General features: G+C 70.5%; 106 protein-coding genes (2 of these 106 only partly in view). 45 read left to right on the forward strand and 61 right to left on the reverse strand.

Annotation, left to right across the window (positions count from 1 at the left end; all coding sequences use genetic code 11):
- Positions 1-727 carry the 5' portion of a LysR family transcriptional regulator gene (locus DES41_RS10115; protein ID WP_114467486.1) on the reverse strand. The gene continues 185 nt to the left of window position 1, outside the view, so the window shows 727 of its 912 coding nt (coding positions 1-727); the start codon lies at positions 725-727; its stop codon lies beyond the left edge, outside the window.
- 101 nt (positions 728-828) lie between these two features.
- Between DES41_RS10115 and DES41_RS10120 the strand changes: the two genes are divergently transcribed.
- Genes DES41_RS10120 through DES41_RS10130 form a run of 3 tightly spaced genes read left to right on the forward strand, consistent with a single transcriptional unit; the run spans position 829 to position 3,533 of the window.
- A complete protein-coding gene (locus tag DES41_RS10120) occupies positions 829-2,040 on the forward strand; it encodes a CaiB/BaiF CoA transferase family protein (protein ID WP_114467487.1) in 1,212 nt (403 codons plus the stop codon).
- Complete coding sequence (locus DES41_RS10125; protein ID WP_114467488.1) at positions 2,037-2,519, forward strand: MaoC family dehydratase; 483 nt, start codon at positions 2,037-2,039, stop codon at positions 2,517-2,519. The genes DES41_RS10120 and DES41_RS10125 overlap by 4 nt, the downstream gene beginning before the upstream one ends.
- 30 nt (positions 2,520-2,549) lie before the next feature.
- Positions 2,550-3,533, forward strand: a complete 984-nt coding sequence (locus DES41_RS10130) for a tripartite tricarboxylate transporter substrate binding protein (RefSeq protein WP_114467489.1) — start codon at positions 2,550-2,552, stop codon at positions 3,531-3,533.
- On the opposite strand, the gene DES41_RS10135 is transcribed toward DES41_RS10130, so the two are convergent.
- Complete coding sequence (locus DES41_RS10135) at positions 3,520-4,020, reverse strand: ureidoglycolate lyase (RefSeq protein ID WP_114467490.1); 501 nt, start codon at positions 4,018-4,020, stop codon at positions 3,520-3,522. The genes DES41_RS10130 and DES41_RS10135 overlap by 14 nt on opposite strands.
- 118 nt (positions 4,021-4,138) lie before the next feature.
- On the opposite strand from DES41_RS10135, the gene DES41_RS10140 reads away from it, so the two are divergent.
- The 3 genes from DES41_RS10140 to DES41_RS10150 are packed head-to-tail and all read left to right on the forward strand — an operon-like array spanning position 4,139 to position 7,015.
- On the forward strand, positions 4,139-4,660 hold the full coding sequence (locus DES41_RS10140) for a TRAP transporter small permease (protein ID WP_114467491.1): 522 nt from the start codon (positions 4,139-4,141) through the stop codon (positions 4,658-4,660).
- Positions 4,657-5,955: a TRAP transporter large permease gene (locus DES41_RS10145; protein ID WP_114467492.1), complete on the forward strand. Its 1,299-nt coding sequence runs from the start codon at positions 4,657-4,659 to the stop codon at positions 5,953-5,955. Before DES41_RS10140 ends, DES41_RS10145 begins: the two co-directional genes overlap by 4 nt.
- Positions 5,956-5,980: 25 nt before the next feature.
- On the forward strand, positions 5,981-7,015 hold the full coding sequence (locus tag DES41_RS10150; RefSeq protein WP_114467493.1) for a DctP family TRAP transporter solute-binding subunit: 1,035 nt from the start codon (positions 5,981-5,983) through the stop codon (positions 7,013-7,015).
- A gap of 54 nt (positions 7,016-7,069) precedes the next feature.
- On the opposite strand, the gene rnk is transcribed toward DES41_RS10150, so the two are convergent.
- From rnk to DES41_RS10190, 8 genes are all read right to left on the reverse strand, one after another.
- Positions 7,070-7,483, reverse strand: a complete 414-nt coding sequence (gene rnk, locus DES41_RS10155) for a nucleoside diphosphate kinase regulator (RefSeq protein WP_114467494.1) — start codon at positions 7,481-7,483, stop codon at positions 7,070-7,072.
- 218 nt (positions 7,484-7,701) lie between these two features.
- On the reverse strand, positions 7,702-8,439 hold the full coding sequence (locus DES41_RS10160) for an amino acid ABC transporter ATP-binding protein (RefSeq protein WP_114467495.1): 738 nt from the start codon (positions 8,437-8,439) through the stop codon (positions 7,702-7,704).
- A 39-nt stretch (positions 8,440-8,478) separates the two neighbouring features.
- Entirely contained in the window at positions 8,479-9,144 is a 666-nt protein-coding gene (locus DES41_RS10165) for an amino acid ABC transporter permease (protein WP_114467496.1), read from the reverse strand.
- A gap of 1 nt (position 9,145) precedes the next feature.
- Positions 9,146-9,871: an amino acid ABC transporter permease gene (locus DES41_RS10170; protein WP_114467497.1), complete on the reverse strand. Its 726-nt coding sequence runs from the start codon at positions 9,869-9,871 to the stop codon at positions 9,146-9,148.
- Between the two features lie 91 nt (positions 9,872-9,962).
- Positions 9,963-10,859: an amino acid ABC transporter substrate-binding protein gene (locus tag DES41_RS10175; protein ID WP_114467498.1), complete on the reverse strand. Its 897-nt coding sequence runs from the start codon at positions 10,857-10,859 to the stop codon at positions 9,963-9,965.
- Positions 10,860-11,167: 308 nt separating this feature from the next.
- Entirely contained in the window at positions 11,168-12,124 is a 957-nt protein-coding gene (locus DES41_RS10180; RefSeq protein ID WP_114467499.1) for a LysR substrate-binding domain-containing protein, read from the reverse strand.
- Positions 12,125-12,175: 51 nt separating this feature from the next.
- Positions 12,176-12,601: a hypothetical protein gene (locus DES41_RS10185; RefSeq protein ID WP_147282828.1), complete on the reverse strand. Its 426-nt coding sequence runs from the start codon at positions 12,599-12,601 to the stop codon at positions 12,176-12,178.
- A 33-nt stretch (positions 12,602-12,634) separates the two neighbouring features.
- Positions 12,635-13,411, reverse strand: coding sequence for an enoyl-CoA hydratase (locus DES41_RS10190; RefSeq protein WP_114467501.1), 777 nt, complete (start codon positions 13,409-13,411; stop codon positions 12,635-12,637).
- Positions 13,412-13,456: 45 nt separating this feature from the next.
- On the opposite strand from DES41_RS10190, the gene DES41_RS10195 reads away from it, so the two are divergent.
- Entirely contained in the window at positions 13,457-13,690 is a 234-nt protein-coding gene (locus DES41_RS10195; protein WP_114467502.1) for an ATP-binding protein, read from the forward strand.
- Here DES41_RS10195 and DES41_RS10200 read toward each other — a convergent pair.
- From DES41_RS10200 to DES41_RS10250, 11 genes are all read right to left on the reverse strand, one after another.
- Entirely contained in the window at positions 13,687-15,315 is a 1,629-nt protein-coding gene (locus tag DES41_RS10200) for an acyl-CoA synthetase (protein ID WP_114467503.1), read from the reverse strand. The genes DES41_RS10195 and DES41_RS10200 overlap by 4 nt on opposite strands.
- A gap of 67 nt (positions 15,316-15,382) precedes the next feature.
- Positions 15,383-16,693 (reverse strand): O-acetylhomoserine aminocarboxypropyltransferase/cysteine synthase family protein, encoded by a 1,311-nt coding sequence (locus DES41_RS10205; RefSeq protein ID WP_114467504.1) that lies wholly within the window; start codon positions 16,691-16,693, stop codon positions 15,383-15,385.
- A 1-nt stretch (position 16,694) separates the two neighbouring features.
- Positions 16,695-17,168 (reverse strand): CoA-binding protein, encoded by a 474-nt coding sequence (locus tag DES41_RS10210; protein WP_114467505.1) that lies wholly within the window; start codon positions 17,166-17,168, stop codon positions 16,695-16,697.
- A 46-nt stretch (positions 17,169-17,214) separates the two neighbouring features.
- On the reverse strand, positions 17,215-18,381 hold the full coding sequence (locus DES41_RS10215; protein WP_114467506.1) for an ABC transporter substrate-binding protein: 1,167 nt from the start codon (positions 18,379-18,381) through the stop codon (positions 17,215-17,217).
- Positions 18,382-18,500: 119 nt separating this feature from the next.
- The gene (locus DES41_RS10220) at positions 18,501-19,658 is read right to left on the reverse strand and encodes an ABC transporter substrate-binding protein (RefSeq protein ID WP_114467507.1); all 1,158 of its coding nucleotides are present in this window, start codon (positions 19,656-19,658) and stop codon (positions 18,501-18,503) included.
- A 51-nt stretch (positions 19,659-19,709) separates the two neighbouring features.
- The gene (locus tag DES41_RS10225) at positions 19,710-21,566 is read right to left on the reverse strand and encodes an AMP-dependent synthetase/ligase (protein ID WP_114467508.1); all 1,857 of its coding nucleotides are present in this window, start codon (positions 21,564-21,566) and stop codon (positions 19,710-19,712) included.
- A 2-nt stretch (positions 21,567-21,568) separates the two neighbouring features.
- Positions 21,569-22,366, reverse strand: coding sequence for an ABC transporter ATP-binding protein (locus DES41_RS10230; protein WP_114467509.1), 798 nt, complete (start codon positions 22,364-22,366; stop codon positions 21,569-21,571).
- Complete coding sequence (locus DES41_RS10235) at positions 22,363-23,160, reverse strand: ABC transporter ATP-binding protein (protein ID WP_114467510.1); 798 nt, start codon at positions 23,158-23,160, stop codon at positions 22,363-22,365. The genes DES41_RS10230 and DES41_RS10235 overlap by 4 nt, the downstream gene beginning before the upstream one ends.
- Before the next feature lie 77 nt (positions 23,161-23,237).
- Positions 23,238-24,314 carry a branched-chain amino acid ABC transporter permease gene (locus DES41_RS10240; RefSeq protein ID WP_114467511.1) on the reverse strand — a complete coding sequence of 359 codons (1,077 nt, stop codon included), beginning with the start codon at positions 24,312-24,314 and terminating at the stop codon, positions 23,238-23,240.
- Positions 24,315-24,485: 171 nt separating this feature from the next.
- Positions 24,486-25,361 carry a branched-chain amino acid ABC transporter permease gene (locus DES41_RS10245; protein WP_114467827.1) on the reverse strand — a complete coding sequence of 292 codons (876 nt, stop codon included), beginning with the start codon at positions 25,359-25,361 and terminating at the stop codon, positions 24,486-24,488.
- A gap of 111 nt (positions 25,362-25,472) precedes the next feature.
- Complete coding sequence (locus DES41_RS10250; protein ID WP_114467512.1) at positions 25,473-25,898, reverse strand: acyl-CoA thioesterase; 426 nt, start codon at positions 25,896-25,898, stop codon at positions 25,473-25,475.
- 57 nt (positions 25,899-25,955) lie between these two features.
- Here DES41_RS10250 and DES41_RS10255 point away from each other — a divergent pair, with 57 nt between their 5' ends.
- A complete protein-coding gene (locus DES41_RS10255) occupies positions 25,956-27,797 on the forward strand; it encodes an ABCB family ABC transporter ATP-binding protein/permease (RefSeq protein WP_114467513.1) in 1,842 nt (613 codons plus the stop codon).
- On the opposite strand, the gene DES41_RS10260 is transcribed toward DES41_RS10255, so the two are convergent.
- Positions 27,794-28,726 (reverse strand): LysR family transcriptional regulator, encoded by a 933-nt coding sequence (locus tag DES41_RS10260; protein ID WP_114467514.1) that lies wholly within the window; start codon positions 28,724-28,726, stop codon positions 27,794-27,796. The genes DES41_RS10255 and DES41_RS10260 overlap by 4 nt on opposite strands.
- 207 nt (positions 28,727-28,933) lie before the next feature.
- Between DES41_RS10260 and DES41_RS10265 the strand changes: the two genes are divergently transcribed.
- From DES41_RS10265 to DES41_RS10290, 6 genes are read left to right on the forward strand one after another with little or no spacing between them, the layout of a single operon-like run.
- Positions 28,934-30,358, forward strand: a complete 1,425-nt coding sequence (locus tag DES41_RS10265) for an SAF domain-containing protein (RefSeq protein ID WP_114467515.1) — start codon at positions 28,934-28,936, stop codon at positions 30,356-30,358.
- Complete coding sequence (locus DES41_RS10270; RefSeq protein ID WP_114467516.1) at positions 30,355-31,350, forward strand: Bug family tripartite tricarboxylate transporter substrate binding protein; 996 nt, start codon at positions 30,355-30,357, stop codon at positions 31,348-31,350. Before DES41_RS10265 ends, DES41_RS10270 begins: the two co-directional genes overlap by 4 nt.
- 16 nt (positions 31,351-31,366) lie before the next feature.
- Entirely contained in the window at positions 31,367-32,458 is a 1,092-nt protein-coding gene (locus tag DES41_RS10275) for a lactonase family protein (RefSeq protein WP_170168134.1), read from the forward strand.
- Between the two features lie 11 nt (positions 32,459-32,469).
- Positions 32,470-33,732 (forward strand): 3-oxo-tetronate kinase, encoded by a 1,263-nt coding sequence (otnK, locus tag DES41_RS10280; RefSeq protein WP_211332942.1) that lies wholly within the window; start codon positions 32,470-32,472, stop codon positions 33,730-33,732.
- Positions 33,729-34,388 (forward strand): class II aldolase/adducin family protein, encoded by a 660-nt coding sequence (locus DES41_RS10285; RefSeq protein WP_114467518.1) that lies wholly within the window; start codon positions 33,729-33,731, stop codon positions 34,386-34,388. Before otnK ends, DES41_RS10285 begins: the two co-directional genes overlap by 4 nt.
- Entirely contained in the window at positions 34,382-35,080 is a 699-nt protein-coding gene (locus DES41_RS10290; RefSeq protein WP_114467519.1) for an aspartate/glutamate racemase family protein, read from the forward strand. Before DES41_RS10285 ends, DES41_RS10290 begins: the two co-directional genes overlap by 7 nt.
- Here DES41_RS10290 and DES41_RS10295 read toward each other — a convergent pair.
- Positions 35,053-35,889, reverse strand: coding sequence for a M90 family metallopeptidase (locus tag DES41_RS10295; RefSeq protein ID WP_114467520.1), 837 nt, complete (start codon positions 35,887-35,889; stop codon positions 35,053-35,055). The genes DES41_RS10290 and DES41_RS10295 overlap by 28 nt on opposite strands.
- A 122-nt stretch (positions 35,890-36,011) precedes the next feature.
- Here DES41_RS10295 and DES41_RS10300 point away from each other — a divergent pair, with 122 nt between their 5' ends.
- The gene (locus DES41_RS10300; RefSeq protein ID WP_114467829.1) at positions 36,012-36,926 is read left to right on the forward strand and encodes an EamA family transporter; all 915 of its coding nucleotides are present in this window, start codon (positions 36,012-36,014) and stop codon (positions 36,924-36,926) included.
- A gap of 4 nt (positions 36,927-36,930) precedes the next feature.
- Here the strand turns inward: DES41_RS10300 and DES41_RS10305 are convergent, their stop codons facing one another.
- The 3 genes from DES41_RS10305 to leuC are packed head-to-tail and all read right to left on the reverse strand — an operon-like array spanning position 36,931 to position 39,916.
- Positions 36,931-37,827, reverse strand: coding sequence for an alpha/beta fold hydrolase (locus DES41_RS10305; protein ID WP_114467521.1), 897 nt, complete (start codon positions 37,825-37,827; stop codon positions 36,931-36,933).
- Positions 37,824-38,507, reverse strand: a complete 684-nt coding sequence (gene leuD, locus DES41_RS10310; RefSeq protein ID WP_114467522.1) for a 3-isopropylmalate dehydratase small subunit — start codon at positions 38,505-38,507, stop codon at positions 37,824-37,826. The genes DES41_RS10305 and leuD overlap by 4 nt, the downstream gene beginning before the upstream one ends.
- The gene (gene leuC, locus DES41_RS10315; protein WP_114467523.1) at positions 38,504-39,916 is read right to left on the reverse strand and encodes a 3-isopropylmalate dehydratase large subunit; all 1,413 of its coding nucleotides are present in this window, start codon (positions 39,914-39,916) and stop codon (positions 38,504-38,506) included. The genes leuD and leuC overlap by 4 nt, the downstream gene beginning before the upstream one ends.
- Positions 39,917-40,012: 96 nt before the next feature.
- On the opposite strand from leuC, the gene DES41_RS10320 reads away from it, so the two are divergent.
- Positions 40,013-40,927, forward strand: coding sequence for a LysR family transcriptional regulator (locus DES41_RS10320; RefSeq protein ID WP_114467524.1), 915 nt, complete (start codon positions 40,013-40,015; stop codon positions 40,925-40,927).
- Between the two features lie 235 nt (positions 40,928-41,162).
- On the opposite strand, the gene DES41_RS10325 is transcribed toward DES41_RS10320, so the two are convergent.
- The 6 genes from DES41_RS10325 to DES41_RS10345 all read right to left on the reverse strand — a co-directional run bounded on the left by DES41_RS10325 (position 41,163) and on the right by DES41_RS10345 (position 46,802).
- Positions 41,163-42,884: a cytochrome c biogenesis protein DipZ gene (locus DES41_RS10325; protein ID WP_114467525.1), complete on the reverse strand. Its 1,722-nt coding sequence runs from the start codon at positions 42,882-42,884 to the stop codon at positions 41,163-41,165.
- A gap of 25 nt (positions 42,885-42,909) precedes the next feature.
- Positions 42,910-43,935: an alpha/beta fold hydrolase gene (locus DES41_RS10330; RefSeq protein WP_114467526.1), complete on the reverse strand. Its 1,026-nt coding sequence runs from the start codon at positions 43,933-43,935 to the stop codon at positions 42,910-42,912.
- 230 nt (positions 43,936-44,165) lie between these two features.
- On the reverse strand, positions 44,166-44,297 hold the full coding sequence (locus DES41_RS39545) for a hypothetical protein (protein ID WP_281277183.1): 132 nt from the start codon (positions 44,295-44,297) through the stop codon (positions 44,166-44,168).
- Positions 44,298-44,301: 4 nt separating this feature from the next.
- Positions 44,302-45,051, reverse strand: coding sequence for a response regulator (locus DES41_RS10335; protein ID WP_114467527.1), 750 nt, complete (start codon positions 45,049-45,051; stop codon positions 44,302-44,304).
- Positions 45,048-46,373 (reverse strand): ATP-binding protein, encoded by a 1,326-nt coding sequence (locus DES41_RS10340; protein ID WP_114467528.1) that lies wholly within the window; start codon positions 46,371-46,373, stop codon positions 45,048-45,050. Before DES41_RS10340 ends, DES41_RS10335 begins: the two co-directional genes overlap by 4 nt.
- 9 nt (positions 46,374-46,382) lie before the next feature.
- Positions 46,383-46,802 carry an organic hydroperoxide resistance protein gene (locus DES41_RS10345; protein ID WP_114467529.1) on the reverse strand — a complete coding sequence of 140 codons (420 nt, stop codon included), beginning with the start codon at positions 46,800-46,802 and terminating at the stop codon, positions 46,383-46,385.
- Positions 46,803-47,079: 277 nt separating this feature from the next.
- Here DES41_RS10345 and DES41_RS10350 point away from each other — a divergent pair, with 277 nt between their 5' ends.
- Together DES41_RS10350 and DES41_RS10355 are read left to right on the forward strand one after the other, a co-directional pair.
- The gene (locus DES41_RS10350) at positions 47,080-47,310 is read left to right on the forward strand and encodes a hypothetical protein (protein ID WP_342769648.1); all 231 of its coding nucleotides are present in this window, start codon (positions 47,080-47,082) and stop codon (positions 47,308-47,310) included.
- Between the two features lie 150 nt (positions 47,311-47,460).
- Positions 47,461-48,384, forward strand: a complete 924-nt coding sequence (locus DES41_RS10355) for a DedA family protein/thiosulfate sulfurtransferase GlpE (RefSeq protein ID WP_245965646.1) — start codon at positions 47,461-47,463, stop codon at positions 48,382-48,384.
- Positions 48,385-48,390: 6 nt separating this feature from the next.
- Here the strand turns inward: DES41_RS10355 and DES41_RS10360 are convergent, their stop codons facing one another.
- From DES41_RS10360 to DES41_RS10380, 5 genes are read right to left on the reverse strand one after another with little or no spacing between them, the layout of a single operon-like run.
- Entirely contained in the window at positions 48,391-49,230 is an 840-nt protein-coding gene (locus tag DES41_RS10360; protein ID WP_211332943.1) for an ABC transporter ATP-binding protein, read from the reverse strand.
- On the reverse strand, positions 49,227-50,012 hold the full coding sequence (locus tag DES41_RS10365) for an ABC transporter permease (protein ID WP_170168145.1): 786 nt from the start codon (positions 50,010-50,012) through the stop codon (positions 49,227-49,229). The genes DES41_RS10360 and DES41_RS10365 overlap by 4 nt, the downstream gene beginning before the upstream one ends.
- A 23-nt stretch (positions 50,013-50,035) precedes the next feature.
- On the reverse strand, positions 50,036-50,878 hold the full coding sequence (locus DES41_RS10370; protein ID WP_245965667.1) for an ABC transporter permease: 843 nt from the start codon (positions 50,876-50,878) through the stop codon (positions 50,036-50,038).
- A 46-nt stretch (positions 50,879-50,924) separates the two neighbouring features.
- Positions 50,925-52,019 (reverse strand): ABC transporter substrate-binding protein, encoded by a 1,095-nt coding sequence (locus tag DES41_RS10375; RefSeq protein WP_114467533.1) that lies wholly within the window; start codon positions 52,017-52,019, stop codon positions 50,925-50,927.
- A 20-nt stretch (positions 52,020-52,039) separates the two neighbouring features.
- Positions 52,040-53,557 carry an amidohydrolase family protein gene (locus tag DES41_RS10380; RefSeq protein WP_114467534.1) on the reverse strand — a complete coding sequence of 506 codons (1,518 nt, stop codon included), beginning with the start codon at positions 53,555-53,557 and terminating at the stop codon, positions 52,040-52,042.
- Positions 53,558-53,676: 119 nt separating this feature from the next.
- On the opposite strand from DES41_RS10380, the gene DES41_RS10385 reads away from it, so the two are divergent.
- Entirely contained in the window at positions 53,677-54,177 is a 501-nt protein-coding gene (locus DES41_RS10385; protein WP_114467535.1) for a hypothetical protein, read from the forward strand.
- Positions 54,178-54,438: 261 nt separating this feature from the next.
- Here the strand turns inward: DES41_RS10385 and DES41_RS10390 are convergent, their stop codons facing one another.
- The 4 genes from DES41_RS10390 to DES41_RS10405 all read right to left on the reverse strand — a co-directional run bounded on the left by DES41_RS10390 (position 54,439) and on the right by DES41_RS10405 (position 61,454).
- A complete protein-coding gene (locus DES41_RS10390) occupies positions 54,439-55,851 on the reverse strand; it encodes an efflux transporter outer membrane subunit (RefSeq protein ID WP_114467536.1) in 1,413 nt (470 codons plus the stop codon).
- A 22-nt stretch (positions 55,852-55,873) separates the two neighbouring features.
- Positions 55,874-59,119 (reverse strand): efflux RND transporter permease subunit, encoded by a 3,246-nt coding sequence (locus DES41_RS10395; protein WP_114467537.1) that lies wholly within the window; start codon positions 59,117-59,119, stop codon positions 55,874-55,876.
- A gap of 84 nt (positions 59,120-59,203) precedes the next feature.
- Positions 59,204-60,466 (reverse strand): efflux RND transporter periplasmic adaptor subunit, encoded by a 1,263-nt coding sequence (locus DES41_RS10400; protein ID WP_114467538.1) that lies wholly within the window; start codon positions 60,464-60,466, stop codon positions 59,204-59,206.
- 115 nt (positions 60,467-60,581) lie between these two features.
- On the reverse strand, positions 60,582-61,454 hold the full coding sequence (locus DES41_RS10405) for an alpha/beta hydrolase (protein ID WP_114467539.1): 873 nt from the start codon (positions 61,452-61,454) through the stop codon (positions 60,582-60,584).
- Between the two features lie 225 nt (positions 61,455-61,679).
- On the opposite strand from DES41_RS10405, the gene DES41_RS10410 reads away from it, so the two are divergent.
- The 7 genes from DES41_RS10410 (at position 61,680) to DES41_RS10435 (ending at position 67,670) form a co-directional block, all read left to right on the forward strand.
- Positions 61,680-62,594: a LysR family transcriptional regulator gene (locus DES41_RS10410; RefSeq protein ID WP_114467540.1), complete on the forward strand. Its 915-nt coding sequence runs from the start codon at positions 61,680-61,682 to the stop codon at positions 62,592-62,594.
- Positions 62,595-62,665: 71 nt separating this feature from the next.
- Positions 62,666-62,800 (forward strand): hypothetical protein, encoded by a 135-nt coding sequence (locus DES41_RS39550; RefSeq protein ID WP_281277185.1) that lies wholly within the window; start codon positions 62,666-62,668, stop codon positions 62,798-62,800.
- Positions 62,801-62,958: 158 nt separating this feature from the next.
- A complete protein-coding gene (locus DES41_RS10415; protein ID WP_114467541.1) occupies positions 62,959-63,873 on the forward strand; it encodes a LysR family transcriptional regulator in 915 nt (304 codons plus the stop codon).
- A 41-nt stretch (positions 63,874-63,914) separates the two neighbouring features.
- Positions 63,915-64,556: a helix-turn-helix transcriptional regulator gene (locus DES41_RS10420; RefSeq protein ID WP_114467542.1), complete on the forward strand. Its 642-nt coding sequence runs from the start codon at positions 63,915-63,917 to the stop codon at positions 64,554-64,556.
- The gene (locus tag DES41_RS10425) at positions 64,546-65,511 is read left to right on the forward strand and encodes an ornithine cyclodeaminase family protein (protein ID WP_114467543.1); all 966 of its coding nucleotides are present in this window, start codon (positions 64,546-64,548) and stop codon (positions 65,509-65,511) included. The genes DES41_RS10420 and DES41_RS10425 overlap by 11 nt, the downstream gene beginning before the upstream one ends.
- Positions 65,512-65,553: 42 nt before the next feature.
- Complete coding sequence (locus tag DES41_RS10430; RefSeq protein ID WP_114467544.1) at positions 65,554-66,531, forward strand: threo-3-hydroxy-L-aspartate ammonia-lyase; 978 nt, start codon at positions 65,554-65,556, stop codon at positions 66,529-66,531.
- Positions 66,528-67,670, forward strand: coding sequence for an alanine racemase (locus DES41_RS10435; RefSeq protein WP_114467545.1), 1,143 nt, complete (start codon positions 66,528-66,530; stop codon positions 67,668-67,670). Before DES41_RS10430 ends, DES41_RS10435 begins: the two co-directional genes overlap by 4 nt.
- A gap of 3 nt (positions 67,671-67,673) precedes the next feature.
- On the opposite strand, the gene DES41_RS10440 is transcribed toward DES41_RS10435, so the two are convergent.
- The 3 genes from DES41_RS10440 to DES41_RS10450 form a co-directional block, all read right to left on the reverse strand.
- A complete protein-coding gene (locus DES41_RS10440) occupies positions 67,674-68,606 on the reverse strand; it encodes a glutaminase (protein ID WP_114467546.1) in 933 nt (310 codons plus the stop codon).
- Positions 68,603-68,899: a hypothetical protein gene (locus DES41_RS10445; RefSeq protein WP_114467547.1), complete on the reverse strand. Its 297-nt coding sequence runs from the start codon at positions 68,897-68,899 to the stop codon at positions 68,603-68,605. The genes DES41_RS10440 and DES41_RS10445 overlap by 4 nt, the downstream gene beginning before the upstream one ends.
- Positions 68,900-69,020: 121 nt before the next feature.
- The gene (locus DES41_RS10450) at positions 69,021-69,227 is read right to left on the reverse strand and encodes a DUF3820 family protein (RefSeq protein WP_114467548.1); all 207 of its coding nucleotides are present in this window, start codon (positions 69,225-69,227) and stop codon (positions 69,021-69,023) included.
- Between the two features lie 133 nt (positions 69,228-69,360).
- Between DES41_RS10450 and mprF the strand changes: the two genes are divergently transcribed.
- Together mprF and DES41_RS10460 are read left to right on the forward strand one after the other, a co-directional pair.
- Positions 69,361-72,003 (forward strand): bifunctional lysylphosphatidylglycerol flippase/synthetase MprF, encoded by a 2,643-nt coding sequence (gene mprF, locus DES41_RS10455; RefSeq protein ID WP_114467549.1) that lies wholly within the window; start codon positions 69,361-69,363, stop codon positions 72,001-72,003.
- Positions 72,000-73,346, forward strand: coding sequence for a virulence factor family protein (locus DES41_RS10460; protein ID WP_114467550.1), 1,347 nt, complete (start codon positions 72,000-72,002; stop codon positions 73,344-73,346). Before mprF ends, DES41_RS10460 begins: the two co-directional genes overlap by 4 nt.
- Before the next feature lie 4 nt (positions 73,347-73,350).
- Here the strand turns inward: DES41_RS10460 and DES41_RS10465 are convergent, their stop codons facing one another.
- From DES41_RS10465 to DES41_RS10475, 3 genes are read right to left on the reverse strand one after another with little or no spacing between them, the layout of a single operon-like run.
- The gene (locus DES41_RS10465; protein WP_114467551.1) at positions 73,351-74,208 is read right to left on the reverse strand and encodes an alpha/beta hydrolase; all 858 of its coding nucleotides are present in this window, start codon (positions 74,206-74,208) and stop codon (positions 73,351-73,353) included.
- 27 nt (positions 74,209-74,235) lie between these two features.
- A complete protein-coding gene (locus tag DES41_RS10470; protein ID WP_114467552.1) occupies positions 74,236-75,222 on the reverse strand; it encodes a Bug family tripartite tricarboxylate transporter substrate binding protein in 987 nt (328 codons plus the stop codon).
- Positions 75,223-75,224: 2 nt separating this feature from the next.
- On the reverse strand, positions 75,225-76,304 hold the full coding sequence (locus DES41_RS10475) for a S1C family serine protease (protein ID WP_114467553.1): 1,080 nt from the start codon (positions 76,302-76,304) through the stop codon (positions 75,225-75,227).
- Positions 76,305-76,420: 116 nt separating this feature from the next.
- Between DES41_RS10475 and DES41_RS10480 the strand changes: the two genes are divergently transcribed.
- From DES41_RS10480 to DES41_RS10520, 9 genes are all read left to right on the forward strand, one after another.
- Positions 76,421-76,888 carry a CopD family protein gene (locus DES41_RS10480; protein WP_114467554.1) on the forward strand — a complete coding sequence of 156 codons (468 nt, stop codon included), beginning with the start codon at positions 76,421-76,423 and terminating at the stop codon, positions 76,886-76,888.
- 102 nt (positions 76,889-76,990) lie between these two features.
- Entirely contained in the window at positions 76,991-77,962 is a 972-nt protein-coding gene (locus DES41_RS10485) for a Bug family tripartite tricarboxylate transporter substrate binding protein (RefSeq protein WP_114467555.1), read from the forward strand.
- Between the two features lie 2 nt (positions 77,963-77,964).
- The gene (locus tag DES41_RS10490) at positions 77,965-79,236 is read left to right on the forward strand and encodes a 3-isopropylmalate dehydratase large subunit (RefSeq protein WP_114467556.1); all 1,272 of its coding nucleotides are present in this window, start codon (positions 77,965-77,967) and stop codon (positions 79,234-79,236) included.
- Positions 79,233-79,757 (forward strand): LeuD/DmdB family oxidoreductase small subunit, encoded by a 525-nt coding sequence (locus DES41_RS10495; protein ID WP_114467557.1) that lies wholly within the window; start codon positions 79,233-79,235, stop codon positions 79,755-79,757. Before DES41_RS10490 ends, DES41_RS10495 begins: the two co-directional genes overlap by 4 nt.
- Positions 79,754-80,611, forward strand: a complete 858-nt coding sequence (locus DES41_RS10500; RefSeq protein WP_114467558.1) for an isocitrate lyase/PEP mutase family protein — start codon at positions 79,754-79,756, stop codon at positions 80,609-80,611. Before DES41_RS10495 ends, DES41_RS10500 begins: the two co-directional genes overlap by 4 nt.
- 25 nt (positions 80,612-80,636) lie before the next feature.
- Positions 80,637-81,419 (forward strand): GntR family transcriptional regulator, encoded by a 783-nt coding sequence (locus DES41_RS10505; protein ID WP_114467559.1) that lies wholly within the window; start codon positions 80,637-80,639, stop codon positions 81,417-81,419.
- Positions 81,420-81,498: 79 nt separating this feature from the next.
- The gene (locus DES41_RS10510; RefSeq protein WP_114467560.1) at positions 81,499-81,843 is read left to right on the forward strand and encodes a UPF0175 family protein; all 345 of its coding nucleotides are present in this window, start codon (positions 81,499-81,501) and stop codon (positions 81,841-81,843) included.
- A complete protein-coding gene (locus DES41_RS10515; RefSeq protein ID WP_114467561.1) occupies positions 81,825-82,325 on the forward strand; it encodes a PIN domain-containing protein in 501 nt (166 codons plus the stop codon). The genes DES41_RS10510 and DES41_RS10515 overlap by 19 nt, the downstream gene beginning before the upstream one ends.
- Positions 82,326-82,401: 76 nt before the next feature.
- Entirely contained in the window at positions 82,402-82,968 is a 567-nt protein-coding gene (locus DES41_RS10520; protein WP_114467562.1) for a 2'-5' RNA ligase family protein, read from the forward strand.
- Positions 82,969-83,031: 63 nt separating this feature from the next.
- Here DES41_RS10520 and DES41_RS10525 read toward each other — a convergent pair whose 3' ends face one another.
- Together DES41_RS10525 and DES41_RS10530 are read right to left on the reverse strand one after the other, a co-directional pair.
- On the reverse strand, positions 83,032-83,349 hold the full coding sequence (locus DES41_RS10525) for a chaperone modulator CbpM (protein WP_114467563.1): 318 nt from the start codon (positions 83,347-83,349) through the stop codon (positions 83,032-83,034).
- Between the two features lie 2 nt (positions 83,350-83,351).
- Positions 83,352-84,338, reverse strand: coding sequence for a DnaJ C-terminal domain-containing protein (locus DES41_RS10530; protein WP_114467564.1), 987 nt, complete (start codon positions 84,336-84,338; stop codon positions 83,352-83,354).
- Between the two features lie 203 nt (positions 84,339-84,541).
- Here DES41_RS10530 and paoA point away from each other — a divergent pair, with 203 nt between their 5' ends.
- From paoA to paoC, 3 genes are read left to right on the forward strand one after another with little or no spacing between them, the layout of a single operon-like run.
- On the forward strand, positions 84,542-85,222 hold the full coding sequence (gene paoA / locus DES41_RS10535; RefSeq protein WP_114467565.1) for an aldehyde dehydrogenase iron-sulfur subunit PaoA: 681 nt from the start codon (positions 84,542-84,544) through the stop codon (positions 85,220-85,222).
- The gene (locus DES41_RS10540) at positions 85,219-86,175 is read left to right on the forward strand and encodes an FAD binding domain-containing protein (protein WP_114467566.1); all 957 of its coding nucleotides are present in this window, start codon (positions 85,219-85,221) and stop codon (positions 86,173-86,175) included. The genes paoA and DES41_RS10540 overlap by 4 nt, the downstream gene beginning before the upstream one ends.
- On the forward strand, positions 86,172-88,388 hold the full coding sequence (paoC, locus tag DES41_RS10545) for an aldehyde oxidoreductase molybdenum-binding subunit PaoC (protein ID WP_114467567.1): 2,217 nt from the start codon (positions 86,172-86,174) through the stop codon (positions 88,386-88,388). Before DES41_RS10540 ends, paoC begins: the two co-directional genes overlap by 4 nt.
- A gap of 3 nt (positions 88,389-88,391) precedes the next feature.
- Here the strand turns inward: paoC and DES41_RS10550 are convergent, their stop codons facing one another.
- From DES41_RS10550 to DES41_RS10585, 8 genes are all read right to left on the reverse strand, one after another.
- Positions 88,392-89,348 (reverse strand): Bug family tripartite tricarboxylate transporter substrate binding protein, encoded by a 957-nt coding sequence (locus tag DES41_RS10550; protein ID WP_114467568.1) that lies wholly within the window; start codon positions 89,346-89,348, stop codon positions 88,392-88,394.
- 14 nt (positions 89,349-89,362) lie between these two features.
- Entirely contained in the window at positions 89,363-90,109 is a 747-nt protein-coding gene (locus tag DES41_RS10555; protein ID WP_114467832.1) for an enoyl-CoA hydratase/isomerase family protein, read from the reverse strand.
- Positions 90,110-90,111: 2 nt separating this feature from the next.
- Positions 90,112-90,909: an enoyl-CoA hydratase gene (locus DES41_RS10560; protein ID WP_114467569.1), complete on the reverse strand. Its 798-nt coding sequence runs from the start codon at positions 90,907-90,909 to the stop codon at positions 90,112-90,114.
- On the reverse strand, positions 90,906-92,105 hold the full coding sequence (locus DES41_RS10565) for a CaiB/BaiF CoA transferase family protein (RefSeq protein WP_114467833.1): 1,200 nt from the start codon (positions 92,103-92,105) through the stop codon (positions 90,906-90,908). Before DES41_RS10565 ends, DES41_RS10560 begins: the two co-directional genes overlap by 4 nt.
- A 17-nt stretch (positions 92,106-92,122) precedes the next feature.
- Complete coding sequence (locus tag DES41_RS10570) at positions 92,123-93,766, reverse strand: carboxylesterase/lipase family protein (RefSeq protein WP_114467570.1); 1,644 nt, start codon at positions 93,764-93,766, stop codon at positions 92,123-92,125.
- Between the two features lie 28 nt (positions 93,767-93,794).
- On the reverse strand, positions 93,795-94,856 hold the full coding sequence (locus tag DES41_RS10575; protein WP_114467571.1) for an ABC transporter ATP-binding protein: 1,062 nt from the start codon (positions 94,854-94,856) through the stop codon (positions 93,795-93,797).
- Positions 94,857-95,049: 193 nt separating this feature from the next.
- Positions 95,050-96,768, reverse strand: coding sequence for an ABC transporter permease (locus DES41_RS10580; RefSeq protein ID WP_245965647.1), 1,719 nt, complete (start codon positions 96,766-96,768; stop codon positions 95,050-95,052).
- Positions 96,761-97,816 carry an ABC transporter substrate-binding protein gene (locus tag DES41_RS10585; RefSeq protein ID WP_114467572.1) on the reverse strand — a complete coding sequence of 352 codons (1,056 nt, stop codon included), beginning with the start codon at positions 97,814-97,816 and terminating at the stop codon, positions 96,761-96,763. The genes DES41_RS10580 and DES41_RS10585 overlap by 8 nt, the downstream gene beginning before the upstream one ends.
- A 119-nt stretch (positions 97,817-97,935) precedes the next feature.
- Between DES41_RS10585 and DES41_RS10590 the strand changes: the two genes are divergently transcribed.
- The 3 genes from DES41_RS10590 to DES41_RS10600 are packed head-to-tail and all read left to right on the forward strand — an operon-like array spanning position 97,936 to position 100,439.
- Positions 97,936-98,916, forward strand: a complete 981-nt coding sequence (locus DES41_RS10590; protein WP_114467573.1) for a quinone oxidoreductase family protein — start codon at positions 97,936-97,938, stop codon at positions 98,914-98,916.
- Positions 98,913-99,662: a glutathione S-transferase family protein gene (locus DES41_RS10595; protein ID WP_245965648.1), complete on the forward strand. Its 750-nt coding sequence runs from the start codon at positions 98,913-98,915 to the stop codon at positions 99,660-99,662. The genes DES41_RS10590 and DES41_RS10595 overlap by 4 nt, the downstream gene beginning before the upstream one ends.
- Before the next feature lie 39 nt (positions 99,663-99,701).
- On the forward strand, positions 99,702-100,439 hold the full coding sequence (locus DES41_RS10600) for a GntR family transcriptional regulator (protein ID WP_114467574.1): 738 nt from the start codon (positions 99,702-99,704) through the stop codon (positions 100,437-100,439).
- Between the two features lie 147 nt (positions 100,440-100,586).
- Here the strand turns inward: DES41_RS10600 and DES41_RS10605 are convergent, their stop codons facing one another.
- The 3 genes from DES41_RS10605 to DES41_RS10615 form a co-directional block, all read right to left on the reverse strand.
- Positions 100,587-109,019: a glycoside hydrolase family 94 protein gene (locus DES41_RS10605; RefSeq protein WP_425466356.1), complete on the reverse strand. Its 8,433-nt coding sequence runs from the start codon at positions 109,017-109,019 to the stop codon at positions 100,587-100,589.
- A gap of 65 nt (positions 109,020-109,084) precedes the next feature.
- A complete protein-coding gene (locus DES41_RS10610) occupies positions 109,085-109,339 on the reverse strand; it encodes a hypothetical protein (protein ID WP_114467575.1) in 255 nt (84 codons plus the stop codon).
- 461 nt (positions 109,340-109,800) lie between these two features.
- Entirely contained in the window at positions 109,801-110,586 is a 786-nt protein-coding gene (locus tag DES41_RS10615) for a class II aldolase/adducin family protein (protein WP_170168135.1), read from the reverse strand.
- Between the two features lie 102 nt (positions 110,587-110,688).
- On the opposite strand from DES41_RS10615, the gene dtd reads away from it, so the two are divergent.
- Positions 110,689-111,147, forward strand: coding sequence for a D-aminoacyl-tRNA deacylase (gene dtd / locus DES41_RS10620; RefSeq protein WP_114467577.1), 459 nt, complete (start codon positions 110,689-110,691; stop codon positions 111,145-111,147).
- A complete protein-coding gene (gene ltnD / locus DES41_RS10625) occupies positions 111,144-112,037 on the forward strand; it encodes an L-threonate dehydrogenase (RefSeq protein ID WP_114467578.1) in 894 nt (297 codons plus the stop codon). The genes dtd and ltnD overlap by 4 nt, the downstream gene beginning before the upstream one ends.
- Before the next feature lie 68 nt (positions 112,038-112,105).
- Here the strand turns inward: ltnD and DES41_RS38340 are convergent, their stop codons facing one another.
- Positions 112,106-112,261, reverse strand: partial view of a hypothetical protein gene (locus DES41_RS38340; protein WP_170168136.1) — the 3' portion only. It continues 21 nt past the right edge of the window; the window shows 156 of its 177 coding nt (coding positions 22-177); the start codon falls outside the window, past its right edge; the stop codon is at positions 112,106-112,108.

The following is a 112,261-nucleotide window of genomic DNA, read 5'->3' on the forward strand; positions in this document are numbered from 1 at the left end:
CCAGCGCCACGCCCATGCCGCTCTCGACCAGGCTGACCACGGTCTGCACCTGTACAGCTTCCTGCTGCACCCGTGGCACGAAGCCGGCCTGCTGGCAGGCCAGCAGCGCCATGGCGTGCAGGCCCGGCACGGCCTCCGCGCCGAAGATCACGAAAGGTTCGTCGCGCAAGTCGGCCAACGCCACGCGCCGGCGCCGCGCCAGCCGGTGCGTGACCGGCAGTGCCGCGACGAAGCGGTCGCGCTCGACCGGCATGATCTGCGCCGCGTGCGCGTGCACCAGCGGAAAGCGCAGCAGCGCAGCGTCCAGCACGCCCTGCTGCACATCCTCCAGCAGGCGGCGCGTGGTGGATTCGGCCAGCACCAGCTGCACCTCGGGATAGCGCGCGCGGAACACCGGCATGACCTGCGGCATCAGCGCGTAGGTGGCCGAGCCGACGAAGCCGATGCGCAGGCTGCCGGCCTCGCCGCGGGCGGTGGCGGCCGCCACCCGGCCGAACTGCTCGGTGTGGAACAGCGCGCGCCGCGCGTCTTCGAGTGCCGCGGTTCCCGCTGCCGTCAGTGCGGTGCCGCGGCGCGTGCGCTCGAACAGCTGCACGCCGAGCTGCTCTTCCAGCTTGCGGATCGACGCCGACAGTGGCGGCTGCGACATGTGCAGCTGCTCGGCCGCGCGGTGAAAGTTCAGCGTTTCGGCCACGGCGACGACGTGGCGCAGTTGTCGGGAGTCCATTGATACGGGGGTGCTATCACAGGCGAAGAAAGAAATATTAGACGCGACGCAGCGCCCGCCGAACAATCCGCGCCCATTCCAATCTTGCGGAGACTAACCTGATGGCGCCACTCAAGGGCCTGCGCGTGCTGGACCTGTCCAGCGTGATCTTCGGCCCGCTGGCCAGCCAGCTGCTGGCCGACTATGGCGCCGAGGTCGTGAAGATCGAGCCGCCCGAGGGCGATTCCACGCGCCACACCGGGCCTGCGCGCGAAGACGGCATGGCGGCGATGTTCCTGGGCGCCAACCGCAGCAAGCAGAGCGTGGTGCTGGACCTGAAGCAGCCGGCCGCGCAGCAGGCATTGCAGGCCCTGCTGGCCACGGCCGACGTGTTCATGCACAGCATGCGGCCACAGAAGCTGGCCGCGCTGGGCATCGACCCGAAGACATTGCGCGCGCGCTTTCCGCGCCTGGTCTACGCCAGCCTGCTCGGCTTTCTGCCCGGCCCCTACGCAGGCCGCCCGGCCTACGACGACGTGATCCAGGGCATGTCGGGCCTGGCCGACCTCATGGCGCGCCAGAGCGGCGAGGTGCGCTACCTGCCGACCATCGCGGCCGACAAGACCTGCGCCCATGTGGCGGCCCATGCCATCCTGGCCGCGCTGTGGCAGCGCGAGCGCACGGGCGAAGGTGCGTTGGTCGAGGTGCCGATGTTCGAGTCCATGGTGGGCTTCAACCTGGTCGAGCACTTCTACGGCCAGCATTTCGAGCCGGCGCTGTCGGCCCCTGGCTACCCGCGCGTGCTGGCGCCCTGGCGCCGGCCCTACCGCACGGCCGACGGGCACGTGGCCATGATGCCCTACACCGATCTGCACTGGCAGCGCTTCTTCGGCGAGGTCGGCGCGCCGGAGCACGCGGCCGATGCGCGCTTTCGCGGCATCGCCAACCGCACGCGGCACATCGCCGAACTGCTGGAGCTGGCCTCAAGCTTTGTCGTGCGCGAGAGCACCGCGCACTGGCTCGCCACCTGCGCGCGGCTCGAGATCCCGGCAGCGCCCATCGCGCGCCTGGACGACTTGCAGGCAGACCCGCACCTGGCGGCCACGGGCTTCTTCGAGACCGTGCAGGACGGCGACCTCGGTGCGCTGCGCTTTCCGGGCACGCCCGTGCGCTTCGATGGCCAGCGCGTGCCGGTGGCCATGCCGCCGCGGCTGGGCCAGCACACGCGCGCGCAGCTGGCCGCAGCCGGCCTCACGCCGCCGCAGATCCAGGCCCTGCTCGACCAGGGCGCCGTCCGCAGTCCCTCACACCATCCGCCAGGAGACACCGCATGAACACCCCCGCACAAGCCATCGACCGCAGCCTGCCCCGTCTCGGCCAGGGCTACGTCTGGCAGGACCTCACTGTCGGCCAGTGCCTGCGCACCTTCGCGCGCACCGTGACCGAGACCGACCTCGTCAACTTCATCGGCGTGACCGGCATGCTGGAGGCCATCTTCATCGAGGACGGCTACGAGGGCGCGGCCATGGCCGGGCGGCCCGTGCCGGGCGCGCTGACCTATGCGCTGATCGAAGGCTTCATCCTGCAGACCATGATCCAGGGCACGGGCCTCGCGATGCTGGAGTTGCACCAGAAGATCCTCGCGCCCGTGCTGGTGGGCGACACCATCGAAGCCCAGATCGAAGTCACCGGCATCCGCCCCACGTCGAAGAGCGGCCGCGCCGTCGTCGATTCGCGCATCGACGTGTTCAACCAGCGCGGCGTGCTGGTCATGACCTACACCGCCACGCGGCTGCTGGCCGGCAGGGCCTGAACGATCCACACCACCATCGAAGGAGACACCATGAACATGCCATCCACCCGCCGCGCCGCGCTCGCCCTCGCGCTGGCCGCCGCCCTGGCCCCCTGGAGCGCTGCGCAGGCCCAGGCCGCCTATCCAGCCAAGCCCATCACCATGGTCGTGCCCTTCCCGCCCGGCGGGCCGACCGACCTGGTGGCACGCGTGCTCGCGCAGAAGCTGTCCGAGCAGATGGGCCAGCCCATCGTGGTGGACAACCGCGGCGGCGCCAACGGCAACATCGGCGCGGTGGCGGTGGCCAAGGCCGCTGCCGACGGCTACACGCTGCTCTACAACACCTCGTCGATCACGCTGAGCCCCTCGCTGTACAAGAGCCTGCCCTACGACGCGCAGCGCGACCTGGCGCCCGTGGCGCTGACGGCCGTGGTGCCGCTGGCACTGGTCGTGCACCCCAGCGTGCCGGCCAACACCGTGGCCGAGTTCGTGGCCTATGCCAAGGCGAACCCCGACAAGCTGTCCTACGGCTCCGCCGGCAACGGCAACGTGACGCACCTGGCGGCCTACCAGTTCGCGCGCACCCAGGGCATCGTGGCCACGCACGTGCCGTACAAGGGCAGCGCGCCGGCCGACGTGGACCTGGTGGCCGGGCAGATCCAGTTCATGACCGACACCATCAACTCGGTGATGCCCTTCGTGAAGGACAAGCGCATCAAGCTGCTCGCGGTGACCACGGCCAAGCGCATGTCGCTGTTCCCCCAGGTGCCCACCTTGGCCGAGACCGTGATGCCGGGCTTCGATGCTGGCGCCTGGCAGGGCTTGATGGTGCCGGCGGGCACGCCCGCAGCCGTGGTGCAGCGGCTCAACGCCGAGGTGGCCAAAGCGCTCAAGAGCGCCGACGTGCGCGACAGGCTGGCCTTGCAAGGCGCCGAGCCACTGGGCTCCAGCCCGGAGGAGTACGGCGCCTACCTGCGCAAAGAGACGGAGCGCTGGGCGGGCGTGGTGAAGGCCACCGGCGTCACGCTGGAATGACGACGCGGACGCCCGCCTCCCAACGCACCACATCGCAGTCCACCGCCTGAGCCGCACGCTCGACGACCACGAAGTCGCCCGCGTCCACGGCGAGCAGCGCGTGGTGCCAGGTGCCCGGCGCCAGCACCACGCCCTGCGCGCCATCGGTGATGAAGGCCGCCAGCGCGCTCAGGTCGGGTTCGGGCGCCGCGGGCGCGACGACCAGCACGAAGCGCCGCTGGCCCAGCGGCACGAAGGTCTGGCTGCCCAGCGCGTGGCGCTCCAGCTCGTTCACGGCATGCGGAAAGCGGCGCGCCTGGGCCCGGAACAGCGCCAGCACGGGGCGCCCGCCCTCGGCCGCGAGCGCCATGTCGGCCAGCAGGTCAAAGCGTTGCGAGGTACCGCCATTGATGGGGCGGCCCGTGGCGCCGGTCGGCACTTCGACGACGGTACCGAACGGTGCGAAGGCGGCCGCGCTGAGCGGCTGGACGGACAAGGTGTTGTGCATGCGCCAATCCTAAGGAAAATCCCCATGCGGCAGTGCAACACGCGCACCTATGATCCGCGCCCATGCCGCTGGGCCTCGTGGCCGGCGGCTTTTGTTTTTTCGACATTCCTTCGCCTCCATGCCTCCTGAGAACGACCCGGGCCTGCCCGCCGGTCCGCCCCCCGCCGACGAACCGACCCGCGTACCCCTGAAGATCGAGGACTGGCTGACCGTGCTGATCATGGCCGCGCTGGCCCTGATCACCTTCGCCAACGTGCTGGTGCGCTACTTCACCGACAGCTCCTTCGCCTGGACCGAGGAGTTCTCGGTGTTCCTGATGATCCTGCTGGCCATGGTGGCCGGCTCGGCCGCAGTGGCGCGCGACAGGCACATCCGCATCGAGTACTTCAGCGAGGCCGGCTCGATGGCCCGGCGCAAGCGCCTGGCGCAGTTCGGCGCGCTCATGGTGGCGCTGCTGTTCTTCCTGATCGCGGCGCTGTCGGTGCGCGTGGTCTGGGACGATTTCCGCTTCGAGGAGACCTCGCCGGGCATCGGCGTGCCGCAGTGGTGGTATTCGGTTTGGCTGCCCATCGTCTGCACGGCCATCGGACTGCGCGCGGTCGGCCTGTTCGTGCGCCGCGGCCGGGCCGGCACACCATGATCGCCGGGCTGCTGTTCACGGGCTTCGTCCTCATGATGCTCGCGGGCGTGCCCATCGGGGCCGCCCTGGGCCTGGCCGGCGCGGCCTGCATCGCGCTGGCCAATGCCGACGCCCAATGGTTCGGCCTCCTGGCCGTGCCGCAGAACTTCTACGCCGGCCTGGGCAAGTACCCGCTGCTGGCGATCCCGATGTTCGTGCTGGTCGGCTCGATCTTCGACCGCTCGGGCGTGGCGCTGCGCCTCGTCAACTTCGCGATCGCCATCGTTGGCCGCGGACCCGGCATGCTGCCGCTGGTGGCCATCGTGGTCGCCATGTTCCTGGGTGGCATCTCGGGCTCCGGGCCGGCCAATGCGGCGGCGGTGGGTGCGGTGATGATCGCGGCCATGTCGCGCGCAGGTTACCCCGCCGCCTACTCCGCGAGCGTGGTGGGCGCGGCTGCCGCCACCGACATCCTGATCCCGCCATCGGTGGCCTTCATCGTCTACTCGGTGCTGGTGCCGGGTGCCTCGGTGCCGGCGCTGTTCGCGGCCGGCATGATCCCGGGCTTGCTGGCCGGCGTCGCGCTGATCGTGCCCGCGGTGTGGATGGCACGCCGGCACAACATGGGCCAGCTGGAATCAAGCCTGCCACGGCCGCCGTTCTGGCAGAGCCTGCGCGAGGCCGTGTGGGGCCTGGCGGCGCCGGTGCTGATCCTGGGCGGCATGCGCATGGGCTGGTTCACGCCGACCGAGGCCGCCGTGGTGGCCGTGTTCTACGGCCTGTTCGTCGGCATGGTGGTGCACCGCACGATCAGCGTGCGCGACCTGTTCCCCATCCTGCGCGAGTCGGGCGAACTCTCGGCCGTGATCCTGCTGGTGGTTTCGCTGGCCGGCATCTTCGCCTACTCGCTGTCCACGCTGGGCGTGATCGACCCGGTGGCCACGGCCATCGTGAACTCGGGCCTGGGCGAATACGGCGTGCTGTCGCTGCTGATCCTGCTGCTGATCACCGTGGGCATGTTCCTGGACGGCGTGTCGATCTTCCTGATCTTCGTGCCGCTGCTGTGGCCCATCGTGCAGCACTACAACTGGGACCCGGTGTGGTTCGGCGTGATCCTCACGCTGAAGGTCGCGCTGGGCCAGTTCACGCCGCCGCTGGCGGTCAACCTGATGGTGTCCTGCCGCATCGCCAAGGTGCGCATGGAAGAGACCGTGCGCTGGGTCGGCTGGATGCTGCTTGCGATGTTCCTGGTCATGGTGGCGGTGATCGCCTGGCCGCAGCTCGCCTTGTGGTTACCGGCCAAGCTCGGCTATTGATGTTCCCAACGAAAGGAAAGTGCCCATGAAATTCCGCCACTCCCTGCTCGCGCTGGCTGCCGTCGCCACCGCCTTCGGCAGCTTCTCGGTGCCGGCCACCGCACAGAACTACAAGGCCGAGTACAAGCTGTCGCTGGTACTGGGCCCGCCCACGCCCTGGGGCATGGCCGGCAAGATCTGGGCCGACCTGGTCAAGGAACGCACCCAGGGCCGCATCAACATCAAGCTGTATCCGGGCGTCTCACTGATCCAGGGCGACCAGACGCGCGAGTTCAGCGCGCTGCGCCAGGGCGTGATCGACCTGGCCGTGGGCTCCACCATCAACTGGTCGCCGCAGGTCAAGGAACTCAACCTGTTCTCGCTGCCCTTCCTGATGCCCGATTACGCGGCCGTGGACGCGCTGACGCAGGGCGAAGTCGGAAAAGACCTGTTCGCACGGCTCGAGAAGGCCGGCGTGTTGCCGCTGGCCTGGGGCGAGAACGGCTACCGCGAAGTGACCAACTCCAAGCGCCCGATCAAGTCGCCCGAGGACTTGAAGGGCATGAAGCTGCGCGTGGTCGGCTCGCCGCTGTTCGCCGACACCTTCACGGCACTGGGCGCCAACCCTACGCAGATGAGCTGGGCCGACGCCCAGCCCGCGCTCGCCAGTGGCGCCGTGGACGGCCAGGAGAACCCGCTGTTCATGTTCCCCGTGCTCAAGCTGCACAACATGGGCCAGAAGTTCGTGACGACCTGGGGCTACATGGCCGATCCGCTGGTGTTCGTGGTCAACAAGGAGATCTGGGAGTCCTGGACGCCGGCCGACCGCGACATCGTGCGCAAGGCCGCGCTGGACGCGGGCAAGCAGGAGATCGCGCTGGCCCGCAAGGGGCTGGTCGAGGCCGACAAGCCGCTGCTCAAGGACATCGCCGGCATGGGCGTGACGGTGACCCAACTCAGCGCGGCCGAACGCGACGCCTTCGTCAAGGCCACGCGGCCGGTCTACACGAAGTGGAAGGCGCAGATCGGCAGCGGTCTCGTCGACAAGGCCGAGAAGGCCATCGCGGCGCGGCCGAAGTAAGGCACCGCGGCATCCGGCGGCGGCCCAGCGCAAGGCTGCCGCCCGGCGAGCGCTTCAGCGCAGGTACTCGCCGCTGGCCTCGGGCTGGAACAGCAGGGCCTGCACCTGCAGCGCGGCGGCCCGGCCATCGGGCAGCGCCCAGCACGCCATCTCGCCCACCTTCGCACCGAGCAGCGCCGTGCCGATCGGCGACAGCACCGAGACCTGCCCCTGCGCGGCATCGGCCTCGGAGGGGTACACCAGCGTCAGCTCGCGCGGCCCGGCGCCTGATGCATCGGCCACCCGCACCCGCGAGCGCATCGTCACAACGTCGGGCGCCATGTCGGTGGGCGCCACCAGATCCGCGTTGTCGAGCAGAGCCTGCACGTCCGCATGCGCGGGGTTGCCGGCATCGACCAGCTTGGCGACGCGCACATGGTCGAGTTCGCTCAAGGTGCGGATCACCGCCGCTGTGGACACAACATTCATTTCACACTCCTGCATCGGAAAAAGAAAACGCCGGGTGGAAGCCCGGCGATCCGATATGGCGAAGAAGAAGAGGAAGGTTCGCCGGGCTCAGGAGGGTGCGGCGGGCTTTCGGCCCGCCACCATGGGGCGGCCGGCCGTCACCTGGTCCGCGCGCACGTCTGCACGCACTGCGAAGCAGCGGTGCAGAGGGGACGGAACCAGGCGCATGGGAACGGCTTTCAGTGTTGCAGGATCTTGTTCAGGAAGTCCTTGGTCCGGGGCTGGCGAGCGTCCGGGTTGCCGAAGAAGTCTTCCTTGGAGCAGTCCTCAAGGATACGCCCACCCACGTCGATGAAGATCACGCGGTTGGCCACCTTGCGGGCAAAGCCCATCTCGTGGGTCACGACCATCATGGTCATGCCTTCCTTGGCCAGACCCACCATCACGTCCAGCACCTCGCCGACCATCTCGGGGTCGAGCGCCGAAGTGGGTTCGTCGAACAGCATCACGATCGGGTCCATCGACAGCGCGCGCGCGATCGCCACGCGCTGCTGCTGGCCGCCCGACAGCTGGCCCGGGAACTTGTCCTTGTGCGCCATCAGGCCCACGCGGTCCAGCATCTTGAGGCCACGCGTCTTGGCCTCGTCGGCGCTGCGGCCCAGCACCTTGATCTGCGCGATCGTCAGGTTCTCGGTCACCGACAGGTGCGGGAACAGTTCGAAATGCTGGAACACCATGCCGACCTTGGAGCGCAGCTTGGGCAGATCGGTCTTGGGATCCGTGACCCCGATGCCGTTGACCACGATGCTGCCCTTCTGGATGGGCTCCAGCGCGTTGACGGTCTTGATCAGCGTGGACTTGCCCGAGCCGGACGGCCCGCAGACCACCACCACGTCGCCCTTGTTGATGTTCACATTGCAGTTGTTGAGCACCTGCACCGGGCCGTACCACTTGGACACGTCCTTGATTTGGATCATTTGTTCAGCCATTTGATTTCTTTCCAGACGGGTACTTGTTCAGCGGATGATGGCGATTTTCTTGTGCAGGCGCTTGACCAGCCAGGACAGCGCATAGCACAGCACGAAGTAGACGACCGCAGCGAGCAGGTACGACTCGATCGGGCGGCCGAAGTTCTTGCCGGCCGTCTCGAAGCCCTTGAGCATGTCGTAGGCGCCGATGGCGTAGACCAGCGAGGTGTCCTGGAACAGGATGATGGTCTGCGTCAGCAGCACGGGCAGCATGTTGCGGAAGGCCTGCGGCAGGATCACCAGCGTCATGTTCTGCCGGTAGCTCATGCCCACGGCCATGCCCGCGAAGACCTGGCCGCGCGGAATGGACTGGATGCCGGCGCGCATGATCTCCGAGAAGTACGCCGCCTCGAACGCGATGAAGGTGATGATGGCCGACATCTCCGCGCCGATGGGCCGACCGATGAGGAAGGGCACGATCAGGAAGAACCACAGGATCACCATCACCAACGGGATGCTGCGCATGCCGTTGACGTAGATGGCGGCGGGGGTGTCCAGCCACTTCTTGCCCGACAGGCGCATCAGCGCCAGCAGCGTGCCGAAGAAGATGCCGCCCAGCGTGGCCACGACCGTCAGGAACACGCTGAAGTAAAAGCCCTTCAGCACGAAGTCGGTGATGACACTCCAGTTGTAGAAGCCGAAGTCGAGATTCATGTCAGTGGCCTCCCGTGCCGCCGGCAGCGACGAAGCCCGGCACACGCGCACGCTTCTCGATGAAGGCCATGATGCGGTTGATGACCATGGCCGAGATGATGTAGAGCACCGTCACGCCCAGGTACATCTCGATCGGGCGGGCGGTTTCCTCACCGGCCTGCATGGCGAACTGGGTCAGCTCGGCGATCGACACGGCGAACGCGACCGAGGAGTTCTTGAAGATGTTCATGGACTCGCTGGTGAGCGGCGGCAGGATCATGCGGTAGGCCATCGGCAGGATCACATAGCGGTAGTACTGCCAGGTCGTGAACCCCACGGCCATGCCGGCATAGCGCTGGCCGCGTGGCAAGGCCTGGATGCCGGCACGCAGCTGTTCGGCGATCCGTGCCGAAGTGAAGAAGCCCAGCGCCAGCACCACGAGGATGAAGGGCGGCACATCGCGCGCGGGTGTGAAGATGGCGGGCACCACGTGGTACCACAGGAAGATCTGCACCAGCAGCGGGATGTTGCGAAAGAGCTCCACCCAGGCGTTGCCAAAGCGAACCCAGCCAGGGCTATTGGGCAGCGTGCGCAGGATGCCGACCAGCGAACCCACGACAAGCGCCACCAGCAGCGCCGACAGGGCGACGGAAATGGTCCAGCCCCAGGCCGAGAGCATCCATTGCAAGTAGGTCGGGTCTTTGCCGCCCGGATCCTGCAGGTAGACCTGCCAATCCCAATTTCCCATCGGGAACTCCTCTTTGTCGTCTTTGAATTCGGTTCCGGCACAAAAACGCCCGCTCGAATCGGCGGGCGTTCAGTGCGTCACCCAGTGCAGATTACTTGGCTGCGTAATCTTCCATGGGCTTGTCGTTCGGGTTGGCCCAAGCTTGCTTGGTGGCCTCGGACATCGGCAGGCCGATCTTGGTGTTGGTCGGCGGGATGGGCTGCAGGAACCACTTGTCGTACAGCTTGGCCAGCGAACCGTCGGCGATCTGGCGCTTGATGCTGTCGTCCACGGCCTTCTTGAAGGCCGGGTCGTCCTTGCGCAGCATGCAGGCGATCGGCTCGACCGATAGCACTTCGCCAACCATCTTGTAGTCGGCCGCGTTGCGCGACTTGGAGGCATTGGCCGCCAGGATGGAGCCGTCCATCACGAAGGCATCGGCGCGGCCAGATTCCAGCAGCAGGAAGCTGTCGGCGTGGTCCTTGCCCATGACTTCCTTGAAGTCGAGGCCTTCGGCGCGCTTGTTCCTGCGCAGCGTCTGCACCGAGGTGGTGCCGGTGGTGGTGGCCACCGTCTTGCCCTTGAGGTCAGAGATGCCGTTGATGCCCGAACTGGCCTTGGTCAGGATGCGCACTTCTTCCACGTAGGTCGTCACGGCGAAGGACACGTCCTTGGCGCGCGTGGCGTTGTTGGTGGTGGAGCCGCACTCCAGGTCGACCGTGCCGTTCTGCACCAGCGGGATGCGGTTCTGCGAGGTGACGGGCGTGTACTGGATCTTGATCTCCTTGCCGGCGGCCTTGGAGAGGTCGGCAACGATGCGTTCGCCCATTTCGGTGTGGAACCCGACGTACTTGCCATTGCCCAGCGTATAGGACAGGGCCGAGGAGTCGCGCACGCCGAGGCTGATGCTGCCGCTTGCCTTGATCTTCGCCAGCGTGTCGTTGCTTTGCGCGAAAGCGCCGCCCGCGGCCAGTGCCGTGCACACGATAGCGAGGATGTGCTTCTTCATTCAAACTCTCCTAAGAAAACGGAAGGGAAATAAGACCTTAAACCAGGATATCGGCGTCAGCGGAGATACCCGCATGCCTCTCGCCAACACGAAAGAACCGTGAAAACTGTGGCAATTGTTTGTCTCTCAATGCGGTCGCGCTGCCGCTGCCATCGAAGGAAAAGGTCTTGGTCGCTGCATGGGCAGGAGCACAAGCAGCTTGCATGCCAGGCTCTGCTGTCCACACCGGGCGCCGCGGACTGTAAGGTCCCCGGCAGTATTCAAGCCAATGCCGATTGAACGCGGCCGGATGCAAGAAACGAATAATCTTACGCCGCACCCGATCCCTCGGTTCCGCGGTGTCCTGCGGTCTCGACCAGGTAGGTCCACAGCGCCTGGGCAGAGCGCTTGGGCACGGCGTGCGCTCCGGGCTTCTCACGGTAGGCCCGCACGTCCAATGTCATCTCCATGCCGGGCATCCCTGCCGGTGCCGCGCTGACCAGACGGCGAGCGCGAAGCTCTTTCTTGACCGCGCTGTAAGGCAGGAAGGCAATGCCATGGCCTTCCAGCGCCATGGCCTTGAGACCTTCGGACATGTCGGTCTCGTAGACGCGGTCCAGGTGGATGGGCGTGGGCGACTGCTTGAGCAGCATGTCCACCATCTGCCCCATGTAGGCGCCCGGCGCGTAGCCCAGGTAGGGCAGCAACTGGCCAGGACGGCCCGGCAGTTGATGGAGCGGGGCGCCATCCGCGTCGGCCTTGACATAGGGTGCCATGACCTCGCGGCCCAGGCTGACCATCTCGTAGCGGTTGGCCGCGAGCTGGAACGGCTGGGAGCTGTGGTGGTAGGCGATCAGCAGATCACAGCTGCCTTCGACGAGGCGCATCACGGCATCGTGAACGTTCAACGCGATGAGCCTGCTCTTGAGCGGGCCGAACTTCTCGCGCAGGCTGGTCACCCAGGCCGGAAAGAAGGTGAAGGCCAGCGTGTGCGGCACAGCGAACTCGACCACGTCCTGGCCTGCCGAGTTGTGGCCGCGCAGCATGGCGCGCGTGCTCTGCAGTGCCTGCAGCATCTCCAACGATTGGGTGTAGAGCGTCTCGCCCGCCGGCGTGAGCCGCGTCGGGTACGAACTGCGGTCAACGAGGTCGGTACCGGCCCAGGCCTCCAGGGCCTGGATGCGGCGCGAGAACGCCGGCTGCGTCACATGGCGCAGCTGGGCCGAGCGGCTGAAACTGCGCGTCTCGGCCAAGCTCACGAAATCTTCGAGCCACTTGGTCTCCATCACCGCATTATGGAACGGCGGCGGCACCTCGGCGGTGCGGCCGCTGGAGCTTCACCCGACGGCGGACAGCGCCAGCAACACAACGACCAGCACGGCATACGGAAACGCCACCGTGGGCCGCGCCGCAGCCGCGAGGTACTCCGCCAGCAGGCCCATGGGGCCCGGGCGCGTGGCCAGCCAGTCGGAGTAGAGCTGGCAGACGGCACGCGGTGAGGCCATCGGGTCGCGCAACAGGCCCTCCACGTGGAGCAGCCGGTCAACCAGGCGGGACTGGCCGGTGCGCACGATCGCCTCCTGCACCCACAGCACGCCGACCAGAACGATGGTCAGCACCGCATCGAAGCTCAGGGCCACGGCCATTGCCGTGAGCGCCACGGCGCCCAGCTTGATCCACAGGGCGCTGCGTTCGCTGGCTTCGCAATCGCGGTGCAGTGCCGTCCATTCGCGCCCCAACAGGGCGGCTTCACTCGTTTCCATGCGGGCGAGCATAGCCGCCCGCCCTCATAGGCCTCAGCGCCGGCGCTTGTCGATGAAGGCCTGCACGCCGTCCAGCGCCGCGGCGTCCATCATGTTGCAGGCCATGGTGGCGCCGGCATCCTGGTAGGCGGCAGCCATGCCGACCTCGAGTTGGCGATAGAACAAGGCCTTGCCCATGGCCAGTGCCACCTGGGGCTTGGCGACGATGCTGGCCGCCAGCGTGGCCACCGCCCCGGCCAGCGCCTCGGGCGCGGCCACGCGGTTGACGAGGCCTTTGGCGCGTGCCTCCTCGGCACCGATGAAGTCGCCCGTGACCAGCATCTCGAACGCGGCCTTGCGCGGCAGGTTGCGCGACAAGGCCACGCTGGGCGTAGAGCAGAACAGGCCCAGGTTCACACCGCTGACCGCGAAGCGCGCGTCGCTGGCGGCCACGGCCAGGTCGCACATCGCGACCAGCTGGCAGCCTGCCGCGGTGGCGATGCCCTGCACCTGGGCGATCACGGGCACGGGCAGCTTCTGGACCGCCAGCATCAGCTTCGTGCACTGGGCGAACAGGCGCTGGTAGTAGGCCAGCGAGGGCTCGGCGCGCATCTCCTTCAAGTCGTGGCCGGCGCAGAAGGCGCGGCCGGCAGCGGCGATGACCAGCACGCGCAGCGTGTCGTCGGCAGCGGCCGCGTCGAGTTCGGACTGCAGCGCAGCCAGCATGGCCTCGCTCAGTGCGTTGAAGGCGTCAGGTCGGTTCAGGGTCAGGGTGCGGACGCCGCTGGCGTCCTGGCTGCGCAGCACCAAAGCGTTGTTCGAATCGGTCATGTTCGTCTCCAGCGAAGCCCTGCAGTCTGCCACCACAATGCGGCCATGCCCGCCCAGCCCAAGGCCTTGCCCGCGATCGTGCCCGACCGCTGCACCGGCTGCGGGCGCTGCGTGGGCGCCTGCCCGCCGCATGTGCTCTCGCTCGCGGTGCCGGGCGGCCAGCGCTGGGGCCGCAAGAACGCGGTGCTGCACGACATCGCCGGCTGCACCGGCTGCGCGCTGTGCTTCGTGGTGTGCCCGTTCGATGCGATCCGCATGGAGCGGACCGCAGCCACTTAAGCCTTGGCCCGCTGGCGCAGCTCGAACTTCTGGATCTTGCCGGTCGAGGTCTTGGGAATCGGCTCGAAGCGCACGTCGCGCGGCACCTTGTAGCCGGCCAGGTGGGCCTTGCAGTGGGCCACCAGATCCTCGGCCGTGACCTGTGCGCCAGCCTTGGCCTCGACATAGGCGACCGGTGCCTCGCCCCACTTGGCATCGGGCTTGGCCACGACGGCGCAGGCCAGCACGGCCGGATGGCGGTACAGCACGTCCTCGACCTCGATCGAGCTGATGTTCTCGCCGCCGCTGATGATGATGTCCTTGCTGCGGTCCTTGATGCGCGCGTAGCGGTCGGCCTCGAGCACCGCGAGGTCACCGGTGTGGAACCAGCCGCCCTCGAAGGCCTTGGCCGTCGCCGCTGGATTCTTGAGATAGCCCTTCATGACGATGTTGCCGCGGAACATGATCTCGCCCATGGTCTGGCCGTCGGCCGGCACCTCGGCCAGCGTGGCCGGGTCCAGCACCGTCATGCCGTCCTGCAGCGCGTAGCGCACGCCCTGGCGTCCGTTCAGGCGCGCCTGCTCGGCAATGTCGGCATCGGCCCAGGTGGCGCGCTTGGCTGCCACGCCGGCCGGGCCATAGACCTCGGTCAGCCCGTACACGTGCGTGATGTCGAAGCCAATCTTCGCCATGCCCTCGATCATCGCGGCCGGCGGCGATGCACCCGCCACCATGCCGCGCACGCCGGTCACGCCCTCGCGCAGCGCCGCATCGGCGTTGACGATCAGGCTGTGCACGATGGGCGCCGCGCAGTAGTGCGTCACGCCGTGCTCGCGCATGGCCGCCAGGATGGCCGGCGCCTCCACGCGGCGCAGGCACACGTGCACGCCGGCCTGCAGGGCCACCGTCCATGGAAAGCACCAGCCGTTGCAGTGGAACATCGGCAGCGTCCACAGGTAGCGCGGGAACTGCGGCATGGTCCAGGTAACCACGTTGCCGACGGCGTTGAGGTAGGCGCCGCGGTGGTGGGTCACCACGCCCTTGGGGTCGCCCGTGGTGCCGCTGGTGTAGCTGATGGCGATGGCGTCCCACTCGTCCTGCGGGCCGTCCAGCCGCGCCAGCGGTGCATGGGCGGCCAGCCAGGCCTCGTACTCGTGCGCGCCCAGGCGGCGGTGCTCGCCCGCGTACTCGCTGTCGGCCACGTCGATGACCAGCGGCGTGCGGCCATGCTGGCCCTGCAGCAGCGCCAGCGCCTTGGCTATGACGGGCGCGAACTCCGTGTCGGTGATCAGCACCTGGGCCTCGCAGTGGTGCATCTGCCAGGCCAGCAGCTCGGCGTCGAGCCGCGTGTTGAGCGTGTTCAGCACCGCATTCAAGGCCGGCACGGCGTAGTGCGCCTCGGCCATCTCGGGCGTGTTGGGCAGCATCACGCTGACCGTGCTGCCGCGCCCCACGCCGGCCGCGCGCAGTGCCGCTGCAAGCCGGCGCGAGCGCTCGTGCACCTGCGCCCAGTTGTAGCGGCGCTGGCCGTGGATGACGGCCGGCAGGTCGCCGAAGACCTCGGCCGTGCGCTCCACGAAGCCCATGGGCGACAGCGCCACGTGGTTGGCGGGGTTGCGGTCCAGATCTTGTTCGTAGATGTTCATGCGCTGTCTCCTCGGGCGAAGGGCGCATTCTGGAGCCGGCGACCTTCACGGATTGCGACGAATGTTTTCAGGCCGTGGCCGCCAGCGCCTGGTCCAGGTCCCACAGGATGTCGTCGATGTGCTCCAGCCCCACGGACAGCCGCACCATGTCGGGCAGCACGCCGGCGGCAAGCTGCTGGTCGGGCGCGAGCTGGCGGTGCGTGGTGCTGGCCGGATGGATGATCAGCGTGCGCGTGTCGCCGATGTTGGCCAGGTGGCTCATGAACTGGGCCGACTCGATGAAGCGCACGCCCGCCTCCACGCCGCCCTGCACGCCGAAGGCCAGCAGGCCGGACGCCATGGGCACGCCGCCGATGCTGCGCATCTGCCGCTGCACCAACGCATGCTGCGGGTGCTCCGGCAGGCCCGGGTAGTTGACCCAGCCCACGCGCGGATGCGCCTTCAGGAACTGCGCCACCTTGAGCGCGTTGCTGCAATGGCGCTCCATGCGCAGCGGCAGCGTCTCCACGCCCTGCAGGATCTGCCAGGCCGACATGGGCGACAGGGCCGCGCCGTACACGCGCAGCGTCTCCATGCGTGCGCGCATCGCGAACGCGAAATCGCCGAAGGTCTCGTGGAACTTCACGCCGTGGTAGCCCGGCGAGGGCTCGGTCATGCCCGGGAACTTGCCGTTGTTCCAGGCGAAGTTGCCGTGCGGCTTGCAGCTCTCGACGATCACGCCGCCCAGCGTGGTGCCGTGCCCCGCCAGGTACTTGGTGGCCGAGTGCACGACGATGTCGGCGCCCAGCGCCAGCGGCTGGCACAGGTAGGGGCTGGGCACGGTGTTGTCCACCACCAGCGGCACGCCGTGGGCATGGGCGACTTCGGCCACGGCCGCGATGTCCAGCACCGTGAGGCTGGGGTTGCCCAGGGTCTCGGCGAACACCGCGCGCGTGTTGGGCCGCATCGCGGCCGCAAAGGCCTGCGGGTCGGTCGCGTCGACGAAGCTGGTCTCGATGCCGAACTTCTTCAGGCTCACCGCCAGCATGGTGACCGAGCCGCCGTACAGCGCGCCGGCCGCCACCACATGGTCGCCCGCCTGCAGGATGGTCATGAGCGCCATGGCCTCGGCAGCCATGCCCGAGGCACTGGCCACGGCCGCGCGGCCGCCTTCGAGCGCCGCCACGCGCTCTTCCAGCGCCGCCACCGTGGGGTTGGACAGGAGCGAGTAGACGTTGCCGAAGGTCTGCAGGTTGAACAGCGCGGCCGCGTGCTCGGCGCTGTCGAACACGAAGCTCGTGGTCTGGTAGATCGGCAGCGCGCGGGCACCCGTGGCCGCGTCGGGGATCTGGCCGGCGTGGATGGCCAGCGTCTCGGGCTGGAATTGGCGGTCTGCCATGTTAGGACACCATGGGCCGCTTGGCCGAGATCACGCGCGTGTTCACGCCCGCCCAATGCAGGCCGCCGAACAGCCGCGCGTGCTCGATCTTCACGCAGCGGTCCATCACGCTGTCCAACCCGGCCACGCGCACCAGCGCATCGGCCTCTTCATTGACCACGCCGATCTGCTGCCACAGGCATTTGGCGCCGATGGCGATGGCCTGCTGCGCGATCGGCAGCACGTCCTCGGTGCGGCGGAACACGTCGACCATGTCCACCGGCCCGGCCAGGTCCGCCAGGCTGGCCACGCAGGGCTGGCCCAGCACCTCGCTGCCGGCGTAGCGCGGGTTCACCGGGAAGATGGTGTAGCCATGCTGCTGCATGTACTTGGCCGCGAAGTAGCTCGGCCGGTGCCATTCGGCCGACAGGCCGACCACGGCGATGCGCCGGTGCTGGTGCAGTATGCGGCGCAGGGTGCTGATGTCGTCCGCCATGGGCGCGGGTCTCCTCGGGAATGTGACCGCCCCACTGTAGCCTGCGCTACTTCACATAGCCCGACACCGCCTTCCAGCGGCCGTCCTGGATCTGCGACAGGCGCGACTCGTCCGTGCCCAAACGCTTGGTCGCGGTGTAGCTGGACGGCGCCGCGCCAAACATGTCCGACGGGTAGCTCATGGTGTCCATGGTCTTCACGAAGCTGTCCGTCGTGAGGTTGGGGCCCACCTTCTGCGCCGCCTGGATCAACTGGTCGAGGATGCTGTAGCCGTAGACCGACAGCACCGTCGGGTCTTCGTTGAAGCGCGTCTTGTACTTGTTGGCCCAGAAGCGGATCGGCTGCGAGGCCTCGTCCAGGTAGGGGTGCTGCGCGCCCATCGCGGCGTACAGCCCGTCCATGTTCTTGCCGCCCAGCTTGTGGATCAAGTCGGTGTAGGCGCCGCTGGAGGCGAAGAAGGTGGGCGAGAAGCCGGTCTTGCGCGCCTCGGCAATGGTGCCGATGGTCTCGCGGATGATGGTGCCCAGCACCACGAAGTCGCAGTTGGCCGCCTTGAGCCGCGCCACCTGCGAGGAGAAATCGGTCGCGCCGCGCTTGAAGCTGGTCTTCTCGCCGAGCTCCATGTTCATGGTCTTGAGCCCGGCCTCGGCACCGCGCAGCACCTCCAGGCCGAAGTCGTCGTCCTGGTAGATGGTGCAGACCTTCTTGGCGCTCTTCTCTTTGGCCAGCCCCGGCAGCATCGAGCGGATCTGGTCGTAGTAGGTCGCCGCGAACGAGTACTTGAGCCGGTGCAGCGGCTCGTACATCTCGCGCGCCGCCGTGATGGGCTGGAAGTTGACGATGTTCTTGTCGAACAGTACCGGCATCGCCGCCATGTTCTGCGCCGTGCCCAGGTGGCCCGCGATGATGAACACCTTGTCCTGGTTCACGAGCTTCTGCGCCGCCAGCACGGCGCGCTTGGGGTCGTAGCCGCTGTCCTCGACCAGCAGCTTGAGCTTGCGCCCGTGCAGCCCGCCCTGTTCGTTGGCCTCGTCCACGCGCAGCAGCATGCCGTTGCGGGCCTGCTTGCCGTAGCCGGCCAGCGGGCCGGACAAATCCTGGATGGTGCCGACCAGGATCTCGGTCTTGCTCACGCCCTGCTGCTGGCCCCAGGCGATTGGCGCTGCCGCCAGGGCGATGGCGGCCAGGGCCGCGGAACAGAGACGAAGCGACATGGGGAGTCTCCTGCCACCGCTGGGAATGCGATGGATGTTGCGATCGATGTTACAAATGTCTCACACTTTTCGGCCGCATAGAGGACAAGTGCGGCGCCCGCCGCCCCGCACTTTCCCTATCACTTCACGTAGTCAGAGACCACCTTCCAGCGCCCGTCCTGCAGTTGCGACAGGCGCGACGCCGTGCTGCCCAGGTGCTTGGTCGGGCTGTAGTCGCTGCCGGCGCTGCCGAACATGTCAGGCTCGTAGCGCATGGTGTCCATGGTCTTCACGAAGCTGTCGGTCGTGAGGTTGGGGCCGGTCTTCTGCAAGGCCTGGACCAGCTGGTCGATGATGTTGTAGCCGTAGACCGAGAACACCGTCGGGTCTTCGTTGAAGCGCGTCTTGTACTTGTTGGCCCAGAAGCGCACCGGCTGCGAGGCCTCGTCCAGGTAGGGGTGCAGCACCGTCATCGTGGCGTACATGCCGTCCATGGGCTTGCCGCCCAGCTTGTGGATCAGGTCGGTGTAGGCCGCGCTGGAGGCGAAGAAGGTCGGCGAGAAGCCGGTCTTGCGCGCCTCGGCGATGGTGCCGATGGTCTCGCGGATGATGGTGCCCAGCACCACGAAGTCGCAGCCGGCGGCCTTCAAACGCGCCACCTGCGAGGAGAAATCGGTCGCGCCCCGCTTGAAGCTGGTCTTCTCGCCCAGCTCCATGTTCATGGCCTTGAGCGCCGCCTCGGTGCCCCGCTGCACCTCCAGGCCGAAGTCGTCGTCCTGGTAGATGGTGCAGACCTTCTTGGCGCCCTTCTCCTTGGCCAGGCCCGGCAGCGCCATGCGGATCTGGTCGTAGTACGTTGCCGCGAACGAGTACTTGAGCCGGTGCAGCGGCTCGTACATCTCGCGCGCGGCCGTGATCGGCAGGAAGTTGACGATGTTCTTGTCGAACTGCACCGGCATGGCCGCCAGGTTCTGCGCCGTGCCGAGGTGGCCCGCCACGATGAACACCTTGTCCTGGTTCACGAGTTTCTGCGCCGCCAGCACGGCGCGCTTGGGGTCGTAGCCGCTGTCCTCGGCCAGCAGCTTGAGCTTGCGGCCGTGCACGCTGCCCTGCTCATTGAGTTCCTCCACGCGTAGCAGCATGCCGTTGCGTGCCTGCTTGCCGTAGCCGGCCAGCGGGCCCGATATGTCCTGGATGGTGCCGACCAGGATCTCGGTCTTGCTCACGCCCTGCTGCTGGGCCCAGGCAGCGGGCAGCGCCAGTGCGGCGGCGAGAACCAATGGGATGCGTGCGTGCATGGCGGTGTCTCCTTGCTGTTGTCGTGAACGAAATCAGTGGTGTCAGCGGCGTCAGCGGTAAAGGGCCTCGATGCGCTCGGCGTATTTCTTCTCGATCAGCTTGCGCTTGAGCTTCATGGTCGGCGTCAGTTCCTCGTCCTCGGCGCTGAGCTGCGTCTCGAGCAGGAAGAATTTCTTGATCTGCTCCACCCGCGCGAACTTGGCGTTGACGCGGTCGAACTCCTGCTGGATCAGCGCCAGCACCTCGGGCGAGCGCGTCAGGCTGGCGTAGTTGCTGAACGGCACGTCGGCGTCCTGGGCGAACTTCTCCACGTTCTCCTGGTCGATCATGACGATGGCCGTGAGGTAGGCCCGGCGGTCGCCGATCACCACCGCGTCGGTGATGTAGGGCGAGAACTTGAGTTCGTTCTCCAGCTCGCTGGGCGTGATGTTCTTGCCGCCGGCCGTGATGATCACGTCCTTCATGCGGTCGGTGATGCGGTAGTAGCCCTCGGCATCCACCGTGCCCACGTCGCCCGTGTGCAGCCAGCCCTCGGCGTCGATGGCCTCGGCCGTCTTCTCGGGCTGGTTCAGGTAGCCCATGAACACGTTGGGGCCGCGCACCAGCAGTTCGCCCGTGGCCGGGTCGAGCCGCACCTCGTTGAAGTTCGCGGCCGGGCCGATGCTGCCGGGCTTCATGCGCGCGGCCGGCACGCCGGTGGCTGCGCCGCAGGTTTCGGTCATGCCCCAGACCTCCAGCATCGGCACGCCCAGCGCCAGGTACCAGCGCACCAGGTCGGGCGAGATCGGCGCCGCGCCGGTCACGAGATAGCGCGCGCGGTGGATGCCGATCAGCTTGCGCACGTTGTCCAGCGCCAGCCAGCGCGCGATGCGAAAGCGCGCCTTGTCGGCCGCCGCCACGGGGCGCCCGGCCAGCACGTCGTCGGCGATGCGCTGGCCCACAGCGATGCTCCAGCCATAGGCCGCCTGCTGCAGCCGGCTGGCGTCCTTGAGCGCGATCATCACGCCAGAATAGAACTTCTCCCAGACGCGCGGTACGGCCGTGAACACGGTGGGCGCGATCTCGCGCACGTTCTCGGGCACGGTCTCGGGGTTCTCGACGAAGTTGAGCTTGGCGCCCGTGTACAGCGCCGAATATTCGCCGCCCATGCGCTCGGCGATGTGGCACAGCGGCAGGAAGCACATGCGCTCGTCCGTCGCGTCCTGCGCCACCAGCGTGTTGTAGCCGCGCGCCGCGTAGACCAGCGCGCGGTGGCTGTGCATGGCGCCCTTGGGCTTGCCCGTGGTGCCCGAGGTGTAGACCAGGATGGCCAGGTCCTCGGGCCGGCAGGCGGCCGCGCGCTGCTCCAGCAGGCCGGGGTGCGCCGCGGCATGGGCGCGGCCGCGTTCGCGCAGTGCCGCCAGGCTCATCACGTCCGGGTCGTCCAGCCCGCGCAGGCCCTCCATGTCGAACACCACGATCTTGGTCAGCGCCGGCAGCTGCGCACGCACCTGCAAGGCCTTGTCGAGCTGCTCGTCGTCCTCCACGAACAGCAGCCGCGTGCGCGAGTCCTCGCACAGGTAGTGCACCTGGCTGGCCGCGTCGGTCGGGTAGATGCCGTTGGCCACGCCGCCGGCGCTCAGCACCGCCAGGTCGGCCAGCACCCAGTCGACCACGGTGTTGGACAGGATGGAGGCGGTGTCCCCGGGCGCGAAGCCCAGGTCCAGCAAGCCGTGCCCGATCTCGCGCACGCCCTGCGCCACGGCGGCCCAGCTGTGGCTGCGCCAGATGCCGAGCTGCTTCTGGCGCAGCCAGGTGGTGTTGCCACGCTTGGCGACGGCCTCCCAGAACATGGCAGAAATGGTCTCGCCCGGCACCACGATCTCGGTGCGTGGCTGGATGTGCGACAGGTCCCAGAGTTGGCCCATATTCACCGCCAGTTCTTCTTTTTCTTCCAACGCCGCTCGCCACGCACGCCGGCTTCCTTCATGCCGAGGTAGAACTCCTTGATGTCGTCCTTCTCGCGCAGCCGGGCGCAGGTGTCTTCCAGCACGATGCGGCCGTTCTCCAGCACATAGCCGTAATCGGCCACGTTCAGCGCCATGTTGGCGTTCTGCTCGACCAGGAGGAAGGTGGTGCCGCGCTCGCGGTTGATGCGCACCACGATCTCGAAGATCTCCTTGGTCAGCTTGGGCGACAGGCCCAGGCTGGGCTCGTCCAGCAGGATCAGGTCGGGCGCGGCCATCAGCGCGCGCGAGATCGCCAGCATCTGCTGCTGGCCGCCCGACAGCAGGCCGGCGTCCTGGCCCGCGCGCTCGCGCAGGATGGGGAAGTAGCCGAACACAGACTCCAGGTCGCGCGCCACGCCGTCGCGGTCGCTGCGCGTGTAGGCGCCCATGGCCAGGTTGTCGCGCACGCTCAGCAGCGGAAACACCTCGCGGCCCTCGGGCACATGCGACAGGCCCAGGCGCACGATCAACGCCGGGTCTTGCGCGGTGATGTCCTCGCCCTTGAACTCGATCGAGCCCTTGCGCGGATCGAGGATGCCCGAGATGGTTTTGAGGATGGTGGTCTTGCCCGCGCCGTTGCTGCCCAGCACGGTGGAGATCTCGCCGCGCCGCACCTGCAGGCTCACGCCGCGGATGGCCTTGATCGGGCCGTAGGCGCTCTCCACATTGAGCAGCTTCAGAACCGGCTGGTCGCTGACGGGCGGCGGTACGTCGCTCATGCTGTGCGCCTCAGCGTCGCCACGTCGTCGACCGAGCCCAGGTAGGCCTCGATCACCGCCGGGTCGGCCTGCACCTCGGCCGGCGTGCCCAGCGCCAGCAGCTCGCCCTGGTTCATGGCCAGCACGCGGTCGGACACCTTGGACACCAGCGACATGTCGTGTTCCACCATGAGCACGGTCACGCCCAGTTCGTCGCGGATGTCCTGGATCCAGAAGGCCATGTCGTCGGTCTCCTCCACATTGAGGCCAGAGGAAGGCTCATCGAGCAGCAGCAGCTTGGGCTCGGTGCACAGCGCGCGCGCCAGCTCCACCACCTTGCGCACGCCGTAGGGCAGGCCGGCCACCATGGCGTCGCGGTGGTGCTGCAGGTCCAGCAGCTCGATCACGCGTTCGGCGTGCTCGCGCGCGTCGAGTTCGGCGCGCCGCGCGCGCGGCGTGAACAGCAGGTCGCCCCACAGGCCGGTCTGGCGGTGCGTGTGGCGGCCGATCAGCAGGTTGTGCAGCACGGTGGCATGCTCGAACAGCTCGATGTTCTGGAAGGTGCGCGCGATGCCCAGCGCCGCGATGCGGTGCGGCGCCTGTGCCGTCAGCGACTCGCCGCGGTAGCGGATCTCGCCCGAGGTCGGCGTGTAGATGCGGCTGATCAGGTTGAACACCGTGGTCTTGCCCGCGCCGTTGGGGCCGATCAGCGTGAAGACCTCGCCCTCCTGCACGTCGAAGCCCACGCGGTTGACGGCCAGCACGCCGCCGAAGCGCATGCTGACGTCCTGCACCTGCAACAGCGGCGCGGTCATGGCCCCCACGCTTGTCACTGCGTGTACTGCGCTGCCCCCCGGGGGGGCCTTCGCACCTTGGGGCGGCCCGGCGGTGCTCACTTGAGACGCTCCGACTTCTGAAACGACTTCTGCCGCTTGAACATGCCCTTGCGGTAGAACGGGAACATCGCGAAGTAGGTCCGCACCTTGAGCCAGCGCCCATACAGGCCCAACGGCTCGAACAGCACGAACACGATCAGCACCAGCCCGTAGACGAAGCCCTGCAAACCCGGCGCCATGCCGATCACCTCGGGCAGGTAGCCCTTGCCCAGCGCGATCAGCTGCGGCATGGCGATCAGGAAGGCCGCACCCAGGAAGGCGCCGTGCACCGAGCCCAGGCCACCGATCACCACCATCAGCAGCAGGTCGATCGACTGCAGCACGCTGAACTGGTCGGGCGACAGGAAGCTGATCTTGTGCGCGTACAGCGCACCGGCCAGGCCGGCCAGCGCCGCCGACAGCGAGAACGACAGCGTCTTGTAGCGCGCCAGATGGATGCCCATGCTCTGCGCCGAGACCTCTGAATCGCGGATCGCGACGAAGGCGCGGCCGGTCGGCGCACGCAGCAGGTTCAGGATGGCCAGCGTGGCGACCACCGCCAGCGCCAGGCACAGGAAGTAGAAGCCCTCGCCGCTGTCGAGCTTGAAGCTGCCGATGGCCGGCGCCTTCATGTGCAGGCCGGCGTTCCCGCCCGTCACGCTCTCCCAGCGTGCCAGCACCTCCTCGACGATCACGCCGAAGGCCAGCGTGGCCATGCCCAGGTAGATGCCCTTCACGCGCAGCGCCGGCAGGCCCACCACCACGCCCACGGCCGCCGCCAGCACCATCGCCATCACCATGGCCAAGGGGAACGGCCAGCCCAGGTTGGTCAGCACGCCCTGGGTGTAGGCGCCCACGCCCAGGAAGGCCGCGTGCCCCAGCGAGAACTGGCCCGTGAAGCCCGACAGCAGCATCAGCCCCAGGCCCGCGATGCCGTAGATCAGCACGAAGGTCAGCTGCGCCAGCCAGTACTCGGGCAGGGCCAGCGGCGCCAGCAGCAGCGCCACGAGCAAGAGGCCATACCAGAAGCGGTGGCCCTCGTGCTTGGCCAGGGCGATGTCCTGCGCGTACCCGGTCTTGAACAGGAATCTCATATCAGTCCGCCCGCCGGGCCGCCCCAAGGGCGGACTGCGCCCCCATGGGGGGAAGCGATACGCGCAGCGATGAGCGTGGGGGCTTGCGTACTTCCGCTCGCTGGGCCGCCCCAAGGGCGGACTGCGCCCCCTTGGGGGGAAGCGATACGCGTAGCGATGAGCGTGGGGGCTTCATACCTTCTTTCGCAACCGTTCGCCGAACAGGCCGTTGGGCCGCACCATCAGCATGACCAGCACCACGATGTAGGCCGCCGTGTCCTTGAAGCCATCGGGCAGGTAGAAGCCGGCCAACGACTCCACCACGCCGATCAGCACGCCGCCCACGATGGCGCCGGGCAGGCTGCCGAAGCCGCCGACCACCGCCGCCGGGAAGGCCTTGAGCCCGATGAAGCCCATGTTGGCGTGCACGAAGGTGATGGGCGCCAGCAGCAGCCCGGCCAGCGCCGCCACGGCCGCCGCGAGGCCCCAAACCAGGCCGTTGAGCCGGCGCACCGGAATGCCCATGTAGTAGGCCGCGAGCTGGTTCTGCGAAGAGGCCTGCATGGCGATGCCGAGCTTGCTGTAGCGGAACAGCGCGAACAGCAGCGCGCACAGCACGCCCGTGGCGCCGATCACGACCAGTTGCTCGGCGTTGAGCACCAGTTCGCCCAGGCGGTAGATCTCGTCCTTGTAGGGCACGGGCAGCGTGTGCGTCTCGGTGCCGATGCCGGGCACCATGGTGACGAGGCCGCGCGCCACGTAGCCAATGCCGATGGTCAGCATGACGATGGAGAAGGCCGGCTGCCCCAGGATCGGCCTGATCACCACGCGTTCGAGCAGCATGCCCAGCAGCGCCACGACGGCCACCGCACAGACCACGGCAACCCAGAACGCCAGGCCCAGCCAGGTCATCGCGGCGAAGCCAGCGAAGGCCCCCAGCATCATGAGTTCGCCCTGGGCGAAGCTGACGGTTTCGGTGGCCTTGTAGATCAGCACGAAGCCGAGCGCGATCAGGCCATAGATGCAGCCCTGCGCGATGCCACTGATCACCAGCTGGAGAAACTGCACCCGGGCCCCCATGTGTTGTGCCCGGGGTTTATAGCCGTGCCCCGCGCAACGGCGCTCAGGGTTGTTCCTCATCCACCGGGCAACGCGGCCCAGTCTAGGGTTTTGCCGGGGTCAGCCCGGTGCTGGCGTCGCCGTTGGCTGCACCAAACGCGGCCGTCCATCGTCGCCGATGGCCACGTAGGTCAACCGCGCCTCGGTGACCTTCACGTAGCGCTGCTCGGCGTGCCGGCGCTCGGCGTAGACCTCCACCTGCACCGTGACCGAGGTCTTGCCCACGCGCGTGATGGCGGCGAAGAAGGACAGCAGGTCGCCCACGCGCACCGGCTGCTTGAAGATGAACTCGTTGACGGCCACGGTGGCGAACTTGCCGACGATGAGCCGCGCCGGCAGCACGCCGCCCGCCAGGTCGACCTGGGCCATGACCCAGCCGCCGAAGATGTCGCCATTGCCGTTGGTGTCGCCCGGCATGGGAATGACCTTGAGCACCAGTTCCATGTCGGAGGGCAATGCGACGGGGGCGCTTGAATCGGTGGACATCCGGGACAATCTCCGAAGAACAAGAAGAAGACTTGCAACGCCACCGATTGTCTGCCAATGCGCCACCTCGCCCCCTCCGCTCCCTCCCCCACGACCGCCCCCGGCGCACCGGCGGCGCCCGCCCCGGCGCGCTCGGACTGGGCCACGCTGCGCCGCCTGCTGCCCTACCTGTGGCAGTACAAGTGGCGCGTGGGCTTCGCGCTGGCCTTCATGCTGGGAGCCAAGTTCGCCAACGTGGGCGTTCCGGTGCTGCTGAAGAACCTCATCGACGCGATGACGCTCAAGCCGGGCGACCCCGCCGCCGTGCTGGTCGTGCCCGTCGCGTTGCTGGTGGCCTACGGCCTGCTGCGCCTGTCGACCTCGCTGTTCGCCGAATTGCGCGACCTGGTGTTCTCCAAGGCCACCCAGGGCACGGCGCGCACCATCGCGCTGCAGACCTTCGAGCACCTGCATGCGCTCTCGCTGCGCTTCCACCTGGAACGCCAGACCGGCGGCATGACGCGCGACATCGAGCGCGGCGTGCGCGGCATCGAGTCGCTGATCTCGTACTCGCTCTACAGCATCGTGCCCACGCTGGTCGAGGTGGCCCTGGTGCTGGGCATCCTGGCCGTCAAGTTCGACGCCTGGTTCGCCTGGATCACGCTGGCCGCGCTGGTGCTCTACATCGCCTTCACGGTGACGGTGACCGAATGGCGCACGCAGTTTCGCAAGCAGGTCAACGAGTTCGATTCGACGGCCCACACGCGGGCCATCGATTCGCTGCTGAACTACGAGACCGTCAAGTACTTCGGCAACGAAGGCTACGAGGCCGGCCGCTACGACGAGAGCCTGGAGCGGCTGCGCCGCGCGCGGCTGAAGAGCCAGAGCACGCTGTCGCTGCTGAACACCGGCCAGCAGCTCATCATCGCCTGCGCTTTGGTGCTGATGCTGTGGCGCGCCACCCAGGGCGTGGTCGAAGGCCGCATGACGCTGGGCGACCTGGTGATGGTCAACGCCTTCATGATCCAGCTGTACATCCCGCTCAACTTCCTGGGCGTGCTGTACCGCGAGATCAAGCAGAACCTGACCGACCTGGACAAGATGTTCACGCTGATGGAGCGCGAGCGCGAGATCGCCGATGCACCCGGCGCGCTGCCGCTGGACACCACGCGCGGCAGCGGCATCCGCTTCGAGAACGTCGACTTCGCCTACGACCCGGCGCGGCCCATCCTGCACGGCGTGAGCTTCGAGATCCCGGACGGCAAGACGGTCGCCGTGGTCGGCCCCTCGGGTTCGGGCAAGAGCACCCTCGGGCGGCTGCTGTTTCGCTTCTACGACATCCAGCGCGGCGGCATCCGCATCGCCGGGCAGGACATCCGCGCCGTGACGCAGTCCAGCGTGCGGGCCGCCATCGGCATCGTGCCGCAGGACACCGTGCTGTTCAACGACACCATCGCCTACAACATCGGCTATGGCCGGCCGGGCGCCAGCCAGGCCGAGATCGAGGCCGTGGCCCGCGCGGCGCACATCCACGACTTCATCGCCGCCATGCCGCTGGGCTACCAGAGCATGGTGGGCGAGCGCGGCCTGAAGCTGTCGGGCGGCGAGAAGCAGCGCGTGGCCATCGCGCGCACGCTGCTCAAGAACCCGCCCATCCTGATCTTCGACGAGGCCACCTCGGCGCTGGACTCGGCCAACGAGCGCGCCATCCAGGCCGAGCTGCAGTCGGTGGCACGCGGGCGCACCACGCTGGTCATCGCGCACCGGCTGTCCACCGTGGTCGATGCGCACGAGATCCTGGTGATGGAAGCCGGCCGCATCGCCGAGCGCGGCACCCATGCCGAGCTGCTGGCCGCCGGCGGGCGCTACGCGCGCATGTGGGCGCTGCAGCAGAACGAGCCGGCACCTGCGGCCGCTTAGGTCTCGCGGTATTGCGTCGCCGCGCGCACGTCCTGGATGATCTTCTCCGCCAGGCGCGCAGCCGCCGGCGACAGCGTCTGATTGGGCAAGGTGATCAAGGCCATCTTGCGCTGGAACGCCGGCTTGACGATCTCCAGGATGCGCGCGCTGGGCGCCGTCGCCCGGGTCAGCGAGGACGCGGGCAGGATGGCCGCACCGACGCCGGCCTCGGCCATCGCGATGATGGTCTGGGCCTGCACGAACTGGAAGCGCACGGTGGGCACCAAGCCGGCTTCGGCCATCTTCGCGTCGATCAGCGCGCGCACGGCGGTGGCCGAGCTCGACAACAGCAGCGGCAGCCTGGCCAGGTCGGCCAAGCTGATGCGGCTGGTCAGCTTGGGGTAGTAGGTCCAGGGCACCAGGGCCTGCAGCGGCTCGATCAGGATGGTCTGGAAGCGGAAGCTGCTGTCCTCGGCCTGCGGCCCGATGGCGAAGTCCACCTTGCGGCTGCGCGCCGCCTCGAACAGTTCGGCCGACGTGAGCTCGTGCACGTCGACCGAAATCTGCGGGTAGGCCTTGGTGAACTCGGCCAGCACGCGCGGCAGGTAGACCGAGGCCAGGTTGGGCGAACTGGCCAGCGAGAGCTGCCCGCGCTTGAGGTCGCTGGTTTCCTTGATTTGCCGTAGGCCCAGGTCGAGCTCGTAAAGCGCACGCCAGGCGCTGTCGCGCAGCAGCCGGCCCTCGTCCGTCAGCGCGACCGAGCGCGTGGTGCGCTCGAACAGCCGCACGCCGAGCTGCTCCTCCAGCTGCTGGATCTGCGCACTGACCGCCGAATGCGAGCGGTGCACCGCACTGGCCGCCAACCGGAAGCTGCCGCGCTCGGCCACCGCCAGGAAGGTCTGCAGCAGTTTCATGTTGATGTTGCCGAGGTGGTCGAGTTCGTGCGCCATTGGTTTGCAAATCAGGACAGTCGTCAACTTTAACGCGCTTGTCGGTTCAATCGGCCAAACCTACACTTTTTGCGGCGGCACCGTTCCGGGTGCCCCGACGCCCCTCCCGCGGCAGCCGCGCGCCACGCGCGCACAGAACAACGAAAGCAGAGACGACATGCAAGCAGCGCCACGCCGGCACTCTCCCTTCTCCCCGGATTCCCGACCATGATCTACCACCATCTCTACAAGAAGTTCGCCACGAAGAACCTCGTGCGCGTCGGCGTGATCGGCGCCGGGGCCTACGGCACGGCCATCGTCACGCAGGACCCGCACACGCCGCTGCTGCGTGTCGTCGCCGTGGCCGACATCTCGCGCGACGCGGCCCAGGGCGCGTACGCCAAGGCCGGCATCGCCGCCGACACCGTGGCCTACGCCGCGACCGCGGCCGACGCCCAGGCGCTCATCGCCCAAGGCAAGCGCATCTACACCGACCGGCCCGAGATCGTGGCGCACATCGCCGATGTCGACGTGGTCTGCGAGAGCACCGGTTCAGCCGAGGCCAGCGTGACCAATGCGCTGGCCGCGATCGCCCACGGCAAGCACGTGGCCATGATCACCAAGGACTGCGACGCCTGCGTCGGCCCCATGCTCAAGAAGATCGCCACCGCGGCCGGCGTGGTCTACACCCCGGTCGATGGCGACCAGCACGGCCTGTTGATCCAGTTCTACGAATGGGCCAAGTCCGTCGGCCTCACCGTGCTGAGCGGCGGCAAGGCGACCGACGGCGAGTTCATCTACGACGAAGCGCGCGGCACCGTCACGATCAAGACCGACAAGCACATCTACCCGCCGGCGCAGGAAACCATCACCATCGCGCCGCAGGACCGCAAGTACCTGGAGAAGATTCCGCCAGGCCAGGTGGAAGAGTACGTCGCGCGCCGCAGCGAGATCCTCGCCGGCCTGCCGCAGCCGGGCGCCTACGACCTGTGCGAGATGACCATCGCCGCCAACTACACCGGCCTGGCGCCGGCCGTGGACACGCTGGTGCACGCCCCGCTGCGCATCACCGAGATCCCGGAGGCCTACAGCACGCGCCAGTACGGCGGCCTGTTCGCGCAGGCCGGCGTGATCGACCTGGCCACTTGCATGCGCGCACCGAACGAGTCGGGCCTGGGCGGTGGCGTGTTCCTGGTGGTGCGTTGCGACAACGCCTACTCCAACCATGTGCTGACGACCAAGGGCCAGATCGCCAACCACGACGACAGCACGGCCGTGATCTACCGGCCCTACCACCTGTGCGGCGTGGAGACCTCCAGCTCCATCCTCGTGGCCGGCCTGCTGGGCCTGGACACGGGTTCCGACGACTACCGCCCGCGCTTCGACCTGGTCAAGGTGGCGGCGCACGACATCGCCGCCGGCGAGGTCTTCGGCAACGACCACAGCCAGCAGCTCAAGGCGCGCATCGTGCCGGCCCGCCCGATCGGTGCCCGAGGCGACGGCACTGCCGCCTGCGCCCATCTGCTGACCGGCAACCGCGCGGCCGTCGACATCCCGGCCGGCACGCTGGTCACCTACGACATGGTGGTGGAGCCCGAAGGCTCGGCCCTGTGGGCCCTGCGCCGCCGGCAGGACGCGGAGTTCCTCCCGTGAAGCCGCTGCACGCCGACCCGACCCGCCGCCTGGCGCTGCAGGCCCTCGCCGCGCTCGTGGGGGGCAGCGCCCTGCCCGCCGCCTTCGCTGCGCCCGACTACCCGAGCCGGCCAATCCGCGTGGTCGTCCCCTTCGCCCCCGGCGGCACGGTGGACGTGGTCGCCCGCATGCTGACCCCGGCCTGGGGCGAGCTGCTGGGCCAGCCCATCGTCGTCGACAACCGCTCCGGCGCGGGCGGCATGACGGGTGCCGACAACGTGGCCAAGTCGCCGCCGGACGGCTACACCCTGCTGGCCTTCCACGTCGGTCTGACCTACGGCAGCGCGCTGTTCAAGAAGCTGCCCTACGACGTCAAGCGCGACTTCCAGCCCGTGGGCCTGCTCGGTGCCACGCCCAGCATCCTGGTGGTGAACAACAAGTCCCCCGTCAGGTCCGTCGGCGAACTGCTGGCCCTGGCGAAGAAGGACCCCGGCGCGCTGAACTACGCCTCGGCCGGCATCGGCGCCTCCTCGCACCTCGCGGTGGAACTGCTGCAGGTGGTGACCGGCGCCAGGTTCACGCACGTGCCCTTCCGCGGCGGCGCGCCGGCCGTGACGGCCACCATGGGCGGCGACACGCAGATGATGGTGGAGACCAGCGCCTCGGTGCTGCCGCACATCAAGGCCGGCAAGCTGCGCGCGCTGGCGGTCACGGGCGAGAGCCGGCTGGCCGACCTGCCGGAGGTGCCGACCATGAAGGAGGCCGGCGTGGCCGACTACGTCTACACCACCTGGTTCGGCCTGTGGGCACCGGCGGCCACGCCGGCCGCCATCGTCCAGAAGCTGCACCAGGCGACGCAGGCCGCGCTCGACAAGCCTGCCACCCGGCAAGGCCTGGCGCGCGCTGGCGTCGAGGTGCGCCACGCCAGCACGGCGGAGTTCGAGAAGCTGGTCCATGCCGACGTGGACAAGTGGTCGCAGATCATCAAGAGTGCCGGGATCGAACCCGAATGAGGCTCTGCAGGCACCGATGACCCCAGGCAAGCACTTCGTCTACGTCTCCCACCACGAGAGCGGCGACATCGCGCCCTATGCGCTGGCGGCCGACGCGGCCGCCCTGGCGCCGCTGCCACGCGTGGCCGCCGGCCGGCTCGTGATGCCGCTGGCGGCCAGCCCCGACGGCCGCTTCCTGCACGCCGCCATCCGCACCGAGCCCTTTGCGCTGCGCAGCCACGCGATCGCGCCGGCCACGGGCGCACTGCAGCCGCTGGGCGCCACGCCCATGCCCGACAGCATGGTGGGCATTGCGGTCGACCGCAGCGGCCGCTGGCTGCTCGCGGCCGCCTACGGCGCGGACGCCCTGTACGTCTTCGCCATCGACGCACAGGGCCATGTGCTTCCCACGCCCGCGCAGCGGCTGTCCAGCGGCGGCATCAAGCCGCATGCCATCTGCATCGATGCGGCCAACCGCTTCGTCTACGTGCCGCACCTGGGCACCGACGAGGTGCGCGTCTACGCCTTCGATGCCAAAGCCGGCCTGCTGACGCCCTGCGTGCCGGCGCGAGCCCGGCTGCCCGCCGGCACCGGGCCACGCCACCTGGTGCTGTCCCCGGACGGGCGCTTCCTCTACGTGCTGGGCCAGCTCGACGGGCGCATCACGGTGCTGCGCCGTGACGCCGCCAGCGGTGCGCTGGACACGGTGCAGGTGCTCGACGCTGTGCCGCCCGGCAACGGCCTGTTGCCCGGCAAGCCGCGCCCGCCCTCAGGCTCGGCCCAGGCCCTGCCGGCGGAGACCGACGTGTTCTGGTGCGCCGACATCCAGATCCGGCCGCAGGGCGACTTCCTCTACACCACGGAGCGGGCGAAGAGCACGGTTTCCGTGCTCGCCGTCGACCGGGCCAGCGGCCACCTGCGTCTGGTCGATTGCATCCCGACCGAGAAGCAGCCGCGCGCCATTGCCATCGATCCACAGGGCCGTTGCCTCGTGGTCAGCGGCGAGGCTTCTCCAACGCTGTCGCTCTATGCCATCGATGCCACCAGCGGCACGCTGGCGCTGCAGCAACAGCAACCCGCCGGCGCCGGCGCGAACTGGGTGCTGTTCGCCACGCCCCCCCTTTCTTGAACAGGATTTCCATGCTGCTCGGATGCATTGCCGACGACTTCACCGGCGCGACCGACCTGGCCAACAACCTCGTGCGCGGCGGCATGCGCGTGGTGCAGAGCATCGGCCTGCCGGCCAGCGGCGCGCACATCGACGCCGACGCCGTCGTCATCGCGCTGAAGTCGCGCACCATCGCCCCGGCCGATGCGGTCGCCCAGTCGCTCGCCGCGCTGGACTGGCTGCGCCAGGCGGGCGCGCCGCAGATCTACTTCAAGGTCTGTTCCACCTTCGATTCCACCGACCGCGGCAACATCGGCCCGGTGGCCGAGGCCTTGCAGCGGGAACTCGGCGCCGGCTGCGTGCCGGTCTGCCCGGCCTTCCCCGAGACCGGGCGCACCTTGTTTAAGGGCCATCTGTTCGTCGGCGACCAGTTGCTCAGCGACAGCAGCATGCGCCACCACCCGCTCACGCCGATGACGGACGCCAACCTCGTGCAGGTGCTGCAGCGCCAGTGCGCCGGCCGCGTCGGCCTCATCGAGCAGGCCGTGGTCGCGCGCGGCGCCGAGGCCGTGCGCGCGCGCCTGGACGCGCTGCACGCCGCGGGCACGCGCCTGGCCATCGTCGACGCGGTCTCCAACGACGACCTGCTGGTCATGGGCCGCGGCTTCGCCGGCCTGCCGCTCATCGTGGCGGGCTCGGGCGTGGCCATCGGCCTGCCACAGAACCATGGCCTGGCGCCCAGCGCCGCGGCGGCGCAACTGCCCGCGGCCACGGGCGCACGCGCCATCGTCTCGGGCAGCTGCTCGGCGGCGACGAATGCCCAGGTTGCGCACTTCCTGGCACACGGCGGCACGGCGCTGGCGCTGGAGCCACTGCAGCTCGCGCGCGGCGGCGACATGGTCAGCGCGGCACTGGACTGGGCCACGCCGCAGCTGGGCGAGCGGCCCGTGCTGGTCTACGCCACGGCCGAGGCGGCGCAGGTGCAGGCCGTGCAGGCCGAACTTGGCGTCGAACGCGCGGGCGCGCTCGTGGAGGAGGCGCTGTCGCGCATCGCGCGCGGCCTGGTCGAACGCGGCGTGCGCCAGCTCATCGTGGCGGGCGGCGAGACCTCTGGCGCCTGCACGCAGGCGCTGTCGATCGCCCAGCTGCGCATCGGGCCGCAGATCGATCCCGGCGTGCCCTGGTGCCATGCCGCCACCCTCGCGGCCGGCGCGCAGGGGCTGCACATCGCGCTGAAGTCCGGCAACTTCGGCACGGCCGACTTTTTCCACAAGGCCTTCGAGGATCTGGCATGACAGAGGAGGCACGGCTGCGCGAGCAGATCTGCGCGACGGGCCTGAGCCTGTTCACACGCGGCTACGTGCACGCCACGGCCGGCAACATCAGTGCGCGCCTGGGCGACGGCTTCCTGATCACGCCCACCGACGCCTGCCTGGGCCGGCTCGACCCGGCCGCGCTGGCCCTGGTCGATGCGCAAGGCCGGCACGTGGCAGGCGAACGCCCGAGCAAGACGCTGGCCCTGCACCAGCACATCTACGCCGCCGACCCGCAGGCCCGCTGCGTGCTGCACACCCATTCCACGCACCTGGTCGCGCTGACGCTGGCCGGTGTCTGGCGTCCGCAGGACATCCTGCCGCCCATCACGCCCTACTTCGTCATGAAGGTCGGCCATGTGCCGCTCGTGCCCTACCACCGCCCGGGCGACCCGGCCGTGGGCGAACACGTGGCCGCCGCCATCGCCCGGTTTCAGGCGCGCGGCCTGCGGCTGCGCGCCGTCATGCTGGACCGGCTCGGCCCCCAGGTCTGGGGCCCTGACCCCGCCCAGACCATGGCCACGCTGGAGGAGCTGGAAGAGACCGCCAGGCTCTGGCTCGCCTGCGACCGGCGCTGCACCTGGCTGGACGACGGCCGCATCGACGAACTGCGCCACACTTTCGGAGCTGCATGGTGACCTCCCAGGACCCGCCCCGCATCGGCCTCGTGCACGCCGTGCACCCCGCCATGGCCCCCATCGCAGCGGCGTTCCGCCGCCGCTGGCCGCAGGCCCTGACCTTCAACCTGCTCGACGACGGCCTGCCGGCCGACCTGGAACGCGATGGCCGGCTCACCACCGCCATGCACGCACGCATCGCCCGCCTGGCCGACCATGCTGTGGCGGCCGGTGCCCAGGGCGTGCTGTTCACCTGCTCGGCCTTCGGCCCGGCCATCGTGGCGGCGGCACGCCGGCTCGCCCAGCCCGTGTTGCGGCCCGACGAGGCCATGTTCGAGGCCGCTCTGCACGCCGGCCAGCGCATCGGCCTGCTGGCCACCTTCGCGCCGGCCATCGCCTCGACCCGGGAGAACTTCATGGCCCAGGCCGCCGAGCGCGGCCTGGCACCGCAGCTGGAAGTGGTCTGCGTGCCCGAGGCCATTGCCGCCGCGCGTGCCGGCGACACCGCCACCCACGACCGGCTGGTCGCGGCCGCCGCGCCGCAGCTGGCGCATTGCGCCGCCGTGATGCTGGCCCATTTCTCGACCTCCACGGCGCTGGAGCCGGTGCAGGCCGTTCTGCCCTGCCCCGTGTTCAGCGCGCCCGACGCGGCCGTGGACGCGCTGCGCCGGCGCCTGCAGCCGGACTACCAGGCCGTGGGGTCCACGCCGTAGAAGGCCTGCAGTTCGGCGTACAGCGCTGGCCGTTCGCTGGCCAGCTGCAACCCCTGCTCGAAGAACACCTCGGACGCCACGGCGAAGAACTCCGCCGGATGGGTGGCCGCGTACGCGCCCAGCAGGTTGGGCTCGCCGGCCGCCAACTGCCGCTGCAACATGTCGAACTCGGCCTGCAGCACGCGCGCCCAGCGCCGGCCGTCCATGCCGGGCGGCAGCGGCGGCGCACCGTTGGACTGGCCGTCGGCCTGGTCCAGCTGGTGCGCGAACTCGTGCACCACCACGTTGCGGCCGTCCACGGGGTCGGCCGCGCCGGCCAGCACGTCGTCCCAGGACAGCACGACCTGGCCCTGTGACCACGATTCGCCGGCGAGCGCCTGGCGCTCGTCGCGCAGCACGCCGCCGGCCTCGGTGCGCACGCGGTCGACCAAAAAGGCACCGGGGTACAGCAGCACCTGGCGCAGGTTGTCGAAGTGGCCCGCGGGCCGGCCCAGCAGCAGGAGGCATGCCTGGGCCGCCACCACCACGCGCATGGCCTCGGTCACGACCAGGCCGTTGCAGCCGATGAAGGGCTTCTCGGCGATGAAGACCTGCATGCGCTGCTTGAGCTTCAGCTGCAGGTCCACCGGCAGGCTGCGCACCTGGGGCACATGCCTGGCCAGCACGCGCCGCCAGGCGGCCGGGAAGGGCTGGCGCGCCAGGCCGCGGCGGCGCCACGCCCGCCAGGCCGGCGCCAGCGCGATGCCCAGCGCGGCCAGCAACGCGCCGAGCAGGACGGCGCCGAACAGGAACTGGGACAGCGTGGGCATGGGATGGCAGATGGGTTGGATCTGGGCAACTGGAGGCGCGGCCGGCCTTTTCAAGCGATGGCCCGCATCGCCAGGCACGAGGGATGGCGCACGGCGTTCTGCGCTACGCTCGCCGCCCCACCATGGACATTCCCGCTCTGCCCGCCTGGGCCTGGATTCCGATCACGCTGGCCGCCGCCCTGGCGCAGACCGTCCGCAACGCTGCCCAGCGCAGCCTGGTGGGCCAGGCCGGCACGCTGGCCGCCACGCTCGCACGCTTCCTGTACGGGCTGCCGTTCGCGCTGGCGTTCGTGGCGGTGGCGCAGCAGCTGTCGGGCCGGCCGGTGCCCAGCTTCCACACCGGCTACTTCGGCTGGGTGGCGATGGGCGCCGTGGCCCAGCTGCTGGCCACGGCCTGCCTGCTCAAGGCCATGCAGCAGCGCAACTTCATCGTCGGCGTGGCGTTCTCCAAGACCGAGGTGCTGCAGGTCGCGCTGTTCTCCACGCTGTTCCTGCACGAGGTGCCGACCTGGCTGGCCGCGCTGGCCATGCTGCTGGCCACGCTGGGCGTGGTGCTGCTGTCGCTGCCGGCACGCGCGGCGGCCTCGGGCGCCGGCGGCAGCCAGGCGGTGCTCTACGGCGTGGCCTCGGGCGCCTGTTTCGCGCTGTCGGCGGTGGGTTTTCGCGGTGCGGCACTGTCGATGACCGACGTGGCGCCGTGGCTGCTGGGCGGCTGGGGCGTGCTGTGGGCCCAGCTGCTGCAAAGCCTGCTGCTGGGCAGTTGGCTCGCCGCGCGCGACCCGGCGGCCCTGGCCACCACGGCACGCGTCTGGCGCGTGTCCATCCTGGCCGGCGCCATGGGTGCGCTGGCCTCCACCGGCTGGTTCACGGCCATGGCGATCCAGCCCGCTGCCGACGTGCGCACGCTGGGCCTGGTCGAGGTGTTCTTCAGCCTGCTGGTGTCGCGCCGCATCTTCCGCGAGAAGCTGCGCGCCGGCGAGCGCTGGGGGCTGGCGCTGGTGCTGCTGGGGCTGGTGGGGATCTGCCTGCAGCTGTAGCCGTTCAGGCTTGCAGGAACGGCAGCACCGCGTCCAGCAGCGCCTGCGGCGCCTCTTCGGCGATGTAGTGGCCGCAAGGCAGCGGGCGGCCGCGCACGTCGCCGGCCGCGCGCTGCCATTCGGCCAGCGGCTCGAAGCAACGGTGCACCACGCCTTCTTCGCCCCACAGCACGAGCAGCGGCATGCCGAGCTTGCGGCCGGCAGCGCGGTCGGCACGGTCGTGCTCCAGGTCGATGCCGGCCGAGGCGCGGTAGTCCTCGCACAGGCCATGGGCGGCACCGCCCTGCCGCAGGCCGGCCTCGTAGGCGGCCAGCGCGCGCGGGTCGAACGGCGCCAGGCCGGCGCTGCGCCGGCCCATCACATCGCGCAAATAGGCGCCCGGGTCGGCCTCGATCAGGCGCTCGGGCAAAGGCGCAGGCTGGATCAGGAAGAACCAGTGCCAGTAGGCACGCGCGAAGGCCTCCGTCGTCTGCTCGTACATGGCCAGCGTGGGCGCGATGTCCAGCAGCACGAGGCGGCGCACCGCATCGGCATGGTCCAGCGCAAGCCGGTGCGCCACGCGGGCGCCGCGGTCATGTGCCAGCACGTCGAAGCGCGCATGGCCCAGCGACTGCATGAGGCGCAGCATGTCGCGCGCCATCGTGCGCTTGCTGTAGTTCGCATGGTCGGCATCGCCGGCCGGCTTGGACGAGCCGCCGTAGCCGCGCAGGTCGGCCAGCACCAGCGTGAAGCGTTCGGCCAGCGCCGGCGCCACCTTGTGCCAGATGGCGTGCGTCTGCGGATGGCCGTGCAGCAGCAGCAAGGGCGGGCCTTCGCCGCCCACTTCGGCGTGGATGCGGATGCCCTCGCCGACATCGGCCAAGTGGGGGCGAAAGCCCGGGAACAGGGGGGTGTCGTTCATGGTGCTGTGGTGCCTTGGGAGTCGGCCATCGTAGCCACCGCGCCGTCCAGCCGCCGGCGCGTGCGCGCCGCGACATCACGCAGCCAGGGCTGCGCGGCCCAGTGCCGCTGCGCGAAGGCTTCGGTCTGGGCGCGGTAGGTCAGCGACAGGCCGATGCTGTCCAGGCCTTGGAGGAACATGCGCCGGTGCCGCGGCAGCAATGCGAAGCGCGCCTGCACGCGGCGGCTGGCCAGGGTCTGGGCGGCCACGTCGATGTCCACTGCATTGGCGGCGGGGTCGTCCGCATCGTCCATGAGTTGCGCGACCTGCGCCTGCGGCAGCGCCACCAGCAGCAGCCGGTTGTTCATGGCGTTGGCATGGAAGATCTCGGCGAAGCTGGGCGCCACGATGGCCTGGATGCCGAACTGCTGCAGCCCCCAGACGGCGTGCTCGCGGCTGGAGCCGCAGCCGAAATTGGAGCCGCCGACGAGCACCGACACGCCCGCGTAGTCGGCCCGGTTCAGCACGCAGTCCGGCCGGGGCCGGCCCTGGGCGTCGAAGCGCAGGTCGTACAGCAGCCCGTCGCGCAGGCCGGACTTGTCGATGCCGCGCAGGAACTGCTTGGGCATGATCTGGTCGGTGTCCAGGTTCTCCAGACGCAGCGCGGCAGCGCGGCCCTGGATGCGAAGGTCGTCGGTCATGGCAAGCGCTCCAGTCGGCGGACATCGGTGATGCACCCGGTCACGGCCGCCGCCGCGGCCATGGCCGGCCCCATGAGGTGGGTGATGGCGCCGCGGCCCTGGCGCCCTTCGAAATTGCGGTTGGTCGTGGACGCGCAGCGCACGCCCTCGGCCAGCACGTCGTCGTTCATGGCCAGGCACATGGAACAGCCCGGATTGCGCCACTCGAAGCCGGCCGCCAGGAACACGCGGTCCAGGCCCTCGGCCTCGGCCGCCGCCTTCACGGCGCCCGAGCCCGGCACGACCATGGCCCGCACGCCGGCGGCCACCCGGCGGCCGCGCGCCACGCCGGCCGCCGCGCGCAGGTCCTCGATGCGGCCGTTGGTGCACGAGCCGATGAACACGTGCTGGATCGGCGTGCCGGCGATGGCCGCGCCGGCCGCAAGCCGGGCGTAGGCCATGGCGCGCTCGGCGCTGCTGCGCGCGAGGCCTGCCGGCAGGTCCGCCAGCTGCGGCACATGGCCGTCGACGGCCGCCACCTGGTCGGGGCTGGTGCCCCAGCTCACCTGCGGCGCGATGCCGCTGGCGTCGAAGCGGTGTTCCACGTCGAAGGCGGCGCCCGCGTCGGTGCGCAGGTCCTGCCAGGCCGCGCGCGCCGCCGCGCGGTGCTCGGCCAGGTCCGGCGCGCGCGCCAGCACGTAGTCGACGGCCTTCTGGTCCGGCGCGACCAGCGCGCCACGCGCGCCGGCCTCCACGGTCATGTTGCACAGCGTGAAGCGGGCTTCGATCGACAGCGCGGCCACGGCGCTGCCGCTGTACTCGACCACGCAGCCGCGCGCGCCCTGCGCGCCGATGCGGCCGATCACCGCCAGCACCAGGTCCTTGGCCGTGCTGCCCGCGGGCAGTTCGCCGTCGATGCGGATGTGCATGCTGCGCGCCACGCGGTAGGCCAGGGTCTGCGTGGCCAGCACATGCTCGACCTCGGTCGTGCCGATGCCGAAGCCCAAGGCGCCGAGCGCGCCATACGTCGTGGTGTGGCTGTCGCCGCAGATGATGACCATGCCGGGGCGCACCATGCCGTGTTCTGGCGCAACCACATGCTCGATGCCCTGCAGCGCGTCGTTGGTGTCGAACAGCGGGATGCCGAAGCGCGTGCAGTTGCGGTGCAGGTTGCTGGCCTGCAGCGCCGAGGCCGCATCGGCGATCACGCGGACCTTGCCCGGGTGCGTGGGAATGATGTGGCTCACCACGGCCACGTTCTGGCCCGGCATGGGCACGCCGCGGCCCTGCTCTGCCAGGCCCGTGAAGGCCTGCGGGCTGGTGTACTCGTTCATGAGGTGCAGGTCGCAGAACAGCAGGATGTTCTCGTCGTCGAGCGCGGCCACGGTGTGGCTGTCGACGAGCTTGCGGTAGAGGGTGCGGGGGGTCATGGGATGGTCGTTGGAAGCGGCGTTGGCATCGTAATGCTGAGCATCCGGACAACAATGCGCTTATCCGGAACAAGATTCATGACTTGAAACTCATCAATGACCGCGATCACCGACCTCACCTTCTTCGCGCAACTCGTCAAGGCCGGCAACTTCTCACGCGCCGCCCAGGAGCTCGGCAACACGCCGGCCGCCGTCAGCAAGCGGCTGGCGGCGATCGAGCGCCGCCTCGGCGCCCGCCTGCTGCAGCGCACCACGCGGCGCATCGGTCTCACGCCCGAGGGCGAGATGTACCTCGTCGAGGGCGCGCGCGTGCTGGCCGATCTGGAGGCGCTGGAGCGGGCCGTCTCGGGCAGCAGCGAGAAGCCGGCCGGCCTGCTGCGCGTGGCGGCCACGCTGGGCTTCGGCCGCAAGCACATCGCGCCGGCGCTCTCGGCCTTCGCGCGCCAGTTCCCGGCCGTCGAGCTGCAGCTGCAGCTGAGCGACCGGCCGGTGGACCTGGTCGGCCAGTGCCTGGACCTGCAGATCCGGCTCGGCGACATGCCCGACTCCAACCTCACCGCGCGCTTGCTCGCGCACAACCGGCGCGTGCTGTGCGCCGCGGCGGCCTACCTGGACGCGGCCGGCACACCCGCGCACCCGCGCGAGCTGGCGCGCCATGCCTGCCTGTTCATCCGCGAGCACGACGAGGCCTTCGGCACCTGGCAGCTGCAGTGCGGCGGGCGATCGGAGAAGGTCAAGGTGCGCGGCCCGCTGGCGGCCAACGACGGCGAAAGCGTGGTCGGCTGGGCGCTGGACGGCCACGGCATCCTGATGCGTTCACTGTGGGAGGTGGCGCCGCTGCTGCGCTCGGGCCGGCTGCGGCCGGTGCTGGCGCAGTGGCAGCTGCCGGCGGCCGACATCCATGCGGTGTTCCCCACGCGCAGCCACCTGCCGGCCAAGACGCGCGCGCTGGCGGACTTCCTGCTGGCCGCGTTCGCGGCCCACCGGCTTGACGCCGACGGTGGCTGGTGATGCCGCGACCGGCAGGGCTCGCAACGTGAAGCCGCCGTCGATGGTCAGGCTCGCCCCTGTCGTGTAAGCCGGCTCCTCGCCAGCGAGGTCGGAGACCTGGATCCCGATTCCCTGCGGCGTGCCGACGTGCTTGCGGCTGGTGTGGTGGCACTTTCCTTGGCCGGGCGCTGTGGTCCGTACGCACCGAACACCTGCACGCGCGCCGGCAAAAACCTCTGGGCGCGCATGCGCTGTCTCAGCCGAACGTGAAGGCGTAGCCGCGCGCGCCAGGGTCGAGAAAGCGGATCTCCACGGTGCGCGCCTTCACCGCGCCACTCTGGCGCACCAGCTGGTACAGGCGGGTGGCGTCCACCACGCCGTTGCCATCGGCATCCACGTCCGTGCCGTGGTCCGCGCCGGGCGGCTGGCCGTCCAGCGTCACGCGAAAGCGCACCCGGCCGCTGGCGCCCGCACCGAGCACCAGGTTGGCGTCGCGGGCCTGGAAGCGCACGGCCAGGCCGCCACCGGCCTCGGCCCCTTCCACGAACTCGGGCTTGAGCGTCCAGGTGCCGGCCAGCGACCAGGTGTTGGGGCCCAGCCCGGCGGGCGTGTAGTGCACCGGCCTGTCGGCCACGACCCTGCCGGCGATGCGCGGGCTGCTCCCCTTCTCGTAGCCCAGGTAGGTCTCGGGGCTGCGCAGGGTGCCGGCGTCGGCGACCAGGCCCGGGCCGCGGGTGTCCGGCACCACGTCCGGCGGGGCCGCGCCGACGCCGGGCGCACCGGCCTCGCGCAGCAGTTCCTCGATCACGCGTTCGGACGCCGCATAGCCGCCCTCGCCGAACTGGTGGTGCCGCACGCGGCCCTGCGCATCGACGAAGTACAGGGCCGGCCAGTACTGGTTGTCGAAGCCGCGCCAGATGCGGAAGTCGTTGTCCTGCACCACCGGGTAGCCGATCTTGAGATCCTGCAAGGCCCGCCGGACGTTGCCGGCGTCCTTCTCGAACGCGAACTCGGGCGTGTGCACGCCCACCACCACGAGGCCGCGGTCGGCGTACTTCTGCGCCCAGGCCTTCACATAGGGCAGCGTGCGCAGGCAGTTGACGCAGGAGTAGGTCCAGAAATTGACCAGCACGACCTTGCCGCGCAGTGCGGGGATGGACTGCGGCGCAGCGTTGAGCCACTGCGTGCCGCCTTCCAGGCTGGCCCGCGTGGATTCGACCGGCAGCCGGCTGGGCTGCGGTGCGTCCGCGTGGGCAGCGGGCAGCACGCGCTGCAGCAGGCCGGCTTCGAGCCCCTGACCCCCGGTACCGCCCAGGCCGCCGAACCGGGCCAGCAGGCCCGTGTCGATGCCGGTGCCCACCGCCACCACGCCGGCCAGCATGACGGCGCCGGCGATGCGGCGGCCGGCCACCCCGGGCAACAGCCTGGCCTTCAAGACGGCCAACGGCCTGGCGCCGACCCGCAGCGCCACCCACAGCGCCAGGGCCGCACCGGCGCCGTACGACAGCAGCAGCAGCGAGGTGTAGATGCCGGGACCGGCCAGCGCGGCCGTGGAGAGCACCACGCCCAGCACCGGGCCGGCGCACGGTGTCCAGACCAGCCCCGTGGCCGCGCCCAGCAGCGCGGCGCTGCGCCAGCTGCTGCGGTCCTGCCCGTGTGCCAGGCGCTCACCGGCGCGCACCAGCGGCGCGCTCCACCACGCGGCCAGGCGCGGCGACAGCAGCGAGGCCGCGAACAGAGCCAGCGCCGCCAGCGCGGCCCAGCGGCCGACCTGGTTCAGCTGCACGGCCCAGGCACCCGCCACGGCCCCGAGCGAGGCCACGGCCGCGAAGCTGGCAACCATGCCGGCGAGCAGCGGCAGGTTGCCCCGCGTGAAGGGCCGGTCGTGGCGCGCGAAGACGAAGGGCAGCACCGGCAGGATGCAGGGGCTCAGCACGGTCAGCATGCCGGCAAAGAAGGCGGCAATGGCGAGGGTCATGGCAACTCCGAAGGGGTGAGGCGGCTCAGAGCCGCGTGACGTCGATCACCGCCTGCGCGAACGCGGCCGGTGCTTCCTGCGGCAGGTTGTGGCCGATGCCGCCGTCCAGCTGGCGGTGCTGGTAGCGGCCGCTGAACTTCTTCGCGTAGACGGCCGGATCGGGGTGCGGCGCGCCGTTGGCATCGCCTTCCATCGTGATCGTGGGCACGGCGATGACCGGGGCGGTGGCCAGCCGTTGCTCCAGCGCGTCGAAGCGCGACTCGCCCGCCACCAGGCCGATGCGCCAGCGGTAGTTGTGGACCACGATGGCCACGTGGTCGGGGTTGTCGAAGGCCTGCGCGCTGCGCTGGTAGGTGGCCTCGTCGAAGCGCCACTGTGGCGAGGCCTGCTGCCAGATGAAGCGGTTGAAGGCGGCCCGGTTGGCGGCATAGCCGTCGCGACCGCGGTCGGTCGCGAAGTACGACTGGTACCACCACGCGAACTCGGCCGCCGGCGGCAGCGGTTTGGCGTTGGCCTGCGGGTTGCCGATCAGGTAGCCGCTGACCGACACCAGGCCGGTCACGCGCTCGGGCCAGATGGCGGCCAGGATGCAGGCCGTGCGGGCACCCCAGTCGAAGGCGCCCAGCACGGCCTGGCGGATGCCCAGCGCGTCCATCAGCGCAAGGATGTCCTGGGCCACGGCGCCCTGCTGGCCGTTGCGCGGCGTGGCGTCGGTCAGGAAGCGGGTGCCGCCGTAGCCGCGCAGGGACGGCACGATCACGCGGTAGCCCGCTGCCGCCAGGCGCGGCGCCACGTCGACGAAGGCATGGATGTCGTAGGGCCAGCCGTGCAGCAGGATGGCCACCGGGCCGTCGGCCGGGCCGGCCTCGGCATAGGCCACGCGCAGGTCGCCGGCATCGACGGTCTTCAGCAGCGCGAAGCCGGTGGCACCGTCCGCGGCGGCGGCCCGGGCCGGCGTGGCCAGCAGGCCAGCGAAGGGCACGGCGGCAAGCGCGAGGGCGGCGCCGCCGAGGAACTGGCGGCGGCGGGAGAGGGTGTCTGCGGTGTGCATGGCAAGGCCTTTCGGTAAGGGTTGAACGCTGCCGGCGCGGTGTGCGCCGGCTGGCCTCCAGTACACCGCCGCGGTGTATGTGGCATGTGTCATGGACACCCTGGAAATGCATGGCCATGTCGCCGAAAGCGGGCCGGATACACAGCCATACAAAGCGCGACGCTCGGCGGCGATCCCCGAAACGAGACCGCCACCCGGAGGTGGCGGCACGCGAAGAAGAGAGGCTGCGCTCAGCCGCCACGCCGCCGCGGCGGCGGCGCAGCGTTGGCCGACGGCACGGCGCAGGGGCGGCCCGCGGACGGGCTCATTTCCGAGGCCAGCCCGCCGAACAGGAAGAACAAGGAGAACAGCAGCCTGCGCATGGCTTCAAACGTCCTGCGCCTGGACCTGCACGGCGAAGACGTAGCCTTCGCTGCGCACGGTCTTGATGTAGCGCGGCTCGCGCGCGTCGTCGCCCAGGCACTTGCGCAAACGGCTGACCATGAGGTCGATGGAGCGCTCGAACAGCTCGGCCTCCCGGCCCTGGGTGATCGAGAGGATCTGGTCGCGCGTGAGCACCTTCTGCGCATGGTCCACCAGCACGCGCAGCAGCCGGTACTCCGCGCCGCTCAAGGACACCACCGTGCCCTCGCGGTCCAGCAGCACGCGCTCCACCGTGTCCAGCCGCCAGTCGCCGAAGGCCAGGATGCGCGCCTCGTCGGTGCTGCGCAGGTTGGGCGGCAGCATGCGCGTGCGCCGCAGCACCGATTTCACGCGGGCCAGCAGCTCGCGCGCGGCAAAGGGCTTGGCCAGGTAGTCGTCGGCGCCCATCTCCAGGCCCAGCACGCGGTCGGCCTCGTCGCCGCGCGCGGTGAGCATGATGATGGGCAGCGCCTTGTGCTTGCCGGCGCGCAGGTCGCGGCACAGCGTCAGCCCGTCCTCGCCGGGCAGCATCAGGTCCAGGATGACGAGGTCGAAGGGCCCGGCCGTCTCCAGCGCCTGGCGCATGTGCCGGCCCGTGGGCACGGTGGTCACGCGCAGGCCGTTCTTGTGCAGGTAGGCGCTGACCAGGTCGCGGATCTCGCGGTCGTCGTCGACCAGCAGCAGATGGTCGGCGGCAGGTGTGGTGGGGTTCATCGCGTGTTCTCGGTCGTGGAAGTCGGCAGGCGCAGGCTGGCGCACAGGCCGCCTTCGGGGCGGTTGTGCAGGGCCAGTGCGCCGCCCAGCGACAGCGCCAGCTGGTGCGCGATGGCCAGGCCCAGGCCGGTGCCGCCGGTCTCGCGGTTGCGCGAGCCCTCCAGGCGGTAGAAGGGTTGCAGCACGGCGGCCAGCTGGTCTTCGGGGATGCCGGGCCCGGCGTCGCAGACTTCGACCAGCACGGCGCCGGCCTGCAGCCGCACGCCCACCTCGGCGCGCTCGCCGTACTTGAGCGCGTTGTCGACGAGGTTGGTCAGGATGCGACGCAGTGCCTGCGGCCGCGTGGCGATGGCGATGCCGGCTTCGCCCGCGAGCGTCACGGGGCGGCCGGTGTCGGCATAGTCGTTGACGAGGCTGCGCAGCAGCGCGTCCAGGTCGAGGCGGCGCAGCGGCTCGTCGGAGCCCTGCAGCGTCTTGGCGTAGCTCACGCCCTCGTGCACCAGCGTGCGCATGGCCTCCAGGTCGTCGCGGAACCGGTCGGCATCGGGCAGGTCGTCCGCGAGGTCCACGCGCAGGCGCATGCGCGTGATGGGCGTCTGCAGGTCGTGCGAGATGGCGGCCAGGATCTGCATGCGCTCCTGCACCGTGCCGGCGATGCGCCGCTGCATCGCATTGAAGGCGCGCGCGGCCTGCGCCACTTCGGCCGGCCCGCCTTCCGCCACGGGGGACGGCCGCAGGTCGGGGCCGAGCCGGTCGGCCGCCTGCGCGAGCCGCGCCAGCGGCCGCGTGACCAACCGCATGCCGGCCCAGGCGCAGGCCGCGAGCACCAGCAGCTGTGCCAACAGCAGCCAGGTCACCCAGTCCGCCACCGGCATCGGCACGCGGCGCGCCAGCACGTAGAGCGCGGAGCCGTCGCCCAGCCGCACCTGCATGCGCACGGCTTCGCTCTGGCCGATCTGGCCCACCGCGAGCACCGGGAACGGCTGCAAGGCCTTGGCCACCACCTCGGCGAAGCGGGCCAGCGCGGGCGCCGTGGGCGGCGGTGTGTCGACAGCACCTTCCAGCGCAAAGCTGTAGTTGGGCCGCTCCAGCCGCTGGAACCAGGCGGGCCGCTCTTGCGCGGGCAGCCGGTCCAGGATGGCCACGGAACTCGCGATGTCGCGCTCCACGCCGCTGAGCATCAGGTTCATCAGCGTCTGCCCGCGCTCATGCCGGATCGCGGCATAGGTCAGCAGCTGGGCCAGTGCCATGCCCAGCACCACCAGCAGCATGGCGCGCGCCAGCAGCGTGGTGGGCCAGAGCCGTCGCAGGAGGGCGCGCATGGGAGAGCGTCAGGCGACCGACAGCGCGACCTGGATGTTGCCGCGCGTGGCCTTGGAGTACGGGCACAGCTGGTGTGCGGCCTCGACGATGGCCAGCGCGGTGTCGTGCGGCACGCCGGGCACGTGGACCCGGAGCCGTGCCGCCAGCTTGAAGCCGTCGCTGCCCTCCACCAGGTCGACCTCGGCATCGACGGCCAGATCAGCCGGCAGCCGCACGCCCTGCACCTGGGCCGCGCGGGCCATGGCGCCCATGAAGCAGGCCGACCAGCCGGCCGCGAACAGCTGCTCGGGGTTGGTGCCCGGACCCACGGTGCCGAAGCGCGTGAGCGTGACGTCCAGCCGGCCGTCGTCGCTGCGCGCGGCGCCGCCGCGCCCGCCCGTGGTGTGGGTTCGGCCGGTGTAGAGAAGCTTGTCTTGGGTGGTGGTCATGGTGCCTGTCCTTCAGAGGGTGTGTCGAAAATGACGGCGCGATTGTTCTGCTGCGCTGCGTTCTCTCCGAGGGGTTCTCTGACCGCATGTAGGCGCCGCAGCGGCGGGTACAAAACTATACAAAACGGGCCACAAAGGGACTGGAAAGGGCCGCGCCGCCGCGGCCATGGCGGGCGGCGCGCAGCAGCGCACCGCCCCACGTAAGCGAAGAACCACGCCCACACGGCGTTGCGGCCCGGCGCCATGCGGATGCTTTGCGCAGATGCTGGACAGGGTCTTGCCCTCCAACGAAAGCACCCCCATGCGCAACCCCTGGACGAAGAAGAACCCCATGATGAGCATGTGGCTCAGCGCCGCGAACAAGGCGATGGGCAGTGCACGTGGCCAGGCGACTGCGGCGGCCAAGCGGCAGGCGGCTGCCACGCAGGCCGACGCAACCCGCAGCGTGCTCGATTTCTGGACGGGCGGCACGGCCAAGCCAGCGGCCAAACGCAAAGCACGCCGCTGAAGGCAGCCGCAGGCGGGCAGCAGCGCGCTGGCCATGGCGGTGCCGGTCAACGCGGCACCGGCCTGCGGACACACAAGGGCCTTGGCGTTCCGGGCGCTGCGTGCAGCCCGCCACCAGGGCACACTTGCGCCTTTCGCTTGCCGATTTCCCGTGGACTTCCTGCTCCAGACCCTTTCCCAGTACGGCATCGCCTTCGTGTTCGCCATGGTGCTCATCGAGCAGCTGGGCGCGCCGATTCCTGCCTTTCCCGTGCTGATGCTGGGCGGCACGCTGGCCGCACGCGGCGAACTCGCGCTGGCGCCGCTGTTCGCCGCCGCCATGGCGGCCACGCTGATCGCCGACAACCTTTGGTACTGGGCCGGCGAGCGCCTGGGCCGGCGCGTGCTGCGCTTCATGTGCAAGGTCTCGCTGACGCCGGACAGCTGCGTGCGCCAGACCGAATCGATCTTCCTGCGTTTCGGCCCGGCCTCGCTGATGGTCGCCAAGTTCGTGCCGGGCTTCGCCTCGGTGTCCACGGCGCTGTCGGGCGCACTGCACATCCGGCGCGCCACCTTCGTCTTCTTCGACGCCATCGGCAGCGCGCTGTGGATCGGCCTGGGCCTGGCGCTGGGCTGGCTGTTTGCGTCGGCCATCGAGGACGCGCTGGCCACGCTGAGCGAACTGGGCCGCTGGGGCCTGGCGCTGCTGCTGGCCGCCGTGCTGGCCTTCGTCGCCTCCAAATGGTGGCAGCGGCGCCAGTTCCAGCGCCAGCTGGCCAGCGAACGCATCAGCGTGGAGACCCTGGCCGCGCGCATGGACAGCGGCGAGCCCGCCGTGCTGCTCGACGTGCGGGTGCCCGGCAGCCTGCCGCATGGCCGCATCCCCGGTGCATTGCAGATGCAGGGCAAGAAGCTGCCGGGCGAGCTCGACGCACTGGCGCGCGACACCCTGCTGGTGGTCTATTGCGCCTGCCCGAACGAGGTCTCGGCCGTGCAGGTGGCCCAGCGGCTGCAGCGCCAGGGCTTCACGCGCGTGCTGCCGCTGCTGGGCGGCGTGGACGCCTGGCTGGCCGCCGGGCGGCCGCTCGCCGTCTGAGCCCTGCTACCAGGCCAGCCGCCAGCCTCCGGGACCGACCGGCACCGGCGGTGCCTCCATGGGCAGCGCACCGGGCTCCAGGAAGTCCGAGAGCACGTCGTCGCGCAGCGCGATGAAGCGCGGATCGCTGCGGTGGCGCGGGTGCGGCAGGTCCACATCCACGATGCGCCGGATGCGCCCCGGGTGCGGCTGCATCACCACCACCTGGTCGGCCAGGAACACCGCCTCCTCCACATCGTGCGTGACCAGCAGCATGGTGATGCGCTCGGCCTGCCAGATGCGCTGCAACTCGTTCTGCAGCCGCGCGCGCGTCAGCGCATCGAGTGCGCCGAAGGGTTCGTCGAGCAACAGCACGCGCGGCCGGTTCACGAGGCCGCGCGCGATGGCCACCCGCTGGGCCATGCCGCCGGAGATCTGATGCGGCCACGAGTGCTCGAAGCCCTGCAACCCCACCAGCGCCACATGCTCGGCCACGCGTTCGCGCTTCTCGGCCGGCGTCAGCGCCGCGTTGCGCAGGCCCACCGCGATGTTCTGCTCCACGTTGAGCCAGGGGAACAGCCGGTGGTCCTGGAACACGATGCCGCGCTCCGGGCCGGTGCCAGCGATGGCCTGGCCGTCAAGTTCGATGCGGCCCTCGTACTGGTCGTCCAGGCCCAGCACCAGGCGCAGCAGCGTGGACTTGCCGCAGCCGCTGGCGCCCACGATGCTGACGAAGCGGCCGGCCGGCACGTGCAGGTCGATGTCCTGCAGCACCTGCAGTTCGCCGCCCTCGGCCTGCGTGCTGGCGTAGCGCTTGCCCAGGCCGCGGATGTGCAGTTCGTTCGTGGAAATGACGGTCTCGCTCAATGTGTTCTCCCCAACCAGCGGCCGAGCCGCCGTTCCAGTGCCCGCGCACTGGCGTTCATGCACCAGCCCACCGCACCGATGACCACCATGCCGAACAGCACCAGGTCCATGCGGAAATGCTCGCTGCCCTCGACCAGCGTGTTGCCGATGCCACGGCCGGCCACCAGCAGGTATTCGGCGCCGATGGTGGCCAGCCAGGAATAGATCAGCGCCAGGTACACGCCCGTGAAGATGGCCGGCAGGGCGGCCGGCAACACCACTTGGGTTACGGTCTGCCAGCGCGTGAAGCCGTAGACGCGCGCCACCTCCAACAACGGCTGCGGCGTGGTGCGGATGCCGTCACAGGTGTTGACCACCACCGGCACCAGCGCGGCCAGCGACAGGAACACCACCTTGGCCACGTCGCCCAGCCCGAACCAGACCGAGATCAGCGGGATCCAGGCGAACAGCGAGATCTGCTTGAAGGTGTTGAAGCTCGGTCCGACGACACGGTTGAACAGCGGTGACAGGCCCAGCAGCGCGCCCAGCACCAGGCCGCCCGCAGTGCCGATCAGAAAGCCTGTGGCCTCGCGCGCCAGGCTGGCCGACAGCGCGCGCCACAGCCGCCCGGTCTCGATCTGCTCCCAGGCCGTGGCCAGCACCTTGCCCGGCGAGACCAGCAGCGCGGAGTTCACGAGCTCGAAGCGCGCGGCCAGCCACCACAGCGCGATCGCCGCCACCGGCAGCACCAGCCCGCGCCAGCGGCCTGCCGCCTGCGGTTTGAGCGGCGCCAGCGTGGCCAGTTCGGCGCGTTCGGCGGTGCCGCTCACCGCGTCGCTCCCGGCCGGCCGCTGGCGACACGGCGCTCGGCCCAGTCCAGCCCCCGGTCGATGGCGTAGCCGATGGCGCCGACGACGATCACCGCGGCCATCACCTGGTCCAGCTGGAACAGCTGGCGGCCGTAGACGATCAGGTAGCCCAGGCCTTCGCTGGAAGCCACCAGCTCGACCACCACCAGCGACAGCCAGGCCTTGGTGAAGCCCAGGCGCAGGCCGGTGAACAGCGTGGGCACGGCATGCGGCAGCACGATCTCCAGCACCTGCTGGCGCCGGCTGTAGCCGTAGACCTGGCCGACCTCGCGCAGGTTCTGCGGCGTCTGGCGGAAGCCCTGCAAGGTGTTCAGCGCCACCGGCACCAGCGCGGCCTTGGCGATCAGGATGTACTTCAGCGGCTCGCCGATGCCGACCAGCAGCAGCACGAAGGGCAGCCAGCCCAGCACCGGAATCTGCACCAGCGCGTTGAAGCTTGGCAGCAGGTAGGCCTCGGCCGTGCGCGACAGGCCCATGGCCGAGCCCAGCGCCAACCCCAGCAGCGCGCCCACCGCGAAGCCGACCAGCACGCGCTGCAGGCTGGCCGAGACATGCAGCCACAACTCGCCGCTGGTGGCCAGGTCGCGCAGCGTCTCCCACACGAACTGCGGCGGCGGCAGCACCTGCGGCGAGATCCAGCCCTGGGCGGCGCCCAGGAACCACAGGCCCAGCAGCGCGGCCGGCAGCAGCCAGGGCAGCAGGGCGTCGCCGCGGGGCCCGGTCGGCGCCTGGCGCAGTGCAGCAGCCGGCGGCGCGGCCGGAGCGGACGGCGCGGGTGCGGGCAGCGACGATGCGCCCAGTGCGCCGCCCGTCAGCAGCGGCACGAAGGTCTGCTCGAAGCCCATCTCAGCGCGCCGCGACGGAGGCGCCGCCCGCCGCCACGGGCTTGCCCTTGGCGTCGTAGGCGGTCCAATGGTTCTCCAGCCCCTGCTTCCTGAGCGCGGCGCGCAGGTACTTCGGCTCGAACCAGTCGTCCACCGTCACGCTGCGGCGGATCAGCTTGAGCTTGAGCGCGTCGTCGACCACGGCCTTGTAGCGCGCCAGCAGGAAGGCGTCGAGCAGCGGCGTGTTGCGCTCTGCCAGCGACTGGTTCTCGAACTCGGCCTTGTACGAAGCGGCCGGCGTGCCGCTCTTCGCCCACGTGGCGAACAGGGCGTCGCGGTTCTTCTCGTCCGAGGCCCACTTCGCAGCGCGCACGAACACGTCGACCACGCGCTGCACCTCGGCCGGGTGGGCCTTCTCGAAGTCGCCGTGCACGAGCAGCGCGGCCTGGCGCGTGAAGGCCGGGTCCTGGCCCTGCGTGGAGTAGACGATCCGGGCCAGCCCCTGGTCGCGCACCTTGAACCACTCGCTGCCGCCGAAGGCTGCGTCCACACCGCTGGAGACCAGGGCCGCCTGCGCGCTGCCGGTGTCCAGGTTCACGCCCTTGATATCGCGCTCCGTGAGGCCGTGGGCGGCCAGCACGTTGATGGCGACCAGGTGGCCGTTGGTGCCGCGGAAGATGGAAACCTTGCGGTCTTTCAGGTCCTTGATCGACTGGATGTCCGACTTCGGCGGCACCACCACGTAGAGGTTGTTGCGCGTGCCGCTGGCCAAGAGCAGCCTGGTGTTCAGGCCGTTGGAGCGGCCCACGAGCGAAGGCAGGTCGCCCTGGTAGGCGAAGTCGATCTGCTTGTTCGACAGCGCCTCGTTGACGGCCGGGCCAGCGCCCTTGAAGAACAGCCACTCGATGCGGGTGCCCGAGCCCTTGAACTCTTCCTCCAGCCACTGCTGGTTGCGCGCCACGCCACCGGGCGAGCCGCCCCAGGTGACGGGGTCGCCGCCGCCGGCCGTGGCCACGCCGATGCGGATGACCTCGGGCGCGGCCTGCGCCGCGGCGAATGCGCCGAACAGGGCCAGTGCGGCGGCCCATCCCTTGAAGACTTGCGTGGTCGAGAACATGCGGAATCCTTGGAGAGCGGTCAGGCGGCGGGCGCCAGCCTGAGCTGGTGGCCGACGGCCGTGCCGTCGAAGAAGCGGGGGTTGGCCTCGGTGTAGAAGCGCAGCGGGTTGCCGAAGGTGAACGCGCGGAAGTCCTGCGCCGAAATCACGCCCTGCTCGACCAGGTCCCAGGTCTCGGCCAGCGGCTCGGTGAACTCGGGCACGTCCCAGTGGCCCACGTCGGACGACCAGATCGCGTTGATCTTCACGCCGCCCGGGTGCACGCGGTGGTTGAAGGCGGCGGCCACGGTGCGGTCGTCGGCCTCGGAGCCGAAGAAGAACGGATCGACCCAGCGCGCGCGGATGTCGTCCACGCTCTCGATGCCGGCCAGCGCGAAGTCGTCGATCTCCTCTGCGCGCGGCTCCCGGCTGTGCGGCAGCGCCGAGATGCCCAGGCTGTCGCGCACCAGCGTGGCCTTGTCCACCGCGCGGCCCTGCAGCAGGTCGGCACCGTGCCGGTCGAACAGCGCGGCCAGCAGGTCGACGTCCACCTCGGCCGGGTCGTAGTTGCGCACGGCATGGCGGTTGCGCTTCTCCCAGCGGTCCACCAGGTGCGTGAACACATGCGAGCCCCAGTCGGCACCGCCCTCCAGCAGCGCCACGCGCAGGCCCGGAAAGCGCCGCGTGACACCGCCGAAGAACAGCGCCTTGGCAAACGCCTGCGAGCCATCGGCGAAGTGGCCGATGTGGTTGAACATGTAGTTGCTGGTGGACTGCCGGCCGGTCCAGCCCTGGCTGCCGTAGTGCGTGGTCACCGGCACGCCGAGCTCGACCACCTTGGCCCAGAACGGGTCGTAGTCGTGCGGGCTGTCGATGCCGTAGAAGTCCGTGTAGGTCGCGTGCTTCGCGATCTCGGGATGGTCCTTGGCGGGGTACTTCTCGGCGATGGCCGGGATCGGCCGGCGCACGCCGCCGGGGATGTTGATGACCTTGAGCTTCAGGGTGTTGACCGCGAACTCCAGTTCCTCGATCGCTTCCTTGGGGTTGTGCATCGGGATGCCGGCCACGGGCGTGAGCCGGTCGGCATAGGCGCGGTACTGGTCGGCGTGGAAGTGGTTCAGCGCGCGGTGCAGCGGCTGGCGGTAATCGCTGCCGGCCGCGGCCGGCGACAGCACGTCGTTGGGGAACAGCACCGAGTAGTCCGAGCCCTGCTCGGCCAGGCGCTCGTACAGCAGCGCGGGGATGGTGTAGGTGGCCAGGTCGTGGGTGTTGCGCGTGACGCGGGCCCACCAGGGCGCACGCAAGGTGCGGTGGTGCGCGCGTTCCTCGGGGGTCTGCTGGTACCAATCCCGGCCCGAGCCGTCGCGCGTGACGAAGCGCCCGCCCAGCGCCTTGCGCAGCGCGTCCACGAGCTGGGGGCCGCCGTACTGGGCGATGTAGTCCTCCAGCACCGGCGCGTAGTCGTTCACGTGCACGTCGGTGTCGATGACGGGATGGTCCAGCCGCGCCTTGACGGCGGCCGAACGCGAAGCCTTGGCAGGGTTCAGGCGGGTGTTCACGCGGGGGCTCCTTGGAGTGGATCGGTCCGCGCATCTTCGAAGCCGGGCCGCCCCACGCCAACGAAGGCTTTCGCATGTGCAAGCGTGCAGAACGGATAAGAAGTAAGCTTTTCCGCACCATGGCCCCCACTCCCCTGCACACCAGCCGCCCGCTGGCGGCCGCCCTGCTGGCCGCCCTGTTGACCGCTTGCGGCACGGTCGAAAACCTCACGCCCGGCATGCCACGCGCCGAGGTGCTGTCGCGCTGGGGCCAGCCCACGCGCGTCGTGCCCGTGCCTGGCGGCGAGCGGCTGCAATACAGCTTCCAGCCCACCGGCCAGGAGGCGGTGATGGTGGACATCGACGCCGCAGGCCGCGTGGTGCAGGCGCGCCAGGTGCTCAACGAAAACGACTTCGCGCGCATCGCGCTGGACGGCAGCTGGACACAGGCGGACATCGGCCGCGAGTTCGGCCCGCCGGCCTATGTCGGTGCGGTCGGACGCTGGGACGGACCGGTCTGGACCTACCGCTGGCGCGGCGGCATGGTGGACCAGATGTTCTATGTCTACTTCGATCCCGCCGGCCGGGTGCGGCGCACCGAGATGGGCATGGACCCGCGGCAGTTCCGCAACATGCGCTAGACAGGGGGGCCGGGCTGCACCGACCGCATGGCGCGGCCCGTGTCGTGCGTGGAAAAAATGCTTGGCTGGCCTGAAGAGTTGGCTAGCAAAAACGACCTTGGAGACCGAAGTCTCGGGTCGCCCCACGATGAAACCGGTGGAAGTGCCTGCAGTGCCGCACTGCACTTCCGATGGCGCGACTATATCTCAATTGAGAAATAGTCTTATTTGAGTCCCTGCCGCCGGTGCGGCCTTTGCGCCGCCCGCACCGGCGGGCCGGGCTCAGGCGCCGCGGTCCCAGCCGCCGCCCAGCGCGCGCACCAGCCCGACCGTGGCCTGGTATTGCGCCGACTTCACCTGCAGCGCCTGGCGCCGGTTGCGCAGCTCGCTGCGGCGCGCGTCCAGCAGTTCGATCTGGCTCACGAGGCCGTTGCGGTAGCGCGTCTCCGACAGCGCCGAGGCGCGCGTGGCGGCGGTCACGGCGCGGCCCTGGGCTTGCGCCTGCTCGTCGAGCAGGCGCAGCGCGGCCAGCTGGTCTTCGACATCGCGGAAGGCGCCCAGCACCTGGGCGCGGTAGCCGGCGGCCGCCACGTCCAGCTGCGCGGCGGCGTTCGCCAGGTTGGCCTCGCGCCGGCCACCGTCGAAGATGGGCAGCGACAGCAGCGCGCCGATGCCCCACGACCGGGCCGACCACTTGAACAGGTCGCCGAGGTCGGTGGAGGCGAAGCCGCCGGAACCCGTCAGCGCGATGTCGGGGAACCAGGCGGTGCGCGCCACGCCCACGCGGGCCTGGGCGGCCTGCAGGCTCAGCTGCGCGGCCGACACGTCGGGCCGGCGGGCCAGCACCGTGGCCGGCACACCGGCCGGGATGCGCGGCAGCGCGCTGCGCCAGTCCTGCGGTGCCAGCGTGAAGCTCGATGCGGCCTCGCCGACCAGCACGGCCAGCGCATGCTCCAGCTCCGTGCGGCGTCGGTCCAGCGCCAGCGCCTCGGCCTCGTTGGCCGCCACCTCGCCCTGCACGCGCACGAGGTCGAGCTCGGCCACGTCGCCGGCATCAAAGCGGCGCTGCGTCAGGCGCAGCGTGTCGTCGTAGGCGGCGACGGTCTGGCGCACCAGCGCGCGCTCGTCGTCCAGCGCACGCAGCGTGAGATAGGTCTGCGCGGTCTCCGCCTGCACCATGAGGCGCGTGCTCTGCAGCAGCGCGGCACGTGCATCGGCGTCCAGCCCGGCGGCATCGCGCGCCTGCGCCAGCCGGCCGAACAGGTCCAGCTCGTAGGAGAAATTGGCCTTGGCGGTCAGCACGCTGGCCGGTTGGCGGCCCTGGGCCGTGTCGGCCCCAGCGCCGCGCTGGGCGCCGGCGCCGATGCCGATCTGCGGTGCGCGGTCGGCTTCGGCATTGCGCAGCAGCGCGCGCGCCTGGGCCAGCCGCGCTGCGGCTTCCTGCACGCTGGTGTTGCGCGCCGCAGCGCGCTCGACCAGGTCGCCGAGCACCGGGTCGTCGAAGCCCAGCCACCAGGCGCCGCGCTCGGCCTGTTCGGCCGGGGCCACGGTGGTGAAGCGTGCATTGCCTTCCTTGAAAGCGACGGGCACGGTGGGCAGCGCATGCTCGGCCGGGGCCGCGGGCAGCGGCCCGCTGGCACAGCCAGCCAGGATCAGCGCGGCCAGCAGGGGGGTGACGATGAAGTTCAGTCGCATGGTGATGTCCTCACTCGCTCGTTCATTCGATGGGGTGGCGGGGCGCCGCCGGCAGCGGCTGGATGGAGCCACCGCCCGCACCGTGGGCCGGGGCCGATGCGACCACCGGCACATGCACCTCGCCGTGCTGCACCAGCGGCCGGTTGCCGGCCAGGCGGCGCATCAGCACGTAGAACACCGGGGTCAGGAACAGGCCGAAGGCCGTCACGCCGATCATCCCGGCGAACACCGCCACGCCCATGGCCGAGCGCATCTCGGCGCCGGCGCCGGTGGACAGCACCAGGGGCAGCACGCCCATGATGAAGGCCAGCGAGGTCATCAGGATCGGGCGCAGCCGCAGCCGGCTGGCCTCGATGGCCGCCTGCACCGGGGTGCGCCCGCCGAACTCCAGCTCGCGCGCGAACTCCACGATCAGGATCGCGTTCTTCGCCGAGAGCCCGACCAGCACGATGAGACCGATCTGGGTGAACACGTTGTTGTCCCCGCCGTCGATCCAGACGCCGGTCATCGCCGCCAGGATGCCCATGGGCACGATCAGGATGATGGCCAGTGGCAGCGTCAGGCTTTCGTACTGCGCGGCCAGCACCAGGAACACCAGCAGGATCGCCAGCGGGAACACCAGGAAGGCGGAGTTGCCGGCCAGGATCTCCTGGTAGGTCAGTTCGGTCCATTCGTAGCTCACGCCCTTGGGCAGCGTCTCGGCCGCGATGCGCTCGATCGCGTCCTGGGCCTGGCCCGAGGAGAAGCCGGGCGCCGCGCCGCCGTTGATGTCGGCGGCCAGGTAGCCGTTGTAGCGCATGGCGCGTTCCGGGCCGAAGCTGGAGTTCACCTTCATCAGGGCAGACAGCGGCACCATCTCGCCGGTGCTGGAACGCACCTTGAGCAGGCCCACGTCTTCGGCGCGGGCACGGTAGGGCGCATCGGCCTGCACGCGCACGCTGTAGGTCCGGCCGAACTTGTTGAAGTCGTTGGCGTACAGGCTACCCAGGTAGATCTGCATGGTGTCGAAAATGTCGGTCACCGGCACGCCGAGCTGGCGCGCCTTGGTGCGGTCGATGTCGGCGTACAGCTGCGGCACGTTGACCTGCCAGCTGGTGAACATGCCGGCCAGCTCGGGCGTCTGGTAGGCCTTCGCCATGAAGGCTTTCACGGCCTTGTCCATCTCGTCGTAGCCCAGGCCGCCGCGGTCTTCCAGCTGCAGCTTGAAGCCACCGGTGGTTCCGAGGCCGGCCACCGGCGGCGGCGGGAACATCACGATGAAGGCGTCCTGGATCGCACCGAAGGCCTGGTTCAGCTGGCCGGCCACGGCACCGCCGCTCTGGTCGGCATGCTTGCGCTGGGCGAACGGCTTGAGCGTGGCGAACACGATGCCCGAGTTCGAGCTGTTGGTGAAGCCGTTGATCGACAGGCCGGGGAAGGCGATGGCGTCTTCCACGTTCGGGTTCTGCTTGACGATCTCGCCCATGCGCTTGATCACGTCCTCGGTGCGGTCCAGCGTGGCGCCGTCGGGCAGCTGCGCGAAACCGATCAGGTACTGCTTGTCCTGCGCCGGCACGAAGCCGCCGGGGATGGCCTTGAACAGGCCGAAGGTCACGCCGATCAGCGCGAGGTAGATCACCATCATCAGCGCCTTGCGGCCGATGACGCGCTTCACGCCGCCGCTGTAGGCCTCCGAGCCGCGGTGGAAGAAGCGGTTGAAGCCGCGGAACAGCCAGCCCAGGGTCTTGTCCATGAAGCGGGTCAGCGCGTCCTTGGGCGCATCGTGGCTGCGCAACAGCAGGGCCGCGAGCGCCGGCGACAAGGTCAGCGAGTTGATCGCCGAGATCACCGTGGAGATCGCAATCGTCACCGCGAACTGCTTGTAGAACTGGCCCGTGAGCCCGCTGATGAAGGCCAGCGGCACGAACACGGCCACCAGCACCAGCGCGATGGCGATGATGGGGCCCGCCACCTCGCGCATGGCGCGGTAGGTGGCTTCGCGCGGCGAGAGCCCGGCCTCGATGTTGCGTTCCACGTTCTCCACCACCACGATGGCGTCGTCCACCACGATGCCGATGGCCAGCACCAGGCCGAACAGCGACAGCGCGTTGATCGAGAAGCCGAGGATGTGCAGCACCGCGAAGGTGCCCACCACCGACACCGGCACGGCCAGCAGCGGGATGATGGAGGCGCGCCAGGTCTGCAGGAACAGGATCACCACCAGCACCACCAGGGCGATGGCTTCCAGCAGCGTGTGGATCACCGATTCGATGGACGCCCGCACGAACTGCGTCGGGTCGTAGGCGATGCGGAACTCCACGCCCTCGGGCATGCTCTTGGCCAGTTCGGCCATGGTGGCCCGCACGTCGCGCGAGATGTCCAGCGAGTTCGAGCCGGGCGACTGGAACACGCCCATGCCGACCGCCGCGTCGTTGTTCAGCAGCGAACGCAGCGAGTAGTCGGCCGCGCCCATTTCCAGGCGGCCGATGTCGCGCAGCCGGGTCACGGCGCCGTCGGTCCCGCTCTTGACGATGATGTCGCCGAACTCCTCTTCGCTCTGCAGGCGGCCCTGCGCGTTGATGGACAGTTGCATGTCCACGCCGGCGAGGCCGGGCGATGCGCCCACCACGCCGGCCGCGGCCTGGATGTTCTGGCCGCGGATCGCTGCCACCACGTCGCTGGCCGACAGGCCGCGCTGCGCCACCTTCTGCGGGTCGAGCCAGACGCGCATCGCGTAGTCGCCGCCGCCGAAGATCTGCACCTGGCCCACGCCCTGGATGCGCGCGAGGCGGTCCTTCACGTTGAGCACCGCGTAGTTGCGCAGGTAGTTCATGTCGTAGCGGTCGTTCGGCGAGACCAGGTGCACCACCATGGTCAGGTCGGGCGCGCTCTTGACGGTGGTGATGCCCAGGCGGCGCACCTCCTCGGGCAGGCGCGGCTCGGCCTGCGCGACGCGGTTCTGCACCAGCTGCTGGGCCTTGTCGGGGTCGGTGCCGAGCTTGAAGGTCACGGTCAGCGTCATCACGCCGTCGGTGGTGGCCTGGCTGCCCATGTAGAGCATGCCTTCGACACCGTTGATCTGCTCTTCCAGCGGCGTGGCCACGGTCTCGGCGATCACCTTGGGGTTGGCGCCGGGGTAGTTGGCGCGCACCACCACCTGCGGCGGCGCGACCTCGGGGTACTCGGAGATCGGCAGCGCGCGCATGGCGATCAACCCGGCGAGGAAGATCAGCACCGACAGCACGCCGGCAAAGATCGGCCGGTCGATGAAGAATTTGGAGAGGTTCATGGCAAAGGTCCCCCCTGCCACCGGCGCGCTGGGCGCCGGCAGGCATGGTGTTGCTGGAATCGGAAGGGCGTTAGATCGGGGAGATCAGGACTTGGACGCGGCGGCGCTGTCGGCCTTGGCCTGCTTGTCTGGACGTGCGTCCATGGCCACCGGTTGCGGGTCCAGCACCGAGCCGGGGCGCACGCGCTGCAGGCCGTTGACGACCACCCGCTCGCCCGGCTGCAGGCCCTGCGTCACGATGCGCAGGCCGTTGGCGCTGGCGCCCAGCGTGACCTGGCGCCACTGCGCCTTGTTGTCGGCATCCACCACGAACACGAACTTCTTGTCCTGGTCGGTGCCCACCGCGCGTTCATTGACCAGCAGCGCGGGTGCGGTCTTGACCTGGCCCATGCGCAGCCGCGCGAACTGGCCGGGCATCAGCGTGCCGTCCTTGTTGTCGAACTGGGCGCGCACGCGCACCGTGCCGCTCCGGGCGTCGACCTGGTTGTCGACCCACTGCAGGCGGCCGACCAGCGGCGTGGCATCGTCTGCCGCCGTGCCCATCTGCACCGGGATGCGGTCGACCTGCGTGCGCGCGCCGCCGCCAGGCAGGTCGCGCAGCGCCCGGGTGACGACCTGCTCGTCGGCGTCGAAGCTGGCGTAGATCGGGCTGACCGAGACCAGCGTGGTCAACACCGGCGCGCTAGCACCGGCCGACACCAGGTTGCCCACCGTGACCTCGACCTTGCCGGCGCGGCCGGCGACCGGGGCGCGCACCTGCGTCCACGACAGGTTGAGCCGGGCCGACTGCAGCGCGGCCTGTGCGGCGCGCAGGTTGGCCTGGGCCTCACGGTGCGCGTTGGCGCGCTCGTCGTGTTCGCGCTGGGCGATGGCGCGTTCGTCCAGCAGGCGCTGGGCGCGGTCGAGTTCGCTGCGCGTGAAGGATTGGCGCGCCTCGGCAGCCACCACCTGGGCTTCGGCACGCTCGACGTCGGCCGCGTACGAGGCCGGGTCGATGGTGACGAGCAGGTCGCCCTTCTTCACGAGCGCGCCTTCGCGGAAGTGCACCGACAGCACCGTGCCGGCCACGCGCGAGCGCAGGTCGACACGCTCCACGGCTTCCAGCCGGCCGGAGAACTCATCCCACGTGGCGACATCGGACTGCGCCACCGTGGCCACCGAGACCGGCGTGGCCTGCGGCGCGGCGGGCAAGGCATCGGCATGCACCTGGGGCGACTGCAGCATGAAGCCCAGGCCGGCAGCGGCCATGGCCAGCACCAGCGCGGTGCCCACGGCCAGCAGCCGGTTGCGCCGCGGGCGGCGCGTGGAATACGGATCGGCGAACGGATCGTTGGTCGGATCGGACATGGCTACTCCCTCGAACAATAAAACGAGAACAACAAAACCTCTCCGGCCGTTCTGGGGCGACCGGTTCAGGCGGATCGGAAAGAAGGCCCCTCCCCGTGGGAGGAGGGGCGGACGGTTACTCGGCGCTCTTCTTCGCCGGCAGGTGCGCGGCGAAGAAGCCCTCCAGGCGCGGACGCACCATGGCGGCGCACGCGCACTCCATGGGCTCGCTGGCCAGCAAGGTATTGGGCCAACCCGTGGCCGGGGTCAGCATCTCGAAATCGACGGCGACACCGGCAGCGCGCAGCTTCTCGGCATAGGCACGGGCCTCGTCGCGCATGGGGTCGTCGCTGGAGGTCAGCACCAGCGTGGGCGCGATGCCCGCCAGCCGCAGCGAACCACCAGGCACGGCGTAGGGATGGGTGGCGTCCTGCGGGCAGCGCAGGTAGTTGCGCCAGCCTTCGGCCCATTTGCCCTGGGTCTCGGTGCAGTTGAATTCGCGCACCGAGGCCATGCCCGTGCAGGGGTCCAGCATGGGCGAGACCAGCACCTGGCCGGCCAGCGGCGGGTGGGCGCGGTCGCGTGCGATCAAGGCGGTGGCCGCGGCCAGGTTGCCGCCGGCTTCCTCGCCGGCCAGGAACACCGGGGCGCCGGTGCCGGCCAGCTTGGCGCGCTGCTTCCAGGCCCACTCGAGCACGCCGTAGCCCACGTCCAGCGCCTGCGGGAACGGGTGCGCAGGTGCCAGCGGATAGGCGATGGAGACGACGATGGCGCCGGCTTCGGCCAGCATGCTGGCGAGCTTGACGCCGCAGTCCAGCCCGCCGGCCGTGAACGCGCCGCCGTGGTAATGCACCACGAGCGGAGACACCTGGCCGCGCTTTCTTTCACCGTAGATGCGGGTCGGCACGGGCTCCAGGCCCTTCAGCTCGACCACGGTCTCGCGCCAGCTCGCAAAGCCGTTGCCCTGCGGGGCAGCGGTGGTCGACGGGGTGGCGGTGGCGGCGGACATGGCGAACTCCTGGAACAGCGTGAGAGATGAAGAACGAAGACGGGGACTGACGTTGACGATGCTGGTAAATGTAGAGCCGGCGCTGTGTCGGATAAATGCGCAACACACCGCTTCACTGTTTCCGAGCCGCCAACAATGCCCCGAGAATCATCAGGGAGAAGGCGGCCGAACCTTTCAGGCCTACGGGTATCTACTGAGCGGCCGAACAAAGCAAGAAGGAAGCCCATGGACCAGATCCAGTCGATGCGGGCATTCACGCGCGTCGTGGAAGCAGGCAGTTTCACCAAAGCAGCCGAGTCGCTGGATGTGCCCAAGGGCACCGTCACCAAACAGATCCAGGCGCTGGAGACCCGGCTGCGCGTGCGGCTGCTGAACCGCACCACGCGCCGCGTGACGGTGACCGCCGACGGCGCAGCCTATTACGAGCGCACGCTGCGTCTGCTCTCCGACCTGGACGACATCGAGGCGAGCATGGGCAATGCCCAGGCCCGGCCCAGCGGCCGGTTGCGCGTGGACATCGGCGCCTCGGTGGCGCGGCTGCTGGTGATCCCGGCGCTGCAGGGCTTCTTCGAGCGCTATCCCGACATCCAGCTCGACCTGGGCGTGAGCGACCGCCCGGTGGACCTGATCGCCGACAACGTGGACTGCGTGATCCGCGGCGGCGAGCTGACCGAGCAGTCGCTGGTGGCGCGGCGCATCGGCAACATCGACTTCGTGACCGTGGCCTCGCCGGCCTACCTGGCGCGCCATGGCACGCCCGCGCACCCGACCGAGCTGGAGCACAGCCACACCATGGTGAGCTTCTTCTCCTCGCGCACGGGCCGGCAGTACAACCATTACTTCGAGTGCGCCGACGAGCGCCACGAAATCACCGGCCGCTACCAGCTGGCCGTGAACGAGAGCAACGCGCTGTCCGAGGCCGGTCTGGCCGGCCTGGGCATCGTGGCGCTGACCCGCTTCGACGTGAAGCCGCACATCGAGAGCGGCGCGCTGGTGCAGATCCTGCCGGACTGGAAGCGCCGCACCCTGCCCTTCTACGTGGTCTATCCGCCCAACCGCCACCTCTCGGCCAAGGTGCGCGCATTCGTCGACTGGGCGGCCGAACTGTTCGCCAAAAACCCCTACATGCAGGCCCGCTGACAGGATTGCGCGTTCCCGCTACAGTCGCGCCCCCACCGCACCCGCGGGCACCCATCACCACAGGAAGACGAATGGACAAGACGCCGTCCATGTGCATGGCCATGCGCGTCGCCAAGGCCGGCGGCTTCGCCACGAAGACCCGGCCTGCCAGCGGCGGCGCGCCCAGCGCCTCTCTCGCCAAGAGGGTCATCGGCCTGCCGACTTGACCTTCCCAGGATGTGAGCTTGGAGACTGCGGCCCGTATCGCAATCCACCCATGGAGAACCACATGATTGCCTCGGAGGTCCACCCTCTGCACTGCGGCCGCCACGCGCGCCGCGCCGCCATGCCGCACCCGCGGTCCCACGGCCCGGAGAGCATCTAGATGGACCAGATCCAGTCCATGCGCATGTTCACGCGCGTCGTGGAAGCCGGCAGCTTCACCAAGGCCGCCGAGTCGCTCGACATCCCCAAGGGCACCGTCACCAAGCAGATCCAGTACCTGGAGGCGCGGCTGCGCGTCAAGCTGCTCAACCGCACCACGCGCCGGGTGACCGTCACGCCCGATGGCGCGGCCTACTACGAACGCACCGTGCGCTTGCTGTCGGACTTCGACGACATCGAGGCCAGCATGAGCAACGCCCAGTCGCGCCCCAGCGGCCGGTTGCGCGTGGACGTCGGCGCCTCGATCGCACGGCTGCTCGTGATCCCGCAGCTGCACACCTTCTTCGAGCGCTTTCCCGACATCCAGCTCGACCTGGGCGTGAGCGACCGCCCGGTGGACCTGATCGCCGACAACGTGGACTGCGTCATCCGCGGCGGCGAGCTGACCGAGCAGTCGCTGGTGGCGCGGCGCATCGGCGGCGTGGAGCTCATCACCGTGGCCACGCCGGGCTACCTGGCCCAGCACGGCACGCCGGCCCACCCGACCGAGCTGGAAAAGGGCCACCGCCTCATCAACTACTTCTCTTCGCGCACGGGCCGTCAGTTCCCCCACCTGTTCGAGCGCGGCGAGGAGCACCTCGAGATCCTCGGGGCCTACCAGCTCGCGGTCAACGAAAGCAACGCGCTGACCACGGCCGTGCTGGCCGGCCTGGGCGTCACGCAGGTGGCGCGCTTCGGCCTGCAGCAGCACCTGGACAACGGCACGCTGGTGCGCGTGCTGCCCGACTGGGGCCACCCGCCCATCCCGCTGCACGTGGTCTACCCGCCCAACCGCCACCTGTCCGCCAAGGTGCGCGCCTTCGTGGACTGGGCGACCGAGCTGCTCGGGCGCGCCCCCTACCTGCAGGCGCGCTGAAGTCTCTGGACAAAACGTCTACATCTGGACAAAATATCCAGATGCCGACCGCCAAACCGTCCAGAACCGCTGCCCAGCGCGCCCTGCTGGGCCAGCTCGAACACATCGCCCAGGGGTTGGGCGAGACCTTCGCGCCGTTCTGCGAGGTCGTGGTGCACGACCTGCTGGACCCGGGCCACGCGATCGCCGCGATCCACAACAACCTGTCCGGCCGCGCCGTCGGCGACCCGGCCACCGAGCTGGGCCTGGCCCGCATCGCCGACCCGGCCTACGCGCCGGTGCTGGCCAACTACGCCAACCGCTTCGCCGACGGGCGCCAGGCCAAGAGCACGTCGATCGGCGTCAAGGACGCCGAGGGCCGCTACGTGGCTGCCCTGTGCTTGAACGTGGACCTGACGCTGTTCAAGAGCCTGCAGAGCGCCATGGGCCAGTTCGTGCAGGTCGACACCCAGGCCGCGCCGGCCGAGACGCTGGACCCGGCCGGCGCCGACGCGATCCGCGCGCGCATCGACCGCTACGCCGCCGCGCGCGCGAGCACCCCGCGCGCACTCAAGGCCGACGAACGCCGTGCGCTGCTGGCCGAACTCAAGGCCGAGGGCCTGCTGCAGCTGCGCCACGCCATGCAGACCGTCGCCGCCCACCTGGGTGTGTCGCGCGCCACGGTGTACAGCGATGCGCGCTGAAGCCCCTGCAGCCCGTTTGCGCCTGCTCGACGGCCCGACCGTGGCCGCGCTGCTGGAGCCCGCCGCCGTGCGCGCGGCCGTGGCCGAGGCCTTCGCGCTGCACAGCCGCGGCGAGGGCCGCACGTTTCCAGTGGTGCGTGAGCAGCTGGCCGAGGGCGTGTTCGGCATCAAGTCGGGCGCGGTGCCGGCGCAGGCGCTGCTGGGCTACAAGTCGGCGGGCTTCTGGCCAGCCAACCGCGGCCGGGGCGGCGAACCGCACCAGGCCACCATCGTGCTGCACGACCCGGCCACGGGCCGGCCGCTGTGCGTGCTGGACGGCAATGCGATCACCAGCGCGCGCACGGCGGCTGCCGGCGCCATCGGCCTGCAGCGCCTGGCCCGGCCCGGGAGCCGCGCGCTGTGCCTGTTCGGCACCGGCGTGCAGGCCCGCGCCCACCTGGCCGAGGCGCTGCGCGTGCTGCCTGCGCTGGAGCAGGTGCGCTACTGCACGCACCGCGGCCAGCCGGACGCGGCCTTCGAATCCGCCTTCGCGGGCCGCTGCGCGCTGCAGTTCGCCCCCGATGCCGACACCGCCGTGGCCGCCAGCGACGTGGTGATCACCGCCACGCCCGGCGCCGGCGTGCTCTTCGGCCTGGGTGCCGTGCGCCCCGGCACACACATCAACGCCGTCGGCGCGGACACGCGCGGCAAGCGCGAACTGCCCGAAGGCCTGCTCGCGCGTGCCCGGCTCGTGGTCGACGACCGCAGCCAGGCGCGCCAGCTCGGTGAGGCGCAATGGGCGCCGGAGCTGCCCTGCACCGAAATCGGCGCGCTGGACGACGCCGCGCGCGCCCCCGAGACGATCACCGTGTTCGACCTGACCGGCCTCGCGCTACAGGACCTTGCCGTCGCGCGGATGGTGCTGGCCAGCGCCGAGGCCCAGGGCCTGGGCCTGGACATCGCCTGGCCCTGGTAGCCCCTTTCGTCACCCCCTTCTCCACCCGTCCCTTCCAACGCCATGAACGACCTGACCCTGCCGACCTACGAAGACGTGGCCGCCGCCGCACGCCGCATCGAAGGCCATGCCCACCGCACGCCCGTGATGACCTCGCGCACGCTCGACGCGGCCATCGGCGCCCAGGTGTTCTTCAAGTGCGAGAACCTGCAGCGCATGGGCGCCTTCAAGTTCCGCGGCGGCTTCAACGCGCTGTCGAAGTTCGACGCGGCCCAGCGCCGCGCCGGCGTCGTGGCGTTCTCGTCGGGCAACCACGCCCAGGCCATCGCGCTGTCGGCACGCATCCTGGGCATCCCGGCCACCATCGTGATGCCCAATGACGCGCCGGCCATGAAGGTCGCGGCCACCAAGGGCTACGGCGCCACCGTCGTCAGCTACGACCGCTACACCGAAGACCGCGAGCAGATCGGCCGCGACCTGGCGCGCAAGCACGGCTTCACGCTGATCCCGCCCTACGACCACCCCGACGTGATCGCCGGCCAGGGAACTGCTGCCAAGGAACTCATCGAGGAGGTCAGCCCGCTCGACGCCTTCTACGCGCCGCTGGGCGGCGGCGGCCTGCTGTCGGGCTCGGCGCTGGCGCTGCGCGCGCTGTCGCCCAAGACCCGCATCGTCGGCGTGGAACCCGAGGCCGGCAACGACGGCCAGCAGTCCTTCCGCAGCGGCGCCATCGTGCACATCGACGTGCCCAAGACCATTGCCGACGGCGCGCAGACCCAGCACCTGGGCCACTACACCTTCGGCGTGATCCAGAGCGCCGTGGACGACATCCAGACCGCCAGCGACGCCGAGCTCGTGGACGCCATGGCCTTCGCCGCCGCGCGCATGAAGATCGTCGTGGAACCGACCGGCTGCCTGGGCCTGGCCGCGGTGCGGCGCGAGGCCACCGCGCTGCGCGGCCAGCGCATCGGCGTGCTGCTGAGCGGCGGCAACGTCGACCTGGCGCGCATGTGCGAACTGCTCGGGGCGCGGCCGGCATGACAGCGCCCGACCTGGCCGCGCTGGAGACGCCGCTGCTGCTGCTCGACGAAGCCCGCATGCAGCGCAACATCGCGCGCATGCAGCAGCGCATGGATGCGCTGGGCGTGCGCTTTCGCCCGCACGCCAAGACCAGCAAGTGCGCCGAGGTGGTGCGCCGCCAGCTCGCTGCCGGCGCACGGGGCATCACGGTCTCCACGCTGAAGGAGGCCGAGCAGTTCTTCGCCGCCGGTGTGGACGACATCCTGTACGCCGTGGCCATCGTGCCGTCCAAGTTCGACCACGCGCTGCGCCTGGTGCGCGCGGGCTGCCGGCTCACGCTGCTGGTCGAGTCCGTCGCGGCCGCCGAACAGCTGGCCGCGCATGGCCGCGCCAACGGCCACAGCCACCGCGTGCTGATCGAGGTGGACACCGATGGCCACCGCAGCGGCATCCCGCCCGAGGACGCGCGGCTGCTGGCCGTGGCCGCCGCCCTGGTGGACGACGGTGCCGAACTGGCCGGCGTGCTGACCCACGCCGGCAGCTCCTACGGCCTGAACACGCCCGCTGCGCTGGAGGCCATGGCCGAGCAGGAGCGCGCCGGCTGCGTGCGTGCGGCCGAGCGCCTGCGCGCCGCCGGCCATGCCTGCCCCGTGGTCAGCGTGGGCTCCACGCCCACCGCGCTGCACGCGCGCCGGCTGGACGGCGTGACCGAGGTGCGGGCCGGCGTCTACGTGTTCTTCGACCTGGTGATGGCCGGCGTCGGCGTCTGCGGCGTGGACGAGATCGCGTTGTCGGTGCTGGCCACCGTGATCGGCCACCGGCCCGAGGCCGGCTGGATCATCACGGATGCAGGCTGGATGGCCATGAGCCGCGACCGCGGCACATCCAAGCAAGCACAAGACCACGGCTACGGCCTGGTGGCCGACATCCAGGGCCAGCCCATCGCCGAACTGGGCTTCGGCGAGGCCAACCAGGAGCATGGCGTGCTGCAGTGGAAGGGCACGCCCGGCGCAGACCTGGAGCGGCTCTTTCCGCTCGGCAGCCAGCTGCGCATCCACCCCAACCATGCCTGCGCGACCGGGGCGCAGCATGGGGCGTACCAGGTGCTGCCGGCCGACGGCGGCGCGCTACAGACCTGGCCGCGCTTCAGCGGCTGGTGAGCATCAGAACACCGACAGCCCCGTCCGCGCCACGAACATCTCCAGCGCCTGGCGCCCCAGCGCCGAGTTGCCGGTGGCGTCCAGTGCGGGCGCCCAGACCGCCAGCGTGAGCCGGTCGGGCACCACGGCCACGATGCCGCCGCCCACGCCGCTCTTGCAGGGCAGGCCGATGCGGTAGGCGAACTCGCCGGCCGCGTCGTAGGTGCCGCAGGTCAGCATCAGCGCATTGATGCGGCGCGTCTGGCGCTCGGTGCAGACGGCGCGCCCGGCCCACAGCGGGTGGTGGCCGTCGCGGCTCAGGTAGGCGGCCGCCCGCGCCAGCTGCAGGCAGCTCATGCGCAGCGCGCACTGGTGGAAGTACAGGTCCAGCACCTGCTCGACGGGGTTGTCGAGCTTGCCGAAGCTCTTCATGAAGTTCGCCAGCGCGAGGTTGCGAAAACCCGTGGCCGCCTCGGACGCCGCCACCTCCTCGTCGAAGGCGACGGGCTCGCCCGCCAGCGCCGTCATGAGCGCCAGCAGCTCGGCCTTGGCCCCGCCGCCGAACAGCGAGACCAGCCGGTCGGCCACGGCGATGGCACCGGCATTGATAAAGGGGTTGCGCGGGCGGCCCTGTTCGAACTCCAGCTGCACCAGCGAATTGAAGGCGCTGCCCGAAGGCTCGCGGCCGATGCGCTCCCACAGCGCTTCGCCCAGGTGCTGCATGGCCAGCGTCAGCGTGAAGACCTTGGAGATGCTCTGGATGGAGAACGGCATGGCGCCGTCGCCGGCCTGGGCCTCCTGGCCATCGGCCGTGACCAGGGCCATGCCGAAGTGCCGCGCATCGATGCGGGCCAGCGCGGGGATGTAGCTGGCGACCTGGCCTTCGGTGCCGCGCAACTCGGACAGCGCCGCAACGATCCCGTCCAGCACGGGCTGGAACTCGGGGGCAGCGCTCACTTGTCGTCGTCGTCGCGCAGCTCGTAGAGGCCGGGGCGGTCGGTCTGCACGAACACGGGCTGCTCTTCCTCGTTGACGCGGGGGCCGATGGCCATGTTGTCGTCGGCCAGCGCGCTGAGCACGGCCGTGCCGTTCGCCCACGCATCGCCGTAGGTGGCGCAGCTCTCTTCGGCCGCCAAAAGGACTTCGAAGGGCTCGTCGTCTGCGAAACGCTCCAGGACGACCCAGCGGTACTCGCCGCTGCGGTACTCCTGCACCGACAGGGCCAGGGATCTGAGTGCGGGCAAAGACATGGAACGGGCTCCGTCGCTTGTGCGGTGGGTGGACGCGGCTGATGTGGGTTGCTCGGATGCTAGCAAGCACGCGGGCCGGCTCAGGCGGGGACCGTTAAAAAAAATCTGCGGCGGCAGGGTCTCAGCGCAGGGGCTTGAGCAGGTGGCCCAGGCCGTTGTGGTCGATCTCCAGCATCAGCGCCAACAGCCGGCCGATCTCGCCCTTGGGAAAGCCCTCGCGCGCGAACCAGGCCAGGTAGTTGCCGGGCAGGTCGGCGATCACGGTGCCCTTGTAGCGGCCGTAGGGCATGGCCAGCGTGGTCAGGCGCTGCAGGTCTTCGGGGTTCATGCGGTGTTCTCGGGGGCATTGCGTCGCGCGCAGGGCGCACCTTACCCGCAGGCGGCACAAAGGCACACAGAAGGTGAGGCCTTCGGCACGGCCTGGACGGATGCCGGCGTGGCTATAGTGTTTTCGAACTTCCATGTCGAACACCGCGAACACCGCGCCAGCGCCGGACCCCGCCCAGCAAGCGGGCCTCAAACCACCGGCACCCTGGCTGCGCGATGCCCTGCAGCGCTGGCAGCCGTGGGTGATCGGAGCCACGGCGGCGGTGCTGATCCTGCTCGTCGGCATCGCCCTGCACAGCCTGCTGCGCGAAGTGCGCTACGCCGAGATCATGCATGCCGTGCACGGCACGCCTGCGCTGCAGGTGCTGGCCGGGCTGGCCTTCACGGCCGCGAGCTACCTGGCCCTGTCGGGCTACGACGCCTCGGCCCTGGCCTATGCCCAGGCCAGGGTGTCGCGCGGCATGCTGCTGCTGACCTCGTTCGTGGCCTATGCGCTGGGCAACACCATCGGCCTGGGCACGCTGACCGGCGGCGCCGTGCGCATGCGCCTGTTCGCGGCCGCCGGGGTCGAGCCGGCGAGGATCGCCCAGGTCGTGGCCTTCAACGCCAGCGCCTTCCTGCTCGGCATGTCCGCGTTCGGTGCGCTCGCACTGTTGTGGGGCGCTCCCGATGTGGCCCGGCTGCTGCACCTGCCGGCCTGGCTTCTGCGCCTGGCTGCGCTGGCGCTGCTGGCGGGCCTGGCGGTGCTGCTGTGGCTGTGCGGGCACCAGCGCGTGGTGCAGATCGCCGGCCGCTGGACGCTGCGGCTGCCGCCCTTGCCGCTGGCGCTGCGCCAGCTGGCGATCTCCGCGGTGGAGCTCGGCGCCTCGGCGCTGGCGCTGTGGGTGCTGCTGCCCGCATCCGAGCTGCCGCTGCCGACCTTCCTGGCCTTCTATGCGATCGCCATCAGCGCCAGCCTGCTCAGCCATGTGCCGGGCGGCATCGGCGTGTTCGAGGCGGTGATGCTGCTGGCCAGCGGGCCCTACCTGCCGACCGAGACCATGCTGGGCGCGCTGCTGCTGTACCGCGCGCTGTATTACGTGTTGCCGCTGGTGCTGGCCACGGCCCTGCTGGCCGGCTTCGAGCTGCGCGCCGGCCTGGGCGCGCAGGTCGGCCGGGCGGCCGCGCCGGCCGTGCGCGCCGCGGCCAGGCTGGGCCCCCGCCTGCTGGCCGCGCTGACGCTGGTGGCCGGGCTGTGGCTGCTGATCTCTGGCGTGACGCCGTTCACCGAAGACAGCCAGCTGCTGCTGGAATCGCTCAACGTGCCGCTGCCGCTGGTGGAGACGGCGCACTTCCTGGGCAGCGTGGCCGGCCTGGGCCTGCTGCTGGTCGCGCGCGGCCTGCTGCACCGGCTCGACGCGGCCTGGTGGGCGGCGCTGGCGCTGTCCATCGTCGCGGGGCTGCTGGCGCTGCCCAAGGGCATCGCCTGGGGCGAGGCGGCCCTGCTCTCGGTGCTGGCCGTGCTGCTGGTGCTCTCGCGCCGGCAGTTCGACCGGCCGTCCTCGCTGTTCGCCCAGCGCCTGGAGCCGGGCTGGCTGCTGGCTGTGGGCGGCGTGCTGGCGGCCTGCGTCTGGATCCTGTTCTTCGCCTACCAGGAGGTCGCCTACAGCAACCGGCTGTGGTGGCAGTTCGAGCTCGATGCGCAGGCGCCGCGCTCGCTGCGGGCGCTGCTGGGCGTGGCCCTGGGCGCGCTCGCCATCGGCCTGTGGCAACTGATGCGCCCGCCGGCGGGCGCGGTGACCCCGCCCAGCGACGAGGAGATCGAGCGCGCCGCCGCCATCGTGCGCGCCAGTCCCAGCGCGGCTGGCTGCTTCGCGCTGGTGGGCGACAAGAACCTGATGTTCTCGCCCTCGGGCAAGAGCTTCATCATGTACGGCAAGCAGGGCCGCTCCTGGGTCGCGCTGTTCGGCCCCATCGGCGAGCGCAAGGAGTGGGCCGACCTGGTCTGGCGCTTCATCGAGCACGCCAACGCGCATGGCGGACGGCCCGCCTTCTACCAGGTGCGCCCCTCCATGCTGCCGCTGTTCCTGGACTGCGGGCTGCAGGCCTTCAAGCTCGGCGAGTACGCCCATGTGCCGCTGCCCGAGTTCAACCTCAAGGGCGCCAAGCGCGCCAACCTGCGCTCAGGGGTGAACCGCGGCGAGCGCGAAGGCCTGGTGTTCGAGGTGGTGCCGGCCGCGGACGTGGCGCCGCTGCTGCCCGCGCTGCGCGCCGTCTCCGACGCCTGGATGCGCAAGCAGAGCGCGCGCGAGAAGAACTTCTCGGTCGGCCGCTTCGACGATGCCTACCTCGCCCGCCTGCCCGTGGCCTTGGTGCGGCGCGAGGGCCAGGTCATCGCCTTCGCCAACCTGCTCGTCACCGGGCAGAAGGAAGAGGCCAGCATCGACCTCATGCGCTACCTGCCCGACGCCCCGCCCGGCACCATGGACTACCTGTTCGCCAAGACCATGCTGCACCTGCAGGCCGAGGGCTACCAGCGCTTCGGCCTGGGCATGGCGCCCATGGCCGGCATGGCAGAGCGCAGGCAGGCGCCACGCTGGCAGCGCATCGGCCGGCTGCTGTTCGAGCACGGCGAGCGCTTCTACAACTTCCGCGGCCTGCACAGCTTCAAGGACAAGTTCGAGCCCGTCTGGGATGCCCGCTACCTGGCCGCGCCGGGCGGGCTGGAGCCCGTGCTGGTGCTGGCCGACATCGCCACGCTGATCGGCGGTGGCGTGAAAGGCGTGGTGTCCAAATGAAGCGGTCCGCGCTCTCCCTGGGCTGGCTGCTGGCCACCGGCACGGCACTGGCGCAGGCCACGCCCCCCGTGCAGAGCATCACCCATGGCCAGTTCGAGCGCGTGCAGGTGCACGCGCCCGCCGGCCCGGTGCGCCAGTTCGCGCTGCTGCTGGTCGAGGGTGGCGCGCCTTCGCCACAGGAACTGGCGATGCGCAGCCGCCTGCTCGCAGGCGGCGCCATGGTGGCCGAGGTCTCGATGGCCGCCTACCAGGCCAAGGTGCGCGCGCAGAAGGAGAAATGTGGCTACGCGGGCGGCGACTTCGAGAACCTGGCGCGCCACATCCAGGCCATGCTGAAGCTGCCGGCCTACTTCGAGAGCACCGTGGTCGGTGCCGGCGACTACGCGGCCTACGCCTACGGCCTGGTCGCGCAGGCGCCGGCCGGCTCCTTCGGCGCGCTGCTGACCGCCGGCTTCTGCCCGCGCCTGGCGGTGCAGCCACCGCTGTGCGCGGTCAACAAGCTGAGCTGGCGCATGGCCGGCCAGGGCCAGTCCGTGGACATGGCGCCGGTGGCCCTCGGCATCCCGTGGATGGCGGCGCCCGCGTCACAGCCCCAGACCGCAGCCGCCTGCGAGGCCGGTGCCGCCCAGGCCTTCGTCGCCCAGGTGCCGCAGGCGCGCACGCTGCCCAGCTTCGAGGCGGCCGCGGCCGCCATCGCCGCACAGCGCCCGGTACTGGAAGCCGCCCCCGCCCAGCTGTCCGACCTGCCCGTGGTCGAGGTGCCCACGCAGGTGGCCGGCACGCGCTTTGCCGTGCTGCTGTCGGGGGACGGCGGCTGGGCCGGCATCGACAAGGACATCGCGGCCGCGCTCGCGCGCCAGGGCGTGCCCGTGGCGGGCTTCGATTCGCTGCGCTACTTCTGGACCAAGCGCACGCCGGAGGGCCTGGCGGCCGACCTGGACCGGCTGGTGCGCCACTACGCGGCGCGCTGGCAGCGCAGCGAGGTGATCCTGATCGGCTTCTCCCAGGGCGCCGACGTGCTGCCCTTCGCGCTGAACCGCCTGCCCGAGCGCACGCGCGCCGCCGTGCGCCTGTCGGTGCTGCTGGCCCCGGCCGAGAAGGCCTCGTTCGAATTCCACGTCAGCAACTGGCTGGGACCCAGCGGCGACAAGCCCGTGCTGCCCGAGGCGCAGAAGCTGGAGGCCGCGCGCACGCTGTGCGTGCACGGCAGCGAGGAGAAGCGCTCGCTGTGCCCGCAGCTCTCCCCCGCACAGGCCCAGGTCGTCATGCTCAAGGGCGCGCACCACTTCGATGGCGACTACGTGGGGCTGGCGAACCGCATCCTGCGCGCGGCCGGCCCCTGAACGGTCAGCGCAGCAGCGTGCGCCCCAGGAAGGCGAGCAGCCGCGCCGTCACCTCGTCGCGGTTGGTCTCGTTGAGCAACTCGTGCCGGGCCTGCGGATACAGCACCACCTCCACCTCCTGCACACCCGCATCGCGGTAGCGCTGGGCCACCAGCTGCACCGCTGCGCCACCGGGCCCGGCGATCGGGTCGGCATCGCCCGACAGCAGCAGGATGGGCAGGTCCTTGCGCACCCGCGCCAGCGCGGCCGGGTCGGCCGCACGCGCCAGCGTGGCCAGGCCCTGGAAGGGCTCGGGCACGAAACCGCAGGCCGGGTCGGCGCAGTACGCGTCGACCTCGGCCGCATCGCGGCTCAGCCATTCGTAGCCGGTGCGGTGCGCGAAGCCCTTGTTGAGCGAACTGAGGTCCACCGGGCCTTCGGCGCCCAGCATGGCGGCGATGCCGGCCGGCTCGCTGGTGCCCAGCAGCACCGCGGCCTGCAAGTCGGCGGAGTGGTCGAGCAGGAACTGCTGGGTGGCGAACGAACCCATGCTGTGCCCGATGAGGCCCAGCGCCAGGCCCGGGTGCTCGGCGCGGATGCGCTGGTTGAGCTGCCCCACGTCGTCGACCCAGCCGGGCCAGCCATCGCGCCCCCAGCGCCCGTAGGCACCGGCCGCGCTGCGTCCGGAGCCGCGCCCGTCCGGTGCGTAGACCACATAGCCTGCGGCCGCCAGCGCCTCGCCGAAGCGCCGGTAGCGCCCCGCATGCTCGCCCAGGCCGTGCTGCAACTGCACGGCGGCGCGCGGCGTGCCCGCGGGCGCCCAGCGCCAGGTCTGCAGCGCGATGCCGTCGCGCGTGGTCACGGTGATGGTGCTTTCCTGCATGTCGTCTCCTTGTGTTCTCTTGCCACCTCAGTCGCTGGGCTTCAGGCCGGCGCGCTCGATCACGGGCCGCCACAGCCGCAGCTCCTTCAGCATGAAGTCGGCCAGTTCCTGTGGCGTGCTGCCCACCGGGTCGAAGTAGGCGGTCTGCAGCCGGCGCTGGGTCTCGGGGTCCTTGAGCGCCTCAGCGATGGCCTGGTGCATGCGCTGCACCACGGCCTGCGGCGTGCCCTTGGGCGCCATGTAGGCGAACCACGGCAGGGCCTGGATGTCGGGCAGGCCGGCCTCGCGCAGCGTGGGCAGCGCAGGCAGCAGCGCCGAGCGCTCGGCCGAGGTGACGGCCAGCGCCACCAGCTTGCCGGCCTGCACCTGCGGCATCACCGACACGGGCGGCAGGCAGGCGAAGTGCACGTCGCCCTGCAGCATCGCCGTGGCGGCCTGGGCCGAGGACACATACGGGATGTGCACCGCGAACGACTGCGTGCGCAGCTTGACCAGCTCCACGCCCAGGTGCGCGATCGAGCCGTTGCCGGTGGACGCGAAGTTGTACTGCCCCGGGTTGCGCCGCAGCGCGGTGAGCCAGTCCTTGACCGAGGCCACGCCCATGCCCGGCGCGGCCACGCAGACATTGGGCGTGGTGGCCGCCAGCGACACCGGCACCAGGTCGGTGAACGGGTCGTAGGGCAGGCGCTTGAACAGCACGGTGTTGTAGACCAGCGGCGCGTTGACAGAGAGCAGGAAGGTCTGGCCATCGGGCGCGGCCTTGGCCACCAGGTCGGTGCCGGAGTTGCCGCCAGCGCCGGGCTTGTTGTCCACGACCAGCGGCTGGCCCAGCAGCGGGCCGAGCTTGTCGTTGAGGATGCGCGCCAGGATGTCGGGCGAGGAGCCGGCCGCGAACGGCACCACGATGCGCACCGGGCGCTGCGGCCAGTCCTGCGCCGCGGCGGCCGTGGCCAGCACGGCGCCGACGGCCAGCACGGCGGCGCGGCGCGTCCAGGAGAAAAGCGTTGTCTGCATGTTCATTCCTCGGAAGCCACCAGCGTGACGCGCTCCTTGCGCGTGCTGCCGCCGCGCCACAGCGTGAGCTCCACGCGCTCGCCGGCCTGGTGCTGCTCCAGCAGGTTCAGCACGTCGTCGGGGCTGGCCACGGCCTCGCCGTCGATGGCGGTGATCACGTCGCCGGCGTTGATGGCGCGCTCGCCGCGCGTGAAGGCGCGCAGACCCGCCTGTGCCGCCGGGCTGCCCGGCTGCACGCGCAGGATGGCCACACCGCGCGGCAGGCCCAGCGCGCGGTTGAAGGGCTGGGTGGCGTAGGCCACGCCCAGCGCGGGCCGCACGAAGCGGCCATCGCGGATGAGCCGCGGCACGATGCGGTTGACCTCGTCCACCGGGATCGAGAAGCCGATGCCGGCGCTCGCGCCCGAGGGGCTGTAGATGGCGGTGTTGACGCCGATCAGCCGGCCCGCCGAATCGAGCAGCGGCCCGCCCGAATTGCCGGGATTGATGGCCGCGTCGGTCTGGATCGCGCCGCGGATGGTGCGCCGCGTGACCGATTCGATCTCGCGGTTCAGCGCGCTCACGATGCCCGTGGTCAGCGTCTGGTCCAGGCCGAAGGGGTTGCCGATGGCGTAGACCGCCTGGCCGACCTGCAGGTCGGCGCTGGCGCCGATCGGCAGCGGGCGCAGCTGGCTGGCCGGCGCCTCGATCCTGAGCACGGCGAGGTCGCGGTCGGGGAACACGCCGACCAGCTTGGCCGGGTAGTGGCTCTGGTCGGCCAGCGTCACGCGGGCGCCGCTGGCGCCCTGGATCACGTGGAAGTTGGTGACGATGTGGCCCTGCGCATCCCAGACGAAGCCCGTGCCCGTGCCCTGCGGCACCTGCTGCACGTTGCGCGAGAACAGTTCGCGCTCCAGCCCCAGCGAGGTGATGTTGACCACCGAGGGCGAGGCCGCCTTGAACACGGCGATGTTGTTCTGCTCGTCGGCCCCGAGCGGGCCGCGCGGCGTGACGGGACGCGGCGCCGCCTCGGTGCGGGCGAGCACGGGTGCGGCCAGCGCCGCGCACAGGAGCAGACAGAGAAAACGGCGGAACCGCGCCATGGACAGCCTCGAGCGAACGACAGCCGCGCATGGTAATGGGCGCCGATGGCCCTGCCCCGCATGCGCGAAACGGCACCCGCCACGGAGGCCGCCGGCGCATGCGCGATCATCGCCCCATGAACCCCACGATCTATGCCTTCCTCCTCTTTGTGCACCTGGCCGGCGCTGCCTTCTGGGTCGGCGGCATGGCCACCATGCACCTGGCCGTGCGGCCGGCCGCAGCGGCCATGCTGGAACCGCCGCTGCGGCTGCCCTTCATGGCGGCGGCGCTGGGCCGTTTCCTGCGCGGCGTGGACATCGCGCTGGCCGCGCTGTGGATCAGCGGCATGGCCATGTTCATGGCCATCGGCGGCTTCCGCGGCGCGCACTGGCGCATCCACGCCATGTTCACGCTGGCGCTGGTGATGACGGTGGTCTACGGCTTCATCCGCGGCCGCGTGTTCCCGCGCATGCGCCGGGCCGTGGCCGACAAGCAGTGGCCGCAGGCCGGCGCGCAGCTGGGCACGGTGCGTCAGCTGGTCGCGCTGAACCTGGTGCTGGGCACGCTGGTGTTCGCGGTGGCGCTGGTCTGCCGGGCGGCCTGAGCCACGCGCGCACTGGTCCGCACGACAGGACCAGCAGGTTCCATTGAGTCCCGGGGCCCGCATGCCTAGCATGCGGGCATTGCCCACACACCCGGAGACAAGATGCATTTCCCGATCACGCGCCGCGCCACCCTGGCCGCGCTGCTGCTGGCGGCCACCGCCGCAGCCCCGACCCTCGCCACCGCCCAGGGCAAGCCCATCACCATCGTCGTCGGCAGCCCGGCCGGCGGCACCACCGACACCCTCGCCCGCGTCATCGGCCGCATGCTGGGCGACAGCCTGGGACAGCCCGTGGTCGTCGAGAACCGGGCCGGTGCGGGCGGCAACATCGCCGCGGCCTTCGTGGCCAAGGCGCCGCCGGACGGCAGCACCCTGCTGATGAGCTTCACCGGGCACACCATCAACGCCACGCTGTACAAGAACCTGCCGTTCGATCCGCTCAAGGACTTCACGCCCATCACCATGGTCGCCAAGGTGCCGAGCGTGCTGGTGGCGCGCAAGGATGTGCCCTTCCAGGACACCGCCGGCCTGATCGACTACGCCAGGAAGAACCCGGGCAAGCTGAACTTCGCGATCGGCGCGCAGGGCTCGTCGCTGCACCTGGCCAGCGAGCAGTTCAAGATGGTGACCGGCACCGACATCGTCAACGTGCCCTACAAGGGCACCGGCCCGGCGCTCACCGATGTGCTGGCCGGCACGGTGGACCTGATGTTCGCCAGCACCGTCAACGTGCTGCCGCACCGCACCAGCGGCGGCATCAAGTTCCTGGGTGTCAGCAGCCGCGAGGCATTGCCGCAGTTCCCGGGCGTGCCGCCCCTGGCGCAGACGGTCAAGGGCTTCGAGTCGCAGGCCTGGTTCGGCCTGTTCGGCCCCGCCAAGATGCCCAAGGATGTGACCGACAAGCTCTATGCCGCGGTGAAGAAGGCCGTGGAGTCGCCCGCCTACCAGGAGCGCATGCAGACCGAGGCCGCGACCTCGGTCGACATGACGTCCGCGGCGTTCGCGCAGTTCGTGGCGCAGGACATCCAGGCCTGGGCCAAGATCATCAAGGCCTCGGGCGCGACGGTGGAGTGAACATGGCTGCACCGCAGACGCTGGCGCAGAAGCTGGTGGCACGCGCCGCCGGCAGCGCCCATGTGACACCGGGCGACATCGTCACCTGCCGGGTCGACCTGGCCATGATGCACGACTCGGGCGGCCCGCGCCGCGTCAAGCCGATGCTGGAGAAGCTGGGCGCCAAGGTCTGGGACCCGGACAAGGTGGTGGTCGTGACCGACCACTACGTGCCGGCCTACGACGACGACAGCCGCGCCATCGTGCAGATCGCGCGCGACTGGGTGCGCGAGGCCGGCGTGGCCCGCTTCCATGACATGGAGGGCATCTGCCACGTCGTCGTGCCGCAGAAGGGCTACCTGCGCCCCGGCATGTTCGCCGTGGGCGGCGACAGCCATTCGCCCACCGGTGGGGCCTTCGGCGCCTACATGTTCGGCGTGGGCGCCACCGACATGCTGGGCGTGCTGGTGACCGGCGAGATCTGGCTGCAGGTGCCGCACACCATCCGCATGGTCTGGGACGGGCACCTGGCGCCCGGCGTCTCGGCCAAGGACATGATGCTCTACCTGTGCCGGCGCTTCGGCATGGAGGGCGGCCAGTACCAGGCAGTCGAGTACGCGGGCAGCGCCGTCACGGCCCTGCCCATGCAGGAGCGCATGACGTTGGCCAACATGACGGCCGAACTCGGCGGCCAGGCCGGCCTGGTGGCGCCCGACGCGACCACGCAAGCCTGGCTCGCGCAGGCCGGCGCCGGCGCGGTGGACATCGCGCCCTGGCACAGCGACGCCGGCGCGCCGGTGCTGGCCGAGCACCGCTTCGACGCTGCGACGCTGGCCCCCCAGGTGGCCGAGCCGCACAGCCCGGCGCGCGGCCACGACGTGGACGCGCTGGCCGGCACGGCCATCAACCTCGCCTACGTGGGCGCCTGCACCGGCGCCAAGCTGGAAGACCTGCGCATGGCCGCGCAGGTGCTGCGCGGGCGCCAGGTCGCGCGCGGCGTGCGCCTGCTCGTGGCGCCGGCCAGCCTGCAGGACCAGCAGCAGGCCGCGCACGAGGGCGTGCTGGGCGCGCTGACGGATGCCGGCGCCGAATTGCTGCCCACCGGCTGCGGCGCCTGCGCCGGCTACGGCGCCCACACCTTCGGCGACGACACCGTGGCCATCAGCACCACGGCGCGCAACTTCAAGGGCCGCATGGGCTCGGCCCAGGCGCAGATCTACCTCGGTTCGCCCTGGACCGTGGCCGCCTCGGCCGTCGCCGGCCGCGTGGCCGATCCGCGGGAGATGCTGGCATGAACACCCGCTTTCCCGCCGCCACCGGCCGCGCCTGGGTCTTCGGCGACGACCTGAACACCGACCTGCTGGCACCGGGCCGCTACATGAAGTTGCCGCTGGCCGAGATCGCGCAGCACTGCCTGGAGTCCGTCGAGCCCGGCTTTGCCACCGGCGCACGGCCTGGCGACATCGTGCTGGCCGGCCGCAACTTCGGCGCGGGTTCGTCGCGCGAGCAGGCGGCCGAGGTGCTGCGCCACATCGGCATCGCCTGCGTGGTCGCGCAGTCGTTCTCGGGCATCTTCTACCGCAACGCCTTCAACCTCGGCCTGCCCCTGCTGGTGTGCGACCAAGCACCGACGGTGGCGGACGGATCTCCCGTCGCCTGCGACCTCGACGGCGCCATGGTGGTCGACCACCGCAGCGGCCGCGCGCTGGCCTGCGTGCCGCCGCCCAGCCACCTGATCGCCATGGTGCGCGCCGGCGGCCTGGTGCCCCATCTCGCCCAACGCCTGGCCGCCCAGCGCGCCACCCTTCAGCCATGACCACCTTGAAAACCCGGCTTCAATCGCCGGACATCGTCACCGCCCCCGGCGTCTACGACGCCTTCTCCGCGCTGCTGGTGGCGCAGGCCGGCTTTGACGCCGCCTACCTGTCCGGTGCGTCCATCGCCTACACGCGCTTCGGCCGGCCCGACATCGGCCTGCTGTCGCTCGACGATGTGGCGCACGTGACGGGCAGCATCCGCGAGCGCGTGGGCCTGCACCTCATCGTCGACGCCGACACCGGCTTCGGCAACGCGCTGAACGTGCAGCGCACGGTGCGCCTGCTCGAACGCGCTGGCGCCAGCGCCATCCAGCTCGAAGACCAGACCAGCCCCAAGCGCTGCGGCCACCTGGACGGCAAGACGCTGGTGCCCGCGGCCGAGATGGCCGGCAAGATCCGCGCGGCCGTGGATGCGCGCCGCAGCGCCGACACGCTGGTCGTGGCCCGCACCGACGCGGTCGCCGTTGAGGGCCTGGACGCCGCGCTCGACCGCATGGACCGCTACGCCGATGCCGGTGCCGACGTGCTGTTCGTCGAGGCGCTGCGCACGCCCGCCGACATGGCCACCGCCCTGAAACGCCTGGCGCCGCGCGCCCCCATGCTGGCCAACATGGTCGAAGGCGGCAAGACGCCCATCCTGCCCGCCGCCGAGCTGCAGGCCCTGGGCTACCGCATCGCGATCTTCCCGGGCGGCACGGTGCGTGCGCTGAGCTTCGCGCTGCAGGGCTACCTGGCCAGCCTGCGCCAGCACGGCACGACCGAACCCTGGTGGCCGCAGATGCTGCAGTTCGACCAGCTGAACCAGCTCATCGGCACGCCGGAGATGCTGGCCCAGGGCAAGAAGTACGACTGACCGCGTGGCGGCTTACAGTGGCCGCATGACCGCTTCCGACGCCCCGCTGCCGCGCTTCCACCAGGTGCGCCTGGTGCTGCGCGAGCGGCTCAAGACGGGCGTCTACGAGCGCGGCCTGCCGCTGCCCGGCGAACGCCAGTTGGCCGAGGAATTCGGCGTGGCGCGCGTCACCATCCGCTCCGCGCTGGCGCGGCTCGAAGAGGAAGGCCTGGTGGTGCGCCTGCGGGGCAAGGGCACGCTGCCCGCCACGCAGGCCGAACCGCCCAAGCACCTGCGGCTGCGTGGCGGCCTGCTCGACAACATCGTCAACATGGGCCTGCGCACGCGCGTGACGGTGCTGGAGCGGCGCCTGCTGCCCGCCCCCTCGCATGCGGCCGAGGCGCTGCGCGTGGCGCCCGGCAGCCGCGTGCTGAAGGTGGTGCGCGTGCGCAAGTTCAAGGGCCAGCCCATCGCCTACACCGAGGTGTTCCTGCCGGCCGACCTGGCCGAGGCCGTGGACAAGCCCACCTTGCAGGACGTCCCCATGCTGGTGGCGCTGGAGCAGCACGGCGTGCAGGTGGAATCGGCCGAGCAGACCCTGGGCGCGGCACTGGCCGACCTGCCGGTGGCCGAGGCCTTGCGTGTGCCGCCCGGCACGCCGCTGCTGCGCGTGGCGCGCGTGGCCTTCGACCGGGACGGCCGTCCGGTGCAGTTCCTCACCGGGCTCTACCACCCGACCCGCTACGAGTACCACATGCAGCTCTCGCGCGTGGGCGGCGCCACCAAGGTCTGGATCGAGAACGACCGGCCGCCGGAGGCGGCGGGGTAAGCCCGGAGCCGGCAGGCAGGGAATGAGAGATCCCATAGAATGATCCCTGCCGATCTTCCTATCAGAGAAGGGAATCCCCATGCACGTCGTCAATGTCTCAGGTTTGAAGAACAACCCCAGCGAAGCCCTGCGCAGCGCGCGCGACGGTCTCGTGGTGGTCATGAACCGCGACCAGCCAGACGCCGTGATGATCGGCCTGCAGTCGGGCAAGCTGCTGGCCGAGCCGGGTGCGCGCGCCGCATTGGCCACCGCGCTGTTTCGCGATGGCGGGCTGTCGCTCGCCCGCAGCGCCCGCCTGGCGCAGATGCCGCTTGCGGCTTTCATCGCCCACGTCTCGCGGCTGGGCATAGCGGTCATCGACCAGGATGCCGCCGACGTGCAACAGGATCTGCAGACGCTGGACGAATGGCTCGCCTCGTCCTGATCGATGCCAGCCCCCTGATCGGCCTGGCGATGGTCGATGGGCTGGCTTGGCTGCCGCCGCTGTTCGGCACTGTTTGGGTCCCGCCCACGGTCGAGCAGGAAGTGCTGCCTGGCGTCGGCGCGCCAGGCGAACCCGCGATTGCAGCGGCCTTGCGCCGCAAGCACATTCGCCCGTGGAAAAAGACCGTTCCCGCCCCGCAGATGCCGTTGCCAGACCTCGATGCCGGGGAAACGGAGTGCCTGCACATCGCCATCGCGGCGGGCCCACAGCAAGCCCTGGTGCTGATGGACGAGCGCGCGGGCCGCGCCGTGGCTGCCGAGCGCGGCGTGCGGGTCGCGGGAACGGCTGCGCTGATCGGCCTGGCGAAGAAGCGCGGCCTCATCGATGCGGCAAAGCCACTCTTTGCACGCCTGCATGGTTCGGACTTCAGAATCAGCGCAGCCGTCATCCGCCACGTTCTGCAGGACATCGGGGAAGCCTGACGCTCGCACTGCAACGCTCCGCGCAGGATGTCCTCGCGTCGGCCCGGGGGCATGAACGGAAGGAACAGAATGCGGGATGACCACACCCTCGCTCTTCTTCATGGCCAAGCCACCGGCCGAGGTGCGGCATGCCGTGCAGCAGACGCTGGCAGTGAACGGCTGGGACACGGCGCTGGGCGACACGCTGTTCGCCCCGCACCACTGGCACCAGTCGCTCTCGCACCCCTTGGCCAGCACGCCTGCGCTGCGCCACGCCCTGGTGGAGATCGGGGCCCACATCCGGACACAGGCCTTCACGGTGCTGCTGAACCGCATCGCTGGCACGGCGGCGGACCAGGCCGCCATCCACTGGAAGGTGCATGCGACGGCCAAGCCCGCGGCCTTCGACGCCTTGCTGGCCAACATCCGCGACGGCCTGCAGGCCCACGGCATCGACGGCATGCCGGGCCACAGCCCGCATGTGACCGTCAGCTACCGGGCGCCGCACCGGCTGGCGCGCCAGGCCATCCAGCCGATTCCCTGGCGCATCGACGAAGTGCTGCTGGTCGAAGGCCAGGGCGACCCCTACCGCTACGAACCGCTGGGCCGCTGGTCGCTGCGGCCGGCCCCACAGGGCCTGGAAAGCCAGCGCGCACTCTGGTGACGCCGCGCCTCTTCGCGCCTTGCATCCGGGGCGTTGCGCAGACGAGACCAAGCCGGGTGGGGATCACCCGCCCAGCAGCCCGCGCAGCCGCCGCACCTCGCGCTGCAGATCGATGATCAACGCGGCGGCGTCCACGCCCACGCCGAAGTCGCGCTGCAGGCGCCGCGCTTCCAGCGCGTAGCGCAGCGCATCGCCGTGGAAAGCCCACTGCGCGCGCGGCGCCTCCGGCGCGGTCGGTGCGATCACGCCGGCCTCGACGAGCTCGAGCACCCACTCGAGCCGGTCGCCAGCGGCGCGCGCGAGCTCCTCGGCGCGCAGCGGATGGTCTTCGTCCAAAGGCACGCAATGCACGATGGACACCGTGGTCTGACGGATCTGCATGTTCAGGCTCCTGTGGTGGCCAGCGCGGCGCGCGGGTCGAAACCGGCTGCGGCCTGCGCCAAGGCCTCGTAGGCGGCACGCGTGGCGGCGGAATCGGCCGGCGGCAGCGCGATCTCCAGTTCCAGGTAGAGGTGGCCGGGCGGCTGGCCGCCGAAGCCGCGGTCCTTGAGCCGCAGCCTGCGGCCGCCGCGCGAGTTCGGCGGCACGGAGACGTCCACCTCGCCGCCGGCCGGCAGCGGCACGCGCACCTGCGCGCCGAGCGCGGCCTCGCTGGGCGTCACGGGCAACCGCATGGTGAGGTCCTTGCCGTCGACGCGCCAGCGTGCATCGGCGGCGATGCGCACTTCCAGGAACAGGTCGCCCGCGGGTTCGCCGCCATGGCCGGGCAGGCCCTGGCCCGCGAGCCGGATGAACTGGCCGGGCCGCACCCCCGCGGGGATGCGCACCTCCAGGGTGCGCTGCACCAGCTGGGGCTCGCCCTGGGCGTCCAGTTCCAGCGCGCGCAGCTGCAGCTGGCGCTCGCCGCCGCGGAAGGCGGTGGCCACGTCGATCTCGATCGCGGCATGCTGGTCCTCGCCGCGCATGCGCGGCCGCTGCCGGCCGGCCTGGCGGCGCTGCGCGGCGCCGAAGAGCGAGGAGAAGAAGTCGCTGAAGTCGGCGTCGTCGGCCGGTCCGCCGCCGCTGCGGCTGAACTCGAAGCCCTGGTCCCAGCCCGGTGGCGGCGTGAAGCCCTGGCCGCCGGCCTCGGCGCCGGCGTAGCGGCCGCCGCTGGCCACGCGCTCGGCCAGCGCGTCGTAGGCCGCGCGTTTTTCCTTGTCGCGCAGCACGTCGTAGGCCTCGTTGACCTCGCGCATGCGCTGCTCGGCGTCGGCTTCCTTGCTGACGTCGGGGTGGAACTTGCGGGCGAGCTTGCGGTAGGACTTGCGGATCTCGTCTTCCGATGCCGTCTTGTCCACGCCCAATGCACTGTAGTAGTCCTTGAAGTCCATGGTGCTCCCTTGATGGGGTGATCCGGCACCAGCATGGGGGCGCCGGTGCGCATTTGCAAGCGACGCCGGGGCCGACCGGCCGTCGGTTGCTGCCTACGCACGGGCGCCGTCTCCTCCGGCTGCGCGGGGCGGCTGCGTGCACGAACCTTGAGGCACAACACAACCGCGTGCCATCCCTGTCATGCACGCGGCAGGAGCCCACGATGCACCCAGACGACACACCAGCGCCCGCCGCGCAATCGCCAGACTGCGCCCTCGCCCTCACGCGGCGCGATGTGCTGGTGGCCAGCGCGGCCGGCGTTGCTGCCAGCGGCGCCAGCGCAGCCGACCGGCCTGCCCCGCCCGGCCCCCGACCCAACCCCGACACCATGCCACTGAACCGCCTCAGCCTCACGGTGAACGGCCAGCCCCACACCGTGGAGCTGGACGCACGCACCACCTTGCTCGACCTGCTGCGCGAGCACCTGCACCTGACCGGCAGCAAGAAGGGCTGCGACCACGGCCAGTGCGGCGCCTGCACCGTCATCGCCGATGGCCGGCGCATCAACGCCTGCCTCTCGCTGGCGCTGCTGCACGAGGGCGGGAGCGTGACCACCATCGAAGGCCTGGGCACGCCGCAGAAGCTGCACCCGATGCAGGCCGCCTTCGTCAAGCACGACGGCTACCAGTGCGGCTACTGCACGCCGGGGCAGATCTGCTCGGCCGTGGCGGTGGTCGACGAGGTGCGGGCCGGCATTCCCAGCCACGTCAGCGCCGACCTGAACGCCAGGCCGCTGCTCTCGGTCGCGGAACTGCGCGAGCGCATGAGCGGCAACATCTGCCGCTGCGGCGCGTACTCCAACATCGTCGATGCCATCACCGAGGTGGCGGGAGGAACGACATGAAGGCCTTCACCTTCGAGCGCGCCCGCACCCCGGCCGAGGCGGCGGCTGCCGCAGCGCGCACGCCGGGCGCGCGCTTCATCGCGGGCGGCACCAACCTCGTCGACCTGATGAAGCTGCAGATCGAGACGCCGCCGCACCTGATCGACGTGAACGGCCTGGCGCTCGACCGCATCGAGCCGGCACCCGGGGGCGGCCTGCGCATCGGCGCGCTGGTGCGCAACACCGACCTGGCGGCCGACGCGCGCGTGCGCAAGGACTACGCCGTGCTCTCGCGCGCCCTGCTGGCCGGTGCCTCGGGCCAGCTGCGCAACAAGGCCACCACGGCCGGCAACCTGCTGCAGCGCACGCGCTGCCCGTACTTCTACGACACGGCGCAAGCCTGCAACAAGCGCAAGCCCGGCAGCGGCTGCTCGGCGCTGGACGGCATCAACCGCCAGCACGCCATCGTGGGCACCAGCAGCGCCTGCATCGCCACGCACCCGAGCGACATGGCGGTGGCCATGCGCGTGCTGGATGCCACGGTGGAGACCGTGCAGCCCAGCGGCGCCACCCGCACCATCCCCATCGCCGATTTCCACCGGCTGCCCGGCAACACGCCGCAGCGCGAAACGGCGCTGGAGCCCGGCGAGCTGATCACCGCCGTGACGCTGCCCGCGCCGGTGGGCGGCCGCCACGAGTACCGCAAGGTGCGCGACCGGGCCTCCTATGCGTTCGCGCTGGTCTCCGTGGCCGCCATCGTGCAACGCGACGGCCGCGGCCGCGTGGCGCTGGGCGGCGTGGCGCACAAGCCCTGGCGCATGGAGGCGGCCGAGGCGGCGCTGCCCAACGGCGCGGCCGGCTTCACCCGCCAGCTGCTGGCCGGCGCCCGCACCACGGAGCACAACGCCTTCAAGCCGCTGCTGATCGAGCGCACGCTGTCCGACGTGCTGCAGGAAACCGGGAAGACCACATGAAATTCGACGCCCCCGCCACCACCAACCCGATCGACCAGCTCAAGGTCGTCGGCCGCCCGCTCAACCGCATCGACGGCCCCTACAAGACCACCGGCACGGCGCCCTACGCCTACGAGCACCATGAAGTGCCGGGCGACATCGCCTACGGCGTGGTCGTCGGCGCCGGCATCGCCAAGGGGCGCATTGCCTCGATGGACACGCGTGCAGCGCAGGCGGCACCGGGCGTCCTCGCCGTGGTCACCGCGCGCAACGCCGGCAAGCTGGGCAAGGGCAAGATGAACACCGCCAAGCTGCTGGGCGGGCCGCAGATCGACCACTACCACCAGGCCGTCGCGCTGGTGGTGGCGCAGACTTTCGAGCAGGCGCGCGCCGCGGCGGAGCTGGTGCAGGTGCGCTACGAGGCGGCCCGCGGCGCCTTCGACCTGTCGGCCGTCAAGGACGGCGCCAAGACGCCCGAGCCGAACGAGAACACCGGCCCCACCGAGACCAGCGTGGGCGACTTCGAAGGCGCCTACGCCGCCGCGCCGGTGCAGCTGGACGTGACCTACACCACGCCCGACCAGTCGCACGCCATGATGGAGCCGCACGCCACGCTGGCGGTGTGGAACGACGACGGCGCCCTCACCGTGTGGACGGCCAACCAGATGATCGACTGGGGCGTGGGCGACCTGGCCCGCACGCTGAACATGCCCAAGGACAAGGTGCGCCTGATCTCGCCCTTCATCGGCGGCGGCTTCGGCGGCAAGCTGTTCGTGCGGGCCGACGCCGTGCTCGCCGCGCTCGGCGCGCGCGCCGCCAAGCGGCCCGTGAAGGTCGCGCTGCAGCGCCCGCTGATCGCCAACAACACCACGCACCGGCCCGCCACCATCCAGCGCATCCGCCTGGGCGCCGGCAAGGACGGGCGCCTGACCGCGGTGGCCCACGAGAGCTGGTCGGGCGACCTGCCCGGCGGCGGCCCCGAGACCGCCGTCAACCAGACCCGGCTGCTGTACGCCGGCGCCAACCGCATGACGGGCATGAAGCTCGCCGTGCTCGACCTGCCCGAAGGCAACGCCATGCGCGCCCCCGGCGAGGCGCCCGGCATGATGGCGCTGGAGGTGGCCATGGACGAGATGGCCGAGCGCCTGGGCATGGACCCGATCGCGTTCCGCATCCTCAACGACACCCAGGTCGACCCCGAGAAGCCGTCGCGCCCGTTCACGCAGCGCCAGCTGACGCAGTGCCTGCAACAGGGCGCCGAGCGCTTCGGCTGGAAGGCGCGCCAGGCGCGGCCCGGCCAGCAGCGCGACGGCCGCTGGCTGGTGGGCCTGGGCGTGGCGGCGGCGTTCCGCAACAACCTGCTGCAAACCTCCGGCGCGCGCGTGCGGCTCGACACCAAGGGCATGCTCACGGTGGACACCGACATGACTGACATCGGCACCGGCAGCTACACCATCCTCGCGCAAACGGCCGCCGAGACCATGGGGCTGCCGCTGGAGCGCGTCACCGTGCGGCTGGGCGATTCGCTGCTGCCGGTGTCCTGCGGCTCGGGCGGCCAATGGGGCGCGGCCAACTCGACGGCCGGCGTCTACGCCGCCTGCATGGCGCTGCGCAAGCAGGTGGCCGAGCGGCTGGGCGTGGACGCGGAACAGGCGCAGTTCGTCGACGGCCAGGTGGTGGCCGGTGGGCGCACCGTGCCGCTCACGCAGGCCGTGGCCGACCGCGAACTGGTGGCCGAAGACAAGATCGAGTACCCCAAGGAGTTTTCCGAGAAGGCCCAGCAGTCCACCTTCGGCGCACACTTCGTCGAGGTGGGCGTGGACATGGCCACCTGCGAGGTCCGCGTGCGCCGCATGCTGGCCGTCTGCGCGGCCGGCCGCATCCTGAACCCGAAGACTGCCCGCAGCCAGGTGATCGGCGCGATGACCATGGGCGTGGGCGCAGCGCTGATGGAAGACCTGGCCCTGGACAAGCGCCGCGGCTTCTTCGTCAACCACGACCTGGCGGCCTACGAGGTGCCTGTGCACGCCGACATCCCGCACCAGGAGGTGGTGTTCCTCGACGAGACCGACCCGATGTCCACGCCGCTGAAGGCCAAGGGCGTGGGCGAACTCGGGATCTGCGGCGTGGCGGCGGCGGTGGCCAATGCCATCTACAACGCCACCGGGGTGCGGGTGCGGGACTATCCGGTGACGCTGGACAAGTTGCTCAAGCACATGCCGATGGCGGCGTGAACGTCACTCGACCTTGACGTTCGCATCCTTGATCCGCTCCAGCGCCTCGCGCCCCGAGGACGCTGCCCAGCGGTCGAACTCCGCCGGCGAGGCCGAGCCCAATGCCTCGTTGCCCGTCTCCAGCAGCTTGCGCTGCACCTGCGGGTCGGCCAGCGCCTTGGTGGCCGCGGCGTAGAGCCGCTGCGTCACCTCGGCAGGCAGCTGCGCCGGGCCGAACAGGCCGAACCAGAAGCTGAACTCGAAGCCGGGCAGGCCCTGCGACGCCAGCGTCGGCAAGCCCGGCACCACGGCCGAGGGCTGTTCGGTCGTCACGCCCAGCATCTTCACCGTGCCCGGCCGGCCCATGGGCAGCACCGACGCGGCGGTGCCGAACGACAGCTGCACGTCGCCTGCCGCCACGGCCTGCACCGCCGGCGCCCCGCCCTTGAACGGGATGTGCACCATCTGCCCGCCCACGGCCTTCTCGAAGGTCAGTCCGGCGATGTGCGGCGAGCCGCCGATGCCCGACGACGAATAGTTGAGCTTGCCAGGCTGCGCCTTCACCCTGGCCACCAGGTCCTGCACGCTGGCGATGCCCAGATCCTTGTTGACGGCCAGCACCAGCGGCGAGACGGTGAAGCGCGTGATCGGCGTGAAGTCCGTGGGCTGGTACTTCACCTTGTACAGGTGCTGGTCGATGCCGTAGAGCGTGGCCGTGGCCAGGCCGAGCGTGTAGCCGTCCGCCGGTGCGCGCCACAGCAGCGAGGAGGCCAGCGTGCTGCCGGCACCGGGCTTGTTGTCCACCACGATGGACTGGCCCAGCTCCTTGGCCATGGCCTCGGCCACGACGCGCGCGATCAGGTCGGCCGCGCCCGATGGCGAGTAGCCGACGATGAGGCGGATCGGCCGGTTCGGGTAGGACTGGGCCAGTACATCGGTGGCGGTGGCCGCCAGCGCAGCGGCAAGCAGGAGGGTCTTCATCGCGGCTCCCCGGTTCAACGGCCGGAGAAGCGCGGCGCACGCTTCTCCAACCAGGCGGCCTGCCCTTCGCGCAGGTCGGCCGAGTCCACCGCGCACGCCATGTCGGCGTGCAGCGCGTCCACGTCCAGCCGTCCCCGCGCGATGCGGTTCAGGTGCTGCTTCATGCCCAGCATGGCGATCGGGGCCATGCCGGCGCAGGTCTGCGTGAGGCGGTCCACGGCGGCGGGCAGATCGTCCGGCGCCAGCAGCTGCGTCAGGAAGCCGATGGCGCGCATCTCGTCGGCGCCGATCCGGTCGGCCGTGAGGAACAGGCGCTTGGCGTTGTCCAGCCCCAGCCGGCTCACGTAGCGCTCCAGCCCACCCTGGTAGAAGTGCAGGCCCAGCCGCGCGGCCGGCATGAACATGTCGATGCCCTGCGCGCCCAGGCGGAAGTCGCAGGCCAGCGCCAGGTCGGTGCCGCCGCCGTAGACGCTGCCGTGCAGCACGGCGATGGTCACCGGGCGGGCCTCCTCCAGCGCGTTGACCACGGCCTCGAAGTTGACCTTGCGCGCCGCGCCGATCTGGCCGATGTCGTAGCCGCTGCAGAAGTACTTGCCCAGGCCGCGCAGTTGCAGCACCAGCACCTCGGGGCGGGCGTTCACCGCATCGATGTGGTCGGCCAGCGTGGCCAGGTCGTCCGGGTTCAGGCGGTTGGCCTGGTCGGGCCGGCGCAGCGTGATGGTGGCGACCGGGCCGGCCACCTGCAGTTCGGGGGTGTCCATGTTCATCTTCCCTGGAAGGTGGGGGTGCGCTTTTCCATGAAGGCGCGGCGGCCTTCCTGGTAGTCGGCACTGTCGAAGCAGCGGTCCACCGCCGCGGCCACGGCGCTGTCGTCGGCCGCGCTGTAGCGCTCGAACAGGCGCAGCGCGGCCTTGGCGGCCTGCACCGTCAGCGGCGCGTTGGCGGCCACGCTGGCGGCGTAGGCGCGCACGGCATCCTTCAGCCCCTCGGCCGGCAGCACCTGGTTGACCAGGCCCAGGCGCAATGCCTCGTCGGTTTCGATCTGGCGTCCGCTGAACAGCATGTCCTTGGCCGTGGACGGGCCGACCAGGCGCGCCAGCGCAGCCAGGCCCTCGTACTCGTAGCCCAGGCCGAGACGCGCCGCCGGGATGCCGAAGCGCGAGCCAGCGCCGGCGAAGCGCAGATCCGCGGCCAGCGCCAGCGCCATGCCGCCGCCGATGCAAAAGCCCTGCACCATGGCGATCAGCGGTTTGTCGAGCCGCGCCAGGCCGCGGTGCGCGCGCGAGGCGATCTCGGCATAGCGCAGTTTTTGCTCGGCGTTGGCGCGGTGCTGCTCGAATTCCGAGATGTCGGCCCCGGCCGCGAAGGACTTTCCGCCAGCGCCGTGCAGCACCACCACGCGCACCGTCGCGTTGGCCTGCATGGCCTCGGCCGCCTCGCCCAGGCCCTGCCACATGGCCAGCGACATGGCGTTGCGCCGCTCTGGCTGGTTGATGGTGATCCAGCCGACGCCATCTTCGATGCGCGCGAGGATCTTGTCGGTTCCGAGTTCCAGGTTCATGCCGCAGCCCCCGCCTCGCGCAGCGCCGCGATGGCCTCGGGCGTGTAGCCCAGCTCCGCCAGCAGCGCATCGGTCTGCTCGCCCGGGTCGGGCGCCGCATGGTGGAAGCGCTCGGGGTGCGGGCAGGCCGACAGGTTGATCGGCGAGCGGATCAGCTGCACGTCGCCCAGCACCGGGTGCTGCGCGGGCCGCGTCATGCGCAGATGTTGCACCTGCGGGTCTTCGAACGCCTGTCCGATGTCGTAGACCGGGCCGCAGGGCACGCCGGCCGGGTTGAGCCGCTTCACCAGCTCCGCCACGCTGAACTGCCGCGTGACGGCGTTGATCTCGGCATCGAGCCTTCTGCGGTGTTGCACGCGGCCCGCGAACTCGCGGTAGTCGGCGTTGTCGGCCAGGTGCGTGGCCTCCAGTGCGCGGCAGAAGCCGGCCCACATCGTCTGCGTGCTGGCGCAGATGTTGACCTGCCCGTCGCTGGCCTCGAAGGTGCCCATGGGCACCTGGGTCGGGTGCGCATTGCCCTCCTGCCCCGGCACCTCGCCGTTCACCGTGTAGCGCGCGGCCTGGAAATCCAGCTTGTTCAGCATGCCCTCGATCAGCGAGGTGTGCACCCACTGGCCCTCGCCCGTGCGCTCGCGGTGCAGCAGCGCCAGCAGGATGCCCTGTCCCAGGAACATGCCGGCCGTGGTGTCGGAGATGGCGATGCCGGCGCGCACCGGCCCGCGGCCGGGCTCGCCCGTGACCGAGCTCAGGCCCGACATGCCCTGCACGATCTGGTCCACGCCCGGGCGCCCGGCGTAAGGCCCGTCCTGGCCGAAGCCGGAGATGCTGGCCAGGATGATGCGCGGGTTGCGCTGGCGCAGCTGTTCGTAGGTCAGGCCCAGCCGCTCCTTGACGACGGAGCGGAAGTTCTCGACCACCACGTCGCTGCGCGCGATGAGCCGGTCGAGGATCTCGGCGCCCTCGCGCGTCTTGAGGTCCACGCACAGGCTGCGCTTGTTGCGGTGCAGGTTCTGCTCGTCCGAGCCGCGGCGCCGGCCGGTGACGGAGCCACGGTCCTTGGGCGGCGGGGCTTCCAGGCGCGTGACGTCGGCGCCCCAATCAGCGAGCAGGCGCACGGCCGTGGGACCGGCGCGCGCGATGGTGAGGTCCAGCACGCGGTAGCCCGCGAGCGGCAGCGAAGAAGGCGTTGTGTTCATTGGTTTCTCTTGGAAGTTCAGCGGGCCGGGCCGCGGGCGGCCCACAGTTCGCGGAAGGCGCGCCGCGGGTCGTCCACGGCGCGGGTCTGGGTGGCGGGCCCGTCGAAGACGAGCGTGCTGCGCCGGGCCAGCGTGAAAGCCGGCCAGGCCGGCGTGCGTGCGTTGTTCGGGTCGCCGCTGGCGGCAAAGCTGACCCAGGCGCTGGCCAGTTGGTCGGCCAGCGCCAGGTTGTCGGCGCTGGGGCCGTTCAGCCCCATGCGGATGTCGTGCAGGCTGGGCCCGATGTCCACCCCGTGCGGCGCGCCGTAGCGGCCGCCGTAGGCCGGGCTGGGCGTCTTCCACAAATAGGTCCAGACCGGTGCGGCGTTCTGCGCCGCCTTGCGCTCGGACTGCAGATGCGCCCCGAGGCGGAAGGTGGTGTCGGTGTCGATGCGGGCCTGCAGCACGAAGGGCGTGGCGCGCGGGTCTTCGCCGCGGTACATCGCCACCAGCGCCGCGGCATCGGTCCCCGGGCGGCCGGCGAGCTTGGCCTCGGCAAATTTCAACAGACCGGCCTCGTCGAGGTCGAAGTTGACCTGGCGGTAGGCCCGCTCGTCCAGCGTGGTGCTGATCACCATGGGCACGCTGGCCGAGAGGGCCGGCGCATCGGGGTCGAACGGGTGGCGCGCGATGGCCACCCCGTCCACCACCGGCGCGAAGGCGCGCGGCGCCTCGCCCTGCTGGCGGTCGATGCGCTCGAAGGCCAGCTGCGCGGCCAGCAGCTGTTCCATGGGCAGCTGGTGCAGCTTGTCGAGCGCGCCGCTCTTGATCTCCAGCGCGGCCAGCAAACGGCCGGCGATGCCGTGCGACACGTCCTGCGGCATGGCGCGCAGGCCCGAGCCGCTCATCACGCCGGCGCGGTGGAACAGGCCCTGCGCGCTGGGCATGGCCATCAGCGTGCTGGTCTTGAGGCCGCCGCCGGACTGGCCGAACACCAGCACGCGCGACGGGTCGCCGCCGAAGGCCTCGATGTTCTCGCGCACCCAGCGCAGGCCGGCCACGATGTCGAGCATGCCCACGGCGCCCGACTGGGCGTAGCGCTCGCCGCCGTGGCCCGCCAGGTTCAGGTAGCCGAAGGCGCCGAGCCGGTGGTTCAGCGTGACGAACACCGCATCGCCGAAGCGCGCCATCATCTCGCCGTCGAACTGCGGCGAGTTGCCCGATCCGGCGTAGTGGCCGCCGCCGTGCAGGTGCACCAGCACCGGGCGCCTGGCGGCCTTGTCGGGCCCTGGCGTCCACAGGTTCAGCACCAGGCAGTCTTCGCCCATGCCGCCGGGCTGCAGGTCGTAGGCGATCAGGTCGGCATAGGCGCGGCGGCGGTCGGCCGGCATCTGCGGCGCGTAATTGCCGTAGGCCGTGGCATCGCGCACGCCGGCCCACGGCGCCACGGGCTGGGGCGGCATGAAGCGGTTGGCGCCCGCGGTGTCGGCGCCGTAGCGCAGGCCCTTGAACACGTGCACGCCGCCGGATTTCAGGCCGCGCACCTTGCCGTGCGCCGTGTCGACGACCGAGAAGACGGCATCGTCGGTCATGGCGCCGACGCCTCTTGCGAGAAGGCCACCCGCGGCTGCCGCCGCACCCAGCCAGCGCCGGCGCGACAGGCCGGACGTTCGAACATGCATGTCATTTCCTTGGTTGCTTGCAGCGGCATCAGGCCAGCACCGCCACGCCGCTGGGGTCGATGGACAGCAGCGATTCGTGCCCAACTTCCAGCACATGGCCGGGGGCCGCGTGCACCTTCAGCGGCGCGCCGCCGCCCGTGGGCCGCACCAGGTAGTCCCAGTACTCGCCCAGGTAGGTGCGCGCCACCACGGCCACCTGGCCCAGGGCCAGCAGGCTGCCGCCCGCCGCACCCAGGCTGAGCGACTGCGGCCGGATCGACACCTGGGCGTGCGCCTGGTCGCCGCCCGCACCACCCGCGACAGGCACCGCGCCCGCCAGGCCCGGCAGCTGGAACCGCCCGCCGCGCAGCTCGCCGCTGACCAGGTTGGTCTGGCCGATGAAGCCCGCCACGAAGGGCGTGCGCGGCCGGTTGTAGAGGTTCCAGGGCGTGTCGATCTGCTCCAGCTTGCCGAGGTTCAGCACCGCGATGCGGTCGGAGATCGTCATGGCCTCGGCCTGGTCGTGCGTGACGTAGACGGTGGTGAAGCGGAATTCGTCGTGCAGCCGGCGGATCTCGCCGGCCATCTCTTCGCGCAGGTTGGCGTCGAGGTTCGAAAGCGGCTCGTCGAGCAGCAACACCTCGGGCCGCACCACCATCGCGCGGGCCAGCGCCACGCGCTGCTGTTGCCCGCCCGACAGCTCGGCCGGGTAGCGCTGCGCAAGGTGGCCGAGCTTGACCACGTCGAGCATCTCGCCCACGCGGCGCTTGAGTTCGTCGGCCGGCGCCTTGCGCACGGCCAGGCCGAAGCCCACGTTCTCGGCCACCGTCATGTTGGGCCAGATCGCGTAGCTCTGGAAGATCATCGACATGCCGCGGTGCTCGGGCGGCACGGTGCGCTTGGCGCCCGAGATCTCGCGACCCTCCACGGCAATGCTGCCTTCGCTGAGTTCGATGAAGCCGGCCACCATGCGCAGCGTGGTGGTCTTGCCGCAGCCCGAGGGGCCGAGCAGCGTGACGAGTTCGCCCTGGCGCAGCTGCAGGCTCAGGTCGTCCACCACGGCGGTGGCACCGTAGCGCTTGGTGACGTGGTTCAGTTCCAGTTTGGTCATATCGAAGTTCCTAGCGCGCCGTACCGGTCACGGCAGATCAAGCGATGGCTGGCAGGCGGCAGAGCCGAAGGCCGCGGAGCAGGCCATGCCAGCAGACGCGGCGGAACGGGCTCTGCCCGGCCGCTCGCGGCGCCCCCTTGAGGGGGGATGGCGCGGCTACACGCAGTGCGCCGAGCAAACGGGGGTGGGCTCGTCATCGGCGGAGCATGAAATCGCGCCCCGCGATGCGCATGCCCAGGCCCACCACCGCGGTGACGATGACGACCAGCACCACGCCCATGGCCGCCAGCACCTCGTAGTTGCCCTGTTCGCTCAGATCCAGCGTGAGCACCGACACCACGCGCGAGGCCGGCCCGGTCAGGAACACGGCCGTCGACAGCTCCTTGGTGCAGATCACGAAGACCAGGATGAACACGCCGGCCAGCGGCTTGGCCAGCAGCGGCACGACGATGCGGCGCAGCACCGTGAGCCGGCCAGCGCCCAGGATGCGGCCGGCCTCCTCCAGTTCCGGGTTCAACGAGCGGATCGAGGCGCCGCTGGCCACCACGGCGATCGGCAGGAAGCGCGTGGTGAACGCGATGACGATCAGCAGCCCCGTGCCGTACAGCGAGAACGGCGGGCCTGCGTACGCCGCGTACAGGCCGATGGCCAGCACCAGGCCCGGCACCGCGACCGGCGCCAGCGCCAGGAACTGCAGCAGGTTCGGGAACGGCGTGATGCGGCGCTGCGTGGCGTAGGCCACGCACAGGCCCATGCCCACGCAGACCAGCGCGGTCGCGCCCGAATACAGCACCGTGTTGAGCAGCGCCGAGCGCACGGTCAGTTGCTCGAAGAAGATGGCGTGGAAATTGGCCAGCGTGAAGTTGCCCGACACGATGCCGCGGCCCCAGGCCCTGGACACCGAGGCCAGCAACAGGATCACCAGCGGCAGCACCACCGACAGCAGGCCGACCAATGCCGCATAGGCCAGCAGCGGCCACTTCCACCAGCCGATGTCGAACGGCCGGCGCTCACCGCCCTTGCCCGACACCGAGACGAAGCCCTTCTTGGCCAGCAGCCGGCGCTGCAGCACCAGCAGGGCCACCGTCATCGCCAGGATGGGCATCGAGAACGCGGCCGCCTGCTCCACGCGCAGCGGGTATTCGAAGAACGAGACGATCTGCGTGGTCGCCAGGTTGAGCCCGGCGGGAATCGCGATCAGCGCGGGCGTGCCGTACAGCGCGATGGTCTCCAGGAAGATCAGGATGCCGGCACCGACGATGGACGGCAGCACCAGCGGCAGCGTGACGCGCGCCAGCGTGTGGAACTTGCCGGCGCCGTGGATGGAGGCGGCGTCCTCCAGCTCGGTGGAGACCAGGTCGAGCGCCGACTTGGTGAACACGTAGACCAGCGGGTAGGTGTACAGCGCGATGACGAAGGCCAGGCCCCAGAAGCTGAAGATGTTGAGCGGGCCGGTCTCGGTGCCGAACAGCGCCACCCAGGCCCGGTTGAGCCAGCCGGCGTTCGGCCCGGCCAGCAGGATCCAGGCGATGGCGCCGAGGAAGTTGGGCATCACGAACGCGGCTAGCACGCCCAGGTGCGTGAGCCCGCGACCCGGCATGTTGGTGCGCGAGACGGCCAGTGCCAGCGGCACGCCCAGCATTGCCGCCAGCGCCGTGACGGCGACGCCGAGGTACAGCGAGTTGAGCAGCGCCTGCAGGTGCCGGCTGCGGCCCAGCGCCGCGGCGTAGCTGGCCAGCGAGAAGCCGCCATCGGCGTTGCGCAGGCTTTCGGCCAGCAAGCGCAGGATGGGGTTGGCGACCAACAGCACCAACAGCGCGATCAGTGCGCCGAACAGCCACAGCGACGGATCGGCCAGCCGGCTCGGCACGGCGCGCGGGCGGGCCTGCGCATCCAGGGCGAGCTCAGACACCGAACGCGTCCTTCCACAGTTCGACCACCTGGGGCAGGTCGTCGCGCATTTGCTTGGGCGTGGGCGCCAGCGTCTTGGTGGAGCCCAGGGCCGGCAGGCCGCCGGGCGGCTGGACCCCTGTGCGCAGCGGGATGCCGAACTCGGCGCGGCCCAGCTCGACCACGTCGTCGCTGCCGATCAGCCATTCCATGAACAGCCGGCTGGCGTTGGGGCGCTTGGAGCTGGCCATGACGGCCGAGGGCGAGACCACCATCACCAGCCCTTCCTTGGGCACCACCCAGCCGACCGGGTTGCCGCGGTCGGCCACGCGCGCGGCCAGCGTGATCGGGCCGGCGGAGATCGAGCGTTCGCCCGAATTCACCGTGGTCACCATGTCGATGGTGGAGCGCCCCACCTGCACCTTGTTGTCGGCCAGCTTCTTGAACCAGCCATCGCCGTAGAGCCGGCGCATCTCCAGGCACCAGGCACCGGCCGCGCCGCTGAAGCCTGGATGCGCGACCGAGGCCAGGCCGCGCCATTTGGGATCGAGCAGGTCGTTCCAGCTGGTCGGCACGTCGGCGCCCTGCACCTTCTGCTTGTTGTAGACCAGGCCCATGGGGAAGGCGCTGGTGACGTGGTAGGCGCCGTCGGGGTCGACGTTCTGCATGTGGCGGTCGACCTTGGCCACTGCGGCCGGCGTGTACTTGAGCAGCAGGCCGCGGGCCTTGAGATCGAGGAAGTGCGCGAGGTCGGTGGACGAGAACACGTCGCAGGCCGGCGTGCCGGCCTTGATGTCCTGGTTCAGCCGCTGGAACGCCACCTGCGCGGTGGTGCGCACCGCATTCACGCGGATGCCGGGGTAGCGCTCGCTGAAGCGCCGGCCCATGGCCTCGGCCAGCTCGGACGGATAGGGCACGACATACCAGGTGAGCTCGCCCTCCTTCTTCGCGGCGGCGTACAGGGCCTCCAACGACGGCGATGGCGAGGGCGCCTGGGCCTGGGCGCGCAGCAGCGCGGGGGCGGCCAGGGTGGCGGCGAGGGCACCGAAATGGCGGCGGGTGAAGGCCATGGGCGTGTCTCCTTGGGTGGTTGTTCTGTGTTTTTTCAGTGTACGCAGAGTTCTTCAATGAATCCACATAGCGTTTATCCGTATTTTTATAAGCGCGTTGAAAGAACACATTCACGGCCATGCAAAGCTCCGCCATCCACATCCATCGCCACGGCGACCCCAGCGTTCTCGAGCGCGTGGACGTCGCCGTGCCGCCGCCCGCCGCCGGCGAGATCCGCATCCGCCAAAGCGCGATCGGCCTGAACTTCGCCGACATCTACCAGCGCAAGGGCGCGCACGGCCCGTATGCGCAAGCCCCGTTCCCGATCACGCTGGGGGCGCAGGGCGCCGGCGTGGTCGAAGCGCTGGGCGAAGGCGTGTCGGGCTGGCACGTCGGCCAGTCGGTGGCTTATTTCCAGCCGGGCGCCTACCAGGCCGTGCGCAACGTGCAGGCCGACCGCGTGCTGGCCTTGCCCGCAGGCATCTCGGAAGAGCTGGCCGGCGCCAACCTGCTGCGCGGGCTGACGGCCGAATACCTGCTGCGCCGCCTGTACGTGGTGCGGCCGGGCGACGCGGTGCTGGTGCACGCGGCCGCCGGCGGCATGGGTGTGCTGCTGTCGCAGTGGGCGCGGGCGCTGGGCGCCACCGTGATCGGCACGGTCGGCTCGCCGCAGAAGGCCGAGGTGGCGCTGGCGCACGGCTGCCACCACGTGATCGACTACCGGCGCGAGGACTTCGCCGAACGCACGTTGGCACTGACCGATGGCGCTGGCGTGGCGGTCGTCTACGACGCCGTCGGCAAGGACGTGTTCGTGCCCTCGCTGCGCTGCCTGCGCACGCTGGGCATGGCGATCAACTACGGCACGGCGTCGGGCGATGTGGAGGGGCTGGACCTGCAGCTGCTGCACGCCAAATCGCTGAGCGTGTGCCGGCCCACGTTGCGCAGCTTCATCGCCACGCCAGAGGACCTGCGGCGCTCGGCCGACGCCTTCTTCGCGGCCGTCGCCGCCGGGCAACTGCAGCTGGCCGTCGGCAGCCGCTATGCACTGGCCGATGTGCAGCAGGCGCACCGCGATCTGGAGGGGCGGGCGACCACAGACGCGCCGGTGCTCATCCCATGATGAAACTCTTCCACGGCTGGCTCTCCAGCGCCTCGCGCCGCGTGCGCCTGTGCCTCGCCGAAAAAGGCATCGCCTACGACAGCGTGGCCATCGACATGGGCCGCCAGGAACACCATTCGCCCGAATTCCTGGCCATGAACCCCAACGGCGTGGTGCCCGCGCTGATGCTGGCGCCCGGCCGCTTCCTGCACGAGAGCTCGACCATCTGCGAGTACCTGGACGACATCCAGCCCAACCCGCCGCTGCGCCCAGCCGACCCCTACGCGCGCGCCGTGATGCGCAACTTCGTGCGCTGGACCGACGAGCACTGCCTGCCCCACCTGCTGATCCTGAACTGGAGCCTGGCGCTGCAGCCCACGGCCAGCCAGTGGAACGACGACGAGCTGCAGGCCAAGCTCGCGCGCATCCCCACCGCGGAGCGGCGCGAGGCCTGGCTGCGCATCGCGCGCCGGCCGTACACCGAAGAAGAAAAAGCCACCGCGCTCGACAAGCTGCTGCGCCTGCCGGCCCGCATGGAAGACATGCTGGCCGATGCGCCCTGGCTGCTCGGCGGCGCCTATTCGCTGGCCGACATCGCGGCCGTGCCCTTCATCGCGCGCATCGCCGAACTGGCACCGCAGGCGCTGCAGGCCGACGCCCACCCGCGCGTGCAGGCCTGGTGGCAGGCCGTGCAGCAGCGGCCGGCCTTCGCCCAGGCACGGCTGGAGCGCTTCGACGCGGTGCTGAAGGCGCGCGCAGCGGCCTGAACCTGCTCGCTAAGATGCCGGCCAGGAGTTCACGACGACATGGCAAGCGCCCCCCCCCGCATCAACCTCAGCGACCAGATCCGCCGCACGCTCGAAGACGAGATCCATTCCGGCCTGCTCGACGCCGGCTCGCGCATCGACGAACAGGCCCTGATGGACCGCTTCGACGTCTCGCGTACGCCGGCGCGCGAGGCGATCAAGCACCTGATCTCTGCCGGTCTCGTCACGCCGCTGCCGCGCCAGGGCGCCGTGGTCGCCTCGCTGTCGGTGCCCGAGTACATCGCGATGCTGGAGATCCTGATGCAGCTGGAAGGCCTGGCCGCGCGCCTGGCCGCACGCCGCATGCCCACCGTCCAGCGCAAGCAGCTGGAGCAGGCCCACGTGATCTGCCAGCGCGCGGCCGAGACCGACGATGCCGAGGCCTACGGCAAGGCCAACCGGGTGTTCCACGAGATCATCTACGACGGCAGCCTCAACGAGGTGCTGGCCCGCCAGCTGCGCGCCATGCGCCTGCGCATGCGCCACCCCCGCCGCGCGCTGTTCGACCGGCCCAACCGCATCCGCAACTCGCTGGCCGAGCACACGGTGATCCTGCAGGCCATCGTCTCGGGCGACGAGAACGCCGCGTTCCAGGCCATGACGGACCACATTTCGAGTGGCGGGAATGTCTATGCGGATGCGATTGCGAGCATGCCGCAATCGGCTGCGTCGGCCGCAGCAACTGCGGCCGCGGCCGCTGCGCCGCTGCGCCGGCGTGGCAAGAGCGCGCAGGTCTAGGAGACTGGCGGTCTTTGGCCGGGCGGGCGGCAGTGCCCGGCCATGCGCTGCCTGCTGGAGTCCAGCGCCCGCCAACTGGTCAATCTTCCAATGCGGTCATGCGCAGTGGTGTCGAGGTGAATCACGTTCGAGCTCCTCGTGGGTGGCTCAGATCGTCAGCAGCACACCATGGTGGCCACCATCCAGTGCGAGCCGTACGCCGCCTGCGCCCGGCAGCGTGGCCACGCCGTCCAGCAGTGCCGTGGCGATGCCGCGCCCGCTGCGCGACGCGTGCTCCACGCGCACGTCGAAGGTGGTGCCCTCGATGCACAGCCTCATCTCGAACATCGGCCAGTCGGCGTGCAGGCACGGATCGATCACCAGTGTCGGCCCCTCACGCCGCAGCCCCAGGATGCCCTCCACCCCGGCGCGGTACATCCAGGCCGCCGAACCCGTGTACCAGCTCCAACCGCCGCGGCCCGTGTGCGGTGCCACCGCGTAGACATCGGCCGCCACCACGTACGGCTCCACCCGGTACAGCGCTGCCGCCTCCGGGGTAAGCGCATGGTGGATCGGGTTCACGAGCCGGAAGAGGTCGGTCGCGCGGTTGCCATCGCCCTGCTGCGCGAAGGCCAGGATCGCCCACATCGCGGCATGGCTGTACTGCCCGCCGTTCTCGCGCACGCCGGGCGGATAGCCCTGGATGTAGCCGGGGTCGCGCGGACCCTTGTCGAAAGGTGGTGTCAACAGCAGCACGAGCTGCTCGGCCGGCAGCACCAGGTGGCGGGCCAGCGCGTCCATGGCCTTGGCCGCACGCTGCGGGTCGGCCACGCCGGACAGCACGGACCAGGCCTGGGCGATGGCGTCGATGCGGCATTCGGCCTGGCCGTCGGTGCCCAGCCAACTGCCGTCGTCGAACGTCGCGCGCCGGTACCAGGCGCCGTCCCAGGCCTCGCGTTCGATGGCTGCGCGGACGGACTCGGCATGCTTGCGCCACCGCGCGGCGCGTGTGGCGTCGCGGACGTCGGCCAGCGGCGCGAACAGCGCGATGGTGCGCACCAGCAGCCAGCCCAGCCATACGCTCTCGCCGCGCCCTTCGGCGCCCACGCGGTTCATGCCGTCGTTCCAGTCGCCGGTTCCGATCAGTGGCAGGCCCAGCGCGCCGGTCAGTTCCAGGCATTGGTCCAGGCCGCGCGCACAGTGCTCGAACAGCGACGCCGACTGGCCGGCCGCCAGCGGCTGGAAGAAGGCATCGTGCTCGCCGGGCCGCAGCGCCGGCCCGTCCAGGAATTCGAGCAGCTCGTCGAGCACCGCGGTGTCGCCCGACACGCCGATGTAGTGGGCCGCCGCGTAGGCCAGCCACACCCGGTCGTCCGAGATGCGCGTGCGCACGCCCTGGCCCGAATGCGGCAGCCACCAGTGCTGCACGTCGCCCTCGACGAACTGGCGGCCCGCCGCGCGCAGCAGCTGGGCGCGGGCGATGGCGGGCTGCGTCAGGCCCAGCGCCATGCTATCCTGCAACTGGTCGCGAAAGCCGTAAGCGCCACTGGCCTGGTAGAAGGCCGCGCGCGCCCACAGCCGGCAGGCGATGGTCTGGTACAGCAGCCAGCCGTTCAGCAGGATGTCCATCGCGCGGTCGGGCGTCTTGACCTGCACTGCGCCCAGCGTGCTGCGCCAGTGCGCCTGCACTTCGGCGAGCACGGCGTTCAGGTCGGCGGCCCGGTAGCGTTCGATCAGAGCCTGCGCGTCGTCCAGCGATGCGCCTTGGCCCAGCACCGCCACGACCTCGATGCTCGCGCCCGGCGCAAGCTCCACCACGCACTGCAACGCAGCGCAGGGGTCCAGCCCGGCACCGGTGGTGCCCGACAGCGGCGCGCGGCCCAACAACGCAGCAGGGGCGGCCATGCTGCCGTTGCGGCCCAGGAACTCGGCGCGGTCGGCCGTCCACGCCGTCTGGCGCCCGCACAGGTCGGCGAACGCCACGCGGCCAGGGAAGGCCAGGCCCCAGGGCTTGTGCGCCAGCAGCGCGCGGCTGGCGGTGTCCACCGCGGTGACGATGAACGGGGCAGAGGCCCCCCGCGAGGTGCCCAGCACCCACTCTGCATAGGCCGTGACCAGCAGGCGGCGCGGCCGATCGCTGCGGTTGTGCAGTCGCAGGCGCGAGATCTTCACGGGGTCGACCAGCGGCACGTACTGCAGCAACTCCACGGTGATGTCCTGCGCGGTGTGCAGAAACCGGCTGTAGCCGTGGCCATGCCGCGCCTCGTAGCAGCCGGTGCCGCGCACGGGCTGCGCGGTGGGCGTCCACGGCACGCCGCTGGCCTCGTCGCGGACGTAGAACGCCTCGCCGGGTGGGTCGCCGACCGGATCGTTGGACCACGGCGTGAGCTGGTTGTCGCGGCTGTTGGCGCACCAGGTCGCGCCGCTGCCCTCGGTGGACGCATGGAAGCCGAAGCCCGGATTGGCGACCACGTTGATCCACGGCGCCGGCGTGGTCTGCCCAGCCTGCAGCCGCACCACGTATTCGCGGCCATCGTCGCCGAAGCCGCCCAGCCCGTTGAAGAACTCCAGGGCCTCGGCGCCCTGCGCGGGCGCCGGCGCATCGTCCTGGCGCACAACTTGTTCGTCGCCGCGCATCCGTTGGAGTGGCGCCGGCGCGAGGGGTTCTGCCGGTGCAGGCCGCCGCACAGCCGGCAGGCGCGCCAGCCGTTGGGCGATGGCGCCATGGCGCGCCATCAGTTCGATGCGCGCGGCGGCCTGCAGCAGGGCGCGCCCGCTGGCGCCCAGCAGGTCGGCACGCAGGGTGTGCACGCTGCCCTGAACCAGGCCCGTGCCCAGCCGCGGCCGGGCCTGGCTGCTGCGCACGGCAGTCTCGATGGCGATCTGCAGGTCCTGCACGTACGAGGCGGCGCGCTCGTTCACGATGACCAGGTCCACACCGATCTGCTTCATGCCCCAGTACTCGTGCGCGCGCAGCGCCTGGCGGACCTGCGCCAGGTCCTCGATGTCGTCGATGCGCAGCAGCACGATGGGCAGGTCTCCCGACACCGCGTGCGGCCACAGGCCGGACTGCGGCCCCGCGCCGCGCAGCAGCGTCTCGGCCGGCGCGCGCAGGCGTCGGTCGGCGTACAACAGGGGCGCGGCCAGGCGCTGGAAATCGGCCGCCTCGTCGGCGTGCACCCCCAGGTGGCGCAGCTGCACCTGAGCCTGCGTCCAGGCCAAGGTGGCGGCGCGCTCGAAGGCGCTGCGGTCGTGGTGCTTGTCGATCAGGTGCAGCAGCTCGTCGCGCGACGGTGCCACCACCGTCCAGAACGCAACGCGCACCAGCCCGCCCGGCGGAACCGCCACGCGGTGGCGCAAGGCGAACACGGCGTCGAGCACCGTGCCCACGGTGCCCGACAGCGGTTGCCCGCCGAGGATGGCCTGCGCCGTGCCGGGATCGCGGCTGCGGCCCAGGAAGCGCGCGCGGTCGGACTCATGCTGGGGGGCGGCCGTGCTCTCGCCTTCCACCACCGCGAAGTGGGCGGCCCAGACCGGCGGCTCCTCGGGTGAGCGCTGCCGGCGCGTGGCCACCAGCGCGCCGAACTCGGGCAGGTATTCGGTGCGCACGAACAGCTTGGCAAACGCAGGATGGGCCTCGTCGGCCGCCGGGGCGGCAAGCACCGCTTCGGCGTAGGAGGTGATGTCGATCTCGCGCGTCTGCCGTCCGCTGTTGGCGAGCGACAGGCGGCGCACCTCGGCATCGCTTTCACCGGACACCAGCACGGCCAGCGTGCTCGCCAGGCCGCCGTGGCGGTGCGTGAAGCTGGCCTGGTCTTCCCCGAACACCACCTCGTAGGCCTGCAGGTCGGCGCCGGCCAACGGCATCGGCTGTGCGCAGGGCGACCACGCCTGGCCGGTGGCCACGTCGCGCAGGTAGAAGAACGCGCCCCAGGGGTCGCGCGTGGCGTCTTCGCGCCAGCGCGTGATGGCCAGGCCGCGCCAGCGGCTGTAGCCGGCGCCGGACGCGGTCAACATCACGCTGTAGCTGCCGTTGGACAGCACGTGCGTGACCGGCGGGCGGCCCGGCTCCAGGCCCGGCAGGCGGCGCACGGTGGCAGCAGCGGCGCCGGCCTCGTCGCGCGATGCATGCACTTCCTCGGCGCGCGGACGTCCCGCGGCCACATGGCGCGGCATGCGTTCCTGCAACAGCAGCTCGCTCGATTGCACCATGGGTTCGCGGTGGAAGCGGTCGCGCATGCGGCCGTTGTGCAGCACGTTGGCGATCGCCACGATGGCCATGCCCTGGTGGTGGGCCATGAAGTTGCGGACGAGGGCCACGCGGGCCCCTTCGGGCAGGCGCGCTGGCGTGAAGTCCAGTGCCTCGTAGAAGCCATGGCGGCCGAGCGCGCCCATGGCCGCCAGGCGCGCGAAATTGCGGCAGGCGGCCTGCGGGTCGACCATGGCGGCCAGCGCCGTGGCATAGGGCGCGACGACGCGGTGGTCGGCCAGGCCGCGCTTGAGGCCCAGGCCGGGCACGCCGAAGTTGGCGTACTGGTAGGTGAATTCCAGGTCGCGCGCGTTGTAAGCCGATTCGGAGATGCCCCAGGGCATGCCCAGCAGGTCGCCGTACGCGATCTGGCGCTGCACGATGAGCCGGTTGGTCTGCTCCAGCAGGCTGCCGACCGGCGCGCGCATGACCAGCGAGGGCATCAGGTACTCGAACATCGAGCCCGACCACGAGACCAGGGCCGAGGCGCCGAACAGCGGCGTGGCGGTGCGGCCCAGCCGGAACCAGTGGCGCGTGGGTGCATCGCCCTTGGCGATGGCGAACAGGCTGGCCAGCCGCGCCTCGGAGGCCAGCAGGTCGTAGCAGTTGGCGTCCAGCCGCTGCTCGGCCAGCGCATAGCCGATGGACAGCAGCTTGCGCTCGGGATCGAGAAGGAAGGCGAAGTCCATGTCCAGCGCCATCGCGCGCGATGCGGCGGCCAGCGCCTGCAGGCGCAGAGCCAAGGGCGCCATGGGTTGCGCGCGGTCCTGCAGGTGGCCGGCGGCCAGGCGGCCCAGCGCCTGCGCCCAGAACAGCAGATCGGCCGGGGCGTCGTCGGGCTGCTGGCCCGTGCCGCGTGCGGCAGCGGCCAGCTTGTCGGCCAGGCGCACCAGCGCGGGCGACAGTGATGCCACGTCGCCCGGGCCCTGCAGCTGGGCTGCGATGTCGTCCAGTACGGAGGCAGCGCGCGGGGCGGTCGCACCATCGGCCTGGCGCGCAAGGCGCACCGCGTCCCACAGGCCGGCGCGGGGGTCGGCCAGGGTGGCGTCGACCTGCCATCCGTCGCAGGCATTGGCCAGCGCGATCAGGTGGCCCGCCAGGTTGCCGCTGTCCACCGAGGACACGTAGCGCGGGTCGAGCGCGCGCAGGTCGGCCGTGCCGTACCAGTTGAAGAAGTGGCCCTTGAAGCGCGGCAGTTCGCGCAAGGTGGCGAAGGTGGCCTCCAGCCGTTCGACGGTGTGCACCAGGCCGGCCCAGCCGAAGTCGCGCGCCGCGACACTGGCCAGCAGATACAGGCCGATGTTGGTTGGCGATGTGCGGCGTGCCAGCACGGGCTGCGGGTCTTCCTGGAAGTTGTCGGGCGGCAGCATGTGGTCGGCCGGCGTCACGAAGGTCTCGAAGAAGCGCCAGGTGCGCCGCGCCACCAGGCGCAGAGCCATCGCGTCGGCCGCGGGCAGTGCGCGCTGCCGGCTCGGCGCCGGCGGGCGGCTCGCCCATAGCGCGAGCGCCGGCGCGGCAGACCACAGCAGCGCGAACGGCAGCACCCAGGGCGCGCCGGAAGGCGCCAGCAGCAGGGCGACGCTGCAGGTGGCCAGGCCCAGCGCCGTGCCGCCTGCCGTCTGGCGGTAAAAGCCCCACAGGTCCAGCCGCGGCTTGCGGCCGGACTGCGCTGCCGTCGTCCACTCCAGCAGCCGCCGCCGGGTGACGCCCAGGCGCACCAGCGTGCGCGTGATGGCGTCCAGCATGCGCGCCGCCTGCTCGGGCAGACAGGCCACGCCCATGGCGATTTGCAGCAGGGCGAGCCGCAAGTCGGCGACCAGGGCCTGCGCGTGGCTGCGCAACAGCACGCCGGGCCGGTACGGCCAGATGCCAGACAGGGGGGCCAGCAGCGGCGCGGCGGCCAGGGCGGCCAGCACTGCCAGCACGCCGACGGGCACGGCACTGGCCGGCATCGTCCAGGCGGAGGTCAGGGCGAGCAGGGCGGAGGGCGCCAGCAGCGCGCGGCGCAGGTTGTCCAGCATCTTCCAGCGGCCCAGCGCCGGCACGGCCTGCGCGCCCGCGTGCCGCCGGAACAGCCATGGCAGCAGCTGCCAGTCGCCGCGCGTCCAACGGTGCTGGCGGCGCGCGGCCACGTCGTAGCGCGCGGGCGCTTCCTCGACCAGTTCCACGTCGGACGCGAGGCCCGCCCGCGCGAAGATGCCTTCGAACAGGTCGTGGCTCAGCATGCTGTTGTCGGGCACGCGGCCCTGCAGCGCGGCTTCGAAGGCGTCGATGTCGTAGATGCCCTTGCCGGTGTAGGAGCCTTCGCCGAACAGGTCCTGGTAGACATCGGAAACCGCCATGGCGTACGGATCGATGCCTCCGGGGCTGGACGACAGACGCTGGTAAAGCGAGCCTTCTCGCCCTACGGGCAGAGAGGGCGTGATGCGCGGTTGCAGGATGCCGTAGCCGCCCACCACGCGTTGCAGCGCGGCGTCGAAGCGCGGCCGGTTCAGGGGGTGGGCCATCTTGCCGACCAGGCGCAGCGCAGCGTCGCGCGGCAGGCGCGTGTCGGCGTCGAGGGTCAGCACGTAGCGCACATCCTGCGGCACCGTGCACGGCAGATAGCTGGTGTCGGTGGCGCCGCGCAGCAGGCGGTTCAGCTCGTGCAGCTTGCCGCGCTTGCGCTCCCAGCCCATCCACACGGCTTCGCGGGTATTGAAGACGCGGCGCCGGTGCAGCAGCAGGAAGCGCGCACCACCGGCCGCGGGGCCATGGCGCAGGTTCAGTTCGGCGATGGCGTGCGTGGCCACGGCCAGCAAGGCAGCGTCGCCCGGCAGGGTTTCACTGTCCGCATCCAGCCCGTCCGTCAGCAGCGCCAACAGCAGGTCGCCGCCGCCACCGGCCAGGTGGTGCACCTCCAGCCGCTCGATCTGCTCGCGCAGTTCGGCCTCGCTGCCCAACAGGGTGGGCACCGCGACCAGCGTGCGCAGCGCGGTGGGCACACCGCCGGCCAGCTCCAAGCCTGGCAGCAGCGTGGCACCGAAGCGCCAGGCCGCGGCGCGCTGCACCAGCGCGGTCGCCACCTCACTGGCGGGAATCGCCAGCCCCAGCAGCCACAGCGCGACGGCGGCCGGGCCCGCTCCGGCGGGCAGCCACCACCACGCCAGGCCCAGCAGCACCAGGGTGGCAAGCACGATCGCACCAACATAGGCGGCCAGCCCGCGCCCCGCGTTCCAGCGCACGATGCGCAGCCCCAGCCGCGGACGGAAGCGCACGGTCGCCTCCAGCGCCGGCCGGCCCTCGGCGATCAGGTGGTAGCCCGGGTCCTGCGCGCGGGCACTGGCCGGCCCCGCGGCCTGCGCGGCGGCAAGCGCGTGGGCGGCGATCTCCAGTTCGGAGCACGGCGAGGCGCGCGCCAACTGCTCGATCGCGTTGCGGTAGAGGTTGCGCGTGGCGAAGTCCATGGCCGCGAAGCCGCTGCCCGCGCACAGGGTTGCGTCCACCAGGCTGACCCGCTCGAACAGGTCGGCCCAGTCGATGTCCGACATCAGCCGCAGGCTGGTCATCACGTTGCGCACGGTGACGTTGGATGCGCCCTGGCGCTGCTGCGCATGCGCGACCACGGCGTCCACGGTGCTGCCCTGCTCCGCCAGGCGCTGTTCGAGCCAGCCGAGCGCCGGCATGGTCTGCGGATCGCGGTCGCGCAGGCGCTTGGCCAGCTGCGCCGCGAACAGTTCCGACAGCGGCTGCGGCGAGCGTGCGGCGATGTCGTCGGACAGCGCGGACGACGACACCAAGCCGGTCAGCCGGCCGGCGAAGGCATCGGCATCGGCGCGTGCGGCACGGCCCGCGCCGATCTGGTCGGCCAGCCGGCGCAGGTTCTCGATCAACACGATGCGCAAGGTGATGGCCACGGCCCACAGTTCGCCGATGGTCAGTGGCTGGACGCTCTGGTAGGCCGCCAGAAAGCCGGCCAGCACGCCGGAATCGACGTGGCTGTCGGTGTGCGCTATGTAGGCCCAGGCCAGGCCGAACACGCGTGGGTAGCCCGCGAACGGGCCATCGGCCAGCTTGGGCAACTGGCGGTAGAAATTGGGCGGCAGATCGCCGCGGATCTCGCGGATCTGCTTTTCGACGAGGTGGTAGTTGTCGAGCAGCCATTCGGCCGCTGGCACCACCCGGCGCCCGGCCTCCAGTTCGGCCGCACTGGCCTGGTAGGCGGCGAGCAACACACGCGCGTTGTCGTCCAGCCGATGGCGCAGCGTCGTGACGCGCGGCGGACGGGCGGTGACCGTCTGTGCTGCGGCCAGGCTGCGCGCGTGCTGCTCGAGCCGCTCGACGCCGAATAGCTCTTCGCGCACTGGCGCGATGTCATGCCATGGCGTTGCCGGGGGAAAAGGACCGAAAGTGCGACTCCACAGCAGGGAAAGAGTGCTCAAACTGCGACCAGATCTGCATCGCGCAGCATCACAGGTTCGCGGGCACCGGCTGCCACGCGCCGACGCACGGCCGCATCCAGCTCGAGCATGTGGCTGCTATAGGTCACCAGCGGATCCTCGTCTCGGCCATCGGGCCGGTAAACATAGTGCAGCGTCTCCTTGCGGATGCTGGCACCGATCCAAACGGCGTCGATTTCGACCCAGAAGCGCACGGAGCCTGAGGCTTCGTGGAAGAAGGAATCCTGGGACATGGGTAGCTCCAAAGTGCGGCGGATCGACCGTCCGCAGTTGGCTACGCCTAGAAGAACCACCCGCAGCCGCCAGCGGAAAACGCCACTGACATGTGCTGGCCCACTATGGCACGAAAGCAGACGGCTCAGGCAGCGTTACATCTGCTCCCACCGCGCTGCACGTTGTAGCGCGGCCCTGCAAGACGATCTGCAGGACTCCTCCCGCGGGCAAGCAATCCCAGGATTGCGGTGACCAGCTGTCTGAAACGGACGCATGGCGCACTCACCCGGGTCGGTGGTCTGTGCAGCGTCGGTGACTGAACAACTCCCGCCACTGCCGAGCTGTTTCGGCCTTCGTCCGCGGCGAGATGTCCTTCAACGGCCGGCGCGCTACCCGCCCAAGAAGTCCGCCGACCTCATTCCCATCTGCTGCGAGCTGCGCATTGGAGACGCGCATTCCTGTGCCATGGATGGCCCCACCTTCAGTCCGCGTACCCCGGGTTGGTGCGGTCCAGCACCCGCATCATGGCCGCGAAGTACAGCGCCTCGCGCTCCGCGCGCGGATGGCTGTCCTGCGGGTTCGGCGTGTCCACCTTGGCGACCATCTCATCGGACAGCAGCGCCAGCGGCTGGCCCGTCGCCATGGCCAGCAGCTGCGCCCTGCAGACGCGCTCCAGCCGGTAGAGCCGGCGGTAGGCCTGGGCCACGCTGTCGCCCACCGCCACCACACCGTGGTTCTTCATGAACAGCACGTGCTTGTCGCCGATGACGCCGGCCAGGCGCTCGCCTTCGCTGAGCTCGGCCGCAAGACCCGTGTAGCCGTCGTCGTAGGCGATGTTCTTGCTGAGGAATGCAGCCGTCTGGCTGCCGGGCAGCAGCCGGTTGTCTTGCAGCATGTTGAGCGCCAGCGCCCAGGTCTGATGCGTGTGCAGCACCACCTTGGCACCGGTGATGCGGTGCAGCGGCGCGTGGATGCTCAGCGCGCTGAGCTCGACGCTGCCGTTGCCCTCCAGCACCTCGCCCGCCTCGTTGAAGACGATGAGGTCGCTGGCGCGCGCCTCGGACCAGTGCAGGCCGAAGGGCAGCACCAGGAAGCGGTCGGTGGTGCCGGGCACGACCATGGTGAAGTGGTTGTCGATGCCCTCTTCCAGGCCGTCGTGCACGGCCAGGCGGTTGGCGGCGGCCAGGTGCACGCGCGCCTGCTGCACGGCGTCGTCGGTGGCGACCGCGTGCAGATGGCCGTAGGTTCTCGGTGCGGTGGTGTTCATGGGGTCTCGTGGAGTGAAGGTTGACGTAAAGTCCCGCCGTCGCCGGGACTGGCAGCTGGTCCGCGGGCATTTTCCAGTGTCGTGCCAAAAGGGCTGTCCCGAATGAAACTCCTGCTGCAACGCGTGCGCCAGGCCCATGTGGTGGTGGATGGCGAAACCATCGGCGCCATCGGCCAGGGCCTCTTGGTGCTGGTGTGCGCCGAGCGCGGCGACACCGAGGCGCAGGCCGACAAGCTGCTGGCCAAGATGCTCAAGCTGCGCATCTTCTCGGACGCGGCAGGCAAGATGAACTTGAGCGTGCAGGACGTGGGCGGCGGCCTGCTGCTGGTGAGCCAGTTCACGCTGGCGGCCGACACCAGCGCCGGCAACCGGCCTGGCTTTTCCGGCGCCGCCGCGCCCGAGGACGGCCGCCGGCTCTACGACCATTTCGTCGAACGCGCGCGTGCGCTGCACCCCGTGGTGGCCACCGGCCGCTTCGCCGCCGACATGCAGGTGCACCTGGTCAACGACGGCCCCGTCACGATCCCCATGCAAGCCAGAAACAACGAGGAGACGACATGAGCAAAGAGACGGTAGGACTAATCGGCCTGGGCGCCATGGGCGCCGGCATCGCCGCCACGCTGCGCCGCAACGGCCATGCGCTGCGCGTGTGCGATGCGCGGCCCGGCGTGGCCGCGGCCTTCGCGGCCGAGGGCGGCACCGCCTGCGCCAACCCGGCCGAGGTGGCGCAGGGCAGCGACGTGGTGGTCTCGGTGGTCGTCAACGCGCAGCAGACCGAGGCCGTGCTGTTCGGCGAGCACGGCGCGGCCGCCGCCATGGCCGCGGGCAGCGTGTTCGTGATGTGCTCCACGGTCGACCCGAACTGGTCGGTCGCGCTCGAAGCGCGGCTGGCGGCGCTGGGCCTGCTCTACATCGACGGCCCGATCTCGGGCGGCGCGGCCAAGGCGGCCGGCGGCCAGATGACGATGATGACGGCGGGCACGCCCGCCGCGTATGCCAAGGCCGGCGGCGTGCTCGACGCCATGGCCGGCAAGGTCTACCGGCTGGGCGACCAGGCCGGCGCCGGCAGCAAGGTGAAGATCATCAACCAGCTGCTGGCCGGCGTGCACATCGCCGCGGCGGCCGAGGCCATGGCGCTGGGCCTGCGCGAGGGCGTGGACGCGGCCGCGCTGTACGAGGTGATCACCCACAGCGCGGGCAACAGCTGGATGTTCGAGAACCGCATGGCCCACGTGCTGGCCGGCGACTACACGCCGCTGTCGGCGGTGGACATCTTCGTGAAAGACCTGGGCCTGGTGCTGGACACCGCGCGCGCCAGCAAATTTCCGCTTCCGCTGGCGGCCACGGCGCACCAGATGTTCATGCAGGCATCGACGGCCGGGCATGCGGCCGAGGACGATTCGGCGGTGATCAAGATCTTCCCGGGCATCACGCTGCCGAAGGCGGGCTGAGCGGGCCGTTCACCACGGCCAACACAAAGGCCTACCGCCTGACGGTGGGCCCAACCCACATGGCGCGCTCAGCGTTGCTGATCGGGCCTGGATTGGCCGGGCTGTGAACCCTGCCCCGGCTGCCCGGGATTGTTCGGTTGCTGCTGGTTGGGCTGCTGGCTCGGCGGGTTCTGCTGGCCGGGTTGGTTCTGCTGGCCCGGGGTCTGCTGGCTTTGTTGGCCAGG

This window comes from Pseudorhodoferax soli, assembly GCF_003337555.1.
In the GTDB taxonomy this organism is placed as follows: domain Bacteria; phylum Pseudomonadota; class Gammaproteobacteria; order Burkholderiales; family Burkholderiaceae_C; genus Pseudorhodoferax; species Pseudorhodoferax soli.

Coding starts and splice junctions, on each gene's coding strand:
- DES41_RS10120 (WP_114467487.1), top strand. CDS start 829: ATGGCGCCACTCAAGGGCCTGCGCGTGCTGGACCTGTCCAGCGTGATC.
- DES41_RS10125 (WP_114467488.1), top strand. CDS start 2,037: ATGAACACCCCCGCACAAGCCATCGACCGCAGCCTGCCCCGTCTCGGC.
- DES41_RS10130 (WP_114467489.1), top strand. CDS start 2,550: ATGAACATGCCATCCACCCGCCGCGCCGCGCTCGCCCTCGCGCTGGCC.
- DES41_RS10135 (WP_114467490.1), bottom strand. CDS start 4,020: ATGCACAACACCTTGTCCGTCCAGCCGCTCAGCGCGGCCGCCTTCGCA.
- DES41_RS10140 (WP_114467491.1), top strand. CDS start 4,139: ATGCCTCCTGAGAACGACCCGGGCCTGCCCGCCGGTCCGCCCCCCGCC.
- DES41_RS10145 (WP_114467492.1), top strand. CDS start 4,657: ATGATCGCCGGGCTGCTGTTCACGGGCTTCGTCCTCATGATGCTCGCG.
- DES41_RS10150 (WP_114467493.1), top strand. CDS start 5,981: ATGAAATTCCGCCACTCCCTGCTCGCGCTGGCTGCCGTCGCCACCGCC.
- rnk (WP_114467494.1), bottom strand. CDS start 7,483: ATGAATGTTGTGTCCACAGCGGCGGTGATCCGCACCTTGAGCGAACTC.
- DES41_RS10160 (WP_114467495.1), bottom strand. CDS start 8,439: ATGATCCAAATCAAGGACGTGTCCAAGTGGTACGGCCCGGTGCAGGTG.
- DES41_RS10165 (WP_114467496.1), bottom strand. CDS start 9,144: ATGAATCTCGACTTCGGCTTCTACAACTGGAGTGTCATCACCGACTTC.
- DES41_RS10170 (WP_114467497.1), bottom strand. CDS start 9,871: ATGGGAAATTGGGATTGGCAGGTCTACCTGCAGGATCCGGGCGGCAAA.
- DES41_RS10175 (WP_114467498.1), bottom strand. CDS start 10,859: ATGAAGAAGCACATCCTCGCTATCGTGTGCACGGCACTGGCCGCGGGC.
- DES41_RS10180 (WP_114467499.1), bottom strand. CDS start 12,124: ATGGAGACCAAGTGGCTCGAAGATTTCGTGAGCTTGGCCGAGACGCGC.
- DES41_RS10185 (WP_147282828.1), bottom strand. CDS start 12,601: ATGGAAACGAGTGAAGCCGCCCTGTTGGGGCGCGAATGGACGGCACTG.
- DES41_RS10190 (WP_114467501.1), bottom strand. CDS start 13,411: ATGACCGATTCGAACAACGCTTTGGTGCTGCGCAGCCAGGACGCCAGC.
- DES41_RS10195 (WP_114467502.1), top strand. CDS start 13,457: ATGCCCGCCCAGCCCAAGGCCTTGCCCGCGATCGTGCCCGACCGCTGC.
- DES41_RS10200 (WP_114467503.1), bottom strand. CDS start 15,315: ATGAACATCTACGAACAAGATCTGGACCGCAACCCCGCCAACCACGTG.
- DES41_RS10205 (WP_114467504.1), bottom strand. CDS start 16,693: ATGGCAGACCGCCAATTCCAGCCCGAGACGCTGGCCATCCACGCCGGC.
- DES41_RS10210 (WP_114467505.1), bottom strand. CDS start 17,168: ATGGCGGACGACATCAGCACCCTGCGCCGCATACTGCACCAGCACCGG.
- DES41_RS10215 (WP_114467506.1), bottom strand. CDS start 18,381: ATGTCGCTTCGTCTCTGTTCCGCGGCCCTGGCCGCCATCGCCCTGGCG.
- DES41_RS10220 (WP_114467507.1), bottom strand. CDS start 19,658: ATGCACGCACGCATCCCATTGGTTCTCGCCGCCGCACTGGCGCTGCCC.
- DES41_RS10225 (WP_114467508.1), bottom strand. CDS start 21,566: ATGGGCCAACTCTGGGACCTGTCGCACATCCAGCCACGCACCGAGATC.
- DES41_RS10230 (WP_114467509.1), bottom strand. CDS start 22,366: ATGAGCGACGTACCGCCGCCCGTCAGCGACCAGCCGGTTCTGAAGCTG.
- DES41_RS10235 (WP_114467510.1), bottom strand. CDS start 23,160: ATGACCGCGCCGCTGTTGCAGGTGCAGGACGTCAGCATGCGCTTCGGC.
- DES41_RS10240 (WP_114467511.1), bottom strand. CDS start 24,314: ATGAGATTCCTGTTCAAGACCGGGTACGCGCAGGACATCGCCCTGGCC.
- DES41_RS10250 (WP_114467512.1), bottom strand. CDS start 25,898: ATGTCCACCGATTCAAGCGCCCCCGTCGCATTGCCCTCCGACATGGAA.
- DES41_RS10255 (WP_114467513.1), top strand. CDS start 25,956: ATGCGCCACCTCGCCCCCTCCGCTCCCTCCCCCACGACCGCCCCCGGC.
- DES41_RS10260 (WP_114467514.1), bottom strand. CDS start 28,726: ATGGCGCACGAACTCGACCACCTCGGCAACATCAACATGAAACTGCTG.
- DES41_RS10265 (WP_114467515.1), top strand. CDS start 28,934: ATGATCTACCACCATCTCTACAAGAAGTTCGCCACGAAGAACCTCGTG.
- DES41_RS10275 (WP_170168134.1), top strand. CDS start 31,367: ATGACCCCAGGCAAGCACTTCGTCTACGTCTCCCACCACGAGAGCGGC.
- otnK (WP_211332942.1), top strand. CDS start 32,470: ATGCTGCTCGGATGCATTGCCGACGACTTCACCGGCGCGACCGACCTG.
- DES41_RS10285 (WP_114467518.1), top strand. CDS start 33,729: ATGACAGAGGAGGCACGGCTGCGCGAGCAGATCTGCGCGACGGGCCTG.
- DES41_RS10290 (WP_114467519.1), top strand. CDS start 34,382: ATGGTGACCTCCCAGGACCCGCCCCGCATCGGCCTCGTGCACGCCGTG.
- DES41_RS10295 (WP_114467520.1), bottom strand. CDS start 35,889: ATGCCCACGCTGTCCCAGTTCCTGTTCGGCGCCGTCCTGCTCGGCGCG.
- DES41_RS10300 (WP_114467829.1), top strand. CDS start 36,012: ATGGACATTCCCGCTCTGCCCGCCTGGGCCTGGATTCCGATCACGCTG.
- DES41_RS10305 (WP_114467521.1), bottom strand. CDS start 37,827: ATGAACGACACCCCCCTGTTCCCGGGCTTTCGCCCCCACTTGGCCGAT.
- leuD (WP_114467522.1), bottom strand. CDS start 38,507: ATGACCGACGACCTTCGCATCCAGGGCCGCGCTGCCGCGCTGCGTCTG.
- leuC (WP_114467523.1), bottom strand. CDS start 39,916: ATGACCCCCCGCACCCTCTACCGCAAGCTCGTCGACAGCCACACCGTG.
- DES41_RS10320 (WP_114467524.1), top strand. CDS start 40,013: ATGACCGCGATCACCGACCTCACCTTCTTCGCGCAACTCGTCAAGGCC.
- DES41_RS10325 (WP_114467525.1), bottom strand. CDS start 42,884: ATGACCCTCGCCATTGCCGCCTTCTTTGCCGGCATGCTGACCGTGCTG.
- DES41_RS10330 (WP_114467526.1), bottom strand. CDS start 43,935: ATGCACACCGCAGACACCCTCTCCCGCCGCCGCCAGTTCCTCGGCGGC.
- DES41_RS39545 (WP_281277183.1), bottom strand. CDS start 44,297: ATGCGCAGGCTGCTGTTCTCCTTGTTCTTCCTGTTCGGCGGGCTGGCC.
- DES41_RS10335 (WP_114467527.1), bottom strand. CDS start 45,051: ATGAACCCCACCACACCTGCCGCCGACCATCTGCTGCTGGTCGACGAC.
- DES41_RS10340 (WP_114467528.1), bottom strand. CDS start 46,373: ATGCGCGCCCTCCTGCGACGGCTCTGGCCCACCACGCTGCTGGCGCGC.
- DES41_RS10345 (WP_114467529.1), bottom strand. CDS start 46,802: ATGACCACCACCCAAGACAAGCTTCTCTACACCGGCCGAACCCACACC.
- DES41_RS10375 (WP_114467533.1), bottom strand. CDS start 52,019: ATGTTCTCGACCACGCAAGTCTTCAAGGGATGGGCCGCCGCACTGGCC.
- DES41_RS10385 (WP_114467535.1), top strand. CDS start 53,677: ATGGCCCCCACTCCCCTGCACACCAGCCGCCCGCTGGCGGCCGCCCTG.
- DES41_RS10390 (WP_114467536.1), bottom strand. CDS start 55,851: ATGCGACTGAACTTCATCGTCACCCCCCTGCTGGCCGCGCTGATCCTG.
- DES41_RS10395 (WP_114467537.1), bottom strand. CDS start 59,119: ATGAACCTCTCCAAATTCTTCATCGACCGGCCGATCTTTGCCGGCGTG.
- DES41_RS10400 (WP_114467538.1), bottom strand. CDS start 60,466: ATGTCCGATCCGACCAACGATCCGTTCGCCGATCCGTATTCCACGCGC.
- DES41_RS10405 (WP_114467539.1), bottom strand. CDS start 61,454: ATGTCCGCCGCCACCGCCACCCCGTCGACCACCGCTGCCCCGCAGGGC.
- DES41_RS10410 (WP_114467540.1), top strand. CDS start 61,680: ATGGACCAGATCCAGTCGATGCGGGCATTCACGCGCGTCGTGGAAGCA.
- DES41_RS39550 (WP_281277185.1), top strand. CDS start 62,666: ATGGACAAGACGCCGTCCATGTGCATGGCCATGCGCGTCGCCAAGGCC.
- DES41_RS10415 (WP_114467541.1), top strand. CDS start 62,959: ATGGACCAGATCCAGTCCATGCGCATGTTCACGCGCGTCGTGGAAGCC.
- DES41_RS10420 (WP_114467542.1), top strand. CDS start 63,915: ATGCCGACCGCCAAACCGTCCAGAACCGCTGCCCAGCGCGCCCTGCTG.
- DES41_RS10425 (WP_114467543.1), top strand. CDS start 64,546: ATGCGCGCTGAAGCCCCTGCAGCCCGTTTGCGCCTGCTCGACGGCCCG.
- DES41_RS10430 (WP_114467544.1), top strand. CDS start 65,554: ATGAACGACCTGACCCTGCCGACCTACGAAGACGTGGCCGCCGCCGCA.
- DES41_RS10435 (WP_114467545.1), top strand. CDS start 66,528: ATGACAGCGCCCGACCTGGCCGCGCTGGAGACGCCGCTGCTGCTGCTC.
- DES41_RS10445 (WP_114467547.1), bottom strand. CDS start 68,899: ATGTCTTTGCCCGCACTCAGATCCCTGGCCCTGTCGGTGCAGGAGTAC.
- DES41_RS10450 (WP_114467548.1), bottom strand. CDS start 69,227: ATGAACCCCGAAGACCTGCAGCGCCTGACCACGCTGGCCATGCCCTAC.
- mprF (WP_114467549.1), top strand. CDS start 69,361: ATGTCGAACACCGCGAACACCGCGCCAGCGCCGGACCCCGCCCAGCAA.
- DES41_RS10460 (WP_114467550.1), top strand. CDS start 72,000: ATGAAGCGGTCCGCGCTCTCCCTGGGCTGGCTGCTGGCCACCGGCACG.
- DES41_RS10465 (WP_114467551.1), bottom strand. CDS start 74,208: ATGCAGGAAAGCACCATCACCGTGACCACGCGCGACGGCATCGCGCTG.
- DES41_RS10470 (WP_114467552.1), bottom strand. CDS start 75,222: ATGCAGACAACGCTTTTCTCCTGGACGCGCCGCGCCGCCGTGCTGGCC.
- DES41_RS10475 (WP_114467553.1), bottom strand. CDS start 76,304: ATGGCGCGGTTCCGCCGTTTTCTCTGTCTGCTCCTGTGCGCGGCGCTG.
- DES41_RS10480 (WP_114467554.1), top strand. CDS start 76,421: ATGAACCCCACGATCTATGCCTTCCTCCTCTTTGTGCACCTGGCCGGC.
- DES41_RS10485 (WP_114467555.1), top strand. CDS start 76,991: ATGCATTTCCCGATCACGCGCCGCGCCACCCTGGCCGCGCTGCTGCTG.
- DES41_RS10490 (WP_114467556.1), top strand. CDS start 77,965: ATGGCTGCACCGCAGACGCTGGCGCAGAAGCTGGTGGCACGCGCCGCC.
- DES41_RS10495 (WP_114467557.1), top strand. CDS start 79,233: ATGAACACCCGCTTTCCCGCCGCCACCGGCCGCGCCTGGGTCTTCGGC.
- DES41_RS10500 (WP_114467558.1), top strand. CDS start 79,754: ATGACCACCTTGAAAACCCGGCTTCAATCGCCGGACATCGTCACCGCC.
- DES41_RS10505 (WP_114467559.1), top strand. CDS start 80,637: ATGACCGCTTCCGACGCCCCGCTGCCGCGCTTCCACCAGGTGCGCCTG.
- DES41_RS10510 (WP_114467560.1), top strand. CDS start 81,499: ATGCACGTCGTCAATGTCTCAGGTTTGAAGAACAACCCCAGCGAAGCC.
- DES41_RS10515 (WP_114467561.1), top strand. CDS start 81,825: ATGGCTCGCCTCGTCCTGATCGATGCCAGCCCCCTGATCGGCCTGGCG.
- DES41_RS10520 (WP_114467562.1), top strand. CDS start 82,402: ATGACCACACCCTCGCTCTTCTTCATGGCCAAGCCACCGGCCGAGGTG.
- DES41_RS10525 (WP_114467563.1), bottom strand. CDS start 83,349: ATGCAGATCCGTCAGACCACGGTGTCCATCGTGCATTGCGTGCCTTTG.
- DES41_RS10530 (WP_114467564.1), bottom strand. CDS start 84,338: ATGGACTTCAAGGACTACTACAGTGCATTGGGCGTGGACAAGACGGCA.
- paoA (WP_114467565.1), top strand. CDS start 84,542: ATGCACCCAGACGACACACCAGCGCCCGCCGCGCAATCGCCAGACTGC.
- DES41_RS10540 (WP_114467566.1), top strand. CDS start 85,219: ATGAAGGCCTTCACCTTCGAGCGCGCCCGCACCCCGGCCGAGGCGGCG.
- paoC (WP_114467567.1), top strand. CDS start 86,172: ATGAAATTCGACGCCCCCGCCACCACCAACCCGATCGACCAGCTCAAG.
- DES41_RS10550 (WP_114467568.1), bottom strand. CDS start 89,348: ATGAAGACCCTCCTGCTTGCCGCTGCGCTGGCGGCCACCGCCACCGAT.
- DES41_RS10555 (WP_114467832.1), bottom strand. CDS start 90,109: ATGGACACCCCCGAACTGCAGGTGGCCGGCCCGGTCGCCACCATCACG.
- DES41_RS10560 (WP_114467569.1), bottom strand. CDS start 90,909: ATGAACCTGGAACTCGGAACCGACAAGATCCTCGCGCGCATCGAAGAT.
- DES41_RS10565 (WP_114467833.1), bottom strand. CDS start 92,105: ATGAACACAACGCCTTCTTCGCTGCCGCTCGCGGGCTACCGCGTGCTG.
- DES41_RS10570 (WP_114467570.1), bottom strand. CDS start 93,766: ATGCATGTTCGAACGTCCGGCCTGTCGCGCCGGCGCTGGCTGGGTGCG.
- DES41_RS10575 (WP_114467571.1), bottom strand. CDS start 94,856: ATGACCAAACTGGAACTGAACCACGTCACCAAGCGCTACGGTGCCACC.
- DES41_RS10585 (WP_114467572.1), bottom strand. CDS start 97,816: ATGGCCTTCACCCGCCGCCATTTCGGTGCCCTCGCCGCCACCCTGGCC.
- DES41_RS10590 (WP_114467573.1), top strand. CDS start 97,936: ATGCAAAGCTCCGCCATCCACATCCATCGCCACGGCGACCCCAGCGTT.
- DES41_RS10595 (WP_245965648.1), top strand. CDS start 98,913: ATGATGAAACTCTTCCACGGCTGGCTCTCCAGCGCCTCGCGCCGCGTG.
- DES41_RS10600 (WP_114467574.1), top strand. CDS start 99,702: ATGGCAAGCGCCCCCCCCCGCATCAACCTCAGCGACCAGATCCGCCGC.
- DES41_RS10610 (WP_114467575.1), bottom strand. CDS start 109,339: ATGTCCCAGGATTCCTTCTTCCACGAAGCCTCAGGCTCCGTGCGCTTC.
- DES41_RS10615 (WP_170168135.1), bottom strand. CDS start 110,586: ATGAACACCACCGCACCGAGAACCTACGGCCATCTGCACGCGGTCGCC.
- dtd (WP_114467577.1), top strand. CDS start 110,689: ATGAAACTCCTGCTGCAACGCGTGCGCCAGGCCCATGTGGTGGTGGAT.
- ltnD (WP_114467578.1), top strand. CDS start 111,144: ATGAGCAAAGAGACGGTAGGACTAATCGGCCTGGGCGCCATGGGCGCC.